This is a genomic window from Pseudomonas kairouanensis, from assembly GCF_004682055.1.
Lineage (GTDB): Bacteria > Pseudomonadota > Gammaproteobacteria > Pseudomonadales > Pseudomonadaceae > Aquipseudomonas > Aquipseudomonas kairouanensis.
Genome location: NZ_QUZU01000006.1, coordinates 115,116 through 212,264 on the forward strand (window position 1 = coordinate 115,116; position 97,149 = coordinate 212,264).

86 protein-coding genes and 1 riboswitch (1 of these 87 cut by a window edge) are annotated in these 97,149 nt (G+C 60.6%); of the genes, 52 read left to right on the plus strand and 34 right to left on the minus strand.

The window, feature by feature from the left end; translation table 11 throughout:
* The 5 genes from aceK to DYL59_RS07545 all read left to right on the plus strand — a co-directional run.
* Positions 1 to 1,609 carry the 3' portion of a bifunctional isocitrate dehydrogenase kinase/phosphatase gene (gene aceK, locus DYL59_RS07525; RefSeq protein WP_135288600.1) on the plus strand. The gene continues 107 nt to the left of window position 1, outside the view, so 1,609 of the gene's 1,716 nt are visible here — the last part of the coding sequence; its start codon lies beyond the left edge, outside the window; the stop codon is at positions 1,607 to 1,609.
* A 71-nt stretch (positions 1,610 to 1,680) separates the two neighbouring features.
* Entirely contained in the window at positions 1,681 to 5,592 is a 3,912-nt protein-coding gene (gene hrpA / locus DYL59_RS07530) for an ATP-dependent RNA helicase HrpA (RefSeq protein ID WP_135288601.1), read from the plus strand.
* Between the two features lie 357 nt (positions 5,593 to 5,949).
* Positions 5,950 to 7,071, plus strand: a complete 1,122-nt coding sequence (locus DYL59_RS07535) for a beta-ketoacyl-ACP synthase III (RefSeq protein ID WP_135288602.1) — start codon at positions 5,950 to 5,952, stop codon at positions 7,069 to 7,071.
* Between the two features lie 150 nt (positions 7,072 to 7,221).
* Positions 7,222 to 7,836, plus strand: a complete 615-nt coding sequence (locus DYL59_RS07540; protein WP_135288603.1) for an RNA polymerase sigma factor — start codon at positions 7,222 to 7,224, stop codon at positions 7,834 to 7,836.
* Positions 7,830 to 8,075: an anti-sigma factor family protein gene (locus DYL59_RS07545; protein ID WP_135288604.1), complete on the plus strand. Its 246-nt coding sequence runs from the start codon at positions 7,830 to 7,832 to the stop codon at positions 8,073 to 8,075. The genes DYL59_RS07540 and DYL59_RS07545 overlap by 7 nt, the downstream gene beginning before the upstream one ends.
* A gap of 107 nt (positions 8,076 to 8,182) precedes the next feature.
* Here DYL59_RS07545 and DYL59_RS07550 read toward each other — a convergent pair whose 3' ends face one another.
* Entirely contained in the window at positions 8,183 to 9,526 is a 1,344-nt protein-coding gene (locus DYL59_RS07550) for a putative porin (protein ID WP_135288605.1), read from the minus strand.
* A gap of 284 nt (positions 9,527 to 9,810) precedes the next feature.
* On the opposite strand from DYL59_RS07550, the gene DYL59_RS07555 reads away from it, so the two are divergent.
* Positions 9,811 to 10,935: a GNAT family N-acetyltransferase gene (locus DYL59_RS07555; protein WP_135288606.1), complete on the plus strand. Its 1,125-nt coding sequence runs from the start codon at positions 9,811 to 9,813 to the stop codon at positions 10,933 to 10,935.
* A 72-nt stretch (positions 10,936 to 11,007) separates the two neighbouring features.
* On the opposite strand, the gene aqpZ is transcribed toward DYL59_RS07555, so the two are convergent.
* The 5 genes from aqpZ to DYL59_RS07580 form a co-directional block, all read right to left on the minus strand.
* On the minus strand, positions 11,008 to 11,712 hold the full coding sequence (gene aqpZ, locus DYL59_RS07560; protein WP_135288607.1) for an aquaporin Z: 705 nt from the start codon (positions 11,710 to 11,712) through the stop codon (positions 11,008 to 11,010).
* Positions 11,713 to 11,902: 190 nt separating this feature from the next.
* Positions 11,903 to 13,735 carry an ABC transporter ATP-binding protein gene (locus DYL59_RS07565; protein ID WP_135288608.1) on the minus strand — a complete coding sequence of 611 codons (1,833 nt, stop codon included), beginning with the start codon at positions 13,733 to 13,735 and terminating at the stop codon, positions 11,903 to 11,905.
* Between the two features lie 93 nt (positions 13,736 to 13,828).
* Positions 13,829 to 14,392 carry a peptidylprolyl isomerase gene (locus DYL59_RS07570; protein WP_135288609.1) on the minus strand — a complete coding sequence of 188 codons (564 nt, stop codon included), beginning with the start codon at positions 14,390 to 14,392 and terminating at the stop codon, positions 13,829 to 13,831.
* Between the two features lie 3 nt (positions 14,393 to 14,395).
* Positions 14,396 to 15,199: an alpha/beta fold hydrolase gene (locus DYL59_RS07575; protein ID WP_135288610.1), complete on the minus strand. Its 804-nt coding sequence runs from the start codon at positions 15,197 to 15,199 to the stop codon at positions 14,396 to 14,398.
* 14 nt (positions 15,200 to 15,213) lie between these two features.
* The gene (locus DYL59_RS07580) at positions 15,214 to 16,137 is read right to left on the minus strand and encodes a PA3225 family LysR-type transcriptional regulator (protein WP_003175418.1); all 924 of its coding nucleotides are present in this window, start codon (positions 16,135 to 16,137) and stop codon (positions 15,214 to 15,216) included.
* Positions 16,138 to 16,186: 49 nt separating this feature from the next.
* On the opposite strand from DYL59_RS07580, the gene DYL59_RS07585 reads away from it, so the two are divergent.
* From DYL59_RS07585 to DYL59_RS07595, 3 genes are all read left to right on the plus strand, one after another.
* Positions 16,187 to 16,501 carry a 3-phosphoglycerate kinase gene (locus tag DYL59_RS07585; RefSeq protein WP_135288611.1) on the plus strand — a complete coding sequence of 105 codons (315 nt, stop codon included), beginning with the start codon at positions 16,187 to 16,189 and terminating at the stop codon, positions 16,499 to 16,501.
* Between the two features lie 138 nt (positions 16,502 to 16,639).
* Positions 16,640 to 17,239: an FMN-dependent NADH-azoreductase gene (locus tag DYL59_RS07590; RefSeq protein WP_135288612.1), complete on the plus strand. Its 600-nt coding sequence runs from the start codon at positions 16,640 to 16,642 to the stop codon at positions 17,237 to 17,239.
* A 205-nt stretch (positions 17,240 to 17,444) separates the two neighbouring features.
* The gene (locus DYL59_RS07595) at positions 17,445 to 18,314 is read left to right on the plus strand and encodes a carboxylate/amino acid/amine transporter (RefSeq protein ID WP_135288613.1); all 870 of its coding nucleotides are present in this window, start codon (positions 17,445 to 17,447) and stop codon (positions 18,312 to 18,314) included.
* A gap of 117 nt (positions 18,315 to 18,431) precedes the next feature.
* Here DYL59_RS07595 and DYL59_RS07600 read toward each other — a convergent pair whose 3' ends face one another.
* Positions 18,432 to 19,322, minus strand: coding sequence for a LysR family transcriptional regulator (locus DYL59_RS07600; RefSeq protein WP_135288614.1), 891 nt, complete (start codon positions 19,320 to 19,322; stop codon positions 18,432 to 18,434).
* Positions 19,323 to 19,464: 142 nt separating this feature from the next.
* Here DYL59_RS07600 and DYL59_RS07605 point away from each other — a divergent pair, with 142 nt between their 5' ends.
* The 3 genes from DYL59_RS07605 (at position 19,465) to DYL59_RS07615 (ending at position 22,708) form a co-directional block, all read left to right on the plus strand.
* Complete coding sequence (locus tag DYL59_RS07605) at positions 19,465 to 20,109, plus strand: hydrolase (protein WP_122485794.1); 645 nt, start codon at positions 19,465 to 19,467, stop codon at positions 20,107 to 20,109.
* Between the two features lie 67 nt (positions 20,110 to 20,176).
* Positions 20,177 to 21,757, plus strand: coding sequence for an MFS transporter (locus tag DYL59_RS07610; RefSeq protein WP_135288615.1), 1,581 nt, complete (start codon positions 20,177 to 20,179; stop codon positions 21,755 to 21,757).
* Between the two features lie 276 nt (positions 21,758 to 22,033).
* Positions 22,034 to 22,708, plus strand: coding sequence for an Abi family protein (locus tag DYL59_RS07615; RefSeq protein WP_135288616.1), 675 nt, complete (start codon positions 22,034 to 22,036; stop codon positions 22,706 to 22,708).
* A 48-nt stretch (positions 22,709 to 22,756) separates the two neighbouring features.
* Here DYL59_RS07615 and DYL59_RS07620 read toward each other — a convergent pair whose 3' ends face one another.
* Positions 22,757 to 24,007, minus strand: coding sequence for an OprD family porin (locus tag DYL59_RS07620; protein WP_135288617.1), 1,251 nt, complete (start codon positions 24,005 to 24,007; stop codon positions 22,757 to 22,759).
* 82 nt (positions 24,008 to 24,089) lie between these two features.
* Positions 24,090 to 25,388, minus strand: coding sequence for a mechanosensitive ion channel family protein (locus DYL59_RS07625; RefSeq protein ID WP_135288618.1), 1,299 nt, complete (start codon positions 25,386 to 25,388; stop codon positions 24,090 to 24,092).
* Positions 25,389 to 25,581: 193 nt separating this feature from the next.
* Here DYL59_RS07625 and DYL59_RS07630 point away from each other — a divergent pair, with 193 nt between their 5' ends.
* A complete protein-coding gene (locus DYL59_RS07630) occupies positions 25,582 to 26,928 on the plus strand; it encodes a DEAD/DEAH box helicase (RefSeq protein WP_135288619.1) in 1,347 nt (448 codons plus the stop codon).
* Between the two features lie 48 nt (positions 26,929 to 26,976).
* Here DYL59_RS07630 and DYL59_RS07635 read toward each other — a convergent pair whose 3' ends face one another.
* Entirely contained in the window at positions 26,977 to 27,246 is a 270-nt protein-coding gene (locus DYL59_RS07635) for a hypothetical protein (protein ID WP_135288620.1), read from the minus strand.
* Positions 27,247 to 27,400: 154 nt separating this feature from the next.
* On the opposite strand from DYL59_RS07635, the gene DYL59_RS07640 reads away from it, so the two are divergent.
* A complete protein-coding gene (locus DYL59_RS07640; protein ID WP_135288621.1) occupies positions 27,401 to 27,790 on the plus strand; it encodes a transcriptional regulator in 390 nt (129 codons plus the stop codon).
* 122 nt (positions 27,791 to 27,912) lie between these two features.
* Here DYL59_RS07640 and DYL59_RS07645 read toward each other — a convergent pair whose 3' ends face one another.
* The 3 genes from DYL59_RS07645 to DYL59_RS07655 form a co-directional block, all read right to left on the minus strand.
* The gene (locus DYL59_RS07645; RefSeq protein WP_135288622.1) at positions 27,913 to 28,779 is read right to left on the minus strand and encodes a DUF6279 family lipoprotein; all 867 of its coding nucleotides are present in this window, start codon (positions 28,777 to 28,779) and stop codon (positions 27,913 to 27,915) included.
* 65 nt (positions 28,780 to 28,844) lie between these two features.
* Positions 28,845 to 29,567, minus strand: coding sequence for a TorF family putative porin (locus tag DYL59_RS07650; protein WP_135288623.1), 723 nt, complete (start codon positions 29,565 to 29,567; stop codon positions 28,845 to 28,847).
* A 207-nt stretch (positions 29,568 to 29,774) separates the two neighbouring features.
* Positions 29,775 to 29,954 (minus strand): hypothetical protein, encoded by a 180-nt coding sequence (locus tag DYL59_RS07655; RefSeq protein ID WP_003193095.1) that lies wholly within the window; start codon positions 29,952 to 29,954, stop codon positions 29,775 to 29,777.
* A 323-nt stretch (positions 29,955 to 30,277) separates the two neighbouring features.
* Here DYL59_RS07655 and DYL59_RS07660 point away from each other — a divergent pair, with 323 nt between their 5' ends.
* The 3 genes from DYL59_RS07660 (at position 30,278) to DYL59_RS07670 (ending at position 33,268) form a co-directional block, all read left to right on the plus strand.
* Positions 30,278 to 31,114, plus strand: a complete 837-nt coding sequence (locus DYL59_RS07660) for a CvfB family protein (RefSeq protein WP_135288624.1) — start codon at positions 30,278 to 30,280, stop codon at positions 31,112 to 31,114.
* Between the two features lie 113 nt (positions 31,115 to 31,227).
* Positions 31,228 to 31,626, plus strand: coding sequence for a DUF2177 family protein (locus tag DYL59_RS07665; protein WP_135288625.1), 399 nt, complete (start codon positions 31,228 to 31,230; stop codon positions 31,624 to 31,626).
* 199 nt (positions 31,627 to 31,825) lie between these two features.
* Positions 31,826 to 33,268 carry an NCS1 family nucleobase:cation symporter-1 gene (locus DYL59_RS07670; protein WP_135288626.1) on the plus strand — a complete coding sequence of 481 codons (1,443 nt, stop codon included), beginning with the start codon at positions 31,826 to 31,828 and terminating at the stop codon, positions 33,266 to 33,268.
* Here DYL59_RS07670 and DYL59_RS07675 read toward each other — a convergent pair.
* Positions 33,180 to 34,379 (minus strand): MFS transporter, encoded by a 1,200-nt coding sequence (locus tag DYL59_RS07675; RefSeq protein WP_135288627.1) that lies wholly within the window; start codon positions 34,377 to 34,379, stop codon positions 33,180 to 33,182. The genes DYL59_RS07670 and DYL59_RS07675 overlap by 89 nt on opposite strands.
* A 104-nt stretch (positions 34,380 to 34,483) precedes the next feature.
* On the opposite strand from DYL59_RS07675, the gene ptrR reads away from it, so the two are divergent.
* The 3 genes from ptrR to DYL59_RS31595 all read left to right on the plus strand — a co-directional run bounded on the left by ptrR (position 34,484) and on the right by DYL59_RS31595 (position 37,045).
* Positions 34,484 to 35,377, plus strand: coding sequence for a putrescine utilization regulator PtrR (ptrR, locus tag DYL59_RS07680; RefSeq protein WP_135288628.1), 894 nt, complete (start codon positions 34,484 to 34,486; stop codon positions 35,375 to 35,377).
* Positions 35,378 to 35,520: 143 nt separating this feature from the next.
* On the plus strand, positions 35,521 to 35,643 hold the full coding sequence (locus DYL59_RS31875) for a PA1414 family protein (RefSeq protein WP_272948820.1): 123 nt from the start codon (positions 35,521 to 35,523) through the stop codon (positions 35,641 to 35,643).
* A gap of 823 nt (positions 35,644 to 36,466) precedes the next feature.
* A complete protein-coding gene (locus DYL59_RS31595) occupies positions 36,467 to 37,045 on the plus strand; it encodes a hypothetical protein (protein ID WP_238340639.1) in 579 nt (192 codons plus the stop codon).
* Between the two features lie 70 nt (positions 37,046 to 37,115).
* Here the strand turns inward: DYL59_RS31595 and DYL59_RS07690 are convergent, their stop codons facing one another.
* Genes DYL59_RS07690 through speB form a run of 4 tightly spaced genes read right to left on the minus strand, consistent with a single transcriptional unit; the run spans position 37,116 to position 41,425 of the window.
* Entirely contained in the window at positions 37,116 to 38,498 is a 1,383-nt protein-coding gene (locus tag DYL59_RS07690) for a sodium:solute symporter family protein (protein ID WP_135288629.1), read from the minus strand.
* A gap of 24 nt (positions 38,499 to 38,522) precedes the next feature.
* The gene (locus tag DYL59_RS07695; protein ID WP_135288630.1) at positions 38,523 to 40,031 is read right to left on the minus strand and encodes a purine-cytosine permease family protein; all 1,509 of its coding nucleotides are present in this window, start codon (positions 40,029 to 40,031) and stop codon (positions 38,523 to 38,525) included.
* Between the two features lie 21 nt (positions 40,032 to 40,052).
* Positions 40,053 to 40,475 (minus strand): YybH family protein, encoded by a 423-nt coding sequence (locus DYL59_RS07700; RefSeq protein WP_135288631.1) that lies wholly within the window; start codon positions 40,473 to 40,475, stop codon positions 40,053 to 40,055.
* Complete coding sequence (speB, locus tag DYL59_RS07705; RefSeq protein WP_135288632.1) at positions 40,475 to 41,425, minus strand: agmatinase; 951 nt, start codon at positions 41,423 to 41,425, stop codon at positions 40,475 to 40,477. The genes DYL59_RS07700 and speB overlap by 1 nt, the downstream gene beginning before the upstream one ends.
* 249 nt (positions 41,426 to 41,674) lie before the next feature.
* Between speB and DYL59_RS07715 the strand changes: the two genes are divergently transcribed.
* The 8 genes from DYL59_RS07715 (at position 41,675) to DYL59_RS07750 (ending at position 55,473) form a co-directional block, all read left to right on the plus strand.
* Complete coding sequence (locus DYL59_RS07715) at positions 41,675 to 42,568, plus strand: LysR family transcriptional regulator (protein ID WP_135288634.1); 894 nt, start codon at positions 41,675 to 41,677, stop codon at positions 42,566 to 42,568.
* A 6-nt stretch (positions 42,569 to 42,574) separates the two neighbouring features.
* The gene (locus DYL59_RS07720; RefSeq protein ID WP_135288635.1) at positions 42,575 to 43,165 is read left to right on the plus strand and encodes a tRNA-uridine aminocarboxypropyltransferase; all 591 of its coding nucleotides are present in this window, start codon (positions 42,575 to 42,577) and stop codon (positions 43,163 to 43,165) included.
* 74 nt (positions 43,166 to 43,239) lie between these two features.
* Complete coding sequence (locus tag DYL59_RS07725) at positions 43,240 to 49,182, plus strand: dermonecrotic toxin domain-containing protein (RefSeq protein WP_135288636.1); 5,943 nt, start codon at positions 43,240 to 43,242, stop codon at positions 49,180 to 49,182.
* A gap of 80 nt (positions 49,183 to 49,262) precedes the next feature.
* Positions 49,263 to 50,165: a cysteine synthase CysM gene (gene cysM, locus DYL59_RS07730; protein ID WP_135288637.1), complete on the plus strand. Its 903-nt coding sequence runs from the start codon at positions 49,263 to 49,265 to the stop codon at positions 50,163 to 50,165.
* Positions 50,165 to 51,517 carry a 23S rRNA (uracil(1939)-C(5))-methyltransferase RlmD gene (rlmD, locus tag DYL59_RS07735; RefSeq protein ID WP_135288638.1) on the plus strand — a complete coding sequence of 451 codons (1,353 nt, stop codon included), beginning with the start codon at positions 50,165 to 50,167 and terminating at the stop codon, positions 51,515 to 51,517. Before cysM ends, rlmD begins: the two co-directional genes overlap by 1 nt.
* Before the next feature lie 137 nt (positions 51,518 to 51,654).
* Positions 51,655 to 53,898, plus strand: coding sequence for a GTP diphosphokinase (relA, locus tag DYL59_RS07740; RefSeq protein WP_135288639.1), 2,244 nt, complete (start codon positions 51,655 to 51,657; stop codon positions 53,896 to 53,898).
* 170 nt (positions 53,899 to 54,068) lie between these two features.
* The gene (gene mazG / locus DYL59_RS07745; protein ID WP_135288640.1) at positions 54,069 to 54,902 is read left to right on the plus strand and encodes a nucleoside triphosphate pyrophosphohydrolase; all 834 of its coding nucleotides are present in this window, start codon (positions 54,069 to 54,071) and stop codon (positions 54,900 to 54,902) included.
* A gap of 25 nt (positions 54,903 to 54,927) precedes the next feature.
* A complete protein-coding gene (locus DYL59_RS07750; RefSeq protein WP_135288641.1) occupies positions 54,928 to 55,473 on the plus strand; it encodes a DUF2058 domain-containing protein in 546 nt (181 codons plus the stop codon).
* Positions 55,474 to 55,567: 94 nt separating this feature from the next.
* Here the strand turns inward: DYL59_RS07750 and DYL59_RS07755 are convergent, their stop codons facing one another.
* From DYL59_RS07755 to purM, 4 genes are all read right to left on the minus strand, one after another.
* Positions 55,568 to 55,756 carry a hypothetical protein gene (locus DYL59_RS07755; RefSeq protein WP_135288642.1) on the minus strand — a complete coding sequence of 63 codons (189 nt, stop codon included), beginning with the start codon at positions 55,754 to 55,756 and terminating at the stop codon, positions 55,568 to 55,570.
* A gap of 331 nt (positions 55,757 to 56,087) precedes the next feature.
* Complete coding sequence (locus DYL59_RS07760) at positions 56,088 to 56,801, minus strand: DUF3108 domain-containing protein (protein WP_135288643.1); 714 nt, start codon at positions 56,799 to 56,801, stop codon at positions 56,088 to 56,090.
* A gap of 8 nt (positions 56,802 to 56,809) precedes the next feature.
* The gene (purN, locus tag DYL59_RS07765; RefSeq protein WP_135288644.1) at positions 56,810 to 57,460 is read right to left on the minus strand and encodes a phosphoribosylglycinamide formyltransferase; all 651 of its coding nucleotides are present in this window, start codon (positions 57,458 to 57,460) and stop codon (positions 56,810 to 56,812) included.
* Positions 57,460 to 58,518, minus strand: coding sequence for a phosphoribosylformylglycinamidine cyclo-ligase (gene purM / locus DYL59_RS07770; RefSeq protein WP_135288645.1), 1,059 nt, complete (start codon positions 58,516 to 58,518; stop codon positions 57,460 to 57,462). Before purM ends, purN begins: the two co-directional genes overlap by 1 nt.
* Positions 58,519 to 58,861: 343 nt before the next feature.
* On the opposite strand from purM, the gene DYL59_RS07775 reads away from it, so the two are divergent.
* From DYL59_RS07775 to DYL59_RS07860, 18 genes are all read left to right on the plus strand, one after another.
* Positions 58,862 to 59,893: a DUF2066 domain-containing protein gene (locus DYL59_RS07775; RefSeq protein ID WP_135288646.1), complete on the plus strand. Its 1,032-nt coding sequence runs from the start codon at positions 58,862 to 58,864 to the stop codon at positions 59,891 to 59,893.
* Positions 59,894 to 59,927: 34 nt separating this feature from the next.
* On the plus strand, positions 59,928 to 61,001 hold the full coding sequence (locus DYL59_RS07780) for an AI-2E family transporter (protein WP_135288647.1): 1,074 nt from the start codon (positions 59,928 to 59,930) through the stop codon (positions 60,999 to 61,001).
* A gap of 195 nt (positions 61,002 to 61,196) precedes the next feature.
* Positions 61,197 to 61,901 carry a DnaA regulatory inactivator Hda gene (gene hda, locus DYL59_RS07785; protein WP_058424954.1) on the plus strand — a complete coding sequence of 235 codons (705 nt, stop codon included), beginning with the start codon at positions 61,197 to 61,199 and terminating at the stop codon, positions 61,899 to 61,901.
* A gap of 213 nt (positions 61,902 to 62,114) precedes the next feature.
* Positions 62,115 to 62,744, plus strand: coding sequence for a C40 family peptidase (locus DYL59_RS07790; RefSeq protein ID WP_135288648.1), 630 nt, complete (start codon positions 62,115 to 62,117; stop codon positions 62,742 to 62,744).
* Between the two features lie 144 nt (positions 62,745 to 62,888).
* Positions 62,889 to 63,425: a C40 family peptidase gene (locus DYL59_RS07795; RefSeq protein ID WP_135288649.1), complete on the plus strand. Its 537-nt coding sequence runs from the start codon at positions 62,889 to 62,891 to the stop codon at positions 63,423 to 63,425.
* Between the two features lie 178 nt (positions 63,426 to 63,603).
* Positions 63,604 to 63,840, plus strand: a riboswitch (cobalamin riboswitch).
* 79 nt (positions 63,841 to 63,919) lie between these two features.
* The gene (gene cobO / locus DYL59_RS07800; RefSeq protein ID WP_135288650.1) at positions 63,920 to 64,531 is read left to right on the plus strand and encodes a cob(I)yrinic acid a,c-diamide adenosyltransferase; all 612 of its coding nucleotides are present in this window, start codon (positions 63,920 to 63,922) and stop codon (positions 64,529 to 64,531) included.
* Complete coding sequence (locus tag DYL59_RS07805; RefSeq protein WP_135288651.1) at positions 64,528 to 65,886, plus strand: cobyrinic acid a,c-diamide synthase CobB; 1,359 nt, start codon at positions 64,528 to 64,530, stop codon at positions 65,884 to 65,886. Before cobO ends, DYL59_RS07805 begins: the two co-directional genes overlap by 4 nt.
* Positions 65,883 to 66,533: a 5,6-dimethylbenzimidazole synthase gene (bluB, locus tag DYL59_RS07810; protein ID WP_135288652.1), complete on the plus strand. Its 651-nt coding sequence runs from the start codon at positions 65,883 to 65,885 to the stop codon at positions 66,531 to 66,533. Before DYL59_RS07805 ends, bluB begins: the two co-directional genes overlap by 4 nt.
* Positions 66,530 to 67,438, plus strand: coding sequence for an adenosylcobinamide-phosphate synthase CbiB (gene cbiB / locus DYL59_RS07815; RefSeq protein WP_135288653.1), 909 nt, complete (start codon positions 66,530 to 66,532; stop codon positions 67,436 to 67,438). Before bluB ends, cbiB begins: the two co-directional genes overlap by 4 nt.
* Positions 67,431 to 68,420: a threonine-phosphate decarboxylase CobD gene (gene cobD / locus DYL59_RS07820; RefSeq protein WP_135288654.1), complete on the plus strand. Its 990-nt coding sequence runs from the start codon at positions 67,431 to 67,433 to the stop codon at positions 68,418 to 68,420. Before cbiB ends, cobD begins: the two co-directional genes overlap by 8 nt.
* A complete protein-coding gene (locus DYL59_RS07825) occupies positions 68,417 to 69,868 on the plus strand; it encodes a cobyric acid synthase (RefSeq protein ID WP_135288655.1) in 1,452 nt (483 codons plus the stop codon). The genes cobD and DYL59_RS07825 overlap by 4 nt, the downstream gene beginning before the upstream one ends.
* 40 nt (positions 69,869 to 69,908) lie before the next feature.
* Positions 69,909 to 70,430: a bifunctional adenosylcobinamide kinase/adenosylcobinamide-phosphate guanylyltransferase gene (cobU, locus tag DYL59_RS07830; RefSeq protein ID WP_135288656.1), complete on the plus strand. Its 522-nt coding sequence runs from the start codon at positions 69,909 to 69,911 to the stop codon at positions 70,428 to 70,430.
* Positions 70,427 to 71,482, plus strand: coding sequence for a nicotinate-nucleotide--dimethylbenzimidazole phosphoribosyltransferase (cobT, locus tag DYL59_RS07835; RefSeq protein ID WP_135288657.1), 1,056 nt, complete (start codon positions 70,427 to 70,429; stop codon positions 71,480 to 71,482). The genes cobU and cobT overlap by 4 nt, the downstream gene beginning before the upstream one ends.
* Positions 71,479 to 72,054, plus strand: coding sequence for an alpha-ribazole phosphatase family protein (cobC, locus tag DYL59_RS07840; protein ID WP_135288658.1), 576 nt, complete (start codon positions 71,479 to 71,481; stop codon positions 72,052 to 72,054). The genes cobT and cobC overlap by 4 nt, the downstream gene beginning before the upstream one ends.
* 2 nt (positions 72,055 to 72,056) lie before the next feature.
* Positions 72,057 to 72,785 carry an adenosylcobinamide-GDP ribazoletransferase gene (locus DYL59_RS07845; protein WP_135288659.1) on the plus strand — a complete coding sequence of 243 codons (729 nt, stop codon included), beginning with the start codon at positions 72,057 to 72,059 and terminating at the stop codon, positions 72,783 to 72,785.
* 42 nt (positions 72,786 to 72,827) lie between these two features.
* Positions 72,828 to 73,232: a MarR family winged helix-turn-helix transcriptional regulator gene (locus DYL59_RS07850; RefSeq protein ID WP_135288660.1), complete on the plus strand. Its 405-nt coding sequence runs from the start codon at positions 72,828 to 72,830 to the stop codon at positions 73,230 to 73,232.
* 63 nt (positions 73,233 to 73,295) lie between these two features.
* Entirely contained in the window at positions 73,296 to 74,495 is a 1,200-nt protein-coding gene (locus DYL59_RS07855; RefSeq protein ID WP_167496666.1) for an MFS transporter, read from the plus strand.
* Between the two features lie 150 nt (positions 74,496 to 74,645).
* Positions 74,646 to 75,194, plus strand: coding sequence for a glutathione peroxidase (locus DYL59_RS07860; RefSeq protein WP_135288662.1), 549 nt, complete (start codon positions 74,646 to 74,648; stop codon positions 75,192 to 75,194).
* 65 nt (positions 75,195 to 75,259) lie between these two features.
* Here DYL59_RS07860 and DYL59_RS07865 read toward each other — a convergent pair whose 3' ends face one another.
* From DYL59_RS07865 to DYL59_RS07885, 4 genes are all read right to left on the minus strand, one after another.
* On the minus strand, positions 75,260 to 76,540 hold the full coding sequence (locus DYL59_RS07865) for an OmpP1/FadL family transporter (RefSeq protein ID WP_135288663.1): 1,281 nt from the start codon (positions 76,538 to 76,540) through the stop codon (positions 75,260 to 75,262).
* Between the two features lie 146 nt (positions 76,541 to 76,686).
* Positions 76,687 to 77,169 carry a hypothetical protein gene (locus DYL59_RS07870; RefSeq protein ID WP_135288664.1) on the minus strand — a complete coding sequence of 161 codons (483 nt, stop codon included), beginning with the start codon at positions 77,167 to 77,169 and terminating at the stop codon, positions 76,687 to 76,689.
* A gap of 280 nt (positions 77,170 to 77,449) precedes the next feature.
* Complete coding sequence (locus DYL59_RS07875) at positions 77,450 to 77,674, minus strand: hypothetical protein (RefSeq protein ID WP_005790139.1); 225 nt, start codon at positions 77,672 to 77,674, stop codon at positions 77,450 to 77,452.
* A 444-nt stretch (positions 77,675 to 78,118) separates the two neighbouring features.
* On the minus strand, positions 78,119 to 78,424 hold the full coding sequence (locus DYL59_RS07885; protein ID WP_135288665.1) for a hypothetical protein: 306 nt from the start codon (positions 78,422 to 78,424) through the stop codon (positions 78,119 to 78,121).
* Between the two features lie 457 nt (positions 78,425 to 78,881).
* On the opposite strand from DYL59_RS07885, the gene DYL59_RS07890 reads away from it, so the two are divergent.
* The gene (locus DYL59_RS07890; protein ID WP_025855837.1) at positions 78,882 to 79,205 is read left to right on the plus strand and encodes an SEL1-like repeat protein; all 324 of its coding nucleotides are present in this window, start codon (positions 78,882 to 78,884) and stop codon (positions 79,203 to 79,205) included.
* 61 nt (positions 79,206 to 79,266) lie between these two features.
* On the plus strand, positions 79,267 to 80,745 hold the full coding sequence (locus DYL59_RS07895; protein WP_135288678.1) for a DNA recombination protein RmuC: 1,479 nt from the start codon (positions 79,267 to 79,269) through the stop codon (positions 80,743 to 80,745).
* Between the two features lie 123 nt (positions 80,746 to 80,868).
* On the opposite strand, the gene DYL59_RS07900 is transcribed toward DYL59_RS07895, so the two are convergent.
* The 3 genes from DYL59_RS07900 to DYL59_RS07910 all read right to left on the minus strand — a co-directional run bounded on the left by DYL59_RS07900 (position 80,869) and on the right by DYL59_RS07910 (position 85,444).
* Positions 80,869 to 84,339, minus strand: a complete 3,471-nt coding sequence (locus tag DYL59_RS07900; RefSeq protein WP_135288666.1) for a hybrid sensor histidine kinase/response regulator — start codon at positions 84,337 to 84,339, stop codon at positions 80,869 to 80,871.
* Between the two features lie 113 nt (positions 84,340 to 84,452).
* Positions 84,453 to 84,836, minus strand: a complete 384-nt coding sequence (locus DYL59_RS07905) for a YbaN family protein (protein ID WP_135288667.1) — start codon at positions 84,834 to 84,836, stop codon at positions 84,453 to 84,455.
* Positions 84,837 to 84,856: 20 nt separating this feature from the next.
* Positions 84,857 to 85,444: a UPF0149 family protein gene (locus DYL59_RS07910; RefSeq protein ID WP_135288668.1), complete on the minus strand. Its 588-nt coding sequence runs from the start codon at positions 85,442 to 85,444 to the stop codon at positions 84,857 to 84,859.
* Positions 85,445 to 85,720: 276 nt separating this feature from the next.
* Here DYL59_RS07910 and recQ point away from each other — a divergent pair, with 276 nt between their 5' ends.
* Entirely contained in the window at positions 85,721 to 87,847 is a 2,127-nt protein-coding gene (recQ, locus tag DYL59_RS07915; protein ID WP_135288669.1) for a DNA helicase RecQ, read from the plus strand.
* 121 nt (positions 87,848 to 87,968) lie between these two features.
* Positions 87,969 to 88,403 carry a MarR family transcriptional regulator gene (locus DYL59_RS07920; protein WP_135288670.1) on the plus strand — a complete coding sequence of 145 codons (435 nt, stop codon included), beginning with the start codon at positions 87,969 to 87,971 and terminating at the stop codon, positions 88,401 to 88,403.
* A gap of 73 nt (positions 88,404 to 88,476) precedes the next feature.
* On the opposite strand, the gene DYL59_RS07925 is transcribed toward DYL59_RS07920, so the two are convergent.
* Entirely contained in the window at positions 88,477 to 90,666 is a 2,190-nt protein-coding gene (locus tag DYL59_RS07925; protein WP_135288671.1) for a patatin-like phospholipase family protein, read from the minus strand.
* 83 nt (positions 90,667 to 90,749) lie between these two features.
* On the opposite strand from DYL59_RS07925, the gene DYL59_RS07930 reads away from it, so the two are divergent.
* A complete protein-coding gene (locus DYL59_RS07930) occupies positions 90,750 to 91,037 on the plus strand; it encodes an Rdx family protein (protein WP_135288672.1) in 288 nt (95 codons plus the stop codon).
* 34 nt (positions 91,038 to 91,071) lie between these two features.
* Here DYL59_RS07930 and DYL59_RS07935 read toward each other — a convergent pair whose 3' ends face one another.
* The 4 genes from DYL59_RS07935 to DYL59_RS07950 all read right to left on the minus strand — a co-directional run bounded on the left by DYL59_RS07935 (position 91,072) and on the right by DYL59_RS07950 (position 96,104).
* The gene (locus DYL59_RS07935; RefSeq protein ID WP_135288673.1) at positions 91,072 to 91,356 is read right to left on the minus strand and encodes a hypothetical protein; all 285 of its coding nucleotides are present in this window, start codon (positions 91,354 to 91,356) and stop codon (positions 91,072 to 91,074) included.
* A gap of 161 nt (positions 91,357 to 91,517) precedes the next feature.
* The gene (locus tag DYL59_RS07940) at positions 91,518 to 94,238 is read right to left on the minus strand and encodes a hypothetical protein (protein ID WP_135288674.1); all 2,721 of its coding nucleotides are present in this window, start codon (positions 94,236 to 94,238) and stop codon (positions 91,518 to 91,520) included.
* Between the two features lie 132 nt (positions 94,239 to 94,370).
* Positions 94,371 to 95,255 carry a DMT family transporter gene (locus DYL59_RS07945; protein WP_135288675.1) on the minus strand — a complete coding sequence of 295 codons (885 nt, stop codon included), beginning with the start codon at positions 95,253 to 95,255 and terminating at the stop codon, positions 94,371 to 94,373.
* Between the two features lie 99 nt (positions 95,256 to 95,354).
* Positions 95,355 to 96,104, minus strand: coding sequence for an AraC family transcriptional regulator (locus DYL59_RS07950; protein WP_135288676.1), 750 nt, complete (start codon positions 96,102 to 96,104; stop codon positions 95,355 to 95,357).
* A gap of 136 nt (positions 96,105 to 96,240) precedes the next feature.
* Between DYL59_RS07950 and DYL59_RS07955 the strand changes: the two genes are divergently transcribed.
* Positions 96,241 to 97,050, plus strand: coding sequence for a UDP-2,3-diacylglucosamine diphosphatase (locus DYL59_RS07955; protein WP_069077942.1), 810 nt, complete (start codon positions 96,241 to 96,243; stop codon positions 97,048 to 97,050).
* The last annotated feature ends 99 nt before the right edge of the window (positions 97,051 to 97,149 follow it).

A 97,149-nucleotide genomic window follows, 5' to 3' on the forward strand; every position in this document is an offset into this window, starting at 1 on the left:
GGCCCAGTGGCAACAGGGCCAGGCGGCCTCGGCGGCGCGGATCAACCTGTATGAAGAGAAGGTGGGTGAAGTCAGCGAACGCCTGCGTAACGGTTTCGAAGGCGCCACCTTGCTGGACGTCGAACTGTGGCCCCTGGTGAAAAACGCCTACATCGGCCTGATCGACCTGCGTTTCGACGATGAGCTGTCCGAGACCTGGTACAACTCGATCTTTTGCGGCCTGTTCAGCCATGACCTGATCAGCGACGGCTGCATGTTCATCCACACCACCCGGCCCAGCCTGCGTCGGGCACGGGCGGCGCAGACGCGCACCTACACGCCTGTGGGCAAGATCCCGGCAATGCTGGCGCAGATCTTCGCAGACTACCGTTTCAGCGAACCTTATGCCGACCTCGACGCCGACCTTCAGCGCCTGGAAACCCAATTAAGGGAGAACCTCCCCGACTGGGTCTGCAAGGACCCGGACCTCAAGGTCGAGCTGTTTTCCTCGGTGCTCTACCGCAATAAAGGCGCCTACCTTGTAGGGCGTATCTACACCCGCGACGAACAATGGCCGCTGGTGATCCCGCTGCTGCACCGCGAAGGCCAGGGCATCCAGATCGATGCGCTGATCACTGACGAAGCCGACGTGTCGATCATCTTCTCGTTCACCCGTTCCTACTTCATGGTGGATGTGCCGGTGCCGGCCGAATTCATCGGCTTTCTCAAGCGCATCCTGCCGGGCAAGCACATCGCCGAGCTGTACACCTCCATCGGGTTCTACAAGCACGGCAAGTCGGAGTTCTACCGTGCATTGATCAACCACCTGGCCACCACCGACGATCAGTTCATCATGGCCCCCGGCGTGCGCGGCATGGTCATGAGCGTGTTTACCCTGCCGGGCTTCAACACCGTGTTCAAGATCATCAAGGACCGCTTCTCACCGTCGAAAAACGTCAACCGCGCCACGGTGATCGAGAAGTACCGCCTGGTCAAAAGCGTCGACCGGGTAGGGCGCATGGCCGACACCCAGGAATTCGCCGACTTCCGCTTTCCCCTGAGTAAGTTCGAGCCCGAGTGCCTGGCCGAACTGCTGGAAGTGGCCGCCGGTACCGTCGAGGTGGAGGGCGAAACGGTGCTGATCCGCCACTGCTGGACCGAGCGGCGCATGACCCCGCTCAACCTCTACCTCGACAACGCCAACGACGCCCAGGTGCGCGAAGCCCTGGAGGACTACGGCCTGGCCATCAAGCAACTGGCGGCGGCGAATATCTTCCCCGGCGACATGCTGCTGAAAAACTTCGGCGTCACCCGCCATGGCCGGGTGGTGTTCTACGACTACGACGAAATCTGTTTTCTCACCGAGGCCAATTTCCGCCATATCCCCGCGCCGCGTACCCCCGAGGACGAAATGGCCTCCGAGCCCTGGTACTCCATCGGCCCGCTGGATGTGTTCCCGGAGGAGTTCCCGCCGTTCCTGTTTGCCGACGCCGGCCAGCGCAAGCTGTTCGACCAACTCCATGGCGAGCTGTACAACGCCGACTACTGGAAAGGCCTGCAGGAGGCGATTCGCGCGGGCAAGGTCATCGATGTATTCCCTTATCGGCGCAAGGACCGCGACAGCGAATGAGGGGCGCGCGGGCGGACGGTTTTCTGCGACAATCCGCCCCCTGCCTACATAAGACGACCCTTGCGTACCCGATGACCGACCAAGCGCCCACTATCGACCAACTGCTCAAAACCCTCGATCACGCCATGCTCGCCGACCGCCACCGCTTGCGCCGGCAGTTGCTGGAGCTGCGTAAGAAGCCCGACGAGGACAAGTTGGCGCAGTGGGTGGCGCGCATGCAGGCCTCCTGCGCCCAGGTCACGGCGCGGCGCGCCAGCGTGCCGGTGATCCGCTACGACGACAGCCTGCCGATTGCGGCCAAGCGCGATGAAATCAAAGCGGCGCTGAACAAGCACCAGGTGCTGATCATTGCCGGCGAGACCGGGTCGGGCAAAACCACCCAGTTACCCAAGATCTGTTTGGAGATCGGCCGTGGCCAGTTCGGCCTGATCGGCCATACCCAGCCGCGCCGAATCGCGGCGCGCAGCGTGGCCAGCCGGGTGGCCGAAGAGTTGGCCACGCCCCTGGGTGCGTTGGTCGGCTATCAAGTCCGGTTTGAAGACCAGAGCGACTCCAACACCCTGATCAAGCTGATGACCGACGGTATCCTGCTGGCGGAAACCCAGAACGACCGCTACCTGGAACGCTACGACACGATCATCGTCGACGAAGCCCACGAACGCAGCCTGAACATCGACTTCCTGCTGGGCTACCTGAAAACCTTGCTGCCACGCCGTCCGGACCTGAAAGTCATCATCACGTCGGCGACCATCGACCTGGAGCGGTTCTCCAAGCATTTTGACGATGCGCCGATTGTCGAGGTCTCCGGCCGCACCTTCCCGGTGGACACCTGGTATCGCCCGCTGACCCTGGAACAGGACGAGGAGGGCAACCGCGTCGAGGACGACCTCACGGTTGACCAGGCGATTCTCGCCAGCCTCGATGAAATTGCCGCCTATGAGCGTAGCGAGCGCCGCAGCCCAGGGGATGTGCTGGTGTTCTTGCCTGGCGAGCGCGAGATTCGCGATGCCGCCGACATGCTGCGCAAGGCCCAGCTCAAGCACACCGAAATCCTGCCGCTGTATGCGCGCCTGTCACCGGCCGAACAGCAGCGGATCTTCCAGTCCCACCCAGGGCGGCGCGTGGTGCTGGCCACCAACGTCGCGGAAACCTCGCTGACGGTGCCGGGCATTCGCTATGTGATCGACAGTGGCACCGCCCGCATCAGCCGCTACAGCTACCGCGCCAAGGTGCAGCGCCTGCCCATCGAGGCTATTTCCCAGGCCAGCGCCAACCAGCGTAAGGGCCGTTGCGGTCGGGTTGAGCCGGGTATTTGCATCCGCTTGTACAGCGAAGAAGACTTTATCGGCCGCCCGGAATTTACCGACCCGGAGATCCTGCGCACCAACCTTGCCGCCGTGATCCTGCAGATGCTGCACCTGCGCCTGGGCGAGATCACCGACTTCCCGTTTATCGAGCCGCCGGACGGCAAGGCCATCAGCGACGGTTTCAACCTGCTGCAAGAACTCTCGGCGGTCGACCGCAACAGCCAGCTCACCCCGCTGGGCCGCCAACTGGCACGCCTGCCGGTGGACCCGCGCATGGGCCGCATGCTGTTGGAGGCGGCCAAGCTGGGCAGCCTGCAGGAAGTGCTGATCGTGGCCAGCGCCATGTCGATCCAGGACCCGCGCGAGCGCCCGCCGGAGCGCCAGCAGGCCGCCGACCAGGCCCATGCCCAGTGGAAAGACCCGGACTCGGACTTCGCCGGGCTGGTCAATTTGTGGCGCGGCTTCGAAGAACAGCGCCAGGAACTGACCGCCAGCCCGCTGCGCAACTGGTGCCGCAAGAACTTCCTCAACTACCTGCGCCTGCGCGAGTGGCGCGACTCCCATCGCCAGTTGAGCCTGATCTGCCGCGACATGCAGTTGACGGTCAACAAAGAACCGGCGGATTTCCCCAAGCTGCACAAGGCGGTGCTCTCCGGGCTGCTCAGCCAGATCGGCCAGAAGACCGAAGACGGCGACTACCTCGGCGCACGTCAGCGGCGTTTCTGGATTCATCCCTCGTCGGGCATCGGCAAAAAGCGCCCGCAATGGCTGATGACCGCCGAACTGGTGGAAACCACCAAGCTGTATGCGCGCATGGTGGCCAAGATCGACGCCGACTGGATCGAACCGCTGGCCGGGCACCTGATCAAGAAAAACCACTTCGAACCCCATTGGGAGAAGAAGCGCGGCCAGGTGGTAGCGTTTGAGCAGATCACCCTGTTTGGGCTGATCGTGGTCGGGCGGCGCCCGGTGCATTACGGGCCGGTTGATCCGGTGGTGTCCCGCGAGTTGTTTATCCGCGAAGGCCTGGTGCGTGGCGAGATTCAATCCCGTGCCAAATGCCTCACTGCCAACCAGCAACTGCTGGAGCAACTCGACGAACTGGAAGCCAAGGCGCGCCGTCGCGATATTCTGGCCGACGAAGAAACCCTCTACGCCTTCTACGATGCGCGGTTGCCGGCCGAGATCCACCAGACGGCAACGTTCGACAGCTGGTACAAGATCAACAGCCAGAAAGACCCGCAGCTGTTGATCATGCGCGAAGAGGACGTTCTGGCCCGCGAAGCCAGTGAAGTCACGGCCCAGCATTACCCGGACACCTTGCACCTGGGCGACCTGGAACTGGCGCTGAGTTACCACTTCGAGCCCAACCACCCCCGCGACGGCGTGACCCTGCGGGTGCCCGCGCCGCTGTTGCCGGCCCTGCCGCCGGAGCGCCTGGAATGGCTGGTGCCGGGGGTGATCGAAGCCAAGTGCATCGCCCTGGTGCGCAACCTGCCCAAGGCGCTGCGCAAGAATTTCGTGCCGGTGCCGGACTTCGTCAAGGCTGCGCTGCAGCGCATGGAGTTTGGCCAGGGTTCGCTGCCCCAGGCCCTGGGGCGTGAATTGCTGCGGATGACCGGCGCGCGGGTGAGTGATGAAGCCTGGGCCGAGGCGGCGCAGCAGGTGGAAAACCACCTGAAGATGAACCTGGAAGTGGTCGACGGCCAGGGCAAGTTCCTCGGTGAAGGCCGTGACCTGGCCGAGTTGACCGCACGTTTTGCCGAGGCCAGCCAGGCTGCCTTGGCCGTGCCGCAAACCGCAAAAAGCCAGCAGCCGGTGGAGGCCAAGGTGTTCGCGGCGGTGGCGCAGAAGACCCAGCAGAAAATCGCCGGGCTGTCGATGACGGTGTACCCGGCGCTGGTGGAAGAAAACGGCACGGTCAAGGAAGGGCGGTTTTCCACCGCCGCCGAAGCCGAGTTCCAACACCGCCGCGCCTTACAGCGCTTGCTGATGCAGCAACTGGCGGAACCGGCGAAATTCCTGCGGGGCAAATTGCCGGGCCTGACCGAATTGGGGCTGATGTACCGCGAACTGGGGCGCATCGACGCGCTGGTGGAAGACATCCTGCTGGCCAGCCTCGACACCTGCGTGCTCGAAGGCGAAGCCAGCCTGCCGCGTGATGGCGCCGGATTGGCGGCCCTTGCCGAGCGCAAGCGTGGCAGTTGGACCGAGCACGCAGAGCGCACGGCGCGCCTGACCTTGGAAATCCTGAAGCTCTGGCACGGTTTGCAAAAGCGTTTCAAAGGCAAGATCGACCTGGCCCAGGCCGTGGCCTTGAACGACATCAAGCAGCAACTGAGCCATTTGGTGTACCCAGGTTTTGTCCGCGAAACGCCGTCGCAATGGTTCAAGGAACTGCCGCGCTACCTCAAGGCCGTCGAACTGCGTCTGGAAAAACTGCCGAGCCAAGTGCAAAAGGATCGGGTGTGGAGCGGCGAACTGAGCGGCCTGTGGGCGCAATACGAGAACCGTCTGAAAAAACACGCCCAGGAGGGCAAGCGCGATCCTCACTTGGAGCTTTACCGCTGGTGGCTGGAGGAATATCGCGTTTCGTTGTTTGCCCAGCAGTTGGGCACCAAGGTGCCGATTTCCGATAAGCGCCTGAGCAAGCAATGGAGCCAAGTCGAAGCCTGAAGGCCAACGCAAAACCCCTGTGGGAGCGGGCTTGCTCGCGAAAGCGGTATATCAGTCAATGCAGCTTTGGCTGATACACCGCTTTCGCGAGCAAGTAGAGTCGTCGCACCGCCGCTCCCACATGGGATCGCATTTCAAGGGGAAAAGGTGTTTGTCCGGATATAGCGCCAAAATCCAAGGTTTGTGGCAAACTTCGCGCCTATAAATGCCGGGATCGTCGTTACAGGCTGACTGTTGCAGCCACGGCGCGATGGAATAAAGCGATGCCAGTTTGATGTCCGCTGGGCGGAATCGGACTACTTATAGTTTGGTACTAAGGTGCCAATATCCCTGCCTGACAGATTTAGAGGAACGACCGTGCATAACGTCGTCATCAGCGGCACTGGCCTGTACACCCCGGCCAACAGCATCTCCAACGAAGAGCTGGTGCAGTCTTTCAATACCTACGTTCAGCAATTCAACACCGACAATGCCGCCGCCATCGAGCGTGGCGACGTGCAGGCGCTGACCGAATCCAGCGCAGCCTTCATCGAAAAAGCCTCGGGCATCAAGAGCCGTTTCGTGATGGACAAGGACGGCATCCTCGACCCGCAACGTATGGCCCCGCGCCTGCCCGAGCGCAGCAACGACGAATGGTCGGTGCTCTGCCAGATGGCCGTCGGCGCTGCCGAACAGGCCTTGCAACGTGCCGGCAAGACCGCTGCCGATATCGACGGCGTGATCGTCGCCTGTTCCAACCTGCAACGCGCGTACCCGGCCATCGCTATCGAAGTGCAGGAAGCCCTGGGTATCGAAGGGTTCGGCTTTGACATGAATGTGGCGTGCTCCTCGGCCACCTTCGGCATCCAGAACGCCGCCAACAGCATCCAGCTGGGCCAGGCCCGGGCGATTCTGATGGTCAACCCGGAAGTCTGCACCGGTCACCTGAATTTCCGTGACCGCGACAGCCACTTCATCTTTGGCGATGCAGCCACGGCCGTGGTGCTGGAACGCGAAGACCTGGCGACCTCCGAGCATCAGTTCGACGTCGTTAGCACCAAGCTGCTGACCAAGTTCTCCAATAACATCCGCAACAACTTCGGCTTCCTCAACCGCGCAGCGGAAGAGGGCATCGGCGCGCCAGACAAACTGTTCGTGCAGGAAGGCCGCAAGGTCTTCCGTGATGTGTGCCCAATGGTCGCCGAGTTGATTGGCGTGCACCTGGCTGAAAACCAGCTGGACGTGGCCGATGTGAAACGCTTTTGGCTGCACCAGGCCAACCTGAGCATGAACCACCTGATCGTGAAGAAACTGCTGGGCCGCGAAGCCACGGTGGAAGAGGCGCCGGTGATCCTTGATACCTATGCCAATACCAGCTCGGCGGGTTCGGTGATTGCGTTCCACACCTACCAGGACGATTTGCCCCAGGGCTCCGTGGCCGTACTCAGCTCGTTCGGTGCGGGCTATTCGATCGGCAGCGTGATCCTGCGCAAACGCTGATCGTCAGGTCTTGCTCGGTCAAAAATGTGGGAGCGGGCTTGCTCGCGAAAGCGGTGGGTCGTAGAAACATGTGCAGGCTGACACACCGCCTTCGCGAGCAAACCCGCTCCCCCATTGAATTGCATTCTCAAGGTGAAATTGAGGTAGACCATGGCAGCAGCGGACGACGCGCACCTGCTTGAACGCCTGCTCAAGGGTGAGCAGCGGGCCTACAAGGAGTTGGTTAGCACCTACCAGAGCGCCATGCGGGCGGTGGCCTATGCCATTGTCGGCCAGCGCCACGCCGACGAAATCGTCCAGGATGCCTGGCTGTCGGTGGTGCGTAGCCTGTCGAAATTCGAAGGCCGTTCCAGCCTCAAGACCTGGCTGCTGACCATCACTGCCAACGCTGCCAAGGGCCGCTATAAACAGAACCGCCGCGAAGTGCTGCTCGATGACCTGCCGTCCCCGCATGGCACCATCGGTGACGATCGCTTCACTCCCGACGATGGCCACTGGGCCGTTGCTCCCTATGCCTGGCACCAGGACACCCCAGAGGCGCTGCTGACCGAAGATGAGCTGCGCGATTGCCTTGAACATACCCTGCTGAGCCTGTCCGAGCTGCAAAGCAGTGTGCTGGTGTTGCGTGAACGCCAGGGCTTGGAGTTGGAAGAAATCTGTAATCTGCTGACGCTTTCGCTCTCCAATGTCCGTGTGCTGCTGCATCGAGCACGGCTTAAAGTCTTCGCCACGGTGGAGCATTTTGAGGAAACGGGCGAATGTTGACCTGTAAAGAACAAGTGGCACGTTCCAGTGACTTTCTCGATGGTCAACTGACCTTTCGCGAACGCCTGCTGGTGCGTCATCACTTGATGTTTTGCCCGAACTGCCGACGCTTTATCCGCCAGATGCGCCTGATGCAGGCCACGCTGAAGATAATGCCGGATGAGCCGGTGGAAGGAGTGGATGCCTTGGCCCAGCGCTTGGCTCAAGAGCGGCTCAAGGATCAGAAAGGCGGGGAGTAAGCAGGCCTGCGTGGCGGGATCGGACGGATGATGGGGACCGATCCCACCGCGCAAGACTGATGCAGCGACCTCGGGCCGTCCTGGCCCAAGGCTTATCACATCTACAATCAGAACTTGGCTTCGGCGTCCAGCTGGAAGGTGTTGGCCTTGGCGCTGTCGTTCAGCATCGTGCGGCTGTAGGTATCGGTCTTGGTCAGGAAGTACGTGGCACCGACGGAGAAGTTCTTGTCGATGTCGTAGCCAACCTTGAACTTGTGACCACGGGAACCGGTGAAGCCACCGCCGAAGTCGGAGTCGGTAAAGGCACCCACCACCGCGTTTTTCTGCACGTCGCGGTAGTTGTAGTCCAGGTTGAACCCGAACACCTTGGACTTGGCACCCAGCAACCAGGCGGTGTCTTCGTCGTCGATGGCGTCGTTGTTTTTCACGTACTGGCCGTAGAACGACAGCGGTACTGCCAGGCCGCCGATATCGACTTGACCGAAGCCTTCATACAGGCGGAACTCGCCGTTAGGGGTGTTGCCGTTGGTCGCCAACACGTTTGGCGTGCTGGTGCCGGAGGCACGGCTGTCTTCATCGTTCTGGTAGGCGTAGACGCTGCCGCCCAGGGTCATTTTCAAGTTGTCGGTGACCGAGAAACGGGTACCCAACTGGCCGGTGGTCAGGCGCAGGTCATGGCGGTACTGCACGCCGTCACCGTCGACGTTGTCCTTGAGGTTGTAGTTACCCAAGCTACCGAACAGTTCGGCGCTGCCGCCCAGTGGGTACTTGTAGGTGATTGCCAGGCCTTCTGGGTTGATATCGCTATCCCAGATCACGTCGCCCATGTTGACCCAGGGTTGCAGCATCTTGCCGCCAATGATGTGCAGGTTCTTGATCTGGTCCGGGTGGTAGTCGATGTAGCCGAGGTCGAGCCAGATCGATTTTTTATCGAAGTAACCGTCCAGGTCCTGGTTGGTGGAGCGTGCATCGCTGCCGCCGCCGGTGGCGATACGGATACCGGTGTCCACTTGCGGGTTGATCTCGGTGTAGGCACCGAGACGGGCGCGGATACGCTCACGGTCCTTGTCACGACCGGTGACGCCGGCGCGGGTTACGCCATTTTCGCCTTCGACCTTGATGGTCTCATGACGCATACGCACGTCACCCTTGAACTGAGTCTTGGCGGCCCACGCCAGTTTTTGGTCGAACGTGCTCAGTGCATCGGCTTTCTTCGCGGTGGCCGCGATCTGCTCGTTGGTCTCTTGTTGAGCCTGGCGTGCGATCTGCTTTTCTTTCTGGTCATTGGCCAGTTCGGCCTGCAGTTCGGTGTATTGCGCCGGGGTGATCTGGCCGTTGGCCTTGAGCATGTCGAGCAACTTGGCGTCGACTGCAGCGCTGGCCGGAACGCTCAGGGCCAGTAACAGGCCGCCGCACAGGATCGCCGCAGTTTTAGTGGAAGCAAGACGCATATCAATCTCCGAAGGTGAGGAGGGATGGCAAACCATCCAGGACACTACCGACCGATAAGGGACGGAAAAAATAACCACCTGCTAGAACCAGGCGCTCTAAAAACAGGCGTCAGTATCACGATCGTTTATGACGGAGCAGTGGCTAAGTGATGTCATCTAGATGACAAATTGTTCATCATGGGAACTATTGGTTTAGAGCCTTGTCCGGCGATTCGGGGGTGTATCGGGGCCGTCGATAGGCGATACTCGCGAGGCTTTCACGCCCCGATTCAGTGAGGATGCCAATGCCGTTGCAACGCCTGGACAGCCTGTCCGAAATCGCCCCGACGACCTGGGATGCACTGGTTACGCACGCCCAGCCGTTTGTACGGCACGCGTTCCTGAGTGCGCTGGAAGACAGCGGCAGCGTGGGCCCGCACTCGGGGTGGCAACCGGAGCATTTGCTGCATTGGGAAGGCGAGCGGCTGGTGGCGGCGTTGCCCAGTTATCGCAAGTGGCACTCCTATGGCGAGTACGTGTTCGACCATGGCTGGGCCGACGCCTGCGAGCGCGCTGGCATCGAGTACTACCCCAAGCTGTTGACGGCGGTGCCTTTCAGTCCCGTGAGTGGTTCACGCTTGCTGGCGGCCAGTGCCGAAGAGGGTTTGGAGCTGATCAAGAGCCTGCCGGGCTACCTGGAAATCGAAGGGCTCTCCAGCGCCCATATCAACTTCACCGACGACCTGGCCGATGCAGCTCTGGCGCAACAACCCGGCTGGCTGCAGCGCCTGGGGTGTCAGTTTCACTGGCAGAACCGCGGCTATCGCGATTTCCAGGATTTCCTCGACGCGCTCAGTTCACGCAAGCGCAAACAAATGCGCAAAGAGCGCGAACAAGTGGCGGGGCAGGGTATCGACTTCGAGTGGCTGCAAGGTCACGAACTGAGCGAGGCGCAGTGGGATTTTGTCTACGCCTGCTACGCCAATACCTACGCCGTACGCCGCCAATCCCCCTACCTGACCCGCGCGTTTTTCAGCCTGCTGGCCGAGCGCATGCCCGAGGCCATCCGCGTGGTGCTGGCCAAACAAGGAACGCGGCCGGTGGCCATGGCTTTCAGCTTGATCGGTGGCGACAGCTTCTACGGTCGTTACTGGGGCTGCCTGGCGGAATTCGATCGCCTGCATTTCGAAACCTGCTTCTACCAGGGCATGGACTACGCCATCGCCCACGGCCTGCAACGCTTCGACGCCGGCGCCCAGGGTGAGCACAAGTTGATTCGCGGGTTTGAACCGGTGATTACGCGGTCATGGCACTACTTGCGCCATCCGGGGTTGAAGAACGCGGTGGAGGATTTTCTGGAACGTGAGCGAGTGGGGATTGTGGCCTATGCCGAAGAGGCGCGCACGGCGTTGCCGTATCGGCAGGTGTAACGCGAAGACCCAGGCACAACAGGTCGAGTGTGGGAGCGAGCAAGCCCGCCTCCACATTCGATTCGCATTGCTTCAGTTGCCCGGCTCCTCCTTACCCAGCCATCGATAGGTCAAACCGCCGATCACCGCGCCCAGGATCGGCGCGAGCCAGAACATCCACAACTGTTGGATCGCCCACCCGCCGACGATCAAGGCCGGGCCCGTACTGCGGGCCGGGTTGACCGAGGTGTTGGTGACGGGGATGGAGATCAGGTGGATCAATGTCAGCGCCAGGCCAATGGCGCAGGGGGCAACGCCCTTGGGCACGCGGCGATCCGTGGCGCCGAGGATGATCACCACGAACATCGCCGTCATCACCAGCTCGCACACCAACCCCGCTGCCATCGAATACCCGCCTGGCGAGTGCTCACCATAACCGTTGGACGCCAGCCCCGACGCCAGTTCGAACCCCGGCTTGCCGCTGGCGATGAAGTACAACAGCGCAGCGGCAACGGTGCCGCCGATGACTTGGGCAACGATATAGGCCGGCAGCTCCCTGGCCGCGAACCTTCCACCCACCACCAACCCCACCGACACCGCCGGGTTGAGGTGACAACCGCTGATATGCCCGATGGCCACGGCCATGGTCAGCAACGTAAGCCCGAACGCCAGGGACACCCCCAGCAATCCGATCCCGACTGCCGGGAACGCTGCGGCCAACACCGCACTCCCGCAACCGCCCAACACCAGCCAAAACGTGCCTAACCCCTCTGTGATTGAACGCTTGAACAAAGACATGCAGCCCGTCCTTGATAGATCGCTCTACCGACTCAGTAAATCAGTGATGCTCCCTGCAGATTTACTTCAGCGCCCGTCTGGGCACTGCTGTGAGTACAGCACGGTTGTGGCGCAAATCCAGGCGATGATGTGGGCGGGACCAATGAAATAAGGGCCTGGCTCTAATCAACTGTGCACGGGCTTTAATTTATTAGTCGATACCGACAAACCCCCCGGTCTGGTGCTGCCACAACCTGGCATACAAACCACCATGGGCCAGCAACTCGGCATGGCTGCCACTCTCGGCGATCTTGCCCTTCTCCAGCACCACCAAGCGGTCCATCCGCGCGATGGTTGACAACCGGTGCGCAATCGCAATCACGGTCTTGCCCTGCATCAGGGTTTCCAGGCTTTCCTGGATCGCCGCTTCCACTTCCGAGTCCAGGGCCGAGGTGGCTTCGTCCATGATCAAAATCGGCGCGTCCTTGAGCAGTACACGGGCGATGGCGATACGTTGGCGTTGCCCGCCGGAGAGTTTCACCCCGCGCTCACCGACATGGGCGTCCAGGCCGGTGCGGCCTTCGGAGTCAGACAGCAACGGGATAAATTCATCGGCACGGGCCTTGTGCACGGCCGCCCAGAGTTCTTCGTCGGTGGCGTCCGGCTTGCCGTACAGCAGGTTGTCGCGAATGGAGCGGTGCAGCAGCGATGTGTCCTGGGTGATCATGCCGATCTGTTCGCGCAACGACTCCTGGGCCACTTCGGCAATGTTCTGGCCATCGATCAGGATGCGCCCGCCTTGCAGGTCGTAGAGGCGCAGCAGCAGGTTGACCAGGGTGGATTTGCCTGCACCCGAGGGGCCGATCAGGCCGATCTTTTCCCCGGCCTTGATCTGCAGGTTCAGGCCGCCAATGATCCCGCTCTTCTTGCCGTAGTGGAAATCCACCTGCTCGAAGCGCACTTGGCCATGGGGCACCTTCAGGCGTGGCGCGTTTTCGCGATCGACTACCGCCAGGGGTTGGGCGATGGTTTTCAGACCGTCCTGCACCATGCCGATGTTTTCGAAAATGCCGTTGACTACCCACATGATCCAGCCGGACATGTTGACGATGCGGATTACCAAACCGGTGGCCAGGGCAATGGCGCCCACGGAAATCAGCGACTGCGTCCATAGCCACAGGGCCAGGCCGGTGGTGGTGACGATCAGCAGGCCGTTCATGGTGGTGATCACGATGTCCATGCTGGTGACCACACGGCTGGCCAGCTGGGTTTTTTCGGTCTGTTCGATGATCGCTTCCTTGGCGTACTGCTGCTCATACTGGGTATGGGCAAACAGCTTCAAGGTGGTGATGTTGGTGTAGCCATCGACGATACGCCCCATCAATTTGGAGCGCGCCTCGGAGGAGATCACCGAGCGTTCCTTCACCCGTGGCACGAAGTAGCGCAGCGCCAGGCTGTAGCAGATGATCCAGGTCACCAGCGGGATCATCAGGCGCCAGTCGGCCTCGGCAAACAGCACCAGGGAGCTGATGGCGTAGATTGCAACGTGCCAGATGGCATCCACGGCGGCCACGGCGGAGTCGCGCAGGGAGTTGCCGGTTTGCATGATGCGCTGGGCGATGCGCCCGGCGAAGTCGTTCTGGAAGAAGTTCAGGCTCTGCTTGAGCACGTAGCTGTGGTTCTGCCAGCGGATCAGGCTGGTCATGCCGGGGCTGATGGTCTGGTGCACCAGCAGGTCATGCAGGGCGCCGAAGATTGGGCGCAGCAGCAGGGCAACCACGGCCATCCAGATCAGCTCGGTGCTGTGCACCTGGAAGAAGTTGGCGGGCGGCGTGCCCTGGGCCAGGTCGATGATGCGGCTCAGGTAGCTGAACAGCGCCACTTCGATCAGTGCGCCGATCAGGCCCACCACCAGCAACGCGGCAAAATGCGGCCACACCTGGCGCAGGTAGTAGAGGTAGAAGGGCAGGACTTTATCGGGCGGGGCGTCGCTGGGAGCGTCGCGGAAAATATCGATCAGTTGTTCAAAACGACGATAGAGCATTGAGTATGACGCCCGCAGGGCGGGCTCTCCGTTCAAATGCGTGCGCGGCCTTGTGGGTCGCGCACGGGGCTACCTGAAAAAGCCCTGCAGACCTCAGTCGATGCGCTTGGCCGACTTGATCATGACAGGATCGATTGGCACGTTCTGCATGCCCTGCTTGGTGGTGGTCTGGGAGTTGACGATGATGTCGACCACGTCCATGCCCTTGACCACTTTGGCGAACACCGCATAACCGGCATCACGGCCGGGGTCGAGGAAGGCATTGTCAGCCACGTTGATGAAGAACTGGCTGGTGGCCGAGTCGGGGTTGGACGTGCGGGCCATGGACAGGGTACCGCGCACGTTATGCAGGCCATTGCTGGCCTCGTTCTTGATAGGCGCTTCGGTCGGCTTTTGCGACATCTGCGCAGTGAACCCACCGCCCTGGACCATGAAGCCCGGGATCACGCGGTGAAAAATCGTGTTGGTGTAGAAGCCCTTGTCCACATAGGCCAGGAAGTTCTTGGTACTGATGGGCGCCTTGACCGGGTCCAGTTCGATTTCGATCTCGCCGTTGGTGGTGGTGATCAGTACGTGGGGCGCCTTGGCAGGCTCGGCCGCCATCAGGTTGGCAGCGAACAGAACGGAACCGGCAAAGAAGGCGATTTTTTTCAGCATGGGTCAGTGATCCTGGGTAGTGGTTTCGACTGTCTTTAGAAAGTGGAGCAGGGTTGCGTTAAAGACTTCAGGTTGGTCCAAGGGCGTGGCATGGCGGGAATCTTCGATCACCACCAGGCGCGCATCGGGCAGCAGTTTTACATAGTTTTCTTTTTGCGCCACGGGGGTGTAGTCGTGGTCGGCGCTGATGACCAGGGTTGGACAGGTAATCCGCGAAAGTCGTTCCTGCACGCCCCAGCCCACAATCGCATCGAAGCTGGCGAGATAAGCACGTTTGTCGTTTTTTGCCCAGCGTTCGGCCATCTTGCGGCGCAGGTCGGCTTGCTCGGGTTTGGGGAATAACCGGTCGCCCAGCGCCTTGCCAATGGTGGCCAGGCTGAGCACCCGCGCCAGGCTCCAGCGCTTGGCCCATTGCCAGTAATCGTTGAGGCTGCGTACCTTGACCTCGGGCGCGCTGTTGACGATGCACAGGCTCTTGACCTGCGCCGGTTCGTCCACCGCGAGCTGGAAGGCGATCATGCCGCCCATGGACAACCCCACGACGTGGGCCGGTGGCAGCCCCAAGTGCTCGATCAGCGCCAGCAGGTCAAAGGTGAACCCCTGGATGCTGTAGCGCTCGCGGGGTTTGTCGGAGCGGCCATGACCACGCACATCCACCACGATCAGGCGGTAATGCCTGGCCAGTACCGGGATTTGCAGCTCCCAATCCTGGCTGCTGGAGCCCAGGCCGTGGATCAGGATCAGGGGCGTGCCGTGACCATATTCCTCGTAGTGCAGGCTGCATCCTTCGTGGTCGAACCAGGCCATGGGTGAACTCCGTTTCAGGCTTGCCGGGGAGCGGCGAAAGGCGCATCCAGTGGGGCGGTGTCAAAGGTGCGCAGCAACTCCACGAGGATCTGCGTCGCGGGCCCCAGAGGTTTGTCCTTGTTTGAGTACAGATAGAACGTAGGGTGGCGGCTGCCGCCCTGTTCCAAGGGTAGCTGCTTGAGCACGCCCTCGGCGAGTTCGCGTTCGATCATGTGCCGGGGCAGCCAGGCAAACCCCAGGCCGCTGCCCACGAAGGAGGCGGCGGTGGCCAGGCTGCCGACGGTCCAGCGCTGTTCGGCGCCAAGCCAGCCCACATCGCGGGGTTGCTGGCGGCCGGAGTCGCGGATCACCACCTGCATCTGGCTCTCCAGGTCCTGGAAGCTCAGCTCGCGGTTCATGCGGTGCAAGGCGTGCTCGGGGTGGGCCACGGCGACAAATTCCACATCGCTCATTTCCGTGCCCAGGTACCCAGGGATGCTGAAGCCGCAAATGGCCAGGTCGGCCACGCCTTCGATCAACAACTCTTCAACGCCGGACAGTACCTCCTCGCGCAGGCGCACGCGGCAGCCACGGCTTTGCGGCATAAAGGCGGAGAGGGCACGTACCAGGCGCGCATTCGGGTAGGCGGCGTCCACCACCAGGCGTACTTCGGCTTCCCAGCCTTGTTCCATATGGTGGGCGAGGTCTTCCAGTTGGCTGGCGTTTTTCACCAACTGCCGGGAGCGACGTAGTAGCACTTCACCGGCATCGGTGAGCACGGCCTTGCGCCCGTCGATGCGCAGCAGCGGTACGCCAAGCTGGTCTTGCATGCGGGCCACGGTATAGCTGACCGAGGACTGCGAACGATGCAGCGCTTCGGCCGCCTGGGCGAAGCCGCCATGGTCGACCACGGCCTGCAACGTTCGCCATTGATCGAGGGTAACGCGGGGCGCTTTCAAGATGGGTTCCTCTTGTCCTAAGCTGACAGTCCCTATTGGAGACTGCCGAATGAGAAAATTCTGTTGTGTGTTGCTGGCGCTGCTGCCAATGAGCGCGTTTGCCTACCCCATCGACGTGACTAAAAAGATCGACGGCGTCAGCATTGATTTCACCCCCTCCGATGTGGATGGCGATATCAGCTCGATCCAACTCAATAACTACGGCACCAATGATGCCCTGTGCTCGGTAGTCTTCACCAACGGCCCCGAGGCGCCACGTCGTCGCACCGTCACGGTACCGGCGGGCAAAAGCACCAACACCACGGTCAAGTTCAACCGCGCCATTATCAAGATGCGCATCGCGCTGGCGTGCGCGCCGAAGTAGACAGCGGCGGAGCATGCTCCGCTTATAAACAAATTTATAGATGGGTTATAGCAGTTTTTTGCGCTTTTTAATCGAATGATCCCTGGTTAATCTTTTCTCCATCGACTTACAGCAGTTTCAGATGGAGCCTACGAAGCCATGTCCAACGTTCTGATCATCGAAAGCAGCGCCCGCCAGCAGGATTCAATTTCCCGCCAACTGACCCAACAGTTCATCAGCCAATGGCAGGCCGCCCATCCGGCAGACCAGATCACCGTGCGTGACGTGGCCCAGAACCCGGTGCCGCACCTGGATGGCAACCTGCTCGGCGGCTGGATGAAACCGGAAGATCAACGCAACGCTGCTGAACAAGCTTCCCTGGCTCGCTCCAATGAATTGACCGACGAATTGCTGGCCGCCGACGTGCTGGTAATGGCCGCGCCGATGTACAACTTCGCCATCCCCAGCACCCTCAAAGCCTGGCTGGACCATGTGCTGCGTGCCGGTGTGACCTTCAAGTACACCGCCACCGGCCCCCAGGGTCTGCTGACCGGCAAGCGCGCCATCGTGCTCACCGCTCGCGGCGGTATTCATACCGGTGCCAGCTCGGATCACCAGGAACCGTACCTGCGCCAGGTCATGGGCTTTATCGGCATTCATGACGTCACCTTCATCCATGCAGAGGGCGTGAACCTGAGCGGTGACTTCCAGGAAAAAGGCATCAACCACGCCAAGGCGCTGATCGCGCAGGTCGCGTGAGGATCCTTTAATCGTCAGATAATCCCGCGATGTTTATATCGCTCCACGCAAACCCTTCAAGTACGCGTAATGAACCTCCCTTTGCACTTTTGCTCCTGAGTGCTCCTGCCCGACTGACGCTTTAGCGAGGTCGGGTTTTTTTTGCCCCGAGTTTCTTCAACCGCCGAAAACCTTTAATGTCCCGCCCATTCGAAACGAGGCGCGCATGGGCTATCTACTGGTTGTCACCCTGATTCAGGCATTTTCCTTCAGCTTGATCGGCGAATACCTCGCCGGTCACGTCGACAGTTACTTCGCGGTGCTGGTGCGCGTACTCCTGGCCGGGCTGGTGTTTATCCCACTGACCCGCTGGCGTTCAGTGGAGCCGTCCTTCATGCGCGGCATGCTGGTGATCGGCGCGCTGCAGTTCGGCGTGACCTACGTGTGCCTGTACTTGAGCTTTCGCGTGCTCACAGTGCCGGAGGTGTTGCTGTTCACCATCCTCACGCCGCTGCATGTGACCTTGATCGAAGACGCCCTCAACCGCCGCTTCAACCCCTGGGCGCTGATCGCGGCAGTGGTGGCGGTGGCGGGGGCGGCGGTGATTCGCTTCGACCAGATCACCCCGCACTTCCTGGGTGGTTTCCTGCTGTTGCAACTGGCCAACTTCACTTACGCCGCCGGGCAGGTGATGTACAAACACCTGGTCAAGCGCCACCCCAGTGACCTGCCGCACTACCGCCGCTTCGGCTTTTTCTACGTAGGTGCGCTGCTGGTGGTGCTGCCGGCGTTCCTGCTGTTCGGCAAGGCCAACTACCTGCCCGATGCGCCGCTGCAGTGGGGCGTGCTGGTGTTTCTTGGCCTGGTCAGCACTGCGCTTGGCATGTACTGGTGGAACAAGGGCGCCTGCCTGGTGCAGGGCGGCACGCTGGCGGTGATGAACAACCTGCATGTGCCGGTGGGGCTGCTGCTGAATCTGCTGATCTGGAACCAGCATGAGCCGCTGGGGCGGCTGGCGTTGGGTGGGGTGGTGATTTTGGGGGCGGTGTGGATTAGTCGGTTGGGTGCACGCGTTGAGCGGGTACCCGGGCAGTAAGGTAATACTCGGTCAAAATGTGGGAGGGGGCTTGCTCCCGATAGCGGTAGATCAGTCACAGCATCAATAACTGACCTACCGCTATCGGGAGCAAGCCCCCTCCCACATTTAAAGCGGTTAAGCCTCGATGGCCAACTGCGCCACCAAAAATTCAATAAACGCCCGCGTCTTCTGCGGCACTCGCCGCGCCGACGAGTAAACCGCGTTTACCGTGATCGCTGGCGCCTGCCATTCACAGAGCACGGGCACCAGCCGGCCAGCCGCCAGGGCTTGTTCGACGATAAAGTCCGGCAGCAGCGCAATGCCCATCCCAGCTTCGGCCGCCTGGGCCAGCAGGTCGCCGTTGTTGGCGTGCAAGGGGCCGGTGACGTTGACGCGCTGGGTGTCCTTGCCGTTGCTCAGTTGCAAGCTCACGCCACTTTGCAGGTAGCCGTAGTTCAGGCATTGATGCTGGCGCAGGTCCTGGGGCGATTGTGGCGTGCCAGCACGCTCCAGGTAGGCTGGCGAGGCCACCATGATGCGCGGCGCGGGGGCCAGTTGGCGGGCGATCATGGTGGAGTCGGGCAGGCTGGCGATGCGGATGGTGACGTCGAAACCGCCGCGCACCGGGTCCACCTGTTGATCGCTGAGCACCAGTTGCAGCTCGATGTTCGGGTGCTGTTCATGGAACAACGGAATCAGCCGCCCCAATCGATGCAAACCGAACGACATCGGTGCATTCACCCGCAATACGCCGCGTAACTCGCCAATCCCATCCCGCGCCCGCTGCTCGGCCTCGTCCAGGGCCGCGATCACTTCCCGCGCCGCCTCGAAGTACTCGGCACCAGCCTCGGTCAAATGCAGGCTGCGGGTGGTGCGCTGCAACAATTGCACGCCGATGGCTTCTTCCAGTGCCTGGATCTGTTTGCTCACCTTGGAGCGGGGCACGTCCATGGCGCGGGCTGCGGCCGCAAAACCGTTTTCACCGACGGTAACGACAAATGCACGCATGCACTCGATGCGGTCCATGACTGTCCCTTTTTTAGAATCAATGAATCCAGATTTTAGGTAATTGTTTCGATATTGGCCAGCCCGTAAAGTTACTTCCAAGCCGCCAGCAACGCTGGAAGCACTTAAAAAACCAACTACAGACCATTAAAGGGAAGCCACCATGTCCATTCGCGAATTGCTCAACCCATCCAACTCCACCCTGATCCTGATCGACCACCAGCCACAGATGGCCTTTGGCGTGCAGTCCATCGACCGCCAAACCCTGAAGAACAACACCGTGGCCTTGGCCAAGGCAGCCAAGATCTTCAACGTGCCGACCATCTTCACCTCGGTAGAAACCAAAAGCTTCAGCGGCTACATCTGGCCGGAACTGCTCAGCGTATTCCCCGACCAACAGCCGATCGAGCGCACCTCGATGAACTCCTGGGAAGACAAGGCGCTGGTCGCTGCCGTGAAAGCCACCGGCCGCAAGAAGTTGATCATGGCCGCGCTGTGGACCGAGGTGTGCTTGAACTTCCCGGCCCTGGAAGCCCTGGCTGAAGGCTACGAGGTGTACATCGTCACCGACGCATCCGGCGGTACCACCAAGGAAGCCCATGACATGTCGATCCAGCGCATGATCCAAGCCGGTGCGGTGCCGGTGACCTGGCAACAAGTGCTGCTCGAATACCAACGCGACTGGGCACACAAAGAAACCTACGACGAAGTGATGGACCTGGTACGCGACCACAGCGGCGCCTACGGCATGGGCGTGGACTACGCCTACACCATGGTGCACGGTGCGCCGCAGCGTCAGGTCAAGTAACAACATTGGAGGCCGCAGCCCTCGGGCTGTGGCTTTTTTTTGCGCTTTTTTCGAACAGGTTTGCGCCATGACAACCGCCACCGCTCGCTCCCCGTGGAGCCCGTTGAAACACTCGATCTTCCGTGGGCTCTGGCTCGCCAGCATCGCTTCGAACATCGGCACTTGGATGCACGAGGTCGGCGCCGGCTGGCTGATGACTTCGCTGTCGGCCAACCCGATGACCGTCGCCCTGGTGCAGGTGGCCAGCGCGGCGCCGATGTTCCTGCTGGCACTACCGGCTGGCGCACTGGCAGATATCGTCGACAAACGTCGCTACTTGTTGATGGTGCAGGCGTGGATGGCCACGGTGGCGTTGCTGCTGGCGGTGCTGACCTTGAGCGGGATGATGACGGTGCCGCTGTTGCTGCTGCTGACCCTGGGCATGGGCGTCGGCACGGCGTTGATGATGCCGGCCTGGTCTTCGCTGACACCGGAACTGGTGCCGGCCGACGAGGTGCCGTCGGCGATTGCGTTAAGCAGCGTAGGCACCAACCTCGCCCGTGCAGTAGGCCCGGCCATTGCCGGGGTGCTGGTCAGCCTAGTGGGGCCATGGGCAACGTTTGCGGTGAATGCACTGTCGTTTTTTGCGGTGATTTCGGTGCTGTGCCTGTGGCGGCGTGAAACCCAGGTGGCGGTGCTGCCGGCCGAACGGCTGTTCAGCGCGGTGCGTGTGGGCTGGCGTTACGCGCGCAGTTCGCGGCCATTGCAACGGGTACTGGTGCGTACGTTGGCGTTCTTTTTTGGTGCCAGTGCCGGGATGTCGTTGTTGCCGCTGATTGTGCGCGGTGAGTTACACGGCAGTGCGGCGCAGTTTGGTGTGCTGCTGGGCAGTGTGGGCATCGGTGCGGTGCTCGGCGCCATGTGGCTGCCGCGCTTGCGTCAGGCACTGGCGGTAGACAAGTTGGTGGCGATTGCAAGTCTGGTCTATGCCCTGGTGCTGTTTGCCCTGGCCTGGGTGCGGGATTTCTATGTGTTGATCCCGGTGATGCTGATCAGCGGCGCGGCGTGGATCGCGGTGTTGTCCAGCTTCCAGGTGGCGGCGCAGACCTCGGTACCAGCCTGGGTGCGAGCCCGTGCGCTGGCGGTGTATATCCTGATGTTTTTCGGCTCCATGGCCGTGGGCGGTTTGCTCTGGGGTTGGGTGGCCAGCCACAGTTCCATGAGCCAGGCGCTCAGCGCTGCCGGTTCGGTGTTGGTGCTAGGCGTGTTGCTGACGTGGCGCGTGGCCTTGCCGCAACGCAAAGCCGAAGACCTGGCGCCGTCGCTGCATTGGCCACAGCCGCTGCTGGCAGAAGGGCAGGACCAGGAGCGCGGCCCGGTGATGGTGACGCTCGAATACGACATCGACCCGCAGCACATCCAGGCCTTCACCCAGGCCATGAGCCCGGTGCGCCGCATGCGCCAACGCAACGGCTCGTTCTCCTGGAGCCTGGTGCAAGACAGCGAAAGCCCACGGCGCTGGTGCGAAGTGTTCTACGACGAATCCTGGCTCGGTCATCTGCGCCACCACCAGCGCGTGACCCGTGCCGAACTGAAGATTGAAGCGGCGGCGCGGCGGTATCAGACCGAGGGGGTGAAGATTGGGATTCGGCACTTTTTGCAGGGTTAGTGCAAAGGCACTGCCCGGAAAACCGAATCGTCAGAAAAGAGGAGGCCCCGCAGAGCGGGGCCGTCACATAACCTAGTCTCATCACCGTTTCGTGTAGCACGGGAGTGGAGATTCCTAGGGCTGCCGGGGCAGATTACCATCTCCAGTTTTCAGGTCAACCCCTCGCCTGCGGCTTAATAATTTGGCAACAGTCTGATGCTTTGGAGCAGGAAACCCTGCCTGTACCATCGCTCGCGCTGGTGACATTTCCTGGCGTCGAAAGGAGTTCGCGCATAGATGGTCTGGCATACGCTGGAGGCAAAGCTCTCCACTCCAAGAATGCGCCGTTATCTCAAGGGGCATAAGGGCAATCGAGATCACGCAGCTGCGGCTTATGTGCACAACATGCGGATCGCAGAGTCCCTGGTCTCTATTTTTCACGTGCTTGAGGTCGGTTTGCGTAACGCTATCCAACGCGAAATGGTGCGTGAATATCAGCGTGACGACTGGTACGAAGCATTCAGGACCAGCACTAACGCAGAGCTTCGCTCCAGCTATCAAAAAGTGGACGACGCATGTACCGCTCTCAGGAAAAGAGGTGTGCATCCTGGCCCGGACGAGATCACTGCCGAGCTGAGCTTTGGCTTTTGGACCTCGCTGTTCAACCGAAAGGCATTCCCTGACGTTTCAAAACCTCTGATGAAGGTGTTTTTCCACTGTCCCAGAACCCCTAAAAAGGCGGACATCATTCGCAGTCGGTTGAACAAGGCGAGGGACCTACGAAATCGTTGTTTCCACCATGAGCCGCTCTTGTGGCAACCCCTTTTCGACCTGCATCGGGATATCACTGAAATCGTGCAATGGATCGATCCAAATCTGTGTGTCTGGATCAAAAGCCATGATCGACTTCCAACCGCTTTGGTGGATTGGAGTCGGTGGAAGGAGACTGCAAGACACGACGCCGCTCAGTGATTCTTTGAAACTGAAACGGCGGCTGGTTGAGCATCCGGCGCTTGCGGGTTAGCGCAGCGTCAGTGGATATTCGATCACCACATACACCCGATCAATATCGTCCCCGGCCTGGGCTGTATTGGCGCGATGGCTGACATGGGACAGTTGCACCGACAGGTCCTTGGCCGGGCCGGATTGCACCACGTAGTGCAGGTCGATATCGCGCTCCCAGTGGCGGCCGCCGTGACCTTGCGCAAGTGTGTAGGCGCCGTCCTGTGGTGCATGGGTACCGTCGATGCCACGGCCGGTGACGTAGCGGGTCATGAACTTAAGGCCAGGAATGCCGAAGGTGGCGAGGTTGAGGTCATAGCGAAGCTGCCACGAGCTTTCGCCGGGGCCGTTGAAGTCGGCGTATTTGATCGAGTTGGCGAGGTAGATGGAGTCGCCACCGACAAAGTCGAACGGGGTATCGCCGTTGATCTTCTGGTAGGCCAGGGTCAGCGACTGTGCGGCGAAGCTGTATTTGCCCGCCAGGCTGTAGGCGGTGTTGACGATGGCGCCGGCCTCGGCACGGCCCTGGTCTTGGGTGCGGTAGATATTGCTGTCCAGCATCCAGTTGGCCGGTGACCAATGCAGGTTGGCGTAGTACTGGCGCCAGGTGTCGCTCAATTGCGAGGTGTACAGCGCACCGCCCACCGGTTGGCCTTCGAAGAATTGCCCGCCGATAAAGTCGATGGCGCCGCTGCGGGTGCTGGCGCCGTAGCCGCTGAAGTCGCCGCGCCCGTTGGAGCTGTCCTGGTTCTTGAAGGCGGTGAAGTGCCCGGCCTGCCAGTGCAGGGCGTCGATCTCGCGGCTGTCCAGCAGCAGGCCGGTGGCGTATTCGGGTTGCAGGCGTTTGTCGGAGGTGTCGAATACCGGGGTTTCGACGGTCATTTCGCCTACCGACAAGGTGGTTTTGGAGGCCCGTAACTTGAGCGCGCCACCGGCGCTGGAATAGTCGCGCTCGCTGCGTCCGTCGCTGTCCACGGGCAAAAGCCCTGTGCCTGAATGGCCCTTGCCACCGTCGAGTTTCAGGCCGACAAAGGCGTGGGCGTCGACCCCGAAGCCAATCGTGCCCGGAGTGAACCCTGAGGCGAAGTTGGCGATGAAGCCTTGGGCCCATTCCTCCTTGTGGGGCTTGTTGGACGGTGAGCGCTCTTTGTTGTCGAGGTAGAAGTTGCGGCTGAGCACATCGAGGGTTGAATCCTCGATCAGGCCAGCCGCCAGCACGCTGTTACAGGTGCCGGTCAGCAAAAGTGAAAGCAGGGTTGGAGCGCGCATCGGCGTTGCCTCAAAGGATTTCCAATGAGGCAAGCGTCGCGATTTTTTTAGCAGAGCGATTGAACGGCTGTGCTCAATCGCTCTAGATCGTGGCTCTTTGCTGCTCTGGCAAGTGGCTGGCACCCAGCACGGCAGGCAATACCCCGGCGCGCAGGTCATTGCCACTGGGTTGCTGATACAGGCTCAGGCCAAATTCCGGCAGCACCGCCAGCAGGTAATCGAAGATATCCCCCTGGATGCGCTCGTAGTCGGCCCACGCGGTGGTGCGAGTAAAGCAGTAGATTTCCAGCGGCACACCCTGAGCGGTGGTTTGCATCTGGCGCACCATGCAGGTCATGTTCGGCTGGATGTCCGGATGGCTTTTCAGGTACGCCAGGGCGTAGGCGCGGAACGTGCCGAGGTTGGTCATGCGGCGGCGGTTGGCCGACAGTTGCGCACTGTGGCCCTGGGCTTCGTTCCACGCCTTGAGTTCGGCCTGCTTGCGCCCGATGTAGTCGGTGAGCAGGTGCACCTGGGTCATACGCAGTTCTTCATCGTCGCGCAGGAAGCGCACGCCGCTGGCGTCTATGAACAGGCTGCGCTTGATCCGCCGACCGCCGGAGGCCTGCATGCCACGCCAGTTCTTGAACGACTCGGACATCAGGCGCCAGGTGGGGATGGAGACGATGGTCTTATCAAAATTCTGCACCTTGACCGTGTGCAGGGTGATATCCACCACATCGCCATCGGCGCCGACCTGGGGCATCTCGATCCAGTCGCCGACCCGCAGCATGTCGTTGCTGGTCAGTTGCACGCTGGCGACGAACGACAGCAGGGTGTCCTTGTACACCAACAGGATCACCGCCGACATGGCTCCCAGGCCCGACAGCAGCAACAGCGGCGAACGGTCGATCAAGGTGGCGACGATGATGATCGCGCCAAACACATACAGAACCATTTTCGCCAACTGCACATAGCCCTTGATCGAGCGGGTGCGGGCGTGTTCGGTACGGGCGTAGATATCCAACAGGGCGTTGAGCAGGGCGCTCACTGCCAGCATCAGGAACAGGATGCTGATCGCCAGGGCCACGTTGCCGATGAACAGGATGGCGGTTTTGCTCAGGTCTGGTACCAGGTACAGGCCGAACTGGATCACCAGCGAAGGCGTCATCTGGGCCAGGCGATGGAAGACTTTGTTGTGCCGCAGGTCGTTGAGCCAGTGCAAGGCAGGTTGCCGGCCAAGCAGCTTGACCGTGTGGAGGATGAGGTAGCGCGCCACCCGTCCGAGCAGCAGGGCCACTACCAGCAGTACCAGCAAACCTAGGCTGGCATGCAGGATTGGGTGTTCATCAAGGGCGCCCCAGAGGTCCTGGGCGTTGAGCCAGAGCTGTTTGATATCCATGGGTGAAACCGGTTCTTCTGTAAGACAAGACGGGGCGATTAGAGCATTGATGGGCGACAAAGTTGGCCTCACGGACAAAAGTGCTCACAAAAAAGCGACTGATTAGTGCCGTTCGCGTAAAGAAACTCGGTTTGAGCGCCCGAAACCGGTACCCTATGCCGCTGATATTTTGTATTTCTTCGAGGTAGCACCCGTGTTTTCCCAATTCGCCCTGCACGAACGCCTGCTCAAAGCCGTGGCCGAGCTTAAATTTGTCGAGCCTACGCCTGTGCAAGCAGCGGCCATCCCGCTCGCGCTCGAAGGGCGTGACCTGCGGGTGACGGCTCAAACCGGTAGTGGCAAGACCGCCGCTTTTGTCCTGCCGGTGCTGAACCGCCTGATCGGCCCGGCCAAGGTCCGTGTGAGCATCAAGACCCTGATCCTGCTGCCAACCCGTGAGCTGGCCCAGCAGACCCTGAAGGAAGTCGAGCGCTTCTCGCAGTTCACCTTCATCAAGTCCGGCATCATCACCGGCGGTGAAGACTTCAAGGTCCAGGCCGCCATGCTGCGCAAGGTGCCAGACATCCTGATCGGCACGCCAGGCCGCATGATCGAGCAACTCAACGCCGGCAACCTTGACCTCAAGGAAGTCGAAGTACTGGTGCTGGACGAAGCCGACCGCATGCTCGACATGGGCTTTGCCGATGACGTACAGCGCCTGGTGGGCGAGTGCGTCAATCGCCAGCAGACCATGCTGTTCTCCGCCACCACCGGCGGTTCCACCCTGCGCGACATGGTTGCCAAGGTGTTGAACAACCCTGAGCACTTGCAGGTCAACAACGTCAGCGACCTGAACGCCACCACGCGCCAGCAGATCGTCACCGCTGACCACAACGTGCACAAAGAGCAGATCCTCAACTGGCTGTTGGCCAATGAGACCTATCAGAAGGCCATCGTCTTCACCAACACCCGTGCTGCTGCCGACCGTATCTACGGCCGCCTGGTGGCTCAGGACTACAAAGCGTTCGTGCTGCACGGCGAGAAAGACCAGAAAGACCGCAAGCTGGCCATCGACCGCCTGAAGGCTGGCGGCGTGAAGATCCTGGTAGCCACCGACGTCGCTGCTCGCGGCCTGGACGTGGACGGCCTGGACCTGGTGATCAACTTCGACATGCCCCGCAGCGGCGACGAATACGTGCACCGCATCGGCCGTACCGGGCGTGCTGGCAATGATGGCCTGGCCATCTCGCTGATCTGCCACGGCGACTGGAACCTGATGTCGAGCATCGAGCGCTACCTCAAGCAGTCGTTCGAGCGCCGCACCATCAAGGAAGTCAAAGGCACCTACACCGGGCCGAAGAAGGTCAAGGCGTCGGGCAAGGCCGTTGGCGTGAAGAAGAAAAAGACCGACGCCAAGGGTGACAAGAAGAAGACCGGCGCCAAGTCGCCGACCAAGCGCAAGATCGCCAACCGTCCGAAGACCGACAACCTGTCGTTGGTCAGCAAAGACGGCATGGCCCCGCTCAAGCGTCGCAAGCCAGAAGCGCCGGCTGCCGAGTAAGGTTGGGCTGCTATAAAAAAACCGGACATTTGTCCGGTTTTTTTTGCCTCAGCTTTTGGCTTTGGCTGCTGCTTCGTCCAGATCCTTCATGCGCTGGTCAATCAGTTGGCATTTGTCGGGCAGATCGGCAGCAGTGGTGTCCATATCCATTTTGCGCAACTCTTCGTTGATTTCCTTGGCCTTGACCTCATCAGTGACGCTTTTGACTTTCTCGGCCAGTTGCTCACGTTTCTGGGTAGCCTCTTCTGGCGTGCAGGCCCAGGCGGGCAGGGCGCAGAACAGGGCGGTGGCAATGGCCAGGTTTATCAGGGTTTTCATGATCAGACCTCCTTGGCGGTTATGAGCAGTTGAGGGCGCGAACGTCTGGAAAGTTCAGAGAACTCACGCCCGTCAGTCAGGCTGAACGGCGGCTCACGAGGCGTGTCCCATTTTCAGACGGGCTACTTTCCTTTGGCCTGCAGGAGGAATCAGGATGACGACTTACAACTGGGATCTGATCGAGCGTTTGCTGCACGAAGTGCAGAACGGTGAGGGCAGTTTCGCACCGCGCAAATATGCCGAGCAGGAAGCGGCCGAGAAGGCCACGGCGGGCGAGTCCACCGGGAATCTGGATACGTTGAAAAAGACGGCTGCCGATTACGAGGCGCTGTTGTTTAAGCGCGGGTTTATCGAAACGCGGCCTGAAGAGGAGGGTGGCAATGGTGAGAATTTCATTTTGACGCCATTGGGTGCGCAGCTGCTGGCGCTGATCGACAGTTCGATCCCTGGCAATGACCACCCGCGTCAGGTGTTGGATGAACAAGTGGATGCGCTGGACCCAGCGACGTTTGCCGAGGTGGCCTCCAAGGCTCAAATCGCCTGATCAATGTATGAAGATCCACTGTGGGAGGGGCGGTGCGACGATTCGACTTGCTCCCGATAGCAGAGTGCCAGTCAATTCAGTAGGTGGCTGATCCACCGCTATCGGGAGCAGCCCCTCCCACATTAGTTCGAGGCGTTCTTGAGGCATTTGAGTGCCTTGAAGTCGCTGCGCACGCCGTCGATTTTCTGGGTGAGTTTTAGCCGCTGTTGCGGCGTGCTCTGGGCTATCAAGTCCACCAGAAGGCTGCGCGCTGCTGCTTCGGTTTGGGCATAGGCCTCGCGATATTGTGGTGTCCAAAGGCTTTCTCGATTGACCAGCAGTTGCTCAATTTTTTTCGGGAAATCTGCGCTCTTGCGCTGTTGCACGGCATCGATGAATTGTGCCTGCCAGCGGGCGCGGTTGCCGATCCATTCCTGGTTCTGATTGCCGAGGGCGGTGGACCAGGCCATGACCCGATTTTGCTGGCTGGTGCTGAGTGGGCCAATCCAGGCATCCAGGCGCTTGCTCATGCGTACGGCGCGCTCCTTGATCTGTTGTTCCAGAGGCGGCTTCAGGTATTCGTCCTGGCGTTTGCGCAGGTCCTTGGCCAGGGCGTCGTTCATCTCCTTGACCTGCTGGTCATCCAGGCCTTGCAGCAGTTCTATGGCCGAGGGGCTGATGGTGCGGGCGGTCTCGGCGATGGCTGTCTTGGCTTCTGTTGTACGAGCCTGCAGGGCAGCATCGGTCACCTGATTGTCGTCGACCATGTGTTGCAGGCGGTCCAACCAGTCCAGATAACCCGGCAATTGAGTGGTGCAATGCCAGGCCAGGTGCTCCTTGAGTTTGTCGTTGAACCAGTCTTTCTGCCCGGGGCGCATGTCCAGGTAGTCGCTGAGGGTCCAGGGGATGATCACGTCCAGGTTGCGGTAGGCCAGGCCCACACGGTTGCAGCCGCTGAGCACCAGGCTCAGGGTCAGCAATACCATCAGGAGTTTGAACCGGCGCAGCATGGGCGAGTCCTTGAATTGAGGGGTTATTGCATGTGAACCCTCGCTGGGGGCGACAGTTCAGCCCATCAATAAAACGACCGCGCCGCCTTCAAGGTCAACAGCCCATCGCATTGCGAATTGTGTCCGGAGTAGGCCGAGCAATCGCCGCCGCTGAGGTTGGAGTCGCTGTAGATCAGGTTGAGGTCCACACCCATCCACTGCCTGGAGAATTGCACCGACCAGTCGCTGAAGGTACGTATGGAGCCGCCCTCGACTGATACCGGAGTGCCCAACTGATGAGTGGTGTACTTCATGCTCACGCCAATGCCGAAAGGCTGGGTGCCGCTGAGGTCGGCGAACAGGGTGCTGTCCTGGCGGTCCGGGTCATTGCTGAAGGAGGCACCGAAACGGTTGCCCAGCAGGTTCAGGCCGCCATAGAACTCCTGGCTGTCGAGGGGGCTGAGCTTGGGGTAACTGTAATGGATCAGGCCCACTTCATAGCCCAGGGTCTGGTCGAAGGGGTGTTTGAAGCCCATATAGGAGTCGACTTCGAGAGTGCTGTCTGGGGACAGGCCCATGCTCGGCGAGAATTGGCCGATATACAGGCCACTGTCGTGGCTCAGGTCTAGCCCGCCATGGAACGAATCGCTGCCCGGGGAGGTGGGCTTGACCAGCCCCTGGGCCATGCTGCGGCTGGGCGTGGTGCCCAATTTCAGGTCGAAGTCACCCAATTCGCGCTGGAAGATCTGCGCTTCGGCGAGTGGGCTGGCTGCCAGGGCAGTGACCAGGAATATGCAGGGCTTGAACATGCTTCACTCCATGAAAAGCGAGGAGCAGTAACGGAGAAAATCGGGCAGATGCCCGTGCTAGACGTGTGCAAGCATACCGACGAATGCCGGAAGGTGAGGCCCGTTCGTCGATTGGCACAAACATGGATGCGTTGGGGGAGGTGTTTCGGGCTCTAGTCCTAGCGCCTTGATGGCAAGGCGCTTAGGGACCAGGTGTGTTGCGCGGTGTTACTTCTTGCCCAGGCTGATCTGCTTGGACGGGCCGAAAGTCTGGCCGCTTACGCCCTTGGCAATTTGCTGGATTTCGCCGCCGGACTTGAGGAATGCAGCAATCTGGCTGTTGATCGATTCGCTGGTTTCAACGGCGGGAGCTGGCTTTGCTTTGCTGTTGGATGCTTTTACGCGCATGGCGGCCACTAACCTGTAGAAAATTAACTTGGCCAGGCATCGTACAGGAAATACTTGACAATTGCTTGGCAAATATCCTCCAGGAATAAAGCGCGCGCCTGAAAATAACCCAAGTTTATCTTTGAAATATGCCCCTAACTTACTGTTTTAACTCAAAACCGAAGGGCGGGGTTAGCCTGAGTGACTCAGCAAAATTCAGCCAAATGATCGGACGAGCGGGGCAGGGCCATTGGAACGCCACGCAACCCCGTGATTTTTCAGGCGTGCGCGCGTGGCGGGCGCAACTCGGGTAGAATGCCGCCCACGTAATGAGGGTATTGGACATGGCTTTAGTCGGGCGCTACAACAGTTTGCAAGTGGTTAAACACACTAACTTTGGTTTGTACTTGGACGGTGCGCAAGACGGTGAAATCCTCTTGCCTAATCGGTATATCCCCAAAGATATCCCCAGTGAAGATGAAGACTGGCTTAACGTTTTCATCTATCTGGACAGCGATGACAAACTTATCGCCACGACCGAAAAACCGAAAGTTCAAGTGGGCGAGTTTGCCAGTTTGAAAGTGGTGGAAGTCAACAGCATTGGTGTATTCCTCGATTGGGGTTTGCCAAAGGATTTGTTGCTGCCGTATTCGGAAGAAAAGCGCCAGATGACGGCCGGTGAATACTGCGTGGTGCACGTCTACCTCGACAAGCACACCAAGCGAATCACCGCCACTGCGCGGCTGGACCGCTACCTGGACAAGACCCCGGCCAACTACCAGGTGGGCCAGGAAGTCGACCTGCTGGTGGCCGAAGCCACGGACATGGGCTTCAAGGCGATCATCAACAACAAGCACTGGGGCTTGATCCACAAGAACGAAGTATTCAAGTTCCTGCGTCCGGGCAAGGTAGAGAAGGGCTTTATCAAAGAGATCCGCGCCGATGGCAATATCAGCCTGAGCCTGCAACCGGTCGGCCAGGAAGCGGCCTCCAGCCTGAACTCGAAGATCCTCGCCAAGTTGCGTGAAAACAACGGCACTCTGCCGGTCAGCGACAAGAGCGACCCGGCGGTGATCAGCAACTTGTTCGGGGTGAGCAAGGGCAACTTCAAGAAGGCCATTGGCGCCCTCTATAAGCAGGGCCAGATTGTGATTCACGCGGATCGCATTGAACTAAGCTGAGTGCCGCTTGCTCTTCTGTAGGAGCGAGCTTGCTCGCGAAAGTATTCCAGGCGCATCACCGCGTCGGATGTACGTTTTTCGCGAGCAAGCTCGCTCCTACGGTGGGTCTTCCAATGTCCAAAAAAGTGTTATTCGCTTACCTCGGCACCCTGGTTGCTTTCCTGGTGCTCGATGGCCTCTGGCTCGGCGTGCTGATGGGGCCGACCTACAAGTCCCTGCTGGGCTCGCTGATGCTGGATCAGCCCCGCCTGTTGCCAGCAACGCTCTTCTACCTTCTCTATGTCCTCGGTTGCGTGGTGTTCGTGGTTTTGCCCAGCGCCAGCTGGCAGCGCGCGGCACGCCTGGGCGCTTTGCTGGGCCTGGTGGCTTATGGCACCTATGACCTGAGCAATTGGGCCACGCTGCAAGGCTGGTCGGCGACGCTTGCGGTGATGGACATGGCCTGGGGTACCGTTCTTACGGCGCTATGTTGCTCGTTTGGGTATTTATGTGCACATCGAGTGCGCCAATGATTGTGTACAGGTTTTTTGTGCACCGTTGCTGAGCGAAGTCCCGGTATCTAAACTTCATCCCGTCCCTTTGGGTCGCCGTTCCGCAGGGATTGTGTGCCATTGGCACGTATTCTGCTGACTGCTTCGTATACAAACCACGCCGCCCCCCGTATGCATACCCGCAACGGCGGCGCAGGCCGGTACTACGAGGAGCCCAGCGATGACCGAACAATTGCCCAAAGGCTATAGCCCGCGCCTGTACAACCAGGACCTGGGCCCACTGCCGCAAAAGTGGACCTGGTACAACATCTTCGCCTTCTGGATGAGTGACGTGCACAGCGTGGGTGGTTATGTATTCGCCGCCAGTCTGTTTGCCTTGGGGCTGGCCAGTTGGCAGGTATTGATCGCGTTGCTCGCGGGTATCTGCATCGTGCAGTTGATCGCGAACCTGGTAGCAAAGCCCAGCCAGCAGGCGGCGGTACCGTATCCGGTGATTTGTCGGTTGGCCTTTGGCGTATTCGGCGCGAATATTCCTGCGGTGATCCGAGGATTGATCGCCGTGGCCTGGTACGGGATTCAGACCTATTTGGCGTCAAGTGCCTTGATCATTGTGGTGCTGCGTTTTTTCCCACAGATGGCGGTATATGCAGAGCCGCATTTTGCGGGCCTTTCCTATCTGGGATGGTTTGGTTTCCTCAGCCTATGGGTGCTGCAGGCGGCGGTGTTCTGGGCCGGGATGGAGTCCATCCGCCGCTTTATCGATTGGGCCGGGCCGGTGGTGTATGCGGTGATGTTTGCCTTGGCGGGCTGGATCGTATGGAAGGCAGGTTGGGCGAATATCAGTTTTACCCTGTCGGAAAAGTCCCTATCGGGCTGGCAGGCTTTTGGCCAGGTGATCGTGGCCACGGCGCTGGTGGTGTCCTACTTCTCCGGGCCCACCCTGAATTTCGGTGACTTCAGCCGTTACTGCCGCAGCATGCAGGATGTACGTCGTGGCAATTTCTGGGGGTTGCCAGTGAATTTCCTGGCGTTCTCGCTCGTCACCGTCGTAATCGTTTCCGGCACCTTGCCGGTGTTTGGCGAAATGCTCCACGACCCAATTGCCACCGTATCGCGCATCGACAACAGCATGGCGGTACTGCTTGGCGCCTTTGCGTTTGTAACCGCCACCATTGGCATCAACATCGTCGCCAACTTCGTGTCCCCGGCGTTCGACTTCGCCAACGTTGCTCCGAGCAAGATCAGTTGGCGTGCTGGCGGCATGATTGCTGCCGTGGCCTCGATCTTTATCACCCCCTGGAACCTGTTCAATAACCCGCTGATGATCCACTACACCCTGGACATCCTCGCCGCGTTTATCGGGCCATTGTTCGGCATCCTGCTGGTGGACTTCTACCTGATCAAAAAACAGAAGATCGATGTGGATGCGCTGTTCGATGACAGCCCCAGCGGGCGCTATTACTTCGATGGCGGTGTGAACTGGACGGCGGTCAAGGCCTTGGTGCCGGCAACACTGGTGGGCGTTGCCATCACGTTCACCCCCGCGTTGCAGGGCATGGCCAACTTTGCCTGGTTTACCGGGTGCTTCCTGGGTGGGCTGTTTTTCCTGGTGTTGGCGCGGCGCGAGCAGCTTCGTGCGCCAGCGCCGATGGTTGCCGGCTGATCAATATCGAGCCCGCCACTATCAAGCCGGCGCCGGCAATCACCAGCGCCGGTTGCAGGCCGCCGCTCACATGGCTGCTCACCGACGCCAGTAACGGTCCACACAACTGGCCGATGGCGAAACTGGTGGTGAGCAGGCCGGTGCTGCGCTGATAGCCGTGGGGCGCGATGTCCCGCAGGCGTGCCATCACCAATTGCATGCAGGCCAGGAACGGTGCGCCGCATAGCAACACCCCCAGCGCCAGCCCCCAGCCATTGCCCAGCAGGCACGCCAATACTCCGGCAGCTTGTAGCCATAACGTGGTCATCAACCAGCGGCGGGTGGTTTGCGGGTGTTTACGGCGCAGGCTTGCCACCCCCACGCCAATCGCTGCGGCCAGGCCAAAGCACGGCCAGAACAGGTCGGCCTGCCAGGCGCCTTGGAACTGTGCGTTGGCCATTTGCGCTAAAAAAGTCGCCGGGATGATGTAGCCCAAGCCGAACAGGAAATAGATCCAGCCCAGGTGCGCGATGCTTGCATTCTCATCAGTCTTTGCCTCGGTTGTGCTGGTCGGGCTGGGCTGTGGCAGGAACGGCAGAATTACCAGCAACATCAGCAATGCCACCCCGCCATACACCAGCCACAACGTCGCCGAGGTTTGCCCCAGCAGGTTTGAGCCCAACGCCAGCAACCCCGTCAGCAAAATCCCCAATCCAGGCCCGGCAAATATCAACGCCCCAAGGCGTGGGCGCCCGGCCGCCAGCGCCAGCGGTTGACTCAGGCTGGTAATCATCACCAACGCCCAGGCACTCGCCACGCCTGTACCAAAGCGTAACAGCAGGTGCGCCCAGAACCCGTGAGCCCAGTACGACGCCAGGATCAGCAGCACGCACAACCACAGACCACCGTACAAGCGACCACGAACGTGGTGATGGCTGCGCGCAAAGATCGAGTCCACCGCACCCACGAAGTAACCCAGATAGTTCGCCGCTGCGATCAAGCCGGCGCCGGTCAAGTCGATCTGCCCTTCGCTGAGCAAATGCGGCATTTGCGGGGTGAGGGCGAAACGGCCGATGCCCATGGCCATCATGAGGGCGACGCAACTGGCGAGTAAGCGAATCAGGCGTGACATGGTCGGGGTTCCTGTAAGGCAGCGAATGACCTTCAGGCTAAAGCTGATTGACTTTCTGTAAAATTGAATAATAGTGAGTAACTTGTTCAGTTTTGGAGAAAGGTATGGAGTTCAGTCAATTGCGCATTTTCCAGGCCGTGGCGGAAGAGGGCTCCATTACTCGGGCGGCCGAGCGCTTGCACCGTGTGCCGTCGAACCTGTCGACCCGGCTCAAACAAATGGAGGAGCAGCTCGGGGTAGAGTTGTTCGTGCGTGAACGTCAGCGTTTACAGCTTTCTCCTGCGGGAAAAGTGTTACTGGACTACAGCACCCGCCTGCTGGCCTTGCACGACGAAGCCCATGGCGCCGTGCAGGGTGGCCAACCGGCCGGCGATTTTGTGCTGGGCAGCATGTACAGCACTGCGGCGGTTCATTTGCCAAAGTTGTTGGCCGGTTATCACAAGGCGTACCCGATGGTGAACCTGCAGGTGCAATCGGCGCCCAGTGGTGAGGTGCTGGAAGGCTTGATTACCGGTCGCTTGGACGCAGGTTTTGTGGACGGCCCCGTCACCATTGCCACCCTGGACGGCGTAGCGCTGTGCGAAGAGCGCTTGGTGCTGATCTGCGAGGCTGATCACCCGCCGGTGCGCGGGCCGCAAGATGTCGCCGGACGTTCGGTGTTCACCTTCCGACGCAGCTGCGCCTATCGCACCCGGCTGGAAACCTGGTTTTCCCACGAGCGCGTGGCCATGGGCCGTGCGATTGAGATCGAGTCCTATCAGGGCATGCTTGCGTGTGTGATCGCCGGTTCCGGGGTGGCATTGATGTCCCAATCCATGCTCGACAGCCTGCCGGGCAAGGACAGCGTGTCCGTTCATCCGCTGACAGGGCCTTTTGCCACTGCAACCACCTGGCTGATGTGGCGAAAGGGTATGCTCGGCGCTAACCTCAACGCATGGATTGACTTGCAGCAGGCGGGCAAGGCCGAAGTCCTGCAAGACACACGGGCCATTGCTTGAACGAGCCGTCAGGATTTGAATCAATTCAGTAATAGTTCGTTGTGGTTTCGTTCAAGCATTACGTAGGACTTAGGGCTACTATCAGTGTAGGAAAAGGCGACAGAATTGGCGCCTGCCAGCATTACCCTCAAAGGGGGCAAACCATGAAAGAGAAAATTCAAAACTGGCTCCACGACCTTGGTGTTGCACTGGGCTTGATCGAGCCGCCGATGCAACCCATACCGATTCGTACGGATGACGAGCAGCGCCGGCCGCGTCGCAGGTAATCGCCAGTCACAGCCGAATTAAAAATGTGGGAGCGGGCTTGCTCGCGAAGGTGGTGTGTCAGTCGATGAATAATTGGCCGATACACCGCCTTCGCGAGCAAGCCCGCTCCCACAGTCGGTTGTGTGCCAGGCACAACTGGCGGGTGAAACATCCGGTGTCGCACCCGCTGAAGTAACCATTTCCTATCCAGCTATTCGCCACATCCTCCTCCCCAGTACGCCAATGACATTCAAGCGTAGGAATCGAGCTACCTGCTTATCAGAACCACCTGGCTTATTTAGTTTTTCAGATGCGCGTAGGTTCAGTGCCGACAGCCAGTACGGCCACTGTAATCGGACAACGCGCACACGTATTTCGGCAGTGGCCTGACTCATCGATAAGTCCGTATTGATGGAGACCTAGCCATGTCGCTCTCAAGCGCTGCGCCAGTCACCGCGTCACTGATAGCCACGACCGAAACGATCTTGCATATCGCACCTGTGTCGAAACGCTGGAGGACCGATGCACCCAGCAACGTGGTATTTCTTCCCTCAACATTGACCAAGCAAGCCCTGCTGATACAGATCGCACTCCTGCGTCCATCAGTGATCATTGTTGGGGATCAAGTCATCGATGCAGACATCATTGGCCAATGGCGGGTATCTCACCCCTTCGCAGAACTGCGCTTGGTCCGCAGGGGCACAAGTCTGGATAGGGTGAGGCTGGACCTGTGCCGGTCCAACGACATTCGAGTGATCATACGCCTGGGGTCAACGCGCCGCACGTCGCGGCTTACATCGCACATTGGCTGACACAGGCCGATGGCTCCATACCCGGTGATGTGTGAGCGTGATGGCCTTGCACGGTCTTGTGAGGCGCAAGCTCGCACAATCATTGACGATCCCCGCCCAGCCGGTAGATGCCGGGGCTGCGCGTGTGTCGGTTATCGGTAGAGGTATCAACGGCCTGCTGCAGGCGGTGATGCTTCGTCTGGCGAATTATCAGGTTACGGTGTACGGAGGAAACCAGGAGAACGATGGCACCAGTCACAACTGCGCCGATCAGTATTTGGCCATTGAGTGCAATCGTGCAGGTATCACGTTGTTTGAAAAACTCATTGCCGATAATCAATCGTTGGCAATGGACACTGCCCATCTAATGAATGAACTGGAGGCGCTTTTGCAGCGCTCCGGTGTGGAGTTCGTATCCGCGCCTCTGAGCCTGGCCAAAATTGCTGAGCTGAGTAGAGAGCACTGCGTCGTTACTGCGACGCGAGGGGAGAACGGGCATTCGATTGTTTATTGCGGTGCTTATCATCGAATTGCGACCGACGAAACTTATTGCGCAAGTGCAACGCGGGCCTTGGTGTGGGCATGTTTGGTACAGGAAGTTATCCAGGCCAAGCTCAAACATGAAAGTTGAATAACAAAAAAACGGGCACGACATCCGACGTCGTGCCCGCTGAAGAAACCGCTCTAAATGCCCTTACACATCACACCGCCCGAGCTGCCACCGCCGCAGGCTTTCGCGACAACAAACTCACCAGCACAAAACTCACCAACCCCACCGTCAGGCTGTAGTAGATCGGCGTGTTCGCATCCAGCCCATCCTTGAACATGAACACCAGCGCCGTCACAAAGCCCAGTGTCATCGACGTAATCGCCCCGGATGTGGTTGCACGCTTCCAGAAGATCGCACCGATCAGCGGGATCAACATGCCGCCTACCAGCAGGTTGTACGCCAGCGTCAGGGCACTGATCACGTCGTTGACCACCAGCGCGATGCCCAGCACGGCAATCCCGGTCAACATTGTGAACAGGCGGTTGATCGCCAGGCTCGACTGTTTACCGCCACGCAAACGCGGCAGCAGGTCTTCGGTCAGCACGGTGGAGGCTGCCAGCAAGCCGGCACTGGCGGTGGACATCATTGCGGCCAGTGCAGCGGCGATCACCAGGCCACGGATGCCATCTGGCAGCGAGGCTTTGACGATGGCGGCGAAGGCGTTGTTGACGTTGTCCAGGTCCGGGATCAGCACATGGGCGGCCATACCGATCAACGCACAGGCCAGGCCGTAGAGGATGCAGTAGAAGCCAGCGAAAGTGCCTGCGTACTTGGCGACCTTTTCGTCACGGGCGGTGAACACCCGTTGCCAGATGTCCTGGCCGATCAGGATGCCGAAAAAGTAGATCATGAAGTAGGTGATGATCGTGTCCCAGCCAATCGCGGTGAAGCTGAAACTCGACGCCGGCAGCTTGGCCACCAGTTCGTCCCAGCCGCCAACGCGGTATAGGCAGATTGGCAGCAGGATAAACATCAGGCCGACAGTCTTGATCACGAATTGCACGATGTCGGTGAGGGTCAGCGACCACATGCCGCCGATGGTCGAATACACCACCACCACGCCACCGCCCAACAGCACCGAGATCCAGAACGGCAGGCCGAACAGCACTTGCAGCACCGTGCCGATGGCCAGGATCGAGGTGACGCCGATCATCAGCGCGTAGGCCAGCATGATCACCGCGCTGGCCTGGCGGGCCATGGGGTTGTAGCGTTTTTCCAGCACCTGGGTGACGGTGAAGATCTTTAGCTTGAGCAACGGCTTGGCCAGGAACAGGTTCAGCGCAATGATCCCCATGCCCAGCGCGGCGCACAGCCAGAAGCCGGAGATGCCATGTACATAACCCAAGCGCACGGTACCGACGGTGGAGGCACCGCCCAAGACCGTGGCGGCCATGGTGCCCATGTACAGCGACGGCCCGAGGTTGCGACCGGCCACCAAATAGTCTTCGTGGGTCTTGGCACGGCGCATGCCGTAGTAACCGAGCACCAGCATGCCAGCGGCGTAGATGAGTACGACGAATAAATCCAAAGCCATGACGGCGGTTCTCCGATTATTTTTTTAGGTAGGGGAGTGGGCTGTGGTAAGTGCACTGCCTGTGGCAAGGGAGCTGGCTCCCGCGGGCCCATACACCGCAGCCGGCTCAGGAAAAACGCGCAGCAAGGTCAGGTAAACCACCGACGCCAACCCCAGCGTCACCGGCAAACTGATATCAATGCCATCGGCCAGATTGCCCAAGGGCCCGACAAACTGCCCCGGCAAGTTGACGAAGCACAGCCCCACCAACGCGCTCGGAATCCACGCTCCCAGCCCACGCCAATTCCAGCCATGGCTGAACCAGTAGCGGCCGCCGGTTTCTCCACGGGTGAACACCTGCAAGTCATCCGGGCAGTAGAAGCCGCGACGCACGATCAGGCCGATGATCATCATCACCATCCACGGCGTGGTGCAGGTGATGATCAGCACGGCGAAGGTCGACACGCTCTGCACCAGGTTGGCGGCGAAACGTCCGATAAAGATGAAGGCAATCGACATCACCCCGATCAGCAAGGTGGCCTTGACCCGCGACAGCAGGCGCGGGAACACGCTGGACATGTCCAACCCCGTGCCATACAGCGAGGTGGTGCCGGTGGACATGCCGCCGATCACCGCAATCAGGCACACCGGCAGGAAGAACCAGGTCGGTGCTACCGCCAGCAAGCCGCCGACGTAGTTGTTGGCCGCGATGTAGTCCGGTGCCTTGATCGCTACGATGGTCGCGGTGGCCAGGCCGAACAGGAACGGGATCAACGTGGCGATTTGCGCCAAGACCACCGCCAGCATGATGCGCATTTTCGGCGTCTCACGCGGGATGTAGCGCGACCAGTCACCCAGGAACGCACCGAAGGAAATCGGGTTGCTCATGGCCACTAGCGCAGCGCCAATGAAGGCAGCCCAGAAGCCGGTCTGGCCCATTGCGACAGTGCCTGCAAAGTGGCTGTCGAAGGCTGGCGCAAAGGCAAAGATCCCCAACAGGAACAGCAGACTCGCCGCCCATACCGCAATGCGGTTGACCCACAGCATGAAGCGAAAGCCGTAGATGCACACGGTCAGTACCAGGATCGCGAACACGCCGTAGGCCAAGCCCAGGGTCAGGTCGGTTTCCGGCAGGCCCACCAGACGTTTCGCACCGCCCACCAGTGCATCGCCTGAACTCCACACCGACAGTGAGAAGAAGGCAATCGCCGTCAGTAGCGACAGAAACGAGCCGACAATCCGCCCGTGCACGCCAAAGTGCGCACCGGAAGACACAGCGTTATTGGTGCCATTGATCGGTCCGAACAGGCCCATGGGCGCCAGGATCAGCGCACCCACCAGCACGCCCAGCACAATCGCCCAGGCACCGGCCTGGAACGACAAGCCAAACAGCACGGGAAAGGAACCCAGCACGGCGGTGGCAAAGGTATTGGCACCGCCGAAGATCAGTCGGAACAGATCCTTGGGGCCGGCGGTACGTTCATGGTCCGGGATCTGTTCGACCCCGTTGGTTTCTATCTTGCGAATACGTTTATCGTTGTTTTTATTATTCATGATCAGCTCCGATCACATTGGCTAAGGGGGCGGCAGCCCTTCCGGCATAGCGGACAAATGTTCGTGACAGGCCAGCCACAGGCCTTCTTTTTGTTGTGTGCCAGATCCTTGTCGTTTGAAGACAATGGTCTCGCGTTCCTGGCTAAAGAATTGCTCCCCGTTCATGCGCAGCTCGGTGGCCACGTCATGAATAAAAATCGCCACGTCGCCTTGCAGGCTGACGAAGCCATTGCTCGATGTGCAGGACAGCACCTCGAACCCCTGGTCCTCGCGCCAGCTGTCCCACAACGCCTGGTAGGCATCGCGACTGAGCAGCGGCTGGGGGAGGGTGTAGAACACAAAGCTGGCGTCGGCCGTGAACGCGCCGAAGTAGGCGGCGCGGTCATTGCGGGCGAAGGCTGCCACCAGGTCGGCGGCGGCTTGCAGAACCGGCTGCGCGCTCATCAGCGATGCGCCACGCCAGGCAGTACGCAAAGCATTTCGTACAGCAGGTTGGCGCCCAGCAGCGAGGTGTTGCCGGTGGTGTCGTAGGGCGGCGAAACTTCTACCAAATCGCAACCAACCAGGTCCAGGCCCTGGCAACCACGGATGATCTCGATGGCCTGGATGGTGGTGAGGCCGCCGATTTCCGGAGTGCCGGTGCCCGGTGCCCAGGCCGGGTCGATGCCGTCGATGTCAAAGCTCAGGTATACCGGGCCGTTGCCGACCTTTTCACGCACTTCGGCCATCAATGGCGCGAGGGAGTGGTGCCAGCATTCTTCGGCCTGGACTACACGGAACCCCTGTTTGCGGCTCCAGTTGAAGTCTTCGGCGGTGTAGCCCTGGGCGCGCAGCCCGATCTGCACCACACGGTCGCAGTCCAGCAGGCCTTCTTCCACCGCACGGCGGAAGGTAGTGCCGTGGGCGATTTTCTCGCCGAACATATGGTCGTTCACATCGGCGTGGGCATCGATGTGCACCAGGCCAACCTTGCCGTGTTTTTTGTGGATGGCGCGCAGGATCGGCAGGGTGATGGTGTGGTCGCCGCCCAGGGTCATGGGGATCACATCGTGTTCGAGGATCTCGTCGTAGGCCTCTTCGATGATGCGCACCGCGTCCAGCAGGTTGAACGTGTTGATCGCCACGTCGCCGATGTCGGCCACCGAGAGTGAGTCGAACGGTGCGGCGCCGGTGGCCATGTTGTAGGGGCGGATCATCACCGACTCGGCGCGGATTTCACGGGGCCCGAAACGGGTGCCGGCGCGCAGCGAGGTGCCGATGTCCAGGGGCACGCCGACAAAGGCGGCGTCCAGGCCCTTGGCGGTTTGCAGGTGGGGGAGTCGCATCATGGTGGCGATGCCGGCAAAGCGCGGCATTTCGTTGCCGCCCAGTGGTTGGTGAAAAATCTTGTCCACGGGAGTGCCTCATCGTTGTTTTGTTTGTTAGGGGCCGATTCTGCGAAATGTGTGGAAACGAAAGAATCGGCAGGGGCAAATACTTAGTTCAGATTTTTCTAAACTAATGCCTGGGGTAAACTCCCCAATCCTTGTAGGAGCGAGCTTGCTCGCGAAAAACCTGAGAGTGCCGCGTTCCTCCAGGTTTCCTGCGTGATCGTTGACGATCTTCGCGAGCAAGCTCGCTCCTACAGTTAGTGTGGAAATCTTATGGCCAACGCCTTGCCCGACCTGAAACTCCTGCGCATCTTCGTCAGCGTCGTGCGTCACCAGGGGTTCGCCAACGCCCAGCACGAACTCAACCTGTCCACCTCGGCTATCAGCACTTATATGAGCCAGTTGGAATCGGCGTTGGGCCTGGTGCTGTGCCATCGCGGGCGTGGCGGGTTCAGCCTGACCAGCAAGGGCGAGTTGTTTTATCAGGAAACCCTGCGCCTGTTGGGCGAACTGGAAGGCTTCGAGCAATACGCGGCCGCGTTGAAGGGCGAGCTGCGCGGCACCCTGAAACTCGGCGTGCTCGATTCCACCGTCAGCGACAAGGCCCTGCCATTCGCCGAAGTCATCGGCGCCTACAGCCTGGAACACCCGGCGGTACACCTGCATTTGTCGGTGATGAGCCCTTACGAGTTGCAACTGGGCGTTCAGGACAACCGCCTGGACCTGGCCATCGGTGCCTTTTCCAACCGCATGAGCGGGTTGATCTACATGCCGCTGTATCGCGAACAGCACTGGCTGTATTGCAGCACCCGCCACCCGTTGTTCAACGAGCGGCGCATTCCCGAACAAGTCATCACCCAGCAACGCATGGTGGGCCGTGGCTATTGGAGCCAGGCGGAACTGGCGCGCCACGGTTTCAAGCACAGCGCGGCCACGGTGGAAAGCATGGAGGCCCAACTGATTCTGGTGCTGTCTGGCGCCTATATCGGCTACCTGCCGGAACACTACGCCCAGGCCTGGGCCGACAAGGGTGATTTGCGCGTGCTGCTGCCGGCAACCTTTGGCTACCAGGCGCCGTTCTCGATGATCATGCGCCGTGGTCGCAGCCGCGAGCCGTTGATCCAGACCTTTCGTGACTTGCTCAAAACCCAGCTCAACCAGGCCTGATAAACCATGTCCAGACCCCAGTGTTCCCGTTGCCTCAGGCCTGTCACCCATTGCCTGTGCCCTTTGATCCCCAGCCTTCACAGCCGCACCCGCATATTGCTGCTGCAACATCCGAGTGAGGTCAACCATGCACTCAATACCGCGCGGTTGGCGGCGTTGGGGTTGAACAATGCGCAACTGGTGGTGGGCGAGGTGTTTGAGGAGTTGGCGACGTTACTGAACGTGCCGGGCTATCAGGCGCGGTTGTTGTTTCCGGCGGACGATGCGCAGACGCTGCAGGCCTATGAGCCCCAGGATCAGCCCTTGCTGCTGGTGGTGCCGGATGGTACGTGGCGCAAGGCGCGCAAGATGCTGCACCTCAACCCGTTGTTGGCGGCGTTGCCTCGGGTGACCTTGCCCGAGGGCGCAGTTTCGCGCTACCGGCTGCGCAAGGCTCCGGCGCCGGGTGCGTTATCGACGGTGGAAGCGATCGTTCAGGCCTTGCAGGCGCTAGAGGCGCCGACGTCTTTCGAGGCGTTGCTCAACCCATTTGACGCGCTGATCGAAGGGCAGATTGCCGCAATGGGCCCCGGTGTTTTCGAAAAAAACCACGGCTGAACCCTGGTACTACATAGCTACCGAAGCGGCTGGCGGCGATTGGATAGGCTGAGCTTTTTTCTGGGAGCAGAAAAATGGCCGAGCCGCTGAACCCTGCTGCATCACAAGATCCGGTGTCCGAATTCATCGCCGATCAAGAGTCACCGTTAATGACGGCTCCAGAATGGACCGCCTTGCAGGCGCTGGACTTGATTCGGGCAAATTTCGATAGTTTCCTCGCCAACTTCAATGACGAGGAGAAACTTGAGTACGTGCGGTTGCAAAGGGGCTGGATCGAGGCCCAGCGTACGGTCGAGCGGGCCATTGCGCAATTCACCCAAACCTTTGAGCAGCAGGCAATGGGCCTGTTGCGTAGCGAGCTTAAAACGCTGACGGGTCAGGATATCGATCCCGCCGTGGCGAAAATCCATACCCGCTACCTCGCGTCTTCCCAGCGTGTTAGGCGCGCATCGAATGAAAGTGAGGTCATAAAAGTGGCGAGCCTCACGCTGTGGGACGCCGCTTGCCGCAACTATGACGGGTTGACCGGTTGGAGCTACCCGGGTCGAACGGGTTTGGCCGATGCCAGCTATCTGGACAGCAACATTAACGCCAGCGCTGGCGAATTCATCGCGCTGGTGCGTCGGCTCAATCTCGGCGGGCAACTCAAACAGCAATTGAATGATGCGCTGCGCGGCAATGGTGCGTTGGGTGAAAGCTTCCTGGGCTTGGCCAGTGCCGAATTTGAATTCGCTTTGATCGACGCCTTGAAAAACACCACGCTCAGTCACATTGATCGTGCCAAATATCATCAAGTCAAACGAGCCCTGGCAGGAGCGACTCCCTGGGGCTTAACCGAAGAAATGCGCCTGTTTGTCCCCCACGGAGCGGACAACGTCAGCTTGTTGCCGCAAAGTATCGGCTTGACCGGGCAATACGTAGCGCCACCGCCGGGCGATCACTTGAGTATTCCCCACCTGGTCTTTTCGGTCAGCGGCTGTGCGGGGGCATTCAGTTTTTTCCCGAATCGGCCCGGGGGGGCTTTGCGTCACCATGACAGTGCCCGAACCGCCTGCGCAGAGTTCCATGTCGCCTTTCATGGGTTCTACCGCAGGGGCAAGGTCGATTGGCTGTACCAGATGATGTCGTTGCGTGACGCTGCTCGTCTCATCCAGCTTGCCAAGGTCACGGCGCGCCCGCCAAACCTGAATTTTTTTGCCAATTTTCTTTATGACTTGGTGCAGGCGATGCCCAAGGTCGATCACCCGGGGACCATCGGCTATGTACGCGTCGTAATAAAAAAGACGCCGGTTGTCGCCATGCACGACCTCTATATCAAGCGCTGCCGAGCCAACCTGCAAGAACTCGCCAACGAAACGCCGGGTTTTATGTCGACGTTGATTGAGCTGTTTCAGACCGTGCTCAGTGAAGTCCTCAACGTGCTGCTGATCCCGGTGCCTGGCGCCTTGAAAGGCCTGGGGCGGGCGCGTGCCTTCGGGATGTTCGTGGCGCTGGCACAGTCGCTGGTGGGGGGCGGTACCCAGGCGCTCCAGAACGAGCCTGGCGACGTGTTGCAAGGGCTGATCGACCTGGCGGACTTGCTGGTCAGTGGCCGTTTACACACCCGCTTGGCCAAGAGCGTGCTACGCCGCCATCAGCGTTTGTATCAGCAACTGTCGAAGCCACGCAGTGCCGTTGCCGACACCCCGCAGCCGACCGGTCCGCCGTTGCTCGAAAGAATGCTCGGTAGCCCAGACGCGCCTGCCCGGGCCCTGACGAACGTGCTTGATATCAGTGGCACTTCCCACGAAACCCTGAACCAAGTGTGGGAGGGCGCCACACCCTCGGCGTCGTTGGCAGAGGCGTCGCATCGGTTCAGGACCGATCGATTGATAGAGTGGGTCGCTAATGGCGCGGGCCCTGAACGCCCCGCGCCCGCCGGCGTGGTTGAAGTCATGGCACCGCTGCTGACCCAGTTGGATCAGTGGCCAGCGGGCACGGCCTTGAGTATCACCAACCCACAAGGCCTGGAGTTGCGTCGCTACAGCAAAGATCCGGCGCAGCCGGTGACGGTTACCCTCTACGTGACAGTGCAGGAAAACTTTCTGTTCGCCTATGCCACACCGCCTCGCCTTACGATGCATTTGCCGAGCGCCATCGTGGCGTTGCTGCCCGGCCAATTTCCTGGCGGTGAGCCGCTGGTTCGCCAACATCTGGCGGCCAAGGCCAAAGCCCTGGGCGCCGATTTGTTTGACGCACTCACGCGCTTTGCCCAAGCCAATCGCCTGGGGGCCAAGGGCGCCAGCGCGTCGGTGCGTCGCCTGTTGCCGGATCATGTGGGCGCCGAGGGTGATGTCCCCGCGGTGGTTGCGCAGTTGCGGGCGTTGCACCCGCACTTGAGCCAGGAACGGTTGCTTGAGGTGCTGCGTGGGCACCCATTGTCCGAGCATCAGCAAACCCAATTGCTGGAATCGCAGTTGCAGCCTGAGGCGTTGTACCTGGCCTTGCGTGCTGCACGGCGGACAGCGCGTCGGGAGGCCATTGTGGATGGGCTTTTCCATGGGCGCAGCTTTGACCGGCAAACCCAGAACTGGGCGGCTGCGTTCGTCAAAGGGATGCTGAGTGATCTCACCGGGCGAGCGTTGGTCGTCAGCCCGGCCGGACGCGGCGTGCCTTATGTTGCCAAGGACAGCAAGGATCGCACGCTGGTCGTGATTGATCATCGTCAAGGACGGTTTTCTGCGTATGACCCACACGCACTGCGCACCAGTGAAATGCTGACCGGTGTCGATAGCTTCTATGACGCCGTCGTGCGGCAACTGTCCGGGCCTGAGCGCATTCAGCTAAGCCTTTCTGCGCAGCAGGCCATCGCTGATCTACGCCAACAGGTTGGCAGTGCAGTGCTGCGCAATCGTGCGCTCGATGGTTCGTTTTATCCGTATCGGCGAGAGATCACGCAGTACGCCCGGGCGGTCGATACCTCGGGTATCACCAACGTGCCCGACGCCCTCGGTTTTTACCGCTTGGGTTCGGACCACTTCCTGTTTATCGACGGCGAATATTTGCGGGTCACACAGGTCGATCCTGCGCAGCCTTGGCGCATCCAGCATCCGCTATTGAACGATGCGTATGCGCCTGCATTGACACACAACGGTGCAGGCGCCTGGCGCCATGAGTGGGAAAACCCGCTGACCTGGGAGGGGCAGCGGCCGTTTTATCGGCTGGGGCCTCTGGTGCGCTTGTTGTCGCCGGATGCAATCACGCAGATCCAGCAGATCAGTGGCATCACCCCAGATATTCTGCGGCGGGTGCATGTGCGCAATGAGCGCCCTCCGGCCATTCTCGTGCAGACCGTCGAGCGTTTCAGGGTGAACCAGCGGGTCAAGTCGGGGGTGGAGACCGGGGCGGACTTTTTCGACCAGTTGCTTGGCGAAGTCGGTCCTGATAGCGCGGATGCATTGGTGGGGCGCAATGGCGTCGAACGTGCAGATCAGGTCACTGTGTTGGAAACCAAAGTCGCGTTGGACAAGCCTTTGATGGAGCACCTTTTTTTCGAGGTGTTGTGCGCTGGCAGCCAGCATTCTGATAACCCTCTGGCGCAAGTGCTACAGCGTGCTAACCCCGGACTGACCAAACAGATCGCTGAAGACCTTGTGCACGACATCACACCGGCCGAGCGCCAAAGCCTGGAGAACGGCAAAGTCCCCGCATCACTGAACGCAGCGATCCGTTGGTGGGTAGAGTACTTGCGCAAAACCAGGGCCCTGGAAAGCGTGCACCTGCCTGCCGCAGCCAATGAGGACAGCTCCACAGCGATCCTGCATGCATTGCCGCAGATCGACGGTTGGCCGGCACATTTGCGGGTGGAGCTGTGGAAGGACGGTTTTCTGCGTGCCAGCGTGGGCCCTTTCGACGGTTCGCTCAAACGCATCGTGGTGGCCGTATCCAATCAGTACCAGGTCTATATTCCATTGGCGAACGGAGAGCGCAAGCCGACCGGCCGCGTCGGTCCGTTTCTTGAAGTTTTGTTGGCGTCGATGCCGCTGGCCGAGCGTCAATCGTTGGGTTATATCGAGGGTGCTGGAGAGGAGGAGTTGGTGGCGCAGGTCTGTTCCCGCCTGCAGAGAAAATGGGAGTATGCCCAAACCTTCCGGGAAATCGGGCGTCGGCCTCATTTTCATCCCCCACAGCGTGTGGCGGATGGGCGGATCGGTTACCCGCTGAGCGGTTGGGGGCTGGGGCCGACGGAGCGTCAGCAGGTCGCTCGCTTGCGCGTGTTGTATCCGTCAAGAACGGACGACGAAGTTTTGCAGCTATGGAGGGACGCTGGCGACTCGGTTCAAGAGCGCGATGCAATGATTGACTATCTGTACAGGGAACGTGAAGCCATGAACGCTGCGTTGGCGCAATGGCTTCTAGTTGCGCCGGACGGCCAGGCGCGCGATGCACGGGCGTTGGCGGTTGAGCGGATAAAAAGATGCTGGGCGAAGGAGCCCTCCGCTCACGGGACCGCGATGGTCAAGGAGCTGAACCTCGATGGCCTGGACCTGACTGATCTGCCGGTGTTGGGTGCTCATTTTGGTCATGTGGAGGTGCTGAGCCTTAAAAATAACCAGCTTTCTCAATTGCCCCAGCGTTTCCTGCGGTGCTTTCCGGGCGTGACCAGGGTTTACCTGAGCCATAACCTGTTTGAGCGACTCCCGGTGGGGCTTTCCAGAATGCCGCACCTCAGAGCCTTGTACCTGAATAACAATCGACTCAAATTCAACCTGGGGGATGTGATCCATTTGAGCGAAATGACCCAACTGCGGGTATTGGATTTGTCCTCTAACCCACTCCGGCAGGGGCAACGCCTGAACCTGTATGGATTGCGCTACCTGCGGTATTTGAGCGTGCGCAACACTCAACTGGATAACCTGCCCAAAGGTGCTGTCACCCTGAGCTGGCTTGAGGTCTTTGACCTGCGGGATAACCGAATCACAGTACTCACGCATTCTGATCTGTTTATTAACCCTGATGTCCACCGTGCCATGGATCTGTCCGGCAACCCTTTGTCGCAAGGCACACTCCAGATGCTTCGTCTCTACCGTGAGCAGCCGGGGCGTTCAGACATCTACTTCGGGTTGCACCCGCATAACGTGCGCATCACAGCCAGTCCCGATCGTTGGTTGGCGGTGCTGGCGGTCAGGGACGTACCGTTGCACCTGGCGCTGTGGCAAGACCTGCAGGCGCGTGAGATTTTCGGTGGTTTTTTCACCCTGATCGAGCGTATTTCCGCTGATCCAAAATTGGTTGCGCCGGGGTATAGAACCCTGCGCGAAGACCTGGCCCGAAGGGTCTGGGGGCTGATCGAAGGGGCCGCCAATCACCAGGAACTGGCTACGATCATGTTCAATCATCGGTATGAAATGAATCGTGGTGTGAATGGCTGGATGGTGTCGCTCAACGATCTGGAACTGAAGTTCAGGATGTTCGAGCTGCTCCGATTGGGCGGCAGTGATGCCATGCCTCTCTTGAACTGTTTTCGCGCCGCAAGCCGGTGGGCAGCCATCACGAACGCGATCCTGTTGGTTGAGCCTCATCAGGCGCCGGAGCTGGCGGGAACGCGCATATTGGCCTACCGAATCGCGCTGTCCCAGACCCTGGACCTCCCACTGGGATTCGATCAGCGACTGGACCGAACCTTGGGTACCCCCAGCCCGGAGTCGGTCGCCGCGATGCGCAACAACATCGTTGCCAATGAGGCGCTGTTGGACTGGCCTGCGCTGCTGGTTCAGGAGGAATATTGGGTGCTGTTTGTGCAAGCAAAATACTCGGCGCAATTTCAAACCACGCTGGGTCATTACGATCGGGAGCTAGAGATTGCGTTGGATCGCGTCAATTCGGCAGAGTTGACCGAAGGGGCTTACCTGGCCCTAATCGACGAGCTTTCGGCCCAGCGCCGAGTCGATGAGGGCACCCTGCTTCTGGCATTGACTCTGGGCGAGTGGACCAACCTGAATGGGGCCGCAGACCCTGCTTATATCTATCAGCCATAAGCACCATACTTTGCGTGATATGGCCCGCCGACGTTTGCCGGTATGATGTTGGCCCCCGCAGTCTGGATTGCGAATACGCCATGACCTTGCAGTACCCAACAATCGCCGATTGCGTCGGCAACACGCCCCTGGTCCGCTTGCAACGCATGGCGGGAGAAACCAGCAACACCCTGTTGCTCAAGCTCGAAGGCAACAACCCGGCTGGCTCGGTAAAAGACCGCCCGGCACTGTCGATGATCACCCGCGCCGAGTTGCGCGGGCAGATCAAGCCCGGCGACACCCTGATCGAAGCCACCTCGGGCAACACCGGCATCGCGCTGGCCATGGCCGCCGCGATCAAGGGTTACAAGATGGTGTTGATCATGCCCGACAACGGCAGCGCCGAGCGCAAGGCCGCCATGACCGCCTATGGCGCCGAGCTGGTACTGGTGACCCAGGAAGAGGGCATGGAAGGCGCCCGCGATCTAGCCGAGCGTATGGCCGCCGAAGGCCGTGGCCAGGTGCTGGACCAGTTCGCCAACGGTGACAACCCCGAGGCGCACTACACCACCACCGGCCCGGAGATCTGGCGCCAGACCGGGGGCACCATCACCCATTTCGTCAGCTCCATGGGCACCACCGGCACTATCATGGGCAACTCGCGCTACCTCAAGGAGCAGAACCCCGAGATCCAGATCGTCGGCCTGCAACCGATGGAAGGCGCGGCCATCCCTGGTATCCGCCGCTGGCCCGAAGAGTATCTGCCGAAGATCTACAATTCGACCCGCGTGGACCGCATCATCGACATGGCCCAGCGTGAAGCCGAAGACACCACCCGTCGCCTGGCCCGTGAAGAAGGTATCTTCTGCGGCGTCTCCTCCGGTGGCGCCGTGGCCGGTATGTTGCGTTTGTCCAAAGAAGTGGAAAACGCGGTGATCGTCGCGATCATCTGTGACCGAGGCGACCGTTACCTGTCGACCGGCATCTTCGACGAACCCAACTGATGGCCAAGCAAGAGAGAGGCCTGCGCTTCCAACCGACGGGCGGCAGCCGAGCCCCACAGATTCCGGTGGGCAAGAAACAACGCCTGACCATCGAGCGCCTGGCCAACGATGGCCGAGGCATTGTGTTCTTCGAAGGCCGCACCTGGTTTGTGAATGGCGCACTGGCCGGCGAAGAAGTGGAGGCACGGGTGTTGGGCGCCCACGGCAAGATCGTCGAGGCCCGTACCGAACGAGTGTTCACGGCCAGCGAACTGCGCCGACCGGCACCCTGTGCCCACGTTGGCCGCTGCGGCGGTTGCAGCGTGCAACACTTGCCCCATGCCGAACAACTTGCCCTGAAACAGCGCATGCTTGCCGAGCAACTGTCCCGCGTGGCCGGTGTCGAACCGCAAGAGTGGGCAGCGCCGTTGAGCGGCCCGGAATTCGGCTACCGCCGCCGCGCCCGCGTGGCGGTGCGTTGGGATGCCAAGGCGAAAAAACTCGAAGTCGGTTTCCGGGCCGTGGCCAGCCAGGACATCGTTGCCATCGATGATTGCCCGGTACTGGTACAGGCCTTGCAACCGATCATGCAGCGCCTGCCAAACATGTTGCGCCGCCTGAGCAAACCCCAGGCCCTGGGGCATGTGGAGTTGTTCAGTGGTACGACCATTGCCGTGTTGCTGCGGCATATGGCGCCGTTGTCCGATGCGGATTTGCAGGTGTTGAAAGAATTTTGCGCCTTCCATGAAGCCCAATTGTGGCTGCATGGCGAGGGCCAGCCGGAGCCGGTAGACGCCGACGCGGCGTTGGGTTTTCGATTGGAACAGTGGGACTTGGAGCTGGCTTATCGCCCGGGCGACTTCGTGCAAGTCAACGCCGGTGTCAATGAAGCGATGGTTGCCCAAGCTTTTGAATGGCTGGCGCCACAACCCGATGAGCGGGTGCTGGACCTGTTTTGCGGCCTGGGCAACTTCGCCCTGCCACTGGCGCGTCAGGTGCGTGAAGTGGTGGCGGTGGAAGGTGTACAGGCCATGGTGGACCGGGCGGCCCTCAATGCCGTCAGCAACGATTTGCATAATGCGCAGTTTTTTCAGGCCGATTTGTCCCAGCCTTTGACCGACGCGGAATGGGCCAAACAGGGCTTTTCTGCGGTACTCTTGGACCCACCCCGTGACGGTGCCCTGGAGGTTGTGCGCAAGCTCGCCGCCTTGGGAGCCAAGCGTTTGGTGTATGTGTCCTGCAACCCGGCCACGCTGGCGCGGGACACGGTTGAGTTGGTCAAGCAAGGCTACCGGCTAAAACGTGCCGGGATCCTCGACATGTTTCCGCAGACAGCGCATGTCGAGGCCATGGCGTTATTTGAAGCGGGCTAGGATGCCCGTTTAATCCGACTGGCCTGCACTCGCCCTGGCCGTGACCTGCCAGGGCGTGTGTGTAAGCTTTAATAGGTAAAGCAGGTCAGCGATGATTTCTGGCGCATCGAAGGTGCGTCGTAGGGAAGGTAAGCAAGATGGTACAGGTGAGAGCACACCAGCCGATCAACACCGACGGCAGTATCAATCTGGAGGCATGGCTGGACCATGCCATCAGTGTCGACCCGGCACTGGACCGTGAAGCCTTGAAAGCCGCCTGCGAGTTCGCTCGTGAGTCTGAGCAGCAAGACAATGCGGCCAAGAACCTGTGGGCCGAGGGCACTTCAAGCTTTCGCACGGGGCTTGAAATCGCCGAGATCCTTGCCGATCTCAAGATGGACCAGGATTCGCTGATCGCCGCCGTGCTCTATCGCGGCGTGCGTGAAGGGCACATTCCGTTGCCCACCGTCAGCCAGCGTTTTGGCGCCGTGGTGGCCAAGCTGATCGACGGCGTGCTGCGCATGGCCGCCATCAGCGCCAGCCTCAGCCCGCGCCAGTCCATGGTGTTGGGTACCCAGGGCCAGGTCGAGAACCTGCGCAAGATGCTGGTGGCAATGGTCGACGACGTTCGCGTCGCCCTCATCAAGCTGGCCGAGCGCACCTGCGCGATCCGTGCGGTCAAGACCGCCGATGACGAGAAGCGCAACCGCGTGGCCCGCGAGGTGTTCGACATCTACGCGCCGTTGGCCCACCGCCTGGGCATCGGCCATATCAAGTGGGAGCTGGAGGATTTGTCCTTCCGCTACCTCGAACCCGACCAATACAAACAGATTGCCACGCTGCTGCACGAGCGACGGCTTGACCGTGAGCGCTTTATCACCGATGTGATGAACCAGCTGCGCTCCGAGTTGCAGGCCACCGGCGTCGATGCCGACATCAGCGGCCGTGCCAAACACATTTATTCCATCTGGCGCAAAATGCAGCGCAAGGGTCTGGCCTTCAGCCAGATCTACGACGTACGTGCCGTGCGCGTGCTGGTGCCAGAGATGCGCGACTGCTACACCGCGCTGGGCATCGTCCACACCCTATGGCGGCACATCCCCAAAGAGTTCGACGACTACATCGCCAACCCCAAGGAAAACGGCTATCGCTCGCTGCACACCGCCGTGATCGGCCCCGAGGGCAAGGTGCTGGAAGTGCAGATCCGCACCCACGCCATGCACGAAGAGGCCGAGCTGGGTGTGTGCGCGCACTGGCGCTACAAGGGCACAGACGTCAAGGCCGGCTCCAACCAGTACGAAGAGAAAATCTCCTGGCTGCGCCAGGTGCTGGAATGGCACGAAGAGCTGGGCGATATCGGCGGGCTGGCCGAGCAGCTGCGCGTGGATATCGAGCCGGACCGGGTCTACATCTTCACCCCGGACGGCCACGCCATCGACTTGCCCAAGGGCGCCACGCCGTTGGATTTTGCCTACCGCGTGCACACCGAGATCGGCCACAACTGCCGGGGCGCCAAGATCAACGGGCGCATCGTGCCGCTCAACTACAGCCTGCAAACCGGTGAACAGGTCGAGATCATCACCAGCAAGCACGGCACGCCGAGCCGCGACTGGCTGAACCCGAACCTGGGCTATATCACCACCTCGCGGGCGCGGGCGAAGATCGTTCACTGGTTCAAGTTGCAGGCGCGTGACCAGAACGTCGCCGCCGGCAAGACCCTGCTCGAACGCGAACTGGCACGTCTGGGCCTGCCTCAGGTGGACTTCGACAAGCTGGCCGAAAAAGCCAACATGAAGATCGCCGAAGACATGTTCGCCGCCCTCGGTGCCGGCGACCTGCGTTTGGCGCAATTGGTCAACCTGGCCCAACAACTGGTAGAGCCGGAACGTGGCAGCGAGCAACTGGAGCTGATCCCACGCAAAGCCACCGGCTACAAGCCCGGCAAGCGTGGCGATATACAGATCCAGGGCGTGGGCAACCTGATGACGCAAATGGCCGGCTGCTGCCAGCCGTTGCCGGGCGATGCCATCGTGGGCTACATCACCCAGGGCCGAGGTGTGAGCATTCACCGCCAGGATTGTGCGTCGGTGCTGCAACTGGGCGGGCGCGAGCCGGAGCGGATCATTCAGGTCAGCTGGGGGCCGGTGCCGGTGCTCACGTACCCGGTGGATATCGTCATTCGTGCGTACGACCGTTCCGGCTTGCTGCGGGATGTGTCCCAAGTGCTGCTCAATGAGCGCATCAACGTGCTGGCGGTCAACACCCGCTCGAACAAAGAGGACAACACTGCGTTGATGTCCCTGACCATCGAAATTCCGGGGTTGGACGCGTTGGGGCGGTTACTGGGGCGGATTTCCCAGTTGCCGAACATCATTGAGACGCGGCGTAACCGCACCCCATGATTAGCGGAATGAACGCGGACTAAAATGTGGGAGCGGGCTTGTGTGGAAGCGGGCTTGCTCGCGAATACGGTGGTTCAGTCACCAGGTGTATTGACTGGCACACCGCTTTCGCGAGCAAGCCCGCTCCCACATTTGATCTTCAGCGTTCCCACTTCATCGGAAAGAGATCGATGTATTCATTAGACGACCTGCTGCATTTGATGAACCGTCTACGCGACCCGCAGTACGGCTGCCCTTGGGACATCAAGCAAACCTACGCCACTATCGTGCCGCATACCCTGGAAGAGGCCTACGAAGTTGCCGACGCTATCGAGCGCGGTGACTTTGATCATCTGCAAGGTGAGCTGGGCGACTTGTTGTTCCAGGTGGTGTATTACAGCCAGCTGGCGCGGGAAGAAGGGCGTTTCGAATTCGCCGGCGTTATCGATAGCATCACCCGCAAGCTGATCCGTCGCCATCCCCACGTGTTCCCCACGGGCGACTTGTATGCGCCGCTGGATATCCCGCAGCTCACCGAAGAGCAGGTCAAGCAGCGTTGGGAGCAGATCAAGGCCGAGGAGCGTGCAGAAAAGTCCGGCGCGCCAGAGCAATTATCCCTGCTGGACGATGTACCCACTGCACTGCCGTCTCTGTCTCGCGCTGCGAAATTGCAAAAACGCGCCAGCCAGGTTGGCTTTGACTGGCCGTCCGCCTTGCCGGTGGTGGACAACGTGCGCGAAGAGTTGGATGAAGTGCTCGAAGCCATGGCTGACAACGACCCGGTCGCCATCGCCGATGAGGTCGGTGACCTGCTGTTCGCAGCGGTCAACCTGGCCCGTCATCTCAAGGTCGACCCGGAAACCGCGCTGCGTGGCGCCAATGCCAAGTTCGAGCGACGCTTCCGATTTATCGAGCAGGCATTGCGCGACACGCACAAACCCATAGAAGATTGCACCCTCGAAGAGTTGGACGCCCTGTGGGGTGAAGCCAAACGTCAGGAAAAGAACATGTCCAGCTGCGGTTGAGCGGCTGCCTAAGTGAGTAAGCACCATGAGCATTTCCCTTCGCGATCAGTTGCTCAAAGCAGGTCTGGTCAACCAAAAGCAGGCCAAGCAGGTCGGCAAAGAGAAACAGAAGCAGCAGCGCCTGGTCCACAAGGGCCAGATCGAGGCCGATGACACCCAGGCCCGCCTGGCTGCCGAAGCCAAGGCCGAGAAGGTCAAGCGCGACCAGGAGCTGAACCGCCAGCAGCAGGAAAAAGCCGAGGCCAAAGCCCGCACGGCCCAGGTCAAGCAACTGATCGAAACCTCGCGCCTGCCCAAGCTGACCACCGAGGACTATTACAACTTCGTGGATGACAAGAAGGTCAAGCGCCTGTCGGTCAACACCCTGATGCGCAACAAACTGAGCAACGGCTCCCTGGCCATCGTGCATCACGGTGGCGGCTACGAGATGATCCCGCGTGAGGCGGCGCTGAAGATCCAGGAGCGTGCACCGGAGCGTATCGTGCAGCTCAATATCCTCACCGAAAGCCAAGTGCCGGATGAGGATGATCCGTACGCGGCTTACCAGATCCCGGATGATCTGATGTGGTAAGGCTGTAGAAACAACAAACCCCGCTCAGAAGGCGGGGTTTTTGTTTTAGGTACTCCGGCTGCGTGGGCTGGAGTACCTATCGTATTTTCAATACTCAGGAGCTTTGTGCCTGGCGTTTCATCTCAAGCGACTCAAGCTCGTTTTTATAGTTGTGAGCGTCGCTTTCGTTATGAAACATGCCGACCAGCATGTCTTGTTGATGTACATCCCAGATGTGAATCCCATGAGCCACTGCTTCGTGGGACATATGTTCGTCGTCGCGTTCAGTTACTTTTACAGTCATCTGCTTGCTCCAATCTCTGGTGGATCTGCGGCAAGTCGTCGCAGGCCTCTTTTATATGTTTTGTTAGCTTGCTAAGTAAACCGACTTTTCGCGCAACAAGTCTTTGCGTGAAATGCAACAGTGCTGGAGGCCGCGTAAACCGTAGGGTTTGCTCGCGGGGTGCAGAGTTTTATGACAGAAGTTTCATGTTCAGTTCAGGCTTGAGCCTTGTATTGGCCCTACCGGCGCCATCGGGGGCTTGCCCCCGATAGCGGTAGAGGCTTGAGCACAAAATCTTCAGGCAAAAAAAAGCCCCGCATTCAGCGAGGCTCCTTTTTGACTCATCAGTGCATCAGCTACCTTTGACAGCCTTACCGTCAACAGTACCGTCCTGCAGCATGATGTTGTATTCCTTGCCGTCGGTCTCGACCTGACGCAGGGCAACCAGGATGCCGCCCTGGTCCTTGGCAAACCACATCTGGGTGATGCGCTTGCTTTGCGTCGGGTCACGCACGCGCTCAACCTTGATCGCGTCAATGGAGCCGACCTTGGTCTGGACCTTTTCCGGGCCGATTACGCGAAAGTCGTAAGTGTCGACATCGGTACCTTCGACCACGTTGTAGCTCATGCTTTTCTTGCCGGCAGCAACGTCGCGCTGCAGGGCCAACTGGTAGGTCGACTTGTCGAGCATGCCCGTTTGCAGGGGCACATTGACCGGGTCTTTGTTTTCAAAGCCGGTGACTTTCTTGGCGGATTGGTCGAAGTCCAGGTTGATCTTCTTGGCTTTACCCAGGCCGCCGCGTTCGAAGGTGTAGCTCTTGGGTTGCAGGGTGTCCTTGTCGAACAGGATCACGCTGGTTTCGGTGAGGCTGGCGATCATCATCGAGGCCTTGAAGTTCAAGGTCCAGGTGCCATCGCCATTCTTGGCCAGGCTGCGTTCAGCCGAACCACTCATGGGCAACTGTTTCCAGTCGGCGGTGTAGCTCACGGAGAAAGGGTGAAGGTCCGCTGCTTGCACGGCAGGCAAGGCAAACAGAGCAAAAGCGAAGAGCAAGGCGCGACGCATAAAATCTCCTAGGTTCGAATCAAGTGGCCGCTGGCCGCAAGTAACTGACCGTCCAATAATGCACCCTGGTCACCAAGAATCAACCGGCCCTCGGCAAACCAGCGTACTGCCAGCGGGTAAATCCTGTGTTCCTGGGTGTGAACCCGTTGCGCAAGGCTCTGCGCCGAGTCGTCAGACTCTACCGGAACCACTGCCTGTACGACCAGAGGCCCGCCATCGAGTTCCTCGGTGACAAAGTGCACGCTGCAGCCGTGTTCGCTGTCGCCGGCGTCAAGCGCCCGCTGGTGCGTGTGCATGCCTTTGTATTTGGGGAGCAGGGAAGGGTGGATATTGAGCAGGCGCCCGTCATAGTGCCGTACGAAATCAGCGCTGAGGATGCGCATGAAACCGGCCAGTACCACGAGTTGGGGATTGAAGGCGTCGATCAGTTCGACCAAGGCTGCGTCGAAGGCCTCGCGGCCCTCGAACGCCTTGTGATCCAGGGAGCGAGTGTCGATACCCGCGTCCCTGGCGCGTTGCAGGCCGTAGGCGTCGCTGCGGTTGGAGATCACCGCAGCGATGCGCACCGGGCTGTCGCCGGTGCGCGTGCTGTCGATCAGGGCCTGCAAGTTACTGCCGGTGCCGGAGAGCAGCACCACGACATCACAGGTCTGGGGCATCAGTGAGCCTTGAGGTTCTTCAGTTCAACCTGGGCTGCGCCTTCGGCGGCAGTCGCGATCTGGCCGATGACCCAAGGCTGCTCGCCCGCTTCACGCAATACATTCAGCGCGGTTCCGACGTGCTCTTGAGCCACGCAGATCACCATGCCCACGCCGCAGTTCAGCACGCGGTGCATCTCGGTTTCGTTGACGTTGCCTTTTTCTTGCAGCCAGTCGAATACCGCAGGGCGCTGCCAGCTGGCCACGTCGACGATCGCCTGGGCGCCTTTTGGCAGCACGCGCGGGATGTTGTCCAGCAGGCCGCCACCGGTGATGTGGGCCATGGCTTTAACCGCGCCAGTGTCCTTGATCAGCTTGAGCAGTGGCTTGACGTAGATGCGGGTCGGGGCCATCAGCAGGTCGGTCAGCGGCTTGCCGTCGAGCTGGATGTTCTCGATGTCGGCGCCGGACACTTCGATGATCTTGCGGATCAGCGAGTAGCCGTTGGAGTGCGGGCCGGACGAAGGCAGGGCCAGCAGGGCATCACCCGCGGCAACCTTGGAGCCGTCGATGATTTCGGCTTTCTCTACAACGCCGACGCAGAAGCCGGCCAGGTCGTAGTCTTCGCCTTCGTACATGCCAGGCATTTCAGCGGTTTCGCCGCCCACCAGGGAGCAGCCCGACAGTTCGCAACCGGCGCCAATGCCGGTCACCACCTGGGTGGCGGTCTCGACGTTGAGCTTGCCGGTGGCGTAGTAGTCCAGAAAGAACAACGGCTCGGCGCCGCACACCACCAGGTCATTGACGCACATGGCCACCAGGTCGATGCCGATGCTGTCGTGCTTGTTCAGGTTCAGGGCCAGGCGCAGCTTGGTGCCCACGCCGTCGGTGCCGGACACCAGCACAGGCTGTTTGTAGCCGGCCGGGATCTCGCAGAGGGCGCCAAAACCGCCCAGGCCGCCCATGACTTCGGGGCGCGCAGTGCGCTTGGCGACGCTCTTGATGCGTTCGACCAATGCTTCACCGGCGTCGATGTCTACACCGGCGTCCTTGTAGCTCAGGGAGGGTTGCTTGCTCATGATCCAGGCCTTTAGGGGGGATTCAGGGGTAACGACCGAGCAGGCAGGCGCTTTTGGTAAAAGGCCCAGCCGTTGACGGTCTGCGAAGGCGCGCGATTTTATCAGGCTTGAAGGGCAGCGGCCATCCTCGGGCCGACAGCAGGGCCATATGAGGTTAAAAAAATGCTAATCGCCCCTGTCTTGCTGCGTATTAAGGTATAGCCTTTACTGCGCTAGCGTTATGACAGTACGAAAACTTACCAGGACCCTGTGAATGTTTTACCGGTCGCTGTGGTCACAGCCTTGTCTCACCGGTTTCACGCGGTCTGTTCCAGCCGCTAAATTTGTCGTTCGGGAATCTTCCATGCGTCTGTGTAAATTCTTCTTTGTGGGCTGCTTGTCGTTGGTCAGCCTGGCGAGTCATGCCGAAACCCTCAATGGCCTCTATCAAGTCCTCGAACCGGTTAGCAGCCAGTCGCCCCAAGAGCGTGACCAGGCTACCCAGCGAGCGGTGCAGACCCTGGTGATTCGCCTGACCGGCGATGCCAAGGCCGCCGATGGCCCAGGCCTGGCGGCGGTGCGTAAAGACCCGCAACAAATCATCAGTCAGTACGGCTACGACGCCGGCCCGCCGGAAAGCCTGCAAGTGGATTTCGACCCGGTCAGCACCGACCGCGCCCTGCGTGAGGCGGGCTTGTCGATTTGGGGCAGTAATCGTCCGTCGATTCTCGGTTGGTGGCTGAACGATTCCACCGAAGGCAGCAGCCTGGTGGGCGATGGCCAGACCGTCGCCCAGGCGCTACGCCGTGCTGCACAACATCGCGGCTTGCCGTTGCGTCTGCCGCTGGGCGATCTGGATGAGCAAGTGGTCGCCACGGCGCCGAACCTGGAAAGTGCCGATGCCACGCCGCTGCGCGCGGCTTCCGAGCGCTACGGCGCCGATGCCTTGCTGGCGGTGCATGCGCGCCAGGAAGGTAACCAGTGGCAAGCCAAATGGCGCCTGTGGCTGGGTGACAAGAGCGAGCAGGGCACGGCTCAAGGTGCAGACACCGGCGCCGTGGCCGACGCCGTGATGCTGGCGATCAGCCAAAAACTGGCGCCGCGCTTTGCGGTCAAGCCGGGCGTGAGCACCGAACAACTGTTGGAGGTGCAGGGCATGACCCTTGAGCGTTATGCCGCCCTGGGCCATCTGCTTGAGCCTTTCGGCGCTCAGCCACAGTTGGTGGATGGCAACCGCATTGTCTATCGCGTCAACGGCAGTGCCGATCAGTTGCGTAGCCAGTTGGGCTTGGCCAAGTTGCAGGAGGTGCCGGTGGATGAATCTCCGGCTGTGGTGGAAGGCGCTCAGCCCACTGCTGCACCTGAACCCCAGGCGCAACTGCGTTTTCGTTGGTAGCAGTTTTCTTCTTTATATATAGGTGGAGTGGTTTATGGCGGATACGCGTCGTTGGGTGTGGCTTGGTGGGGTTGTCCTGCTGTGCGTCTTTGTATTCTTGCTGCATTCGATCCTGACGCCGTTCCTGGTTGCGTTGCTGCTGGCCTATCTGTTCGACCCGGTGGTGGATCGCCTGGAAAAACTTGGCCTGTCGCGCACCTGGGGTGTGGTGGCGGTGTTCGCCTTGTTCACCTTGATCATCACGGCATTGGTGTTGGTGCTGGTGCCGATGCTGGCCAAGCAACTGTTCCGCCTGTATGAGCTGGCGCCGCAGATGCTCGATTGGTTGCAGCACACCGCGATGCCGTGGGCCCAGGCCAAGTTGGGGTTGTCGGATGGCTTCTGGAAGTTCGACAAGGTCAAGGCGGCCATCAGCGAACACATGGGCCAGACCACCGATATCGTGGGTGTGGTGCTCAGCCAGGCCACCGCGTCCAGCCTGGCATTGATCGGCTGGTTGACCAACCTGGTACTGATCCCGGTAGTGGCGTTCTACCTCCTGCGCGACTGGGACATCATGATGGCCAAGATCCGCAGCCTGTTGCCGCGCAACCGCGAGGAGCGCATCGTCTCCCTGGCTGAAGAGTGCCATGAGGTGCTGGGTGCATTCGTGCGTGGCCAGTTGCTGGTGATGCTGGCGCTGGGGATTATCTACGCGGCGGGCTTGATGGCTATCGGCCTGGAGTTGGGCTTGTTGATTGGCCTGATTGCCGGTCTTGCGGCTATCGTGCCGTACATGGGCTTTGTCATCGGTATTGGCGCGGCCTTGGTGGCAGGGCTGTTTCAGTTCGGCGGCGACCTGTACCCGATGCTCGGGATTGTGGCGGTGTTCATGGTTGGCCAAGCCTTGGAGGGCATGGTGCTGACGCCGTTGTTGGTAGGGGATCGGATTGGCTTGCACCCGGTGGCAGTGATCTTTGCGATCCTGGCGGGCGGTGAGCTGTTTGGCTTTACCGGTATCCTGCTGGCGCTGCCGGTGGCGGCGGTGATCATGGTGCTGGTGCGCCATGTGCACGATCTGTACAAGGATTCGGATGTGTATACCGGTGTGGAAGACCCCGATCTGTAATTGCGGTGTCACAAACCCGGCCTGTGCCGGGTTTGTCGTCTGTGGTGTCAAACAATTTGCGCAAAACCGGCAAGTTAACGCAAACCTTTGATTTTGCTTGTGGTCTGCTGCATTGTGCGCCCGGCGTCACGGGTATAAACTTTGCAAACTTTACACAGAGGCCACTAACGGTTCGTTTGGAGCCGTTCAGTCAGCATGAAACCGATTCAGCTGCCCTTGGGTGTGCGTCTGCGTGATGACGCCACCTTTATCAACTACTACCCAGGCGCCAATGCCGCTGCACTCGGCTATGTCGAGCGGCTTTGCGAAGCCGACGCCGGGTGGACCGAAAGCCTCATCTACCTGTGGGGCAAGCACGGCGTAGGGCGTACCCACCTATTGCAGGCCGCCTGCCTGCGTTTCGAGCAGATGGGCGAGCCGGCGGTGTACCTGCCGTTGGCGGAGTTGATGGATCGTGGCATTGGCATCTTTGACCACCTTGAGCAGTACGAACTGGTCTGCCTGGATGACCTGCAAGCGATTGCCGGCAAGGCGGATTGGGAAGAGGCGCTGTTTCACCTGTTCAACCGTTTGCGTGACAGCGGTCGGCGCCTGCTGATTGCTGCTTCCACCTCGCCACGGGAACTGCCGATCAAGCTGGCTGATCTCAAGTCACGCATGACCCTGGCGCTGATCTTCCAGATGCGCCCGCTGTCCGACGAAGACAAATTGCGTGCCCTGCAATTGCGCGCCTCCCGTCGCGGGCTGCACCTCACCGACGAAGTCGGGCACTTTATCCTCACCCGTGGCACCCGCAGCATGAGCGCGTTGTTCGATTTGCTCGAACAGCTCGATCAGGCCTCTCTGCAGGCCCAGCGCAAGCTGACCATCCCCTTTCTGAAAGAAACCCTCGGCTGGTAGCCCGCCCTTTGTCTACGGGGCTTTCGGCAAATTACAGGCGCCAGAAAACCCGCGTTTGGGCCAATAAAGCCACGCAAAAGGCAGGTATAGGGTGTTAAGGGCTTAGATGTCATAGTCCAAACAAGAAGTCACATAGATCGCGATTGAATTTGCAAATCGATCTGATAGTGGGCATAGTCTCGGCTTCTTTACCTATCAGCCACGGTCGTGCCCATGCTAAATCGCTTCGCACCCCTCGTGCCTCTCGCACTCGTTACCCTGTTGTTTGGTTGCGCCTCCCACCCTCAACAGGTGGCAGAACAGCAAAAACCCCAGGTTCAAAATCAGGCAAAATTCGTCGCTGCGCAGTCTGCTTCTGTTTATGAAGAAGAGCTGGTGACCGAAAAAGAACTGGCCGACTTCTCCGGCAGCAAGCCTTACCAGCTTCCCGTTCTGGCCGACAGTATCCTTGAACGTGGCATGTCCCTGATCGGTACCCGTTACCGTTTCGGCGGTACCTCTGAAGCCGGTTTCGACTGCAGCGGTTTCATCGGCTACCTGTTTCGCGAAGAAGCGGGCATGAACCTGCCACGCTCCACTCGCGAGATGATCAACGTTAATGCTCCGTTGGTCGCGCGCAACAACCTCAAGCCTGGTGATCTGCTTTTCTTTAGTACTGCAGGCCGTGGCCGCGTCAGCCACGCCGGGATTTACTTGGGCGATAACCAGTTTATCCACTCCAGCAGCCGTCGCAGTGGCGGTGTTCGCGTCGATAACCTGGGCGACAGCTACTGGAGCAAAACCTTCATCGAAGCCAAGCGCGCACTCGCCATGGCCCCGACGACGGTTACCGCTAGCAAGTAAACTTAAAGTGATACTTGAAGTTTGACGTGTAAGCGCTAGAATCCTTGGATATTGTTGGAATCCGTTCGCGCGAGCTTTGCTTGCGCGTTCTGGTTTTCAGCGTTCGGCAGCGAAAGCCGCATCCAGACTAGGATTGTTCTGCACATGTCGACCTCGGCCCGCCTGATCCTTATTCTTTGCGTCGCGCTGCTCAGCGCCTGCGCAAGCCGCCCACCTCCCGCGCCCGTGGCCGTCAAGCCCAAGCCGGTGTTCAACTATTCCACCCAGAATTTCTCGCCTGCAGCCGAAGACGTGCTCTTCCGTGCCCTGGGCCTGGTCGGCACGCCTTATCGTTGGGGTGGCAACACGCCGGACTCAGGGTTTGATTGCAGTGGCTTGATCGGCTTTGTGTTCCGTGACGCTGCGGGTATCTCCTTGCCGCGTACCACCCGTGAGCTGATCGTGATGCGCGCGCAGGATGTGAGCGAGCAGAACCTGCAAACCGGTGATCTGCTGTTCTTTGCCACCGGTGGTGGGTCCCAGGTTAGCCACGCTGGCATCTATGTGGGCGAAGGGCGCTTCGTCCACGCGCCGCAAACTGGCGGTACGGTGAAGCTCGATACCTTGTCCAAGGCCTATTGGCAGAATGCTTACTTGAGCGCCAAGCGTGTGCTGCCGGCTAATCTGGCGCGTAATCCATAGTTTAAACACTGATCCCAATGTGGGAGGGGGCTTGCCCCCGATAGCGGTGTGTCAGCCCCATATTCATCGACTGACACACCGCCATCGGGAGCAAGCCCCCTCCCACAGTTGTTTTGTAGTGTTCTCAAGGGCAAGTACAACGCCAGCTTTAATTGACGCTCCACCCCCAACCCACTACCCTTCGCGACTTGTTCCAGGTGCTCTGTGACCCATGGGTCGACAGAGTGAAACAGGGAAGCCGGTGAGTGAGCGCACTTGTACACAGTGCTGCCGCAATTCCGGCGCTGCCCCCGCAACGGTAAATGAGTCAAGACGCTGCCTTCTGCCACTGTATCGCCCGGCGATATGGGAAGGCGCAGCGTTGGCCTGCACGCCACTCATGAGCCCGGAGACCGGCCCGGAGCATCCAACAGCATCACGGTGGGCGATGCTTGGCTGTCTGTTGTTTCTTTTTCCTGCCCGCCGTTTTTGTCCAGCCCCAACGGAGAGCTGCCATGACCGATTCCCCCGACCGCGACGAACGCCACCTAGCGCGCATGCTGCGCAAAAAAGCCGTGATCGACGAGCGTATTGCCAATTCCCCCAACGAATGCGGCTTGCTGCTGGTGCTCACCGGCAACGGCAAAGGCAAGAGCAGCTCCGCGTTCGGCATGCTCGCCCGGGCCATGGGCCACGGCATGCAGTGTGGCGTGGTGCAATTTATCAAGGGGCGTAACAGCACGGGCGAAGAACTGTTCTTCCGCCGCTTCCCCGAGCAGGTGCGGTTCCATGTGATGGGCGAGGGCTTTACCTGGGAAACCCAGGACCGCCAACGCGACATCGCCGCCGCTGAAGCTGCCTGGGCGGTGTCCCGGCAACTGCTGCAAGACCCCTCCATCGGTATGGTCGTGCTGGACGAACTGAACATCGCCCTCAAGCACGGCTACCTCGACCTGGACACTGTGCTGGGCGACCTGCAAGCCCGCCCGCCGATGCAGCATGTGGTGGTCACCGGCCGTGGCGCCAAGCCTGAATTGATCGAAATGGGTGACACCGTCACCGAAATGGGCATGCTCAAGCACGCGTTCCAGGCCGGTATCAAGGCACAGAAGGGCGTCGAACTTTGAATCAGCCCCGTCATTGCCCAGCCGTATTGATCGCCGCACCGGCGTCCGGCCAGGGCAAAACCACTGTCACCGCAGCACTCGCCCGTTTGCATCGCAACCTGGGGCGCAAGGTGCGTGTGTTCAAATGCGGGCCGGACTTTCTCGACCCCATGATCCACGAGCGCGCCAGCGGGGCGCCGGTGTATCAGTTGGACATGTGGATGGTGGGTGAGCAAGAAAGTCGTCGCCTGTTGTGGGAAGCGGCAGGGGAGGCTGACCTGATCCTGATCGAAGGCGTGATGGGCCTGTTCGACGGCACCCCGTCCAGCGCCGACCTGGCGCGCCACTTCGGCGTGCCGGTACTGGGCGTGATCGACGGCACCGCCATGGCCCAGACCTTCGGCGCCCTGGCCCTGGGCCTGGCGCGCTACCAGCCGGACCTGCCGTTTGCCGGCGTGCTGGCCAACCGTGTCGGCACCCTGCGCCATGCACAACTGCTTGAAGGCAGCCTCACCGAAGGGTTGCGCTGGTACGGCGCGCTGTCCCGCGAAACCGGGATCGAGTTGCCCAGCCGCCATTTGGGCCTGGTGCAAGCCAGTGAACTCAATGACCTCGACCTGCGCCTGGACGCCGCTGCCCAAGCCTTGGGCAGCAGTTGCGAAGTCGCGCTGCCGCCGCCGGTCACCTTCGCCGCGCCCGAAGTGGTCGTGGCCGAGCCGTTGCTCGCCGGCGTGCGCATCGCCGTGGCCCGTGACGAAGCTTTCGCGTTCACGTACGGCGCCAGCCTTGACCTGTTGCGGGCAATGGGCGCCGAGCTTGAGTTTTTCTCACCGATCCATGACCAGCACTTGCCCGACGCCGACAGCCTCTACCTGCCCGGCGGTTACCCGGAACTGCACCACAAGGCGCTGTCGGAAAATACCTCGATGCTCGACGCCATCCGCGCTCACCACGCGGCGGGCAAACCCCTGCTGGCCGAATGTGGCGGCATGTTGTACCTGCTGAACTCGCTCACCGATGTGGACGGCACCCGCGCCGAACTGGTCGGCCTGCTGCAAGGCGATGCGGTGATGCAAAAGAAACTCGCGGCCCTGGCCCTGCAAAATGTCGAGTTGCCGGAAGGCACGCTACGGGGTCACACCTATCACCACTCCCTGACCAGCACCGAATGCCAGCCGATTGCCCGTGGCGTCAGCCCCAATGGCGGACGCGGGGCAGAAGCGGTGTATCGACACGGGCGGATGACCGCATCCTACGTGCACTTTTATTTCCCATCGAATCCAAAAGCTGTAGCCGCACTGCTCCTGCCTTGTCAAAAACCTAATGAACGCTGCCAATCCAATGTGGGAGGGGGCTTGCTCCCGATAGGGCCATGACCGACAACGCCTTCCCCCAAGCCGACCGCCAAGCCGTCTACCGCGCCATCGCCGAACGCCGCGACATGCGCCACTTCAGCGGCGGCACCGTGGCCCCCGAGTTGCTGCAGCGCCTGCTCCAGGCTGCCCATCAGGCACCCAGTGTCGGCCTGATGCAGCCCTGGCGTTTCATCCGCATCAGCGACCGCCACCTGCGCGGGCAAATCCAGCAACTGGTGGAAGAAGAGCGTGTGCGCACCGCCCAGGCCCTGGGTGAGCGCTCCGATGAATTCATGAAGCTCAAGGTCGAAGGCATCCACGACTGCGCCGAAGTGCTTGTTGCGGCATTGATGGATGATCGCGAACGGCACATCTTCGGCCGCCGCACCTTGCCGGAAATGGACATGGCCTCGCTGTCCTGCGCCATCCAGAACCTATGGCTGGCCGCCCGCGTGGAAGGTTTGGGCATGGGCTGGGTCTCGTTGTTCGAACCCCAGGCCCTCGCCGACCTGCTGGGCCTGCCGCCCGGCGCGAAACCCCTGGCGGTGCTATGCCTGGGGCCCGTGGTCGAGTTCTACCCGGCACCGATGTTGCAGCTTGAAGGCTGGACCGAGCCTCGACCGCTGAGTGACATGTTGTACGAGAATACGTGGGGAGTGAGTCAATGAGTGTGGCCTTGCTGTGTGTCGCGGCAGTGGCGCTGGACGCGCTGCTGGGCGAACCCAGGCGCTGGCATCCGCTGGTGGCGTTCGGTCATTTTGCCGGGCGCATCGAGCAACGTTTCAATACCGGTGGCCGGGGCTGGCGCAGCCATGGCGTGACGGCGTGGTTTATCGCCGTCGTACCTTTGACCTTGCTGGCCACCGCCCTGTCGTGGGCACCGTATATCGGCTGGGTGCTGGAGATTCTGGCGCTGTACTGCGCCCTGGGCATGCGCAGCCTTGGCGAGCATGTGATCCCCGTCGCCCAGGCCCTGCGCAGCGATAACCTGGATGAAGCGCGCCAGCGTGTGAGCTACCTGGTGAGTCGCCAGACTAGCGAGCTGGACAGCACCGAAGTTGCCCGCGCCGCCACCGAGTCGGTACTGGAGAACGGCAGCGATGCGGTGTTTGCCGCGCTGTTCTGGTTTGTGGTCGCAGGCGTGCCGGGCGTAGTGCTCTATCGGCTGAGTAACACCCTTGATGCCATGTGGGGCTATCGCAACGAACGCTTCGAGCGCTTCGGCTGGGCCGCGGCGAAAATCGACGATGTACTGAACTACATTCCTGCACGCCTGGTGGCGTTGACCTACGCGCTGCTCGGCAAAACCCGACTGGCTCTTAAGTGCTGGCGCACGCAGGGCCCGACGTGGGACAGCCCCAACGCGGGCCCGGTGATGGCGGCTGGTGCCGGTGCACTGGGCGTCGAGTTGGGCGGTGCTGCGATCTACCACGGCGAAGTGCACCAACGTCCACCCCTGGGTGAAGGCCCCGCGGCGGATGCCGGTTCAATCGACCTAGGCTGGCAACTGGTGCAGCGCGGCGTATGGTTGTGGCTGCTGATCCTGTGCGCGGGGGCGCAATTCTATGCTTGAACACGGTGGGCGGCTGCGTAAGGCAGCGATTCAATACGGGATAGCAGAGGCTGACTGGCTGGACCTGTCCAGCGGCCTGGCGCCTTGGCCGTTTCCGATCCCCGAGATCCCTTCGCGGGCCTGGGCGCGCTTGCCGGAAACCGACGATGGCCTGGAGCAGGCCGCCAGCGAGTACTACGGTGCCGCGCATTTACTGCCGGTGCCCGGTTCCCAGGCGGCGATCCAGCTGCTGCCGCGCCTGCGCCGCTCGGGCAAAGTCGGCGTGCTGTCGCCGTGCTACGCCGAACATGCCCAAGCCTGGCGCCGTGCCGGTTACGTGGTGCGCGAAGTACAGGAGCAGGAAGTTGATTTTTTCCTCGACAGCTTCGATGTGCTGGTGGTGGTCAACCCCAACAATCCCACCGGCTTGAGCCTGTCCCCACAACGCTTGCTGGACTGGCACTCGCGCCTGGCCCAGCGCGGTGGCTGGCTGGTGGTGGACGAAGCCTTCATGGACGTGACCCCGCAATTGAGCCTGGCAAGCCATGCCCAGCAGGTTGGGCTGATCGTGCTGCGCTCGTTCGGCAAGTTCTTTGGCCTGGCCGGTGTGCGGCTCGGCTTTGTGCTGGCAGAGCGCCGCTTGCTCAAACTGCTCGCCGAACAGGTCGGGCCCTGGGCCGTCGCCGGGCCGACCCGAGTGCTGGGGCAAGTGTGCCTGCGGGATTTCGAAGGGCATGCGCGGCAACGTGCACGGTGTATCGAAGCCGGCCAACGTTTGTTCACTTTGCTTGAGCGCCGAGGTTTTCAACCCCACGGCGGCTGCGCGTTGTTCCAGTGGCTGATCACGCCCCATGCCGAACGCATGCACGAATTCATGGCCCAGCGCGGCATCCTGCTGCGCTTGTTTGCTCACGACAGCAGCCTGCGGTTTGGCCTGCCCGACACCGAGGGCGACTGGTCGCGCCTCGACGAAGCCCTGTTGGCCTACAAGGACGCCTCATGAGTACGCTGATGGTGCAAGGCACCACCTCCGACGCGGGCAAAAGCACCCTGGTGACTGCGCTGTGTCGCTGGTTGATCCGCCAGGGCGTGGCGGTGGCGCCATTCAAGCCGCAGAACATGGCGCTTAATAGCGCCGTGACGGCCGAGGGCGGCGAGATCGGCCGCGCCCAGGCCGTGCAGGCCCAGGCGGCCAACCTGGCGCCCCACACCGACATGAACCCGGTGCTGCTCAAGCCCAACAGCGACACGGGCTCCCAAGTCATCATCCATGGCCGTGCGGTGACCAGCATGAACGCCGTGGCCTATCACGACTACAAAGCCATCGCGATGCAGGCGGTGCTGGCCTCCCATGCGCGGTTGAGCGCGGCTTACCCGGTGGTGATGGTGGAGGGCGCGGGTTCGCCCGCCGAGATCAATCTGCGCGCCAACGATATTGCCAACATGGGCTTTGCCGAGGCGGTGGACTGCCCGGTGCTGCTGATCGCCGATATCAACCGTGGTGGCGTGTTCGCCCATCTGGTGGGCACCCTGGAGTTGCTGTCCCCCAGCGAACAGGCGCGAGTCAAAGGTTTCATCATCAACCGCTTTCGCGGCGATATCGCGTTGCTGCAGCCGGGGCTGGATTGGTTGGAGGCACGCACTGGCAAGCCGGTGGTGGGCGTATTGCCCTACGTGATGGACCTGCACCTGGAGGCCGAGGACGGCATCGACCAGCGCCAGATCAGCAAAGCCGCCCAGGTGCTCAAGGTGGTGGTGCCGGTGTTGCCGCGCATCAGCAACCACACCGACTTCGACCCGTTGCGCCTGCACCCCCAGGTGGATTTGCAATTTGTCGGCCCCGGCCAACCGATTCCGGCCGCCGACCTGATCATCCTCCCCGGCTCGAAAAGCGTGCGCAGCGACCTCGCTTACCTGCGCGCCAATGGCTGGGACACCGCGGTGGCGCGGCACCTGCGTTACGGTGGCAAGCTGCTGGGTATTTGCGGCGGCTTGCAGATGCTCGGCGAGCAGGTGCACGACCCCTTGGGCCTGGAAGGGCCGGCGGGTTCCAGCGAGGGCCTGGGGTTGCTGGCGTTCAGCACCACGCTGGAAGAAGAGAAGCAACTGCGCAACGTGCGCGGGCGTTTACGGCTGGAGGATGCCGAGGTCAGCGGGTACGAGATCCATGCGGGAGTGACGTCCGGCGAAGCCTTGTCGAGCGCTGCGGTCGTGCTGGATGACGGCCGCAACGACGGCGCCCAGAGTGCAGACGGGCAGATCCTTGGTACCTACCTGCATGGCCTGTTCGAAACCCCGGCCGCCTGTAGCGCCTTGTTGCGCTGGGCGGGGCTGCAGGCTGTGCAGGAGGTGGATTACCACGCATTGCGCGAGCGCGATATCGAGCGCTTGGCGGACTTGGTGCAAAACCATTTGGACACTGACCTCTTGCGCAACCTATGCGGGATTTAACCGTGTGTGCCAGCCTCGAAGACCCACAAGGTATAACCCCATGCTCCAACTGATCCTCGGCGGCGCCCGCTCCGGCAAAAGCCGCCTGGCCGAAAGGCTCGCCAGCGACAGTGCGTTACCCGTCATCTACATCGCCACCAGCCAACCCCTGGACGGCGAGATGAACCAGCGTGTCGCCCTGCATCGTCAGCGCCGCCCCGACCATTGGGGCCTGATCGAAGAGCCCCTGGAACTCGCGCGGGTGTTGCAGCAAAACGCCGCCGCCGATCGCTGCCTGTTGGTGGATTGCCTGACCCTGTGGCTCACCAACCTGCTGATGCTCGACGACGCGAACCGCCTGGCGGTGGAGCGCGATCAACTGCTGGACACCCTGGCCACGCTGCCGGGTGAAATCATTTTTGTCAGCAACGAGACCGGTCTGGGTGTCGTGCCGCTGGGCGAATTGACTCGCCGCTATGTGGATGAAGCCGGTTGGCTGCATCAAGCCTTGGCCGAGCGTTGTCAGCGTGTTGTCCTGACGGTTGCCGGCCTGCCCCTGACTTTGAAAGGTACTGCGTTATGACTGACACCTGGTGGCTCAACCCTTGTAAGGCCATTGACGCTCAAGCGTACGAACATGCCCTGGCACGCCAGCAACAGTTGACCAAACCGGCCGGTTCCCTCGGCCAGTTGGAGGCCTTGGCGGTGCAATTGGCAGGCCTGCAAGGCCAGGTCAAACCTGCCGTGGACCACCTGTGGATCGCGATTTTTGCCGGTGACCATGGCGTGGTTGCCGAAGGTGTGTCGGCCTATCCCCAGGAAGTCACCGGGCAGATGCTGCACAACTTCGTCACCGGCGGCGCGGCCATCAGTGTGTTGGCGCGACAGCTGGATGCGCAGTTGGAAGTGATCGACCTCGGCACGGTTACCCCATCGCTGAGTTTGCCGGGTGTGCGTCACCTGAATATCGGCGCGGGCACCGCCAACTTCGTCAACGGCCCGGCGATGACCGAGGCCCAGGGGCGCCAGGCCCTGCAAGCCGGTCGCGACAGCGCTCTGCGTGCGTTGCAGGGCGGTGCGCAGGTGTTTGTCGGTGGCGAAATGGGGATCGGCAATACCACTGCCGCCAGCGCGTTGGCCTGTGCATTGCTCGATTGCCAGGTCACTGACTTGACGGGGCCTGGGACCGGTTTGAATGCCCAGGGCGTGAGCCACAAAGTGGCCGTGATCGAGCGGGCGCTGGCATTGCACGCCGGGCAGCGCGGTGATGCGTTGCAAACCCTGTTCAATCTGGGGGGCTTCGAGATTGCTGCATTGGTTGGTGCATATCTGGCCTGTGCCCAGGAAGGCATCGTGGTGCTGGTGGATGGGTTTATCTGCACCGTCGCGGCGCTGGTGGCCACGCGCCTGAACCCGGCCAGCCGCGAGTGGCTGGTGTTTGGCCATCGTGGTGCCGAACCCGGCCATCGGCATGTGCTGCAAAGCCTGGACGCGCAACCGCTGCTTGAACTGGGCCTGCGCTTGGGCGAGGGCAGTGGTGCGGCGCTGGCGGTGCCCGTGTTGCGCCTGGCCTGTGCGTTGCACGGGCAAATGGCGACGTTTGCCGAAGCCGCCGTGGCAGACCGCCCGGCATGACCTTGCTCCTGGACCTGCTGCGTCACGGCGAAACCGAACTGGGGGGGGGACTGCGCGGCAGCCTGGACGATGCGCTCACCCCTAAGGGCTGGGAGCAGATGCATGCCGCCGTGGTAAATCAAGGGCCTTGGGACCGTGTGGTCAGTTCGCCGCTGCAGCGCTGCGCGCGGTTTGCCGAGGCGTTGGGGGCCCGCCTCGATGTACCCGTGAGCCTGGAAAAGGATCTGCAAGAATTGCACTTCGGCGCCTGGGAAGGGCAAAGCGCGGCAGCCTTGATGGAGACTGACGCCGAGGGCTTGGGCCTCTTCTGGGCCGATCCCTACCGCTTTACGCCGCCTGGGGGAGAGCCTGTCTGCGACTTTTCTGACCGGGTTCTGGGCGCTGTCGCACGCTTGCATCAGGCCTGCGCCGGCGAGCGCGTGCTGTTGGTCAGCCACGGCGGGGTGATGCGCTTACTGTTGGCCCGTGCGCGGGGGTTGCCCCGTGAGCAACTGCTGAATGTCGAAGTGGCCCACGGCGGCTTGTTCAGCCTGCAGGTCGGTGCAGAAGGCGCATTGAAGGAAGGCGTCTGACCATGTTGCCATTCTGGATTGCCTTGCAGTTCCTGAGCAGCCTGCCGATCCGCCTGCCGGGTATGCCGCAACCCCAGGAACTGGGGCGCTCGCTGCTGTTTTACCCGGTGGTCGGGCTGTTGTTCGGCGTGCTGTTGTGGGGCCTGAACGCCGTGTTGATGGGATCGCCGGTGTTGTTGCATGCCGCGTTGTTGCTGACTGCCTGGGTGCTGCTCAGCGGCGGTTTGCACCTCGATGGCCTGGCGGACAGCGCCGATGCCTGGTTGGGTGGCTTCGGCGATCGCGAGCGCACCCTTACCATCATGAAAGATCCGCGCAGTGGGCCGATTGCGGTGGTGACCCTGGGCCTGGTGATGTTGCTCAAGTTCACCGCGTTGGTGGCGTTGATCGAGCAACATAACGGCGCGGCGTTGGTCTTGGCGCCCTTGATCGGGCGGGCTTCGATGCTGGCGTTGTTTCTGACCACGCGCTACGTGCGTGCCGGGGGATTGGGCCAGGCCTTGTCAGACCATTTACCCCGAGTCGTCGGCCAACAAGTGCTGATCCTCAGTGGTCTGGCGTGCCTTGTGATCGGTGGGTTCAGCGGCGGGATCGCCGTGTTGCTCGCCGCACTGTGCTTTATCGGCTTGCGCCACCTGATGGTCAAGCGCCTGGGGGGCACCACCGGCGACACGGCGGGTGCCTTGCTGGAGCTGCTGGAAGTGGCGGTGTTGGTCGGCCTGGCTTTGTAACACTTTCTTGCATTCTGTTAATCGCGGGTATATACACGTTCCATGCTTGCCTCCCAATGTTTATGCACCAACCTGCGTCGCGCCGCTCGTGGCGTCAGCAGGCACTACGACGGCGCCCTTGATGGCTTCGGGATCAACGTCGCCCAGTATTCCTTGCTGTGCAACTTGCAGCGCCTGGACCAGCCGAGCATTTCCAGCCTGGCCGAAGCCATGGGCCTGGATCGCAGCACCTTGGGGCGCAACCTGCGGGTGCTGGAAGGCGAAGGCCTGGTGCAACTGGTGGAAGGCGACGACCTGCGCAACCGCCTGGTGTTGCTGACCACCGCGGGTGAGGAGCGACTGGCCGCTGCGTTACCGGCCTGGGAAGCAGCACAGCAGAAATTGATCGATCAACTCGGCGCGGATAAACGCGAAACCTTGTTGGCCTTGCTGGACGAACTCGCCTGAACGCGGGCTCGTCCGAACATAAGCGGGTATATACCCGCGAGCGGAGAATAAGAAATGACCTCGATGTGGCGCACCAGTGGCTGGATTCTTGTGGGGAGTGCGCTGATCCTGGCGCTGTCGTTGGGTGTGCGGCATGGTTTCGGCCTGTTTCTGGCGCCGATGAGCAGCGAGTTTGGTTGGGGCCGCGGCACGTTTGCCCTGGCAATCGCCCTGCAAAACCTGGTATGGGGCCTGGCCCAGCCGTTTGCCGGTGCGCTGGCCGACCGTTTCGGCGCGACTAAAGTTGTGTTTATCGGTGGGGTGCTGTACGCCGTAGGACTGGTGCTGATGGGGTTGTCGGATTCGGCATGGTCGTTGTCCCTCAGCGCAGGGTTGCTGATTGGTATCGGCCTGTCGGGGACCTCGTTCTCGGTGATCCTGGGTGTGGTGGGGCGCGCCGTCGCGCCGGAAAAACGCAGCATGGCCATGGGTATTGCCAGCGCCGCAGGTTCTTTTGGCCAGTTCGCCATGGTGCCGGGCACGTTGGGCTTGATCAGTTGGTTGGGCTGGTCCGCCGCCTTGCTCACCCTGGGCTTGATGGTGGCGCTGATTTTGCCGCTGGTCAGCATGCTCAAGGACCGACCGCTGGCGGTCACGGCCGGTCAACAAACCTTGCGTGAAGCCTTGACGGAGGCCTGTAGTCACTCCGGGTTCTGGCTGCTGGCGTTTGGTTTTTTCGTCTGCGGTTTCCAGGTGGTGTTTATCGGCGTGCACTTGCCAGCCTATCTGGTCGACCAGCATCTGCCCGCATCCACAGGCACGACAGTGCTGGCGTTGATTGGCCTGTTTAACATCATCGGCACCTACACCGCCGGCTGGCTGGGCGGGCGCATGTCCAAGCCCCGCCTGTTGACGGCGTTGTACCTGTTGCGTGCGGTGGTCATTGTGTTGTTCCTGTGGGCACCGGTCACTCAAGTGAGCGCCTACCTGTTCGGGATGGCGATGGGGTTGTTGTGGCTCTCTACCGTGCCACTGACCAACGGCACCGTGGCAACCCTGTTCGGCGTGCGAAATCTCTCCATGCTCGGTGGGATCGTGTTCCTGTTCCACCAGATCGGCTCCTTCCTCGGCGGCTGGTTGGGCGGGGTGGTCTATGATCGAACCGGCAGCTACGATTTGATCTGGCAGGTGGCGATCCTGTTGAGCGTGCTCGCGGCGGCCCTGAACTGGCCGGTGCGCGAGCGTCCAGTGGCCCGATTGCAGGCGCAGATGGAGGCGGCATGAGCACAGCGGCACGGGGTTTGGTGATCACGGCGGGGCTGATCCTGATGCTGCTGGCCTGGTGGGGCTGGCAGCACGGTGGCCTGGCGTTGATGCAACTGGGCATGTCGATCTGTTAACGTCGTGGCCTGACTTCATTCAAGGACACCTCACATGCAGATGCGTTGGCTCGCTGTACCCGTCCTGATGGCGATTGGCAGTGTTGTAATGGCTGCCAGTTGCCCGCCGCTGCTGGAAGGCCAGTTGCCCAAGCTGCGCGCCAAGGAATCCATCGACCTGTGCCAGCGCTTTGCTGGCAAGCCCCTGGTGATCGTCAATACCGCGAGCTTCTGCGGGTTCGCGCCGCAGTTCAAAGGGCTTGAGGCGTTGTATCAACGCTACAAGGACCAAGGGCTGGAAGTGATTGGCGTACCCTCCGATGACTTCAAGCAAGAGGCCAAGACCGGCGAGGAAACCGCCAAGGTCTGCTACGTGAATTACGGCGTGACCTTCACCATGACCGAGCCGCAGAAGGTCAAGGGGCCGGATGCGGTGCACCTGTTCAAGGTGTTGGCGCAGCAGAGCAATGCGCCGAAGTGGAATTTCTATAAGTATGTGGTGGATCGCCAGGGCAATGTGATCGCCGATTTCTCCAGCTTGACCAAGCCGGACAGTCCGGACTTGATCGAGGCGGTGGAGAAGGCATTGGCGTCCAAGCCCTGATCGCCAGCCATTGAAAAGCCCCGCCTCCTGTGCAGGAGAGCGGGGCTTTTTTACACCCGTCTGAATTAGAAGGTGTAGGTCATGCCGAGGCCGAAGCCGTTGGCGCTGTTTTCGTATTTGGCGCGGTAGCTGGCAGTCGAGGGTGCGTCGGCGGTCTGGTTGATCTTGACGTCTTCTTCTTTCAGGTACGAGTAAGCCAGGTCGATGGTCATGTTATCCATGACTTTGTAGCCCAGGCCCACGCTGAAGATCGTACGGTCGCCAGTAGGAATGCGCGGCGAACGATCGGTGTTGTTGGTTGGCGACTGATCGAAGGTCAAGCCCGTACGCAGTACCACTTGCTTGGTCAGCTGGTACGACGTACCCACGGCATAGGCCCAGGTGTCATGCCAGTTCTGTTCTTCGGTGATGCTGCTGAGCCCACCGCCAAGGGCACCGCTTGCAGCCGAAATACCTTCGTTATTGACGGTGATTTCTTTCAGGCGGCTCCAGCGTGTCCACGTTGCACCGCCATACAGTTTCCACGCGTCAGTCAGGTCTTGAGTAACCGACAGGTCGTAGGACTCAGGGGTTTCGATTTTCAGCGACGCATCGTAACGGTTGTTGGCCAGCAGGAACTGAGTGCTCGCTGGGCCGCTGACGGTAGTGTGGCCGTCGAGCTTGTATTTGACCTTGGAGTGGTAGGTCAGGCCTACGCGGGTAGTATCGGTCGCTTGAACCAGTACGCCAATGTTAAAGCCCAGCGCGGTGTCATCACCCTTGATCTTGACGTTGGTGGTATCGGCGGTCGGCAGCGTGGTGCGATCCGATTCCAGCACGCCGGAAATACGGTTGATAGTCGGGCCAAAGCCGATGGAAACGCGGTCATTGAACGCATAGCTGACAGTCGGCTGGAAGGTCATGACCTTCACTTCGCTCTTGCTGCCGAAACCACGGCCTTGGAAGCCGCTTTCATAGTCGGTCACCAGGCCGAACGGTGCATAGACACCGAAGCCGATGGCCCACTGATCGTTGAGTTTGTTGGTGTAGAAACCAAATGGCACTGCAGTGAACGGCACCATGTCGCCTTTGTTCGAACCGCGAGAGTTGCCACCGGTGTCGCTGATGTCGGTGGAAGCATCAATCGCCGCCACACCACCTGTAATTTGCTGGCCATTAAGGCGGGACATACCGGCAGGGTTACCGTAAACAGTGCTTGCATCATCGGCAGAAGAGGAGCGACCTGCGAAACCCGTACCCATCCCGCTGACGCTCTGTTCGTTCAGTGCAAAACCGCTTGCGAACAGGTGGGAGGATGCCATGGCAACGGCGAGGCTAAGTGTGGTCTTGAGCATTACTTTTTTCATTATTAGAACTCCGTGGTGATCACCGCTGCGGAAAGTATCAATAAATTTAAGGCAGCGCTATAGGCTGTAATGCAGGAGATAGAGCGGTTTTGTAGGACAATCCGACCAAAATTCGGGTTTTTTGGCGAACCTTGCAAATTGCCCGGTCAGCAAACCGCGTGATTCATGGGTGAAACACAGGTTTGCCAGGTTTGGGTGAAATCCTTGAGGCGCCCGTGGGGGTGAAATATTTCTTTCCAGATACGCGCCATGGCCAAGACATCACCGGGCGGTGGCAGTGCGGGAGTGTGTTGTTCCACCAACAGCCAGGCGATGGCGGTGGCATAACGCAGGTTTACGGTGAGTTCCAGTTGTGGCGCGCTGAGGAACGCGTGTTGGCTGGCGAGGCCGCGTACCAGGCTGGCGCGCTCGGGGTCCAGCGCCAGGTAGTTGTCCCATAGGGCGCGATGGCGCGGCTCGGTGATGCTGTACAGGCCATGGCCGCGCCGGTCGTGCAGGGCGGAGCCCAGTTCCGACTGGCTGGCGGCAATGCCCAGCAGCAGTGCTTCAGCCGTCTCGTTATGGCAGCCGAGGTAGATCAACGTCGGCCGGATCACGTAACGACACAATTCGCTGGCGGCGATACCCATACAGGCCTCAATCCGTGAAGAAATCGGCCGACGAGGCCTGAGTGGGGGCTTGGCAGCAGTGGATCGGATCTCAGGCTCGCCGGAAGCGGATCATGCCGCTTGAGTTGAAGTGTAGTGTCATATTTGTGTTGTAAAGGACTGTTTTTAAAACATCTTCTTCATTTAGTTATAACGTTTATATCTATTTGAACTTAGTGCGATTACTCAAAACACAAATATTGGGCAATAAAAAACCCTGTTGTTTAAACAGGGTTTTGTGTGTTTCAGCGACTCCGGTCGATCAGGCAGTGAGTGCCTGACGGGTACGCTCGATCACGGCCTGCAGCGGTTCTGCGCTGGAGTATTGATCGGGGTACAGGCGTTCGCTGTGACGAGCGATGCCGTGTTCGTTGACCAGGGTGAAGCTGAAGCAGCCTTTGCGAGCGGCCATGATCAGGCAGTTCATTGGGGCAAAAGCATTGGTGAGGGTGCGAATGGCATCCTGAGTATGGATTTGAGCGTTCATATTATTGGTGTTCCTACAAATGACACGGATTAAGAACCGTGCAACGTTAAAACGTTCCAGTAACGTTGATCACCATTGATCAAACGAAGAACCCGACTGGAACAAAGCAGCCAGTTTGAAGCGCTAATAAGTTAGGCGCGCTTGGGCTGGCAGGTAGGTACTTAGGAGGGCAGGCAACACAACAGGGGCAAAGGTTCTGGGCCCGGGGTGAAGATCCTGATCAATTTGCAGGCTGGTTCGGTCAGAGTATTGAGTCTTCGCGACACCCTTTGCTTGTTCAAAGGCTGTGTCGTCGCAAGGAATACCTGGAAACCATCGAGGTGGTCGATCCCACGTTGTTCGGGGGAGTTGTTCGACCAGAATTGACTTTCAGCTTGGTACTAACGCCGCGGATAGTAACGGATTGAAACAGGTAAGGGAAGTGTGATAGCAAAAAAACTTCAATCAGCTGCCCAGCAGGCCGTGATAGATCAGCACAGTGGCCGCCGCCGCAAGTGAACAACCCAGTCCGTAGGCTGCCAGGGTCAGGCGCAGCGACTGGCCGGTCTCGACCGCTTTCATCACATCACCCATGTCGTTGATACGGCCTTCGCCCAATTCGATGCACAGGCTCACTGCCGTAAAGGCCGCCGACAGCAGGATGGCGATGGCAAACAGTGCGCCATCCGGGGAAGGCAGTGCCGCATTGATCCCCAGGGAAATGACGCAGATGGCCAACAACAGCGTGGCAAACAGCAGTATTCCTTTCATCGACCCACCCACCGTTGTGCTGTAGGTCGGCAAGTGTGGCGAGCGTTTCTGGATTTGAAAAGGCCCCGGTTTGTCCTCGCGGTAACATTTCCAGGGTGAATCGCTCCAAAAAAAGCCGTCGATATAACCGCCGGGCCGGTACTTGTGCACATTAGTTGCGGCGGGTGTAACCAGGCTGTCAACAGTGCTGCGAGATCGCTATTTGCCTGCAATGAAAATTTAAGTCAATGAAAAATCTGGCTTTTTTTTATTGGTGAAAAAATCGTCAGTTTGTCTGCGAGCCCCATTCCATGGGCCTTTGCGCGAGTTAAAGGGGGGTTGTCCACTGAGTTATCCACAGCTTCTGTGGATTGTCCCGAGCGCTTGCTCTAGAACGGGCGTGCAGCGTTTTTTCAGCTTTACCTGTACGAAAAAAAGAGTAGAGTGGCGCGCCTTCCGATCTGTCCCACAGTGTTTTATGAAGTTTCGCTCAGTATCACCTTCTGTTACCGATACCCCGCAGACTGTTACCGCCCCCAAGCGCTTTTCCTTGAAAGTTGCCTTGTGGTTGCTCGACAGCCCGCGCCTGGGGCACAACACCAACGTGAAGCACTTTGCCGGGCGCTTGCTCAAGCAGCCGGCCCGTGAAGGCGTGGTGGCCGCGCAGAGCCGTCTGGGCCAACTGATGTGCCGGGAATGCGGCAACGCCCGTGACCGTCGCATCGGCCACGACCTGCTGCGCCTGGCCGCCCGCGCCGGCGACCGCCGCGCCCAGCGCGAACTGGGCCAAGTCGAAGACTGAACTGTCTTCCCGCCTTAGGCTCCGTTAACCTTGCTCTTTTTCGGTAATGGCAGAAATGGCTATGGTGTTTGACTGGACCAGTATTGCCCTGGGCCTCGCTGGCGCTGCAGTGCCGTTATTGGCGGTGTGCTGGCAGCTCCAACGGCGACTGAGCGCACGCATGACCGGCTGGGAACTGCTCGAAGAACGCCTGGCCACTGCACAATTGGCCCAGGAAGGCCTCACCGCCCAGCTGGAGGCCAGCCGCGATGAGATCAGTGACCTGAGCCACGCCAATGCCGCCAAGCAAGCCGATTTGGCCGCTGTGCGTCGCGAAGTCGAGTTGCTGCAGATCGACCGCGACAACGCCCGCGACGCCGCCCATGCCTGGAACCTCGACCGCAGCGCCAAAGACACTGAATTGCGCCGCCTCGACGCCTTGGCGGCAGCCTTGCGCGCCGAGTTACGCGAGCAGCAGGACAGCCATCAACAGCGCCTAGCCGACCTGCAAGGTTCACGGGACGAGTTGCGTGCGCAGTTCGCCGAACTGGCCGGCAAGATCTTCGATGAACGTGAGCAGCGCTTTGCCGAAACCAGCCAGGAACGCCTGGGGCAGTTGCTTGATCCGTTGAAGGAGCGCATCCAGTCCTTCGAAAAGCGCGTCGAAGAAAGCTACCAGAACGAGGCCCGCGAGCGCTTTTCCCTGGCCAAGGAGCTCGAACGCCTACAGCAATTGAACCTGCGCCTGTCGGACGAAGCCACCAACCTGACCCGCGCCCTCAAGGGCCAGAAAACCCAGGGCAACTGGGGTGAATTGATCCTTGAGCGGGTGCTGGAGCACGCCGGCCTGGAGAAAGGCCGCGAGTACCAGACCCAGGTGAGCCTCAAGGGCCCGGATGGCGAGCGTTTCCAGCCGGACGTGCTGATCATGTTGCCGGGCGACAAGCAGGTGGTGGTGGACTCCAAAGTCAGCCTGACGGCGTACCAGCAGTTCGTCGCGGCGGATGACGAGGTGATCGGCCAGGCCGCGTTGAAACAGCACGTATTGTCCCTGCGCAATCACGTCAAAGGCTTGGCGGGCAAGGATTACAAACGCCTGGAAGGCCTGCACAGCCTGGATTTCGTGTTGCTGTTCGTGCCCATCGAAGCGGCGTTTTCCGCTGCGCTCCAGGCCGAGCCGAACCTGTTCCAGGAAGCCTTCGACCGCCATATCGTGATCGTCAGCCCAACTACTTTGCTTGCCACCCTGCGGGTGATCGACAGCCTGTGGAAGCAGGAGCGCCAGAGCCAGAACGCGCGGGAAATCGCAGAGCGCGCTGGCTGGCTGTACGACAAATTTGTGCTGTTCATCCAGGATCTGGATGAGGTGGGCAATCGCTTGCAGCAGTTGGATAAGGCTTACAGTGCGGCGCGCAATAAACTGACAGATGGACGTGGGAATCTGGTCAGTCGTACCGAGCAACTGAGGTTGCTTGGGGCGCGGGCCAGTAAAAGCCTGCCGGCGGATTTGCTCGAAAGGGCAATGACCGATGCCGATGGCGTGGCGCACCTTCCCGAATAACGCAGAACCAATTGTGGGAGCGGGCTTGCTCGCGAAAGCGGTGTGTCAGTCAATGCACATGTGACTGATCCACCGCTTTCGCGAGCAAGCCCGCTCCCACATTTTTGATCGAGTTGGACGTGCCTACAGCGGCAAATGCCGACTCAGCAACGCCCGCAACGCCGCCGGCTTCACCGGCTTGGCCAAATAATCCAGCCCCGCCGCATGCACCTCGGCCACCATCTCCGGGCGCCCGTCGGCACTGATCACCACCCCCGGAATCGGCTCTGCCAATTGCGCCCGCAGCCAACCCATCAATTCGGTACCGGTTTCGCCATGGTCCAGGTGGTAGTCCACCAAGGCCAATTGCGGGCGTACGCCATCGGCCAGCAGCGCCGCGCATTGCGCCTGGTCGGTGGCAGTCCACACTTCACAGCCCCAGCGGCTCAACAGGCTGCGCATGCCGATCAGAATGCTTTCTTCGTTATCCACGCACAGCACTTGCGCGCCACTGAGGGGCAGGCCGTTTTCCTGTGGGGCCAAAACCCTTGGGCTGGCCTGGTTGCGCGCCAGGGGCACGCTGACGCTGAATACGCTGCCTCTGCCTGGCCATGAGCGTACGCTCAAGCGATGACCGAGCACACGGCACAGGCCGTCGGCAATCGCCAGGCCCAGGCCCAGGCCTTTCTCGGCACGGGTCTGGTGGCTGTCCAGGCGTTTGAATTCTTCGAAGATCACTTTCTGTTTGTCCGGTGGAATGCCGGGGCCGCGGTCCCAGACTTCCAGGCACAGTTCGCCCTGACGTCGGCGTACGCCCAGCAGCACCGGGCCGTCGGCATAGCGGAAAGCATTGGTAAGAAAATTCTGCAGGATGCGCCGCAGCAATTTGATGTCACTGTCGACGCGCAAGCGGCTGCCCCGCAGGCGGAAGCGCAGGCCTTGCTCCTGGGCCAGCGCCTTGAACTCGGCGCCCAGGGTGTCGAACAGTTCGTTGAGTACAAAGGGCTGGCGCTGCGGGTTGATCTTGCCGTTTTCCAGGCGCGAGATATCCAGCAAGTCACTGATCAAGTCTTCAGCCGAGCGCAATGAGCTGTCCAGGTGCTGCACCAGTTGTCGGGCTTCATTCGACAGCCCATCGTTCTGGTGGGAGAGGGCGGCAGAGAACAGCCGCGCAGCGTTCAGCGGCTGCATCAGGTCATGGCTGACGGCCGCGAGGAAGCGCGTCTTGGACTGGCTGGCGGATTCGGCCACGCCTTTGGCATCGGTCAGCGCCACGTTGAGCTGGGACAGCTCATGGGTGCGCTCGGTGACCCGTTGCTCCAGGCCTTCATTGGCCTCGGTGAGTGCCTGTTCAGCCTCGCGGAACGCCGTAATGTCGGTGAAGCTCATGACAAAACCGCCGCCGGGCATGGGGTTGCCGATCAACTCGATCACCCGCCCGTTGGGGAACAGTCGCTCAGAGGTGTGCGCGCGGCCCTGGCGCATCCAGTGCAGGCGTCGCGCCACATGCACTTCGGCCTCGCCCGGTCCGCACAGGCCGCGCTCGGCGTTGTAGCGGATGATGTCGGCGATGGGCCGGCCCACGCTGATCAAGCCATCGGGGTAGTTGAACAGTTCCAGATAACGCCGGTTCCACGCCACCAGCTTGAGGGACTGGTCCACCACGCTGATGCCCTGGGTAATGTTTTCAATCGCGCCTTGCAGCAATGCGCGATTGAACTGCAGCACTTCGGAGGCTTCGTCGGCGATCCGTACCACGTCCTCCAGTTGCATTTCCCGACCCTCAATCGCGGCTTTTACCACCGCACGCGTCGATGAGGCGCCGAGCACACCCGCCAGCAGGCGCTCGGTGTGGGCGATCCAATCGTTATCGGCATTCTGGTTGGGGTTGAAGCCCTTGCCCTGGCGGTAGGCGAAGCGAATAAAACTTTGCTGGGCGCGTTCTTCACCCACAAAGCGTGCCGCCAGGCTGAGCAGGTCGCTGATCTGCACCGACAGCATCGAACGGGCGCTGGCGCGCTGGCTGATCTCCTGGCCGATGAAGCGCCCGGCTTGCCAGTGCTCGGACACCCGTGTGCGCGACAGCATCGACACCCACACAAACAACGTGAAGTTACCCGCCAGGGAGAACACCGTGCCCAGGGTCAAGGAAGTGACAGACAGGCCCAGCGGGTGGGAATGCATCCACGTCAACCCAGGGAAAAGGCTGAGGGACCAGCCCAGGCTTTTCGCCGTAACTGGTAGGACCAAGGTGTAGAACCACAGGAAAGTGCCCGCCGCCAGGCCGGCAAATACGCCGCGCCGGTTGGCCTGCTTCCAGTACAGCGCGCCGAGCATGGCCGGGGCCAACTGGGTCACGGCGGCAAAGGCGATCTGGCCAATGGTCGCCAGGCTCGCGGTGGAGCCGAGCAAGCGGTAGCTCACATAGGCCAGCAGCAGGATGATCACAATGCTCACTCGGCGCACCGACAGCATCCAGTGACGGAACACTTCGAACGGCCGCTCGGCGCTGGAGCGGCGCAGCAGCCAAGGCAGCAACATGTCGTTGGAGACCATGGTCGACAAGGCGATGCTTGCCACGATCACCATGCCGGTGGCCGCCGAGGCGCCACCGATAAATGCCAGTACGGCCAGGGCCGGATGCGCTTCAGCCAGGGGCAGGCTGATCACGTAGGAATCGGGCAATACAGACGCAGGCAACAGCATCTTGCCGCCGAGGGCAATCGGGATCACGAACAGTGCGGCGAGAATCAGGTAGGCCGGAAACACCCACTTGGCCAGGCGCAGGTCCTGAGGGTCGATGTTTTCTACCACCGTCACATGGAACTGCCGAGGCAGGCAGATGATCGCCATCATCGCCACGCCGGTCTGCACCACCATGGAGGGCCAGTTGACGGTCTCTTTCCAGTACTCATCCAGTCGGGGGGCGAGCATCGCTTGGCTGAATAGGTCGCCGAAGCCGTCGTACAGGCCGTAGGTCACAAACGCACCCACCGCCAGAAACGCGAACAGCTTGACCAGGGATTCAAACGCAATCGCCAGCACCATGCCACGGTGGTGTTCGGTGGCATCGAGGTTGCGCGTGCCGAACACAATGGTGAACAGCGCCAGCACCAGGGACACAATCAACGCGGTGTCTTGCGCGCGGGTACCGGTGGTATCGGCGCCGGCACCGATCAGCAGGTTCACCCCCAGCACGATGCCTTTGAGTTGCAGGGCGATATAGGGCAGCACGCCCACCAGGCAGATCAGCGCCACCACCACCGCCAGCGACTGGGACTTGCCGTAGCGCGCGGCAATAAAGTCGGCGATGGAGGTAATGTTTTCCTGCTTGCTGATCAGAATCATCTTCTGCAGCACCCAGGGTGCCAACACCAGCAACAGCACCGGGCCCAGGTAGATCGGTAAAAACGCCCACAGCTGTTCGGCTGCCTGGCCTACGGCGCCGAAGAAGGTCCAGCTTGTGCAGTAAACCGCCAGCGACAGGCTATACACCCAGGCACGCACACGGGGCGGCAGCGGCGCATGGCGACGGTCACCGTAAAAGGCGATGGCAAACATAATGGCCATATAGGCCAGGGCAACGGCGGCGATCAGCCCGCTGGACAGCGTCATGGTAACTCCGAGCGTAAGAACACCGGGCCTTCCAGGCCCGGTTGGACAGTCTCGCATGATGCTTGGGGTTAGTCAGTGTCGACCAAGGTCTGAGCGCGACCTGATGTCGCGGCTTAGCGCGGTGGCAGGGTTTTCTGGCGCAGGATATACACCGTCACCAGCACGGCGCTGGTCAGCATGAAGGCGCGTGCCCAGGGCAGGGGGACGAGGTAGCAGGAAAAGCCGATGCTCAACCACATCAAGCCGATGGCGTAGACCTTGCCCTTGAGGGGGATGCCATTGCCGTCCAGGTAATCACGAATCCAAGGCCCCAGGCGCGGGTGTTCCACCAGCCATTGGTAGAAACGCGGGGAACTGCGGGCGAAGCAGGCGGCGGCGAGGAGCAGGAAGGGTGTGGTCGGCAACACCGGCAGGAAGATGCCGATCACCCCCAGCGCCACGCTCAGCCAGCCGATGGCCAGCAGCACGTAGCGCAGGAGCACAGAGCGATTGCCCATGGGTGTCACGGGCAAGCGACTCAGTGGTGACGTGGCTTGAGGATCGCCGGTTTTTCGTCAGGAGCGTTGCACAGCAGGTACAGGGCGGTCAGGGCTTCCGGGATCTGTACGATCATGTCGTCCATCAGGTTGGCGTCGGAAGCGATGTCGGCGAACTCTGGCTGATCATCGAACAGGCCCGAACCGACCATGATCGGCAGCAGCATTTCGCTGACTTCTTCTTCGGCGGTTTCAAACCAGGCGGCTTCGCGCAGGAACACACCTTCCATGAAACCGATGCACCAGCCGCGCAGGTCGGAGTCATCCGGCTCTTCACCCAGGTCCAGCTCGCACGGCAACTCGAATTCCTCGTCGGAGGCCAGTTGGCGACCGATGTGGGCCTTTAGGGCCAGCAGGGTGGATTCGATTTCTTCACGCTGGGCAGCGTCGGTGTAGTGAGGTTCTTCGGCGAACAGCGCGTCGATCCACTCGCGGTCGGGTACGGGCTCGGCGCAGATGGACAGGGCGGTCAGGTAGCCGTGGGCGGCCACGTAGTCCAGCGCCTCGTCATGCAGCTCATCGGCGTCGAGGAAGGCTTGCAGGCGGGTTAGTTGCTCAGCGAAGGACATTGAAGGACTACCTTGGGAATAAACGATGCTGAATTCTAGGCCTTCTTGAGCGCCCAGGCCAGCCGCACGGCATATTTGCCAGGTTTTAGATAGCCGTCGCTATTCGTCAGCGGCGCCCTTTGCCGGGAGTCCCTCGGGTATACTGCCGCGTTTTGTGATGCCCTTGCAGGCCAAGCGCCAACCCGTGAAAACTTCGCTTACGGATTATTTCCCGTAAATTCGCGTTTTTTCGGCCAGCCTGTACAGAGGGATTTCGGCGATATTTTGGAGTTTTACATGCTCGAACAGGCTCAACGCGTCCTCAAGGACATCTTCGGCTACGACAGTTTTCGTGGCCGCCAGGGTGCGATCATTGAGCGCGTGGCCAGTGGCGGCGATGCCCTGGTATTGATGCCTACCGGCGGCGGCAAGTCCCTGTGCTTCCAGGTGCCCGCGCTGCTGCGCAATGGCCTGGCGGTGGTGGTATCGCCGCTGATCGCCTTGATGGACGATCAGGTCGCCACCCTCGAAGAACTCGGTGTCGCCGCCGCTTCGTTGAACTCCACCCTCAGCGCCGAACAGCAGCGCGACCTGGCGGCGCGGATCAAGCGCGGTGAAGTGAAGATGCTCTACCTGGCGCCCGAGCGTTTGGTGCAACCGCGCATGCTGGCCTTCCTGCAAAGCCTGGAAATCGCCCTGTTCGCCATCGACGAAGCCCACTGTGTGTCGCAATGGGGCCACGATTTCCGTCGCGAGTACCTGCAACTGGGCCAATTGGCCGAATTGTTCCCGGACGTGCCGCGCATCGCCCTGACGGCCACCGCCGACAAACGTACCCGCGAAGAGATCGTCGAGCGCCTGCATTTGCAGAACGCCGAGCGTTTCCTGTCGAGCTTTGACCGACCGAATATTTTCTACCGCATCGTGCCCAAGGAGCAGCCGCGCAAGCAGTTACTGGCGTTCCTGTCCGAGCGGCGCAGCGATGCGGGCATCGTCTATTGCCTGTCGCGCAAGAAGGTCGATGAAGTGGCCGCGTTCCTGTGTGAACAAGGCTACCCCGCGCTGCCTTACCACGCCGGCCTGCCCAACGAAACGCGCTCGGCGCACCAGAAGCGCTTCCTCAACGAGGAAGGCCTGATCATGGTGGCTACCATTGCATTCGGCATGGGCATCGACAAATCCAACGTACGCTTCGTGGCGCACATGGACCTGCCCAAGTCCCTTGAGGCGTACTACCAGGAAACCGGCCGTGCCGGCCGTGATGGCCTGCCGGCAGACGCCTGGATGGTCTACGGCTTGCAGGACGTGGTGATGCTCAAGCAGATGCTGCAGAACTCCGAAGGCGACGAGCGTCACAAGCGCCTGGAGCAGCACAAGCTCGACGCCATGCTTTCGCTGTGCGAAGAAACCCGCTGCCGCCGCCAGACCTTGCTGGCGTATTTCGATGAAGACATGCCCGAGCCTTGCGGTCATTGCGACAACTGCATCGATGGCGTGCAAACCTGGGACGCCACCGAACCGGCGCGCCAGGGCTTGTCCGCCATCTACCGCACCGGCCAGCGCTACGGTGTGGGCCATCTGGTGGATGTCTTGTTGGGCAAGGACAACGAGAAGGTACGCAGCTTCGGTCACGAAAAACTCTCGGTCTATGGCGTTGGCAAGGCCCGTGCCGAAGGCGAATGGCGCTCGCTGTTTCGGCAGATGGTTGCCCGTGGCCTGGTGGACATCGATATCGAGGGCTATGGCGGCCTGCGCCTGAACGACAGTTGCCGGCCGCTGCTCAAGGGCGAAGTGAGCCTGGAGCTACGCCGCGACCTCAAGCCGCAAACCACCGCCAAGACCAGCACCAGCCAAGCCAGCCAGCTTGTACGTGGCGAAGAGCGCGAACAGTGGGAAGCGCTGCGCACCCTGCGGCGCAAACTGGCCCAGGAACACAGCGTGCCGCCCTACGTTATTTTCCCCGACTCCACCTTGCTGGAGATGCTGCGCGAGCAGCCCACCACCATGGCGGAGATGGCGCGGGTCAGCGGCGTGGGTGCGCGCAAGCTGGAACGCTATGGCCAGGCCTTCCTCGAAGTGCTCGGCGGCCAGGCCGAAGCGCCGAAGGAAGTCGCCGATATCCGCCACGAGTTGATCAGCCTGGCACGCGCCGGCATGACCCCGATCCAGATCGCCGGTCAGTTGCAGTGTTCGGAAAAAAACGTCTATACGTTGCTCGCCGAATCCATTGGCCAACAGCAGTTGTCGCTGGAGCAGGCCCTTGATTTACCGGAGGATTTGCTCGGCGAGATCCAGGACGCGTTCCTGGACGGCGAGGGCGAATTGCCAGCTGTTGCGCAGATCGCGCCTCTGTTCACCGGGCGTGTGCCAGAGGGCGTTTTGTACTGCGTAAGGGCCGCTTTGCAGTCTGAATTCGAAATTTAGTGTGCCAATTACGACAATGTAACGAATCAGTACATAGCGAGGCTTGCCTACTGGCATGGCTCATGCTTAGCTGACTAATAATTAGCCACACTTTATTTTCAGTCTAAAACATGAGTTTTTTATGCCGTTAACCGATCAACACCGCTTTGGCATGCAGTTGGCGCAAATGTCCCGAGGTTGGCGCGCCGAACTGGATCGCCGCCTGGCGGGACTGGGCCTGTCCCAGGCGCGCTGGCTGGTGCTGCTGCACCTGGCGCGTTTCGAAGAAGCCCCTACTCAGCGTGAACTGGCACAGAGTGTCGGCGTAGAAGGGCCAACCCTGGCGCGGTTGCTCGATAGCCTCGAAGGCCAGGGCCTGGTGCAACGCCAGGCTGTGGTGGAAGACCGCCGTGCCAAGCGTATTCTTTTGTGTGATACCGCCCGTCCGTTGATTGACCAGATCGAGACCATCGCCACTGCGCTGCGCCATGAGCTGTTTGTGGGGGTGGATGAAGAGGATATGAAGGTGTGCATGCGGGTGCACGGGCACATCCTGGCGAATCTGGAAAAGTCCTGATCCCGGATACAGCGCAGATCAAAAATGTGGGAGGGGGCAACCCCCTCCCACATTTGGTTTTGTGTTCGGCTTTCTAGAAGGTCTGGCCCAGGTTGAGATACACCGCCTTCTGGTTGTCATCGTTGAACCCATAGCTGAAATTCAGCGGCCCCAACGGCGTATCAAATCCCAAAAAGATACTCGCCGCGTTGATATACCCACTGTCGAATTCATTGTCGTTGTTCCACGCCCGGCCTCTCTCCAGCGACGCCCCCAGGTACAGCGGGAAATCCAACGGCAGATACGAACGCGGCGTCAGGCGGCGGTAGTACACCGCGCGCATCAGGCTGATGTTCTGCCCCGAGATTGCATCCTCGCGAAAGCCCGACAACTGCCGCGCACCGCCCAGCAGGAAGCTGGAGATCACCACGTCGGATCTATCCAGTGTGCGTCCGTAACGGCCGCCCAATACCAGGGTGTCCGGGCCGTGGCTCATGGCCTTGTCCAGCTTGAATTCCCACTGGCGGTAACGTTGATCCGAGCCGAGTCCGGGTTCGAATTCGCGGTAGGCCAGGCCAATGTCCTCACCACTGTGGGGGAAGTAGACGTTGTCCAGGGAATCGAAGGAGTACTTCAGTTCATAAAAGCCTTCGCTGAAACTCACGCTCGGCAGGTCACGGTCGCCGATGCGCACGTCTGCCTTGCCCCAGGCTTCGCCCACGCCAAAGCGGATCTCGCCGCTGTTACCGATCTGCCGTCCCACGTTCAAGCCGAAGCCATAGCGTTCCAGGCGATATTCGGAGACGGGGTCGTTGTCCAGGATCAGCTCCACGTTCTGCGCCTGGGCGCGGATATAGGGCGCGACGAAGTAGCGCGAGCCGGTATCCATCGGTTGGTAGAACTCGCTGTACAACTCCTGCCGATCACCGATCTGCACCCGTGTCAGCCATTCGGCACCGAGGCGGTTGATGCCGTTCATGCGGTAGCTGGCGCCGAGGTTGAAAGCACTGTCGCCGCGCATGTCGTCCGACAGGTTCAGGCCCAGGCGCAGGTAGTCGGTGCCGCTGCGTTTGCCCCTTGCGCTGATCACCAGGGTATTGTCCTGGCCTTTCTTGATCACCCGGTATTGCACCTGCTCAAAGTAATCGAGGCCATACAGGGTGCCCATGTCGGTTTGCAGCCGCCCCAGGTTGAGCGGTTCGCCGAGGGGTTGGCGGATGTAGTAGCGGATCACGTCGTCGCTGACTTTCGAGTCGTTTTCCACGTTGATCGCGGTGATCACGGGCGTGCGCTCGCCGGGGGTGCGTGCAGCCACCAGGCCTGGGTCGATGGGCTCGGCAGGGCGCAAGTGCGCCAGGCGCAGGTCGAGGGCGCGGGTGGCGCGGTAGCCGGCGTCGATCATGTCCCTGGCGCGGCCGAAGTCGGTCACGCCGAAGGCGGAAAGCGGCGGCTGGATCAGCACGTCCTTCGGGTGCAGGTCCTTGAGTTGCTCTTCGGAGTTGCGCCGGGTCATCAGCGTGATCGATTGGTTGAGCACATCCACCACCGTCGCCAGTTGCTTGCGCGAGCGCAGCGGCGTGCCGATATCCACCACGATGGCAATGTCCACGCCCATCTCCCGCGCCACATCCAGCGGGATATTGTCGGTCATGCCGCCGTCCACCAGCAGGCGCCCGTCCAGTTCCACGGGGGCGAACACTGCCGGGATCGACATGCTTGCGCGAATCACCTGGGGAAGGTGGCCCTTGCTGAACACCACCTTTTCACCGGTGGTGATATCGGTGGCCACGGCGCGGAAAGGGATGGGCAGCTTGTCGAAATTACGCGTGTTGCTACTGTGGGCAAACATGCTTTCCAGCAGCAACGCCAGGTTCTGGCCCTGGATCACGCCCAGCGGCAACCCCAGGCTGCCGTCGTCGCGAAAGCTCAGCTTCTGCTTGACCAGAAAGTCGCGGTCATCCTGCTTGCGGCGAAACGGCACGTCTTCTCGAGGTGGTGCGTCGGACAGCGCCTGTTGCCAGTCGATGCTCAGCGCGAGTTTCTCCAGTTCATCGATCTTGTAGCCCGAGGCGTACAGCCCTCCGATCACCGCACCCATGCTGGTGCCGGCGATGGCATCGATCTGGATACCTTGCTCCTCCAGGGCCTTGAGCACCCCGATATGGGCCAGGCCACGGGCGGCGCCACCGGACAACACCAGGCCGATTTTCGGGCGTGGGGGCTCGACGGCTTGGGCGAGGAGGGGAAGCAGGCACAGCAGCAGGCAGGACAACAGGCGGCGCATCAGAATCTCGGGGCTGGGCGATAAAGGCCGGTATTATAGCCACCCGATCCTCCGAGCCCGTTACGCCAGGAACCTCTCAAATTATGTCCACGAACAAACCCGAGATCGTCATCACTTATTGCACCCAGTGCCAATGGCTACTGCGCGCGGCGTGGCTGGCCCAGGAGTTGTTGAGTACGTTCTGCGATGACCTGGGCAAAGTGTCGCTGGAGCCCGCCACCGGAGGCGCGTTCCGGATCACCTGCGACGGCGTGCAGATCTGGGAACGCAAGGCCGACGGTGGCTTCCCGGAGGCCAAGGTGCTCAAGCAACGCGTGCGCGACCAGATCGACCCACAGCGCGACCTGGGCCACAACGACCGCACGCAGTGACGGTCACCGCCCCGCCAGAGCGGTGACCGGATGGCTACTTGTTGGCGGCCAGCTTCTGCTTGATGAACCCGATGACCCAGGTCAGTACCAGGCCGCCCACGCCGCCGCCGACGATATTGCTGCCCACTGCGGCCACATCCAGCGCGTCGCCACCGGAGGTGCCGGTGAACTGCGCAACCACCTGGCCAAGGATCAGGCCGCCGATACCGCCAAGAAAGGTATTGAGCCCGGTACCCAGGCTCTGCTTGGTCATGCCGGCCAGGTTGCCGCCGACGGCGCCGCTGATGATCTGCACCAGCAATTGGATAAGTGTTTCCATGGTTAAACCCCTGCATAGCGTTAATGGCGTGACCACTCGCTTGCAGCAACTTCAAACGTCATGGCTGTCGTCGAGAAGTCCTTATCCGTTAACGACGACAGACTGTTGCGGATTGCCAGAGTATAGATCAGGCCGCCGAAGCGGCCTGAATAGCGCCTGGCCTAGGGCGGCGTGATGGTCAAGGTCTTGGATGCCGTTGCCTGGTTCATACCGACTCCAGCGTTCACCGAGACCACTACCGTGGTGGCTTGCTGTACGTTCGGCGCGGTGATCACCAGTGTGGCGCTGTTGCTCGGGGTGGCGCTGACCCCGGCCGCGACTCTCCAACTGTAGCGAAGCGTTCCTGCCGGCGGGTTGGTGACTTGCGCGGTCAGGGTCACTGTCTGGTTGGCCCCGATGGTGTCGGGCCCGAGGATGCTGACGCTCGGCAAATTGGCGGTCACGGTCAATGGTTGTGACAGGCGCAGTTGTTGGCCCTTGGTATCCGAGACCAGCACCTGTACCTGACCCGTCGTATCCTGGTTGACCGCGGGCGCAAAACCGCTGAATCCGGGGCGGTCGAGGGGGCCGGTAAAGCCACTGGGCAGTAGCGTCCAGACGTAGTGCAAGCCGCCGCCATTGACGTCCCTGACATCGGTGCTGAACGAGACTTCCTTGCCGCCGACGACGGAGGAGGGAGCCGTCAATGTACCTGTCAGCGGTTGTGCCGGCGCTGGAGTTGCCTGGATGAGGACCGATTTGGACAAATAAAACCCAGTGATCGTCCGGTCTGGGGGGTAGGGCACTTGAGCGGTGCCGCCTACTTCGACCTTGATGTATTCATCTTTGGTGACGATGGGGGCGGTCACGGTGATGGTATCCGGCATATTGACGTTGGTTCTTTCCTGGATGCCGGGGAACAGCCCTGGTGCCAGCCAGCGGACTTGGTACCCGGTGTCTCCATAGCGCCGGGGCACAAGGATGAATGAAGCTGTCTGCCCGGATTGGATGCGGTCAGGCACGTTCCAGGTTGCCGAGTAAGCCTTGTCTGTGGTGTAGACGCCAACAATGGAGCTGCCGCGTGAAAGCGTGTCAGTGACGCCGTTGCTGTCATGGGTCGTGAGGGTTACCGATGTTCTGGGTGGTGGAGGTTGGTGCCAGTAGGCTCCCTCTCTCGCCGGCACATCCACTTTCAACTCGCCGGTCACAGGGTTGACGCTGTGAATGATCAACGGCTCAGCAACTTTCCAATCGAAGGTGACGTCTCGGGCGGCAGCACTCAGAACGGGGGTATAGGTCGCAGTGTGATTGCTCCTGAGGCCCCCAAACGACGCTCCCCTATCCCCTGCGGCAAAACCTGGGCCTTCAATGCGCTTGATGGTCGGGCCGGTCGGTTCGGGTGGGAAACCATTGGCATAGTCTTTGATCATTCTATCGACGGCAGCTTTAACGTCCGGCTGCCTGCCACGGTTGACGCCCGGCGTGGCGTGGGCAAAGTCATGTCCGGTCTCGACCAGTAACTGGCGCATGACCTTGGGCGGCACCGGCCCAAGGCCCTTGGCAAAGGCAATGCTTTGGATCTGCGCTACAGCGCCGGCAACGATCCAGGCAGAGAATTTGTAGGCGAGCGGGTTCTCGGCGTCGTAGCGTGTGTAAAGGTCTTTAACGCCCGCCTGGTAGCTGGCGGTCTGAATTTTTGTCGCCCAGGTCGATAGGTTGATGCGCTTGCCGTAGTTGGCGCCTTCGGCGGTGCCGGTCACGGGGTTGACGCTTCCCACCACAATGCTGCCGTCGTCATTTCTAGCCTGGTCAAAGTTGCCCTGTAAGTCTGGATTGTCCAGGTTGATCGGCATATAGCGCTCGGGGTACTGGGCGCTCCAGGCCTCATCCAACCTTTTTGTTCCGCCGCCAGCATTGATAACCACATGCACACCCTTTTCTTGCGTCAAGTATTCGATGTTGCGCAGATAGCTGGAGTTAACGTATGCGTCGCTTACCGCAAGTGGCAAGGGCAAGGTGCACACGGTGCCTCCTGGGCACACGCTGCCTGGGTAGAAGTAGGGGCCGTTTTCCATTGTTTGCGCGTCGATGACGACAACGTCACCTTTTCTCAAGTTGACGTTGGCAATGTCATTGAAATAAATGCTCCCCCTCCAGGATGACGGCGTGGCTGTGAGTTGCGCGGCCGGTACCACCCCCAGCTCTTTATCCGCGATGATCCCGGCCGCCTGGGTACCGTCGTTGCCTACTGCCCAGTACAGAGAGCAGGCCAATCGTTCCGGTGGGCGTATGGGATGGAAGGGTTTGGCCGGCAGGTTTTTATGGGTCGTGTCCCAGTAGCTTTCGCTGGCGATGATGACGCGGGCATATTCGCCTCTCGCGCCGGGCAAGTCCTTGACGGCGTCAGAGTTGATCCCACCCAGGCGATAGCCGGCAGTGGGTGTGGGGCCAAGCAGATAAAGCGGCCGAGCGGTAACGGCGTTGCGTTTGAAGGTGACAGGGATGCCTGGGGGCACGGCAGGCTTGTCATCGAGTACGCGGGCTTCGGCGGATTTTACAAGTGGGTTGGCCAGCAGGTTTTGCAAGCTACGTTGCGCCTGTGCTGGAGACAGGGCGTTGATGTCGACGAAAAACTGTCGGTACAAGCCAAACCTGGCTTGATCGTCGCGCTCTTGTTGGCTTTTCTTTGATAGCCCGCGCAGCGTTTGGTTGATCTCGGGAACCTCCCGAGCCAGTGTGTCCAGCTGGGTTCTGATCGCAGCATCGTTGTCTGCGTTCTGTTTAAGCTGAGCCAGCCCCTGATTCAGTTCCAGCTGGAGGGTGCGTTCTTGAGCCGCGACGTGCGTACTCAAGAACCCTGCCATGAGAAGTGTCATCGTGAACGTACGTATGACCGTGTCCATTTTTGTCACCTGTGCAAAACGTTGAGAGATTGACCTCTCGCACGCGGCAACTTCTGAATGGACTACTACTGTCGTAGAGGGGTCATAAACCGTTGAACGACGACAGACTGTTACGGATCGCCAGAGTATAGATCAGGTCGTCGCAGCAGGCTGTTTGGCCTGGCTGGCGCTGCCCATCAGCCCGGACAGCACGATGGCGACGATGATCAGCGCGCCGCCCAGCAGCATGCGCAGGGTCGGGGTTTCGGCGAACAGCAGCCAGGCCACGGTGATGCCATACACCGGCTCCATGGCAAACACCACCGAGGCGGTACGTGCCTTGATCACCGCCAGGCTGGCGACAAACAGGCTGTGGGCCAGGCCGGTGCAAAATACCCCCAGCAAGCCGATCCACAACCAGTCGATGGCGCGCACCTGCGCCAACCCAGGCGCGGCCACGGGCAGCAAGCATAGGGCGACCACCACGTTCTGGCACAACGCGGCCTGCACCGCCGGGATGCGCCCGGAGCTGGCACGGTTGTTCAGCGACAGCAGGGAGAACAACAAGCCCGAGGCGATGCCCCACAGCAGGCCGCCGGTGGCTTCGCTGGCGAGGTTGAAATCTGGCGTCACCAGCACCAGGCCGATACTGACCAGAACCACCAACAGCACTTCATTGGCGCGGATTCGCTCGCGAAAGATCAGCCCTTCCAGGATCACGGTAAAGGCGGGAAACGCGGTAAAGCCTAGGGTAGCGACGGCAACGCCGCCGACTTTGACCGCAATGAAGAACGTCACCCAATGTGCGGCCAACAGCACGCCGCTGCCCAGTAGGCGGCGCCAGTCACGGCTTTCCAGTTTTTTCCACGGGGCATTGCTGGCAAAGCGGGCAAATACCGCCAGGGCAATCACGGCAAACGCGGCGCGACCAAACACGATGATGGCCGGCGAGGCGGCCGCCAGTTTGCCGAATACGCCGGTGAGGCCAAACATCAATGCGCCGATATGCAGGGCGCCGAGGGCTGAGCGGGGAGTCATTGCAATCCTTGAGGCAAGCGGGTGACAGAGGGGCAGTCTAGTGGCTCGCCTGTGGGGGTGTCTGTCGTGCGACTCGCGATGTTTATCGCGAGACTCTTCCTACGTGTTGCGGCGCAAGGCACCCGGGGAGGCGCCAAACTCGCGAAGCATGGCCGCCGCAAATGCACTTTGCGAGTTGTAGCCGACGCGCTCAGCGATCTCACCGATGGGCAACGGCGTGCGGCGCAGCAGGTCCAGGGCCATCTGCAGGCGGCGGCTGCGGATGTAGTCCATCGGCGTTTGCCCGCATTCGGCCATGAAGCGCGCATGCAGGCGCGCCACCGACAGGTCGGCGATGCGCGCCAGGTCCGCCACTTGCAGCGGATGCGCCGCGTGGCGCTCGATGTGAGCGTTGAAGGCTGCATAGGGCAGGCGCCGGCCGGGAACCGGTTGATCCTGCGACACATTAAGGCTGGCCAGCAGCAACACCGCGCCTTGCTGCACGATCAGCGGGTCATCCACGGGGCTGTTGGCCAGCCATTGCACCAACTGGTGTTGCCGCGCATCCAGCGCCAGCCGCGCGGGTTGATCGAGCAGGCGGCGGCTGGCATCGGCATGCTCGCCCAAAGACTGCACCACCCAGTGCTCGGTGGGCACATCCAGCACCAGGCAGCGGCTGCCATCGCGGCTATCGCAGGCGTGGTGGGTGGCGTAAGGCAGGACCATCACGCTGCTGTGGCGCACTTGGCTGCCCACGCCCTCAACCTCGAAGTCCAGGTGCCCGGACAGGCCGAACACCAACTGCGCATGGTCATGGCTGTGGGCGATGGGGGCTTGGGTGTAGTGGCGTAGCGTGAGCAGCGGTCGCATCGCGGTCTCCTGGGCAGGCTGTGGCAGTCTACAACGCTTTGCGGCCGGCGAGCGCTGTCATCAGACTGACCCACAGCTGTCATGGGCTATTAATCGCGGTGGCGCAAGCTCGCGAAAACAGCGTCGAGGGATGCCCATGACCAGTGCCGAGTTCACCAAGCCCAGCCGCAAGCAACGGGTGCGTACCCTGTGGATTTCCGACGTGCACCTGGGCACTCGGGATTGCCAGGCCGAACATTTGTCCCAGTTCCTCAAGGGCTATCACGCCGACAAGGTGTACCTGGTGGGTGACATCATCGATGGCTGGAAACTGCGTGGCGGCATGTATTGGCCCCAGGCCCATACCAACGTGATCCGCCGCCTGCTGACCATGGCCAAGCGCGGCACCGAGGTGATCTACGTCACTGGCAACCACGATGAATTCCTGCGGCGTTACTCCAAGCTGATCCTGGGCAATATCCAGTTGGTGGATGAAGCCGTGCACGTCACTGCCGATGGCCGTCACTTGCTGGTGATCCACGGTGATCAGTTCGATGTGATCACCCGCTACCACCGCTGGCTGGCGTTCCTGGGCGACTCGGCCTACGAGTTCACCCTCACCCTGAACCGCTGGCTCAACCACTGGCGTGCGCGTTATGGCTACGGCTACTGGTCGCTGTCGGCATACCTGAAGCACAAGGTGAAGACGGCGGTGAACTTCATCAGCGATTTTGAAGAAGCCATTGCCCATGAAGTGACCAAGCGTGAACTGCATGGAGTGGTGTGTGGGCATATTCACCATGCCGAGATTCGCAAGGTGGGCGAGGTGGATTACCTCAATTGCGGGGATTGGGTGGAGTCGTGCACGGCGTTGATCGAGCACTGGGATGGCAGTATCGAGTTGTATCGGTTGGCGGATGCGCAGGCCAAGGAGGCACTGCTCAAGGCTGAGATGGTCGCGGGCTAGCGTAGGACTCGGTCCAAACTGTGGGAGCGGGCTTGCTCGCGAATGCGGTGTGTCATCCAGCACATCAGGTGACTGATCTACCGCATTCGCGAGCAAGCC

Excerpts from the sequence above, each read along its gene's own strand:
- DYL59_RS07890 (WP_025855837.1), top strand. The coding sequence starts at position 78,882 with ATGAAGTTTCGCTCAGTATCACCTTCTGTTACCGATACCCCGCAGACT.
- DYL59_RS07605 (WP_122485794.1), top strand. The coding sequence starts at position 19,465 with ATGTCCATTCGCGAATTGCTCAACCCATCCAACTCCACCCTGATCCTG.
- DYL59_RS07565 (WP_135288608.1), bottom strand. The coding sequence starts at position 13,735 with ATGCTCTATCGTCGTTTTGAACAACTGATCGATATTTTCCGCGACGCT.
- DYL59_RS07585 (WP_135288611.1), top strand. The coding sequence starts at position 16,187 with ATGAGAAAATTCTGTTGTGTGTTGCTGGCGCTGCTGCCAATGAGCGCG.
- recQ (WP_135288669.1), top strand. The coding sequence starts at position 85,721 with ATGCTCGAACAGGCTCAACGCGTCCTCAAGGACATCTTCGGCTACGAC.
- mazG (WP_135288640.1), top strand. The coding sequence starts at position 54,069 with ATGTATTCATTAGACGACCTGCTGCATTTGATGAACCGTCTACGCGAC.
- DYL59_RS07860 (WP_135288662.1), top strand. The coding sequence starts at position 74,646 with ATGCAGATGCGTTGGCTCGCTGTACCCGTCCTGATGGCGATTGGCAGT.
- DYL59_RS07570 (WP_135288609.1), bottom strand. The coding sequence starts at position 14,392 with ATGCTGAAAAAAATCGCCTTCTTTGCCGGTTCCGTTCTGTTCGCTGCC.
- DYL59_RS07690 (WP_135288629.1), bottom strand. The coding sequence starts at position 38,498 with ATGGCTTTGGATTTATTCGTCGTACTCATCTACGCCGCTGGCATGCTG.
- DYL59_RS07825 (WP_135288655.1), top strand. The coding sequence starts at position 68,417 with ATGAGTACGCTGATGGTGCAAGGCACCACCTCCGACGCGGGCAAAAGC.
- DYL59_RS07755 (WP_135288642.1), bottom strand. The coding sequence starts at position 55,756 with ATGACTGTAAAAGTAACTGAACGCGACGACGAACATATGTCCCACGAA.
- DYL59_RS07620 (WP_135288617.1), bottom strand. The coding sequence starts at position 24,007 with ATGCGCGCTCCAACCCTGCTTTCACTTTTGCTGACCGGCACCTGTAAC.
- DYL59_RS07935 (WP_135288673.1), bottom strand. The coding sequence starts at position 91,356 with ATGGAAACACTTATCCAATTGCTGGTGCAGATCATCAGCGGCGCCGTC.
- DYL59_RS07900 (WP_135288666.1), bottom strand. The coding sequence starts at position 84,339 with ATGACGCTGTCCAGCGGGCTGATCGCCGCCGTTGCCCTGGCCTATATG.
- cbiB (WP_135288653.1), top strand. The coding sequence starts at position 66,530 with ATGAGTGTGGCCTTGCTGTGTGTCGCGGCAGTGGCGCTGGACGCGCTG.
- DYL59_RS07750 (WP_135288641.1), top strand. The coding sequence starts at position 54,928 with ATGAGCATTTCCCTTCGCGATCAGTTGCTCAAAGCAGGTCTGGTCAAC.
- DYL59_RS07670 (WP_135288626.1), top strand. The coding sequence starts at position 31,826 with ATGACCGAACAATTGCCCAAAGGCTATAGCCCGCGCCTGTACAACCAG.
- DYL59_RS07910 (WP_135288668.1), bottom strand. The coding sequence starts at position 85,444 with ATGTCCTTCGCTGAGCAACTAACCCGCCTGCAAGCCTTCCTCGACGCC.
- DYL59_RS07850 (WP_135288660.1), top strand. The coding sequence starts at position 72,828 with ATGCTTGCCTCCCAATGTTTATGCACCAACCTGCGTCGCGCCGCTCGT.
- DYL59_RS07940 (WP_135288674.1), bottom strand. The coding sequence starts at position 94,238 with ATGGACACGGTCATACGTACGTTCACGATGACACTTCTCATGGCAGGG.
- DYL59_RS07550 (WP_135288605.1), bottom strand. The coding sequence starts at position 9,526 with ATGCGTCTTGCTTCCACTAAAACTGCGGCGATCCTGTGCGGCGGCCTG.
- DYL59_RS07760 (WP_135288643.1), bottom strand. The coding sequence starts at position 56,801 with ATGCGTCGCGCCTTGCTCTTCGCTTTTGCTCTGTTTGCCTTGCCTGCC.
- DYL59_RS07875 (WP_005790139.1), bottom strand. The coding sequence starts at position 77,674 with ATGAACGCTCAAATCCATACTCAGGATGCCATTCGCACCCTCACCAAT.
- DYL59_RS07600 (WP_135288614.1), bottom strand. The coding sequence starts at position 19,322 with ATGGACCGCATCGAGTGCATGCGTGCATTTGTCGTTACCGTCGGTGAA.
- DYL59_RS07920 (WP_135288670.1), top strand. The coding sequence starts at position 87,969 with ATGCCGTTAACCGATCAACACCGCTTTGGCATGCAGTTGGCGCAAATG.
- cysM (WP_135288637.1), top strand. The coding sequence starts at position 49,263 with ATGACCTTGCAGTACCCAACAATCGCCGATTGCGTCGGCAACACGCCC.
- DYL59_RS07885 (WP_135288665.1), bottom strand. The coding sequence starts at position 78,424 with ATGAAAGGAATACTGCTGTTTGCCACGCTGTTGTTGGCCATCTGCGTC.
- purM (WP_135288645.1), bottom strand. The coding sequence starts at position 58,518 with ATGAGCAAGCAACCCTCCCTGAGCTACAAGGACGCCGGTGTAGACATC.
- DYL59_RS07675 (WP_135288627.1), bottom strand. The coding sequence starts at position 34,379 with ATGTCACGCCTGATTCGCTTACTCGCCAGTTGCGTCGCCCTCATGATG.
- DYL59_RS07595 (WP_135288613.1), top strand. The coding sequence starts at position 17,445 with ATGGGCTATCTACTGGTTGTCACCCTGATTCAGGCATTTTCCTTCAGC.
- hrpA (WP_135288601.1), top strand. The coding sequence starts at position 1,681 with ATGACCGACCAAGCGCCCACTATCGACCAACTGCTCAAAACCCTCGAT.
- DYL59_RS07725 (WP_135288636.1), top strand. The coding sequence starts at position 43,240 with ATGGCCGAGCCGCTGAACCCTGCTGCATCACAAGATCCGGTGTCCGAA.
- DYL59_RS07855 (WP_167496666.1), top strand. The coding sequence starts at position 73,296 with ATGTGGCGCACCAGTGGCTGGATTCTTGTGGGGAGTGCGCTGATCCTG.
- DYL59_RS07700 (WP_135288631.1), bottom strand. The coding sequence starts at position 40,475 with ATGAGCGCGCAGCCGGTTCTGCAAGCCGCCGCCGACCTGGTGGCAGCC.
- cobD (WP_135288654.1), top strand. The coding sequence starts at position 67,431 with ATGCTTGAACACGGTGGGCGGCTGCGTAAGGCAGCGATTCAATACGGG.
- DYL59_RS07545 (WP_135288604.1), top strand. The coding sequence starts at position 7,830 with ATGTTGACCTGTAAAGAACAAGTGGCACGTTCCAGTGACTTTCTCGAT.
- DYL59_RS07780 (WP_135288647.1), top strand. The coding sequence starts at position 59,928 with ATGGCGGATACGCGTCGTTGGGTGTGGCTTGGTGGGGTTGTCCTGCTG.
- DYL59_RS07720 (WP_135288635.1), top strand. The coding sequence starts at position 42,575 with ATGTCCAGACCCCAGTGTTCCCGTTGCCTCAGGCCTGTCACCCATTGC.
- DYL59_RS07660 (WP_135288624.1), top strand. The coding sequence starts at position 30,278 with ATGGCTTTAGTCGGGCGCTACAACAGTTTGCAAGTGGTTAAACACACT.
- DYL59_RS07555 (WP_135288606.1), top strand. The coding sequence starts at position 9,811 with ATGCCGTTGCAACGCCTGGACAGCCTGTCCGAAATCGCCCCGACGACC.
- DYL59_RS07650 (WP_135288623.1), bottom strand. The coding sequence starts at position 29,567 with ATGTTCAAGCCCTGCATATTCCTGGTCACTGCCCTGGCAGCCAGCCCA.
- DYL59_RS07575 (WP_135288610.1), bottom strand. The coding sequence starts at position 15,199 with ATGGCCTGGTTCGACCACGAAGGATGCAGCCTGCACTACGAGGAATAT.
- DYL59_RS07950 (WP_135288676.1), bottom strand. The coding sequence starts at position 96,104 with ATGCGACCGCTGCTCACGCTACGCCACTACACCCAAGCCCCCATCGCC.
- DYL59_RS07665 (WP_135288625.1), top strand. The coding sequence starts at position 31,228 with ATGTCCAAAAAAGTGTTATTCGCTTACCTCGGCACCCTGGTTGCTTTC.
- DYL59_RS07895 (WP_135288678.1), top strand. The coding sequence starts at position 79,267 with ATGGTGTTTGACTGGACCAGTATTGCCCTGGGCCTCGCTGGCGCTGCA.
- DYL59_RS07790 (WP_135288648.1), top strand. The coding sequence starts at position 62,115 with ATGCTAAATCGCTTCGCACCCCTCGTGCCTCTCGCACTCGTTACCCTG.
- cobU (WP_135288656.1), top strand. The coding sequence starts at position 69,909 with ATGCTCCAACTGATCCTCGGCGGCGCCCGCTCCGGCAAAAGCCGCCTG.
- hda (WP_058424954.1), top strand. The coding sequence starts at position 61,197 with ATGAAACCGATTCAGCTGCCCTTGGGTGTGCGTCTGCGTGATGACGCC.
- DYL59_RS07925 (WP_135288671.1), bottom strand. The coding sequence starts at position 90,666 with ATGCGCCGCCTGTTGTCCTGCCTGCTGCTGTGCCTGCTTCCCCTCCTC.
- DYL59_RS07695 (WP_135288630.1), bottom strand. The coding sequence starts at position 40,031 with ATGAATAATAAAAACAACGATAAACGTATTCGCAAGATAGAAACCAAC.
- bluB (WP_135288652.1), top strand. The coding sequence starts at position 65,883 with ATGACCGACAACGCCTTCCCCCAAGCCGACCGCCAAGCCGTCTACCGC.
- DYL59_RS07945 (WP_135288675.1), bottom strand. The coding sequence starts at position 95,255 with ATGACTCCCCGCTCAGCCCTCGGCGCCCTGCATATCGGCGCATTGATG.
- DYL59_RS07615 (WP_135288616.1), top strand. The coding sequence starts at position 22,034 with ATGGTCTGGCATACGCTGGAGGCAAAGCTCTCCACTCCAAGAATGCGC.
- DYL59_RS07610 (WP_135288615.1), top strand. The coding sequence starts at position 20,177 with ATGACAACCGCCACCGCTCGCTCCCCGTGGAGCCCGTTGAAACACTCG.
- cobT (WP_135288657.1), top strand. The coding sequence starts at position 70,427 with ATGACTGACACCTGGTGGCTCAACCCTTGTAAGGCCATTGACGCTCAA.
- relA (WP_135288639.1), top strand. The coding sequence starts at position 51,655 with ATGGTACAGGTGAGAGCACACCAGCCGATCAACACCGACGGCAGTATC.
- rlmD (WP_135288638.1), top strand. The coding sequence starts at position 50,165 with ATGGCCAAGCAAGAGAGAGGCCTGCGCTTCCAACCGACGGGCGGCAGC.
- DYL59_RS07775 (WP_135288646.1), top strand. The coding sequence starts at position 58,862 with ATGCGTCTGTGTAAATTCTTCTTTGTGGGCTGCTTGTCGTTGGTCAGC.
- DYL59_RS07640 (WP_135288621.1), top strand. The coding sequence starts at position 27,401 with ATGACGACTTACAACTGGGATCTGATCGAGCGTTTGCTGCACGAAGTG.
- DYL59_RS07625 (WP_135288618.1), bottom strand. The coding sequence starts at position 25,388 with ATGGATATCAAACAGCTCTGGCTCAACGCCCAGGACCTCTGGGGCGCC.
- DYL59_RS07540 (WP_135288603.1), top strand. The coding sequence starts at position 7,222 with ATGGCAGCAGCGGACGACGCGCACCTGCTTGAACGCCTGCTCAAGGGT.
- DYL59_RS07655 (WP_003193095.1), bottom strand. The coding sequence starts at position 29,954 with ATGCGCGTAAAAGCATCCAACAGCAAAGCAAAGCCAGCTCCCGCCGTT.
- DYL59_RS07715 (WP_135288634.1), top strand. The coding sequence starts at position 41,675 with ATGGCCAACGCCTTGCCCGACCTGAAACTCCTGCGCATCTTCGTCAGC.
- aqpZ (WP_135288607.1), bottom strand. The coding sequence starts at position 11,712 with ATGTCTTTGTTCAAGCGTTCAATCACAGAGGGGTTAGGCACGTTTTGG.
- DYL59_RS07635 (WP_135288620.1), bottom strand. The coding sequence starts at position 27,246 with ATGAAAACCCTGATAAACCTGGCCATTGCCACCGCCCTGTTCTGCGCC.
- cobC (WP_135288658.1), top strand. The coding sequence starts at position 71,479 with ATGACCTTGCTCCTGGACCTGCTGCGTCACGGCGAAACCGAACTGGGG.
- cobO (WP_135288650.1), top strand. The coding sequence starts at position 63,920 with ATGACCGATTCCCCCGACCGCGACGAACGCCACCTAGCGCGCATGCTG.
- DYL59_RS07955 (WP_069077942.1), top strand. The coding sequence starts at position 96,241 with ATGACCAGTGCCGAGTTCACCAAGCCCAGCCGCAAGCAACGGGTGCGT.
- DYL59_RS07845 (WP_135288659.1), top strand. The coding sequence starts at position 72,057 with ATGTTGCCATTCTGGATTGCCTTGCAGTTCCTGAGCAGCCTGCCGATC.
- DYL59_RS07870 (WP_135288664.1), bottom strand. The coding sequence starts at position 77,169 with ATGGGTATCGCCGCCAGCGAATTGTGTCGTTACGTGATCCGGCCGACG.
- DYL59_RS07645 (WP_135288622.1), bottom strand. The coding sequence starts at position 28,779 with ATGCTGCGCCGGTTCAAACTCCTGATGGTATTGCTGACCCTGAGCCTG.
- DYL59_RS07905 (WP_135288667.1), bottom strand. The coding sequence starts at position 84,836 with ATGGGCAATCGCTCTGTGCTCCTGCGCTACGTGCTGCTGGCCATCGGC.
- DYL59_RS07795 (WP_135288649.1), top strand. The coding sequence starts at position 62,889 with ATGTCGACCTCGGCCCGCCTGATCCTTATTCTTTGCGTCGCGCTGCTC.
- DYL59_RS31875 (WP_272948820.1), top strand. The coding sequence starts at position 35,521 with ATGAAAGAGAAAATTCAAAACTGGCTCCACGACCTTGGTGTTGCACTG.
- DYL59_RS07590 (WP_135288612.1), top strand. The coding sequence starts at position 16,640 with ATGTCCAACGTTCTGATCATCGAAAGCAGCGCCCGCCAGCAGGATTCA.
- purN (WP_135288644.1), bottom strand. The coding sequence starts at position 57,460 with ATGCCCCAGACCTGTGATGTCGTGGTGCTGCTCTCCGGCACCGGCAGT.
- DYL59_RS07930 (WP_135288672.1), top strand. The coding sequence starts at position 90,750 with ATGTCCACGAACAAACCCGAGATCGTCATCACTTATTGCACCCAGTGC.
- ptrR (WP_135288628.1), top strand. The coding sequence starts at position 34,484 with ATGGAGTTCAGTCAATTGCGCATTTTCCAGGCCGTGGCGGAAGAGGGC.
- DYL59_RS07865 (WP_135288663.1), bottom strand. The coding sequence starts at position 76,540 with ATGAAAAAAGTAATGCTCAAGACCACACTTAGCCTCGCCGTTGCCATG.